At 69.6% G+C, this 99,956-nt stretch carries 103 protein-coding genes, 1 tRNA gene and 1 pseudogene (1 of these 105 only partly in view); 49 read left to right on the forward strand and 56 right to left on the reverse strand.

The window, feature by feature from the left end; genetic code table 11:
* The 3 genes from C471_RS12050 to C471_RS12060 all read left to right on the forward strand — a co-directional run.
* Positions 1-49, forward strand: partial view of a zinc ribbon domain-containing protein gene (locus C471_RS12050; protein ID WP_004049443.1) — the 3' portion only. 479 nt of this gene lie to the left of the window's left edge; 49 of the gene's 528 nt are visible here — the last part of the coding sequence; its start codon lies beyond the left edge, outside the window; it ends in the stop codon at positions 47-49.
* 130 nt (positions 50-179) lie between these two features.
* Complete coding sequence (locus tag C471_RS12055) at positions 180-677, forward strand: FlaD/FlaE family flagellar protein (RefSeq protein ID WP_004049445.1); 498 nt, start codon at positions 180-182, stop codon at positions 675-677.
* A complete protein-coding gene (locus tag C471_RS12060) occupies positions 674-1,729 on the forward strand; it encodes a hypothetical protein (RefSeq protein ID WP_004049446.1) in 1,056 nt (351 codons plus the stop codon). The genes C471_RS12055 and C471_RS12060 overlap by 4 nt, the downstream gene beginning before the upstream one ends.
* 25 nt (positions 1,730-1,754) lie before the next feature.
* Here the strand turns inward: C471_RS12060 and C471_RS12065 are convergent, their stop codons facing one another.
* Positions 1,755-2,225 (reverse strand): hypothetical protein, encoded by a 471-nt coding sequence (locus C471_RS12065; protein ID WP_004049447.1) that lies wholly within the window; start codon positions 2,223-2,225, stop codon positions 1,755-1,757.
* 145 nt (positions 2,226-2,370) lie between these two features.
* Positions 2,371-2,521, reverse strand: a tRNA-Gln gene (locus C471_RS12070).
* A gap of 123 nt (positions 2,522-2,644) precedes the next feature.
* Between C471_RS12070 and C471_RS12075 the strand changes: the two genes are divergently transcribed.
* Complete coding sequence (locus C471_RS12075; RefSeq protein WP_004049449.1) at positions 2,645-3,547, forward strand: NAD-dependent epimerase/dehydratase family protein; 903 nt, start codon at positions 2,645-2,647, stop codon at positions 3,545-3,547.
* Between the two features lie 36 nt (positions 3,548-3,583).
* Here C471_RS12075 and C471_RS12080 read toward each other — a convergent pair whose 3' ends face one another.
* From C471_RS12080 to C471_RS12095, 4 genes are all read right to left on the reverse strand, one after another.
* Positions 3,584-4,858, reverse strand: a complete 1,275-nt coding sequence (locus tag C471_RS12080) for a DUF5305 domain-containing protein (RefSeq protein ID WP_049909351.1) — start codon at positions 4,856-4,858, stop codon at positions 3,584-3,586.
* Between the two features lie 4 nt (positions 4,859-4,862).
* Positions 4,863-6,026: a signal peptidase I gene (locus tag C471_RS12085; RefSeq protein ID WP_004049451.1), complete on the reverse strand. Its 1,164-nt coding sequence runs from the start codon at positions 6,024-6,026 to the stop codon at positions 4,863-4,865.
* Between the two features lie 151 nt (positions 6,027-6,177).
* Positions 6,178-7,083: a hypothetical protein gene (locus tag C471_RS12090; protein ID WP_004049452.1), complete on the reverse strand. Its 906-nt coding sequence runs from the start codon at positions 7,081-7,083 to the stop codon at positions 6,178-6,180.
* A gap of 48 nt (positions 7,084-7,131) precedes the next feature.
* Positions 7,132-8,688, reverse strand: coding sequence for a DUF1102 domain-containing protein (locus C471_RS12095; protein WP_004049453.1), 1,557 nt, complete (start codon positions 8,686-8,688; stop codon positions 7,132-7,134).
* A gap of 380 nt (positions 8,689-9,068) precedes the next feature.
* On the opposite strand from C471_RS12095, the gene C471_RS12100 reads away from it, so the two are divergent.
* The 4 genes and pseudogenes from C471_RS12100 to C471_RS18480 form a co-directional block, all read left to right on the forward strand.
* Positions 9,069-9,650: a DUF7344 domain-containing protein gene (locus C471_RS12100; protein ID WP_004049454.1), complete on the forward strand. Its 582-nt coding sequence runs from the start codon at positions 9,069-9,071 to the stop codon at positions 9,648-9,650.
* A 112-nt stretch (positions 9,651-9,762) separates the two neighbouring features.
* Positions 9,763-10,653, forward strand: a complete 891-nt coding sequence (locus C471_RS12105) for a hypothetical protein (RefSeq protein ID WP_004049455.1) — start codon at positions 9,763-9,765, stop codon at positions 10,651-10,653.
* 298 nt (positions 10,654-10,951) lie between these two features.
* Positions 10,952-11,515, forward strand: a complete 564-nt coding sequence (locus C471_RS17195; protein ID WP_160163150.1) for a hypothetical protein — start codon at positions 10,952-10,954, stop codon at positions 11,513-11,515.
* 175 nt (positions 11,516-11,690) lie between these two features.
* A pseudogene (locus C471_RS18480) lies at positions 11,691-11,774 on the forward strand (hypothetical protein); the annotation flags it as partial.
* A gap of 121 nt (positions 11,775-11,895) precedes the next feature.
* On the opposite strand, the gene C471_RS12115 reads toward C471_RS18480, so the two are convergent.
* Positions 11,896-12,159, reverse strand: a complete 264-nt coding sequence (locus C471_RS12115; protein WP_004049457.1) for a hypothetical protein — start codon at positions 12,157-12,159, stop codon at positions 11,896-11,898.
* Positions 12,137-12,469 (reverse strand): hypothetical protein, encoded by a 333-nt coding sequence (locus C471_RS12120; protein WP_004049458.1) that lies wholly within the window; start codon positions 12,467-12,469, stop codon positions 12,137-12,139. The genes C471_RS12115 and C471_RS12120 overlap by 23 nt, the downstream gene beginning before the upstream one ends.
* A 123-nt stretch (positions 12,470-12,592) precedes the next feature.
* Between C471_RS12120 and C471_RS17740 the strand changes: the two genes are divergently transcribed.
* Positions 12,593-12,742: a DUF7550 family protein gene (locus C471_RS17740; RefSeq protein WP_004049459.1), complete on the forward strand. Its 150-nt coding sequence runs from the start codon at positions 12,593-12,595 to the stop codon at positions 12,740-12,742.
* A gap of 120 nt (positions 12,743-12,862) precedes the next feature.
* Here the strand turns inward: C471_RS17740 and purL are convergent, their stop codons facing one another.
* The 3 genes from purL to C471_RS12135 all read right to left on the reverse strand — a co-directional run bounded on the left by purL (position 12,863) and on the right by C471_RS12135 (position 16,309).
* Positions 12,863-15,139: a phosphoribosylformylglycinamidine synthase subunit PurL gene (purL, locus tag C471_RS12125; protein WP_004049460.1), complete on the reverse strand. Its 2,277-nt coding sequence runs from the start codon at positions 15,137-15,139 to the stop codon at positions 12,863-12,865.
* Between the two features lie 442 nt (positions 15,140-15,581).
* Positions 15,582-15,851, reverse strand: a complete 270-nt coding sequence (locus C471_RS12130) for a hypothetical protein (RefSeq protein ID WP_004049461.1) — start codon at positions 15,849-15,851, stop codon at positions 15,582-15,584.
* Between the two features lie 80 nt (positions 15,852-15,931).
* A complete protein-coding gene (locus C471_RS12135) occupies positions 15,932-16,309 on the reverse strand; it encodes a hypothetical protein (RefSeq protein ID WP_004049462.1) in 378 nt (125 codons plus the stop codon).
* A 152-nt stretch (positions 16,310-16,461) separates the two neighbouring features.
* Here C471_RS12135 and C471_RS12140 point away from each other — a divergent pair, with 152 nt between their 5' ends.
* Together C471_RS12140 and kdgK1 are read left to right on the forward strand one after the other, a co-directional pair.
* Entirely contained in the window at positions 16,462-17,520 is a 1,059-nt protein-coding gene (locus tag C471_RS12140) for an MBL fold metallo-hydrolase (protein ID WP_004049463.1), read from the forward strand.
* A gap of 184 nt (positions 17,521-17,704) precedes the next feature.
* The gene (gene kdgK1 / locus C471_RS12145; RefSeq protein WP_004049464.1) at positions 17,705-18,670 is read left to right on the forward strand and encodes a bifunctional 2-dehydro-3-deoxygluconokinase/2-dehydro-3-deoxygalactonokinase; all 966 of its coding nucleotides are present in this window, start codon (positions 17,705-17,707) and stop codon (positions 18,668-18,670) included.
* Positions 18,671-19,163: 493 nt separating this feature from the next.
* Here the strand turns inward: kdgK1 and C471_RS12150 are convergent, their stop codons facing one another.
* From C471_RS12150 to C471_RS12165, 4 genes are all read right to left on the reverse strand, one after another.
* Complete coding sequence (locus C471_RS12150; protein WP_004049465.1) at positions 19,164-20,105, reverse strand: aminotransferase class IV; 942 nt, start codon at positions 20,103-20,105, stop codon at positions 19,164-19,166.
* Positions 20,098-20,754 (reverse strand): anthranilate synthase component II, encoded by a 657-nt coding sequence (locus C471_RS12155; protein WP_004049466.1) that lies wholly within the window; start codon positions 20,752-20,754, stop codon positions 20,098-20,100. Before C471_RS12155 ends, C471_RS12150 begins: the two co-directional genes overlap by 8 nt.
* Positions 20,751-22,475: an anthranilate synthase component I family protein gene (locus tag C471_RS12160; protein WP_049909376.1), complete on the reverse strand. Its 1,725-nt coding sequence runs from the start codon at positions 22,473-22,475 to the stop codon at positions 20,751-20,753. Before C471_RS12160 ends, C471_RS12155 begins: the two co-directional genes overlap by 4 nt.
* A 71-nt stretch (positions 22,476-22,546) precedes the next feature.
* Positions 22,547-23,152 (reverse strand): helix-hairpin-helix domain-containing protein, encoded by a 606-nt coding sequence (locus C471_RS12165; RefSeq protein ID WP_004049468.1) that lies wholly within the window; start codon positions 23,150-23,152, stop codon positions 22,547-22,549.
* Between the two features lie 149 nt (positions 23,153-23,301).
* On the opposite strand from C471_RS12165, the gene C471_RS12170 reads away from it, so the two are divergent.
* Positions 23,302-23,760: a hypothetical protein gene (locus C471_RS12170; protein WP_004049469.1), complete on the forward strand. Its 459-nt coding sequence runs from the start codon at positions 23,302-23,304 to the stop codon at positions 23,758-23,760.
* Between the two features lie 37 nt (positions 23,761-23,797).
* On the opposite strand, the gene C471_RS12175 is transcribed toward C471_RS12170, so the two are convergent.
* From C471_RS12175 to sppA, 3 genes are all read right to left on the reverse strand, one after another.
* Complete coding sequence (locus tag C471_RS12175) at positions 23,798-24,622, reverse strand: shikimate dehydrogenase (RefSeq protein WP_004049470.1); 825 nt, start codon at positions 24,620-24,622, stop codon at positions 23,798-23,800.
* A gap of 127 nt (positions 24,623-24,749) precedes the next feature.
* Positions 24,750-25,877: a DUF373 family protein gene (locus tag C471_RS12180; protein ID WP_004049471.1), complete on the reverse strand. Its 1,128-nt coding sequence runs from the start codon at positions 25,875-25,877 to the stop codon at positions 24,750-24,752.
* A gap of 102 nt (positions 25,878-25,979) precedes the next feature.
* The gene (sppA, locus tag C471_RS12185) at positions 25,980-26,915 is read right to left on the reverse strand and encodes a signal peptide peptidase SppA (protein ID WP_004049472.1); all 936 of its coding nucleotides are present in this window, start codon (positions 26,913-26,915) and stop codon (positions 25,980-25,982) included.
* A 226-nt stretch (positions 26,916-27,141) separates the two neighbouring features.
* Between sppA and C471_RS12190 the strand changes: the two genes are divergently transcribed.
* Positions 27,142-28,671: a uracil-xanthine permease family protein gene (locus tag C471_RS12190; protein WP_004049473.1), complete on the forward strand. Its 1,530-nt coding sequence runs from the start codon at positions 27,142-27,144 to the stop codon at positions 28,669-28,671.
* A 175-nt stretch (positions 28,672-28,846) separates the two neighbouring features.
* On the opposite strand, the gene C471_RS12195 is transcribed toward C471_RS12190, so the two are convergent.
* The 3 genes from C471_RS12195 to C471_RS12205 form a co-directional block, all read right to left on the reverse strand.
* Positions 28,847-29,770: a coiled-coil protein gene (locus C471_RS12195; protein WP_004049474.1), complete on the reverse strand. Its 924-nt coding sequence runs from the start codon at positions 29,768-29,770 to the stop codon at positions 28,847-28,849.
* Positions 29,771-30,032: 262 nt separating this feature from the next.
* Positions 30,033-30,728, reverse strand: a complete 696-nt coding sequence (locus C471_RS12200) for a 2,5-diamino-6-(ribosylamino)-4(3H)-pyrimidinone 5'-phosphate reductase (protein WP_004049475.1) — start codon at positions 30,726-30,728, stop codon at positions 30,033-30,035.
* An 80-nt stretch (positions 30,729-30,808) separates the two neighbouring features.
* On the reverse strand, positions 30,809-32,053 hold the full coding sequence (locus tag C471_RS12205; RefSeq protein WP_004049476.1) for an MFS transporter: 1,245 nt from the start codon (positions 32,051-32,053) through the stop codon (positions 30,809-30,811).
* Positions 32,054-32,509: 456 nt separating this feature from the next.
* Here C471_RS12205 and C471_RS12210 point away from each other — a divergent pair, with 456 nt between their 5' ends.
* Both C471_RS12210 and C471_RS12215 read left to right on the forward strand, forming a co-directional pair.
* Complete coding sequence (locus C471_RS12210) at positions 32,510-32,929, forward strand: VOC family protein (RefSeq protein WP_004049477.1); 420 nt, start codon at positions 32,510-32,512, stop codon at positions 32,927-32,929.
* 52 nt (positions 32,930-32,981) lie between these two features.
* Complete coding sequence (locus tag C471_RS12215; protein ID WP_004049478.1) at positions 32,982-33,341, forward strand: hypothetical protein; 360 nt, start codon at positions 32,982-32,984, stop codon at positions 33,339-33,341.
* Between the two features lie 36 nt (positions 33,342-33,377).
* On the opposite strand, the gene metG is transcribed toward C471_RS12215, so the two are convergent.
* The 5 genes from metG to C471_RS12240 all read right to left on the reverse strand — a co-directional run bounded on the left by metG (position 33,378) and on the right by C471_RS12240 (position 38,687).
* Complete coding sequence (gene metG, locus C471_RS12220; protein WP_004049479.1) at positions 33,378-35,543, reverse strand: methionine--tRNA ligase; 2,166 nt, start codon at positions 35,541-35,543, stop codon at positions 33,378-33,380.
* A 151-nt stretch (positions 35,544-35,694) separates the two neighbouring features.
* Positions 35,695-36,147, reverse strand: a complete 453-nt coding sequence (locus C471_RS12225) for a pyridoxamine 5'-phosphate oxidase family protein (protein WP_004049480.1) — start codon at positions 36,145-36,147, stop codon at positions 35,695-35,697.
* A 132-nt stretch (positions 36,148-36,279) separates the two neighbouring features.
* Positions 36,280-37,179, reverse strand: a complete 900-nt coding sequence (locus C471_RS12230; protein ID WP_004049481.1) for a thiamine-phosphate synthase family protein — start codon at positions 37,177-37,179, stop codon at positions 36,280-36,282.
* Positions 37,176-37,817, reverse strand: a complete 642-nt coding sequence (gene dcd, locus C471_RS12235) for a dCTP deaminase (protein WP_004049482.1) — start codon at positions 37,815-37,817, stop codon at positions 37,176-37,178. Before dcd ends, C471_RS12230 begins: the two co-directional genes overlap by 4 nt.
* A 117-nt stretch (positions 37,818-37,934) precedes the next feature.
* Entirely contained in the window at positions 37,935-38,687 is a 753-nt protein-coding gene (locus tag C471_RS12240; RefSeq protein WP_004049483.1) for a YIP1 family protein, read from the reverse strand.
* Positions 38,688-38,799: 112 nt separating this feature from the next.
* Here C471_RS12240 and polX point away from each other — a divergent pair, with 112 nt between their 5' ends.
* The 4 genes from polX to C471_RS12260 all read left to right on the forward strand — a co-directional run bounded on the left by polX (position 38,800) and on the right by C471_RS12260 (position 43,023).
* Entirely contained in the window at positions 38,800-40,557 is a 1,758-nt protein-coding gene (polX, locus tag C471_RS12245; RefSeq protein ID WP_004049484.1) for a DNA polymerase/3'-5' exonuclease PolX, read from the forward strand.
* Positions 40,557-41,072 (forward strand): Mut7-C RNAse domain-containing protein, encoded by a 516-nt coding sequence (locus C471_RS12250; protein WP_004049485.1) that lies wholly within the window; start codon positions 40,557-40,559, stop codon positions 41,070-41,072. The genes polX and C471_RS12250 overlap by 1 nt, the downstream gene beginning before the upstream one ends.
* A 53-nt stretch (positions 41,073-41,125) precedes the next feature.
* Positions 41,126-41,770, forward strand: coding sequence for a DUF7095 family protein (locus C471_RS12255; protein WP_004049486.1), 645 nt, complete (start codon positions 41,126-41,128; stop codon positions 41,768-41,770).
* A gap of 98 nt (positions 41,771-41,868) precedes the next feature.
* Positions 41,869-43,023, forward strand: a complete 1,155-nt coding sequence (locus tag C471_RS12260; RefSeq protein ID WP_049909354.1) for a pyridoxal phosphate-dependent aminotransferase — start codon at positions 41,869-41,871, stop codon at positions 43,021-43,023.
* A gap of 52 nt (positions 43,024-43,075) precedes the next feature.
* On the opposite strand, the gene C471_RS12265 is transcribed toward C471_RS12260, so the two are convergent.
* The 3 genes from C471_RS12265 to C471_RS12275 form a co-directional block, all read right to left on the reverse strand.
* Positions 43,076-43,882 (reverse strand): class I SAM-dependent methyltransferase, encoded by an 807-nt coding sequence (locus tag C471_RS12265; RefSeq protein WP_049909356.1) that lies wholly within the window; start codon positions 43,880-43,882, stop codon positions 43,076-43,078.
* A gap of 83 nt (positions 43,883-43,965) precedes the next feature.
* The gene (locus tag C471_RS12270) at positions 43,966-44,481 is read right to left on the reverse strand and encodes a hypothetical protein (protein ID WP_004049489.1); all 516 of its coding nucleotides are present in this window, start codon (positions 44,479-44,481) and stop codon (positions 43,966-43,968) included.
* Between the two features lie 134 nt (positions 44,482-44,615).
* Complete coding sequence (locus tag C471_RS12275; protein WP_004049490.1) at positions 44,616-45,452, reverse strand: deoxyribonuclease IV; 837 nt, start codon at positions 45,450-45,452, stop codon at positions 44,616-44,618.
* Between the two features lie 78 nt (positions 45,453-45,530).
* Between C471_RS12275 and C471_RS12280 the strand changes: the two genes are divergently transcribed.
* Complete coding sequence (locus C471_RS12280; protein WP_004049491.1) at positions 45,531-46,064, forward strand: redoxin domain-containing protein; 534 nt, start codon at positions 45,531-45,533, stop codon at positions 46,062-46,064.
* A gap of 16 nt (positions 46,065-46,080) precedes the next feature.
* Here C471_RS12280 and C471_RS12285 read toward each other — a convergent pair whose 3' ends face one another.
* Positions 46,081-46,950 carry a lipoate--protein ligase family protein gene (locus C471_RS12285; RefSeq protein WP_004049492.1) on the reverse strand — a complete coding sequence of 290 codons (870 nt, stop codon included), beginning with the start codon at positions 46,948-46,950 and terminating at the stop codon, positions 46,081-46,083.
* A 242-nt stretch (positions 46,951-47,192) separates the two neighbouring features.
* On the opposite strand from C471_RS12285, the gene C471_RS12290 reads away from it, so the two are divergent.
* From C471_RS12290 to C471_RS12300, 3 genes are all read left to right on the forward strand, one after another.
* Positions 47,193-48,107, forward strand: a complete 915-nt coding sequence (locus C471_RS12290; protein ID WP_004049493.1) for a serine/threonine-protein kinase RIO2 — start codon at positions 47,193-47,195, stop codon at positions 48,105-48,107.
* Between the two features lie 122 nt (positions 48,108-48,229).
* Entirely contained in the window at positions 48,230-48,670 is a 441-nt protein-coding gene (locus C471_RS12295; RefSeq protein WP_004049494.1) for a metal-dependent transcriptional regulator, read from the forward strand.
* A gap of 273 nt (positions 48,671-48,943) precedes the next feature.
* Positions 48,944-49,258, forward strand: a complete 315-nt coding sequence (locus C471_RS12300; RefSeq protein WP_004049495.1) for an amphi-Trp domain-containing protein — start codon at positions 48,944-48,946, stop codon at positions 49,256-49,258.
* 18 nt (positions 49,259-49,276) lie between these two features.
* On the opposite strand, the gene dpsA is transcribed toward C471_RS12300, so the two are convergent.
* Positions 49,277-49,822: a DNA starvation/stationary phase protection protein DpsA gene (dpsA, locus tag C471_RS12305; protein ID WP_004049496.1), complete on the reverse strand. Its 546-nt coding sequence runs from the start codon at positions 49,820-49,822 to the stop codon at positions 49,277-49,279.
* Positions 49,823-50,074: 252 nt separating this feature from the next.
* Between dpsA and C471_RS12310 the strand changes: the two genes are divergently transcribed.
* The 8 genes from C471_RS12310 to C471_RS12340 all read left to right on the forward strand — a co-directional run bounded on the left by C471_RS12310 (position 50,075) and on the right by C471_RS12340 (position 58,009).
* Positions 50,075-51,340 (forward strand): ABC transporter substrate-binding protein, encoded by a 1,266-nt coding sequence (locus tag C471_RS12310; protein ID WP_004049497.1) that lies wholly within the window; start codon positions 50,075-50,077, stop codon positions 51,338-51,340.
* Positions 51,337-52,371, forward strand: coding sequence for an NAD(P)-binding protein (locus tag C471_RS12315; protein WP_004049498.1), 1,035 nt, complete (start codon positions 51,337-51,339; stop codon positions 52,369-52,371). The genes C471_RS12310 and C471_RS12315 overlap by 4 nt, the downstream gene beginning before the upstream one ends.
* On the forward strand, positions 52,368-53,540 hold the full coding sequence (locus C471_RS12320; RefSeq protein WP_004049499.1) for a FecCD family ABC transporter permease: 1,173 nt from the start codon (positions 52,368-52,370) through the stop codon (positions 53,538-53,540). Before C471_RS12315 ends, C471_RS12320 begins: the two co-directional genes overlap by 4 nt.
* Positions 53,541-54,524 carry an ABC transporter ATP-binding protein gene (locus tag C471_RS12325; protein ID WP_004049500.1) on the forward strand — a complete coding sequence of 328 codons (984 nt, stop codon included), beginning with the start codon at positions 53,541-53,543 and terminating at the stop codon, positions 54,522-54,524.
* A gap of 150 nt (positions 54,525-54,674) precedes the next feature.
* Positions 54,675-55,871 carry an ABC transporter substrate-binding protein gene (locus C471_RS12330; protein WP_004049501.1) on the forward strand — a complete coding sequence of 399 codons (1,197 nt, stop codon included), beginning with the start codon at positions 54,675-54,677 and terminating at the stop codon, positions 55,869-55,871.
* Complete coding sequence (locus C471_RS17745; RefSeq protein ID WP_004049502.1) at positions 55,871-56,047, forward strand: hypothetical protein; 177 nt, start codon at positions 55,871-55,873, stop codon at positions 56,045-56,047. The genes C471_RS12330 and C471_RS17745 overlap by 1 nt, the downstream gene beginning before the upstream one ends.
* Positions 56,048-56,192: 145 nt before the next feature.
* Complete coding sequence (locus tag C471_RS12335; RefSeq protein WP_004049503.1) at positions 56,193-57,008, forward strand: FAD-binding protein; 816 nt, start codon at positions 56,193-56,195, stop codon at positions 57,006-57,008.
* Between the two features lie 23 nt (positions 57,009-57,031).
* A complete protein-coding gene (locus tag C471_RS12340) occupies positions 57,032-58,009 on the forward strand; it encodes a DUF7551 domain-containing protein (protein WP_004049504.1) in 978 nt (325 codons plus the stop codon).
* Positions 58,010-58,085: 76 nt separating this feature from the next.
* On the opposite strand, the gene C471_RS12345 is transcribed toward C471_RS12340, so the two are convergent.
* Complete coding sequence (locus C471_RS12345) at positions 58,086-59,183, reverse strand: TrmB family transcriptional regulator (RefSeq protein ID WP_004049505.1); 1,098 nt, start codon at positions 59,181-59,183, stop codon at positions 58,086-58,088.
* Between the two features lie 77 nt (positions 59,184-59,260).
* The gene (locus C471_RS12350) at positions 59,261-61,534 is read right to left on the reverse strand and encodes an alpha-amylase family glycosyl hydrolase (RefSeq protein WP_004049506.1); all 2,274 of its coding nucleotides are present in this window, start codon (positions 61,532-61,534) and stop codon (positions 59,261-59,263) included.
* A gap of 103 nt (positions 61,535-61,637) precedes the next feature.
* On the opposite strand from C471_RS12350, the gene C471_RS12355 reads away from it, so the two are divergent.
* Entirely contained in the window at positions 61,638-63,794 is a 2,157-nt protein-coding gene (locus tag C471_RS12355) for a hypothetical protein (protein ID WP_004049507.1), read from the forward strand.
* Between the two features lie 101 nt (positions 63,795-63,895).
* On the opposite strand, the gene C471_RS12360 is transcribed toward C471_RS12355, so the two are convergent.
* From C471_RS12360 to C471_RS12380, 5 genes are all read right to left on the reverse strand, one after another.
* Complete coding sequence (locus C471_RS12360) at positions 63,896-64,159, reverse strand: hypothetical protein (RefSeq protein ID WP_004049508.1); 264 nt, start codon at positions 64,157-64,159, stop codon at positions 63,896-63,898.
* A gap of 203 nt (positions 64,160-64,362) precedes the next feature.
* Complete coding sequence (locus tag C471_RS12365) at positions 64,363-64,545, reverse strand: DUF7511 domain-containing protein (protein ID WP_004049509.1); 183 nt, start codon at positions 64,543-64,545, stop codon at positions 64,363-64,365.
* 148 nt (positions 64,546-64,693) lie between these two features.
* Positions 64,694-65,512 carry an imidazole glycerol phosphate synthase subunit HisF gene (hisF, locus tag C471_RS12370; protein ID WP_004049510.1) on the reverse strand — a complete coding sequence of 273 codons (819 nt, stop codon included), beginning with the start codon at positions 65,510-65,512 and terminating at the stop codon, positions 64,694-64,696.
* A 61-nt stretch (positions 65,513-65,573) separates the two neighbouring features.
* Entirely contained in the window at positions 65,574-66,605 is a 1,032-nt protein-coding gene (locus C471_RS12375; protein ID WP_004049511.1) for a glycosyltransferase family 2 protein, read from the reverse strand.
* Positions 66,606-66,763: 158 nt separating this feature from the next.
* Positions 66,764-67,036 carry a MarR family transcriptional regulator gene (locus C471_RS12380; protein WP_004049512.1) on the reverse strand — a complete coding sequence of 91 codons (273 nt, stop codon included), beginning with the start codon at positions 67,034-67,036 and terminating at the stop codon, positions 66,764-66,766.
* 371 nt (positions 67,037-67,407) lie between these two features.
* Here C471_RS12380 and C471_RS12390 point away from each other — a divergent pair, with 371 nt between their 5' ends.
* Complete coding sequence (locus C471_RS12390) at positions 67,408-68,160, forward strand: class I SAM-dependent methyltransferase (RefSeq protein ID WP_049909358.1); 753 nt, start codon at positions 67,408-67,410, stop codon at positions 68,158-68,160.
* Between the two features lies 1 nt (position 68,161).
* On the opposite strand, the gene C471_RS12395 is transcribed toward C471_RS12390, so the two are convergent.
* Positions 68,162-68,578, reverse strand: a complete 417-nt coding sequence (locus C471_RS12395) for a TRAM domain-containing protein (protein ID WP_004049515.1) — start codon at positions 68,576-68,578, stop codon at positions 68,162-68,164.
* A gap of 271 nt (positions 68,579-68,849) precedes the next feature.
* Between C471_RS12395 and C471_RS12400 the strand changes: the two genes are divergently transcribed.
* The gene (locus C471_RS12400; RefSeq protein ID WP_004049516.1) at positions 68,850-69,953 is read left to right on the forward strand and encodes a bactofilin family protein; all 1,104 of its coding nucleotides are present in this window, start codon (positions 68,850-68,852) and stop codon (positions 69,951-69,953) included.
* A 116-nt stretch (positions 69,954-70,069) separates the two neighbouring features.
* On the forward strand, positions 70,070-70,975 hold the full coding sequence (locus C471_RS12405) for a dihydrodipicolinate synthase family protein (protein WP_004049517.1): 906 nt from the start codon (positions 70,070-70,072) through the stop codon (positions 70,973-70,975).
* Positions 70,976-71,001: 26 nt separating this feature from the next.
* On the opposite strand, the gene C471_RS12410 is transcribed toward C471_RS12405, so the two are convergent.
* Complete coding sequence (locus C471_RS12410) at positions 71,002-71,763, reverse strand: YkgJ family cysteine cluster protein (RefSeq protein ID WP_004049518.1); 762 nt, start codon at positions 71,761-71,763, stop codon at positions 71,002-71,004.
* Positions 71,764-71,891: 128 nt separating this feature from the next.
* On the opposite strand from C471_RS12410, the gene C471_RS12415 reads away from it, so the two are divergent.
* Complete coding sequence (locus C471_RS12415; RefSeq protein ID WP_004049519.1) at positions 71,892-72,338, forward strand: DUF5788 family protein; 447 nt, start codon at positions 71,892-71,894, stop codon at positions 72,336-72,338.
* A 250-nt stretch (positions 72,339-72,588) separates the two neighbouring features.
* Here the strand turns inward: C471_RS12415 and C471_RS12420 are convergent, their stop codons facing one another.
* From C471_RS12420 to C471_RS12440, 5 genes are all read right to left on the reverse strand, one after another.
* A complete protein-coding gene (locus tag C471_RS12420) occupies positions 72,589-73,059 on the reverse strand; it encodes a Rieske (2Fe-2S) protein (RefSeq protein WP_004049520.1) in 471 nt (156 codons plus the stop codon).
* Positions 73,060-73,311: 252 nt separating this feature from the next.
* Complete coding sequence (locus tag C471_RS12425; protein ID WP_004049521.1) at positions 73,312-73,932, reverse strand: NfeD family protein; 621 nt, start codon at positions 73,930-73,932, stop codon at positions 73,312-73,314.
* A gap of 100 nt (positions 73,933-74,032) precedes the next feature.
* Complete coding sequence (locus C471_RS12430; RefSeq protein ID WP_004049522.1) at positions 74,033-74,299, reverse strand: DUF7312 domain-containing protein; 267 nt, start codon at positions 74,297-74,299, stop codon at positions 74,033-74,035.
* Between the two features lie 71 nt (positions 74,300-74,370).
* A complete protein-coding gene (gene pyk / locus C471_RS12435; protein ID WP_004049523.1) occupies positions 74,371-76,128 on the reverse strand; it encodes a pyruvate kinase in 1,758 nt (585 codons plus the stop codon).
* Between the two features lie 173 nt (positions 76,129-76,301).
* The gene (locus tag C471_RS12440) at positions 76,302-77,237 is read right to left on the reverse strand and encodes a sulfide-dependent adenosine diphosphate thiazole synthase (RefSeq protein ID WP_004049524.1); all 936 of its coding nucleotides are present in this window, start codon (positions 77,235-77,237) and stop codon (positions 76,302-76,304) included.
* A gap of 140 nt (positions 77,238-77,377) precedes the next feature.
* Between C471_RS12440 and C471_RS12445 the strand changes: the two genes are divergently transcribed.
* From C471_RS12445 to C471_RS12465, 5 genes are all read left to right on the forward strand, one after another.
* Positions 77,378-77,644, forward strand: a complete 267-nt coding sequence (locus C471_RS12445; RefSeq protein ID WP_008849122.1) for a hypothetical protein — start codon at positions 77,378-77,380, stop codon at positions 77,642-77,644.
* Positions 77,645-77,648: 4 nt separating this feature from the next.
* Positions 77,649-77,783 (forward strand): DNA-directed RNA polymerase subunit P, encoded by a 135-nt coding sequence (locus C471_RS12450; protein WP_004049526.1) that lies wholly within the window; start codon positions 77,649-77,651, stop codon positions 77,781-77,783.
* Positions 77,784-77,842: 59 nt separating this feature from the next.
* Positions 77,843-78,127, forward strand: coding sequence for a KEOPS complex subunit Pcc1 (locus C471_RS12455; RefSeq protein WP_049909379.1), 285 nt, complete (start codon positions 77,843-77,845; stop codon positions 78,125-78,127).
* Between the two features lie 114 nt (positions 78,128-78,241).
* Positions 78,242-78,628, forward strand: a complete 387-nt coding sequence (locus tag C471_RS12460; RefSeq protein ID WP_049909380.1) for a prefoldin subunit beta — start codon at positions 78,242-78,244, stop codon at positions 78,626-78,628.
* A gap of 6 nt (positions 78,629-78,634) precedes the next feature.
* Positions 78,635-78,934, forward strand: a complete 300-nt coding sequence (locus tag C471_RS12465; RefSeq protein WP_004049529.1) for a DUF3194 domain-containing protein — start codon at positions 78,635-78,637, stop codon at positions 78,932-78,934.
* Positions 78,935-79,110: 176 nt separating this feature from the next.
* On the opposite strand, the gene C471_RS12470 is transcribed toward C471_RS12465, so the two are convergent.
* From C471_RS12470 to C471_RS12490, 5 genes are all read right to left on the reverse strand, one after another.
* On the reverse strand, positions 79,111-79,458 hold the full coding sequence (locus tag C471_RS12470) for a DUF7268 family protein (RefSeq protein ID WP_004049530.1): 348 nt from the start codon (positions 79,456-79,458) through the stop codon (positions 79,111-79,113).
* Positions 79,451-80,368, reverse strand: a complete 918-nt coding sequence (locus C471_RS12475; protein WP_004049531.1) for an ABC transporter permease — start codon at positions 80,366-80,368, stop codon at positions 79,451-79,453. The genes C471_RS12470 and C471_RS12475 overlap by 8 nt, the downstream gene beginning before the upstream one ends.
* Positions 80,365-81,378 carry an ABC transporter permease gene (locus tag C471_RS12480; protein WP_004049532.1) on the reverse strand — a complete coding sequence of 338 codons (1,014 nt, stop codon included), beginning with the start codon at positions 81,376-81,378 and terminating at the stop codon, positions 80,365-80,367. The genes C471_RS12475 and C471_RS12480 overlap by 4 nt, the downstream gene beginning before the upstream one ends.
* 50 nt (positions 81,379-81,428) lie before the next feature.
* The gene (locus tag C471_RS12485) at positions 81,429-83,153 is read right to left on the reverse strand and encodes an ABC transporter substrate-binding protein (protein ID WP_049909360.1); all 1,725 of its coding nucleotides are present in this window, start codon (positions 83,151-83,153) and stop codon (positions 81,429-81,431) included.
* A gap of 105 nt (positions 83,154-83,258) precedes the next feature.
* Positions 83,259-85,979, reverse strand: coding sequence for a dipeptide ABC transporter ATP-binding protein (locus C471_RS12490; protein ID WP_004049534.1), 2,721 nt, complete (start codon positions 85,977-85,979; stop codon positions 83,259-83,261).
* Positions 85,980-86,061: 82 nt separating this feature from the next.
* On the opposite strand from C471_RS12490, the gene C471_RS12495 reads away from it, so the two are divergent.
* Positions 86,062-86,547, forward strand: a complete 486-nt coding sequence (locus C471_RS12495; RefSeq protein WP_049909362.1) for a DUF7529 family protein — start codon at positions 86,062-86,064, stop codon at positions 86,545-86,547.
* 65 nt (positions 86,548-86,612) lie between these two features.
* Positions 86,613-86,810, forward strand: a complete 198-nt coding sequence (locus C471_RS12500) for an HVO_0649 family zinc finger protein (RefSeq protein WP_004049536.1) — start codon at positions 86,613-86,615, stop codon at positions 86,808-86,810.
* A gap of 19 nt (positions 86,811-86,829) precedes the next feature.
* On the opposite strand, the gene C471_RS12505 is transcribed toward C471_RS12500, so the two are convergent.
* The 3 genes from C471_RS12505 to pth2 all read right to left on the reverse strand — a co-directional run bounded on the left by C471_RS12505 (position 86,830) and on the right by pth2 (position 89,321).
* A complete protein-coding gene (locus tag C471_RS12505; RefSeq protein ID WP_004049537.1) occupies positions 86,830-87,384 on the reverse strand; it encodes a GMP synthase subunit A in 555 nt (184 codons plus the stop codon).
* A gap of 125 nt (positions 87,385-87,509) precedes the next feature.
* Positions 87,510-88,982, reverse strand: a complete 1,473-nt coding sequence (gene truD, locus C471_RS12510; RefSeq protein ID WP_004049538.1) for a tRNA pseudouridine(13) synthase TruD — start codon at positions 88,980-88,982, stop codon at positions 87,510-87,512.
* Positions 88,983-89,321: a peptidyl-tRNA hydrolase Pth2 gene (gene pth2, locus C471_RS12515; protein WP_004049539.1), complete on the reverse strand. Its 339-nt coding sequence runs from the start codon at positions 89,319-89,321 to the stop codon at positions 88,983-88,985.
* Between the two features lie 144 nt (positions 89,322-89,465).
* Between pth2 and C471_RS12520 the strand changes: the two genes are divergently transcribed.
* The 5 genes from C471_RS12520 to C471_RS12540 all read left to right on the forward strand — a co-directional run bounded on the left by C471_RS12520 (position 89,466) and on the right by C471_RS12540 (position 95,668).
* A complete protein-coding gene (locus C471_RS12520; protein ID WP_004049540.1) occupies positions 89,466-89,891 on the forward strand; it encodes a cupredoxin domain-containing protein in 426 nt (141 codons plus the stop codon).
* A 96-nt stretch (positions 89,892-89,987) separates the two neighbouring features.
* Positions 89,988-90,815: a sulfite exporter TauE/SafE family protein gene (locus C471_RS12525; protein WP_004049541.1), complete on the forward strand. Its 828-nt coding sequence runs from the start codon at positions 89,988-89,990 to the stop codon at positions 90,813-90,815.
* A gap of 2 nt (positions 90,816-90,817) precedes the next feature.
* On the forward strand, positions 90,818-93,340 hold the full coding sequence (locus C471_RS12530; RefSeq protein ID WP_004049542.1) for a heavy metal translocating P-type ATPase: 2,523 nt from the start codon (positions 90,818-90,820) through the stop codon (positions 93,338-93,340).
* 132 nt (positions 93,341-93,472) lie between these two features.
* Positions 93,473-94,258, forward strand: a complete 786-nt coding sequence (locus C471_RS12535; protein WP_049909382.1) for an aldo/keto reductase — start codon at positions 93,473-93,475, stop codon at positions 94,256-94,258.
* Between the two features lie 108 nt (positions 94,259-94,366).
* Entirely contained in the window at positions 94,367-95,668 is a 1,302-nt protein-coding gene (locus C471_RS12540) for an RNA-guided endonuclease InsQ/TnpB family protein (protein WP_004049544.1), read from the forward strand.
* A 55-nt stretch (positions 95,669-95,723) separates the two neighbouring features.
* Here C471_RS12540 and C471_RS12545 read toward each other — a convergent pair whose 3' ends face one another.
* Both C471_RS12545 and C471_RS12550 read right to left on the reverse strand, forming a co-directional pair.
* Complete coding sequence (locus C471_RS12545) at positions 95,724-95,957, reverse strand: hypothetical protein (RefSeq protein ID WP_004049545.1); 234 nt, start codon at positions 95,955-95,957, stop codon at positions 95,724-95,726.
* A 98-nt stretch (positions 95,958-96,055) separates the two neighbouring features.
* Positions 96,056-97,918, reverse strand: a complete 1,863-nt coding sequence (locus tag C471_RS12550) for a S9 family peptidase (RefSeq protein ID WP_004049546.1) — start codon at positions 97,916-97,918, stop codon at positions 96,056-96,058.
* 160 nt (positions 97,919-98,078) lie between these two features.
* On the opposite strand from C471_RS12550, the gene C471_RS12555 reads away from it, so the two are divergent.
* A complete protein-coding gene (locus C471_RS12555; protein WP_004049547.1) occupies positions 98,079-99,128 on the forward strand; it encodes a glycosyltransferase in 1,050 nt (349 codons plus the stop codon).
* A 30-nt stretch (positions 99,129-99,158) separates the two neighbouring features.
* On the opposite strand, the gene C471_RS12560 is transcribed toward C471_RS12555, so the two are convergent.
* On the reverse strand, positions 99,159-99,791 hold the full coding sequence (locus C471_RS12560; RefSeq protein WP_004049548.1) for a halocyanin domain-containing protein: 633 nt from the start codon (positions 99,789-99,791) through the stop codon (positions 99,159-99,161).
* Positions 99,792-99,956: the final 165 nt, after the last annotated feature.

The raw sequence follows: 99,956 nt of genomic DNA on the forward strand, positions 1-99,956 counted from the left end.
CTTCTGTCACTGGTGTACCGAGCCGCTCCCGTGGGCTGACGAGGAGTAATCACGGACGGACGAGGCGTCGTCGTCCGAAACTTCGGCCGCGGTAGTTTCTCATTTCTGAGAACTGCGTGGCAACTATCATATATTCGGCCCGGGAGACTCTCAGTACGGACGCGAACGACGGACGGAATATGAGTCTGAATCCACGGCAATACGACGTACGGGAGCTGCGCCGGATCGCGGACGCACCGCGGGACGGCGCCGACGAGGCGCCTCGGGAGCGGTCGCTTCGTCAGCCGAACCGGAACCGAGCGGAGCAGGCCGCCCGCTCGGCCGCGTTCACCGAACTGCTCCAGCGTCAGCGGGGGCTGCGGCTGTCCGGCGACGGAGATCGGTCCGACGCCGGCGATCGGCCGTATCTGACGGCGATCCCGGCCTCGCCGGAGGCGGAACACGAGATCGGCGAGTGGCTCGGCTACCTCGTCGACGTGGGCGGCCACGTGCGGAGCCGGGACGCGCTGTCGTACTACGCCGAGCTCGGCTGGGTCGACGACGACGCGGTCGAGGCCCTCCGGCGCCGGTTAGCGGGGTTCGACGCCCCGCGATACGACCGGCCGTTCACCCCCGCGGACCATCGGATCAGCCTCGTCTCCATCGTCCGGATCGCTTCGTGTGCGAGTGAATCATGAGCGACGACGACGAATCCACGGACATCAACAGTACAGACGGCCCCGCGGCGGTCGGCGTGAAACTCGGCAGCACCCGGACGGTGCTCGACCTCCCCGACGGACGGGGCGGTCGCGAGCGACACTCGACGCTGACGTGTCTGGCGACCTACGAGGACGCCATCACGGGCGAGGAGAAGGTCCTGTTCGGTCACGAGGCCGCGATCGAGTACCCCGACACGGTGCGGTTCATGCTCCGATCGGGGCTTCCCGAGGACGACGAGAGCGTCGCCGACGCCGAGCGCTTCTTCGAGGCGCTCGTGGACGCCCACGACGTGCCCGAGGACAGCGCGGTCGTCTACGCGGTCCCCACCATCGACAACGAGGCGGGCGTCAACAACCTCAAGTCGGTGATCGAGGGCTCCTCCATCGGGGGGGTCGAGACGCGGAGCTACCCCGAGTCGCTGTGCGGGGCGATCCCCGCCTACGGCGACGATCTGTCCGCCATCGACGAGGTGTTCGTCTCCATCAACATGGGGTCGACGACGCTGGAGGCGTGCGCCTACCGGCGCGGCGAGCAGCTCTCGCCGTTCTCGACCGGCTCGGTGACGGGCAACGAGGTCGACCGCCGGATCGTCGCCGCCGTCGAGGAGGAGAGCCAGGGACGCGTCCACATCGACCGGACGACCGCCCGGGAGTACAAGGAGGAGCACGCCGACGTGTACGACTTCGAGCCGTTCACGGACGTGATCCAGCAGCCCGGCGGCGGGAGCCACGAGTTCACCGTCGACCGCGGCGTCCGCGAGCCGGTCGACCGGTACATCGACGAGGCGGTCGATGTCGTCGCCAACGAGTTCCTCCCCGAGCTCGCGAACGACCACATGAAACCCTACCAGCTCGCCTTAGGCCGCCCCATCGCGGCGACCGGCGGGATGGCCTGTATCCCCGGGCTCACCGAGGAGTTCGAGAAGCGGCTCTCGGCGGAGCTCGACCGCGACGTCGAGGTCGTCTCCCCCGACGACCCCGCGACCGCCGCGGCCGAGGGCGCCGGTCGGATCGCCGAGCGCCTGATCTGAGCGGGCTGCTCTTCCCTCGCGACTTTCAAACCTCGAACAGCCGATCGGCGTCCTCCGCCTGCCGACGGTAGATCCCTCGCCCCTTCAGCCGCGGCACCTCGTGTCGGTACAGCGTCTCCGTCTCGCAGTCGTACACGATCGGGAACACGTTGGTCCGGCGGTTGGCGACCGTGTACGACCGCGCCGCGTCGACGACCGACCGCTCGGGGTCCGACACCGCGAAGACGACGTAGCCGAGCGGCGTCGTCGATCCCTGTCGACCGCCGACACGCTCGACGAGCACGTCCCGGAACGCGTCTGCGGTCACGGTGATGTCGTCGGGATCGGGATCCGGATCGTCGACGAGCGTCGCGAGCGCGACGCACTCGCCCACCGAGGAGTCCTCGTCGCAGGCCATCCACACCGGATCAAACCCCTCCGTGTACCTGTCCACCACCTCGAAGCCGTGTTTCCGCCGATTCTCGACGACTGCGTCGCGGTACTGGGTCGAGTCCATGCCGGCCCCACGAACTCCATGGTAAAAAATGACAGACATGGCGGAAGCCGGCGCGGGGACGAACGCGAACGGGACGGGAGGGCGCGTTCGGAAGGTTCGAACGCGCTGCGCGCACCCACCGCTCGGGGTGTTGCTCGCCGCAAAATAGTCCCGGGCGGATTCGAACCGCCGTCAATGGCTGACTTCGGGCACCCGACGGGCGTCTCCGACGAGACGGACCGTGATCGCGTCTTGGCCGCGAACGCGGACGGATTCCCTCCAAAGGCCATTATGATTGGCCACTACACCACGGGACTGCACTCGTCGGTTGCCCGCCCGCACTCAAGTAGGTTACTTTTCACTGACTCCTCATCGGTCACCGACTGCGACGCCCCCGGCGGATCGCCGGAGTGACGTGCGTCGATCGCCGACCCCCTCGCATGGCCACCATCCTCGTCACCGGCAGTTGCGGCGGCGTCGGAAGTTGGACGGTCGACCACTTCGCTGACGCCGGCCACGAGGTCGTCGGCGTCGACGTGCGAACGCCGCCGGGGACCCGGGAAAACGCCGATTTCAAGGCCGCGGACCTGACCGACTACGGCGAGACGAAACAGCTGATCGAGGCCGCCGATCCGGATGCCGTGGTGCACCTCGCGGCGATCCCGGACCCGGAGAGCCACGCCGGGTCGCGCGTCTTCGAGAACAACGTCGTCAGCACCTACAACGTCCTCGACGCCGCGGGCGGGGCCGGCGCCCGGATCGCGTGGGCGTCGAGCGAGAGCCTCTACGGCACCGTCTTCTCGGAAGAGGAGTGGCTCCCCGACGCGTTCCCGGTCGACGAGGAGACCCCGACCGAGCCCGAGGACCCCTACGGGCTCTCGAAGGTGGTCGGCGAGGAGATCGGGGCGCGGGTCGCTCGGCGGTACGACGTGTCCGTCGTCTCGCTGCGCGCGTCGTGGGTGACCTACCCCGGGGCGGACGACACCCGCACCGCGCGGGAGGGATTCGACCCGGCGACCGCCGAGCTGAGCGGGAACTGCTGGTCGTACGTCGACGTTCGCGACCTGATCGCGGCGATCGAGGCCGCGGTCGCTCCGGACGCCCCCGAACCGCCGATCGACGGCCACGAGGCCGTGCTCGTCGTCGCCGCGGAGAACTTCCTCGGCCGCGACACGGCCCCGACGATCGAGGCGGTCCACGGCGACCTCCCCGCCGACTGCGACATCGAGGGCGACGAGTCGGTCTTCGACTGCTCGAAGGCGAAGCGACTGCTCGGCTGGGAGCCGACACACTCCTGGCGCGAGGCGGAGGACGCGGACGCCGCGGGACCCGCGTTTCTGTAGCGGGGACGGGAGAACGAAGAGACGGGACAGAGCGAGTCAGTCCGTCTCGTCGGACGGGTCGGAATCGCCGGCGTCGGGGGCACGCCCGTCGGGGTCGCGACCGTCGGGCGTCGGTGCCGAACTCACGTCGGCGTCCACCCACGCCTTGTCGTCGGCTCCCTCACCGTCCTCGGCGGTCTCGGTGTCGTCGGTTCCCTCGCCGTCCTCGGCGGTCTCGGCGTCGTCGGCGGTCTCGACAGCGAGCCTCGGCGGCGTGTAGGTGTACACGAACTCGTCGGTCACGGCGTGGTACGCGTCGGTCGCCGGGTCCTCGACGACGCCGGTGTCGTTGTCGATCGCGAAGTCGACGAGGTCCCGGAGGGTGGACGCCTCGGCCTCGGGGCGCTCGTGGACCGACTCGGGGAGCCGGATCACGGTGATCCACTCCGCGAACTCGGAGCGGTCGTCACGGTACGAGAGGTACTCCCGCTCGGCCGGCGTGAGGGCGAGGTCGACCTCCCGGCGGGCGTAGGCCAGCCCGCCGGCTCCGGCGAGCCCCGCGAGGAGCAGCAGCGGCCCGCCAGCGGAGCGGAGGGGCCCGTAGCTCCGCTCGACGGTGACCGGCTCGGTCTGCTCCGTCGTGTCCGACTGCACGCCCGGCTCCGAGACGCTATACGTGTCGCCGCCGGGGGTGAGCGTCATCTCGATCGTCCGCGCGTACGAGGTCGGCTCGCCGTTGATCGTGCCCTCGACGGTCACGGCCGTCGCGACGAACGTCTCCGTCTCGCCGGGCGAGGCGCCGAGCTCCGACTCGATCTCGCTGGCCGTCGCGGCGACCTCGGAGCTGTTGAGCGCGAACGACGCGCTCGCCGTCTCGCCGGGCTCGACTCCCGAGACAGTCTCGGTCGTCAGCGTCTCCCGGTCGTCCCAGTAGACGGTTCCGCCCTCGCTGCCCACGTTCCGGATGACGAGCACCGACTCGAAGGAGACCTCGACGTCGCTCGCGGCGCCGGCCGCGTAGCTCGTCTGCACGTCGACGTCGAGCACGGGTGCGACCCGCGTGAAGTAGGTGTTCCGCCCGTCGAGCACCGTTCCGGTGTCGAACACGGAGTTCGGTTCCGTCACCTCGGCGGAGTGAACGTACTCCGTCTCGACGGTCAGCGACGAGACGGTCCGGGACTCGGTCTCCGTCCCCGGGTCCACGTGGGTCGTGTAAACGAGCCCACCTCCGACCGCCGCGGCGACGAGACAGACCGCGAGGATCACGGCGAACTGTGCGTTCAGTACCGCTCTGAGGCGGAGCCGGGTTTCGCTGGGAGAGTTCTGACTCATTCGGTTACCTGTAGATATGACGGAGGACGCGGCGGTACAGCGGCGGTTTTGCGCGCGATTCCCGAGAGCGTATCCGCGCGGGCTCACCCCGGAGCAACAGCACTCCGAGCCCCACGATGCCGCCGCCGAGGAGCCCGTTGATCGCGACGAGCGGAGCCCACGGGTGGACCCCGTACAGCTCGTCGATCACGCCAGGGGGTAACACGGCGAGATACCGGTGTTCGGCGACGAACAGGCGGTAGTACCCGGTCTCGTCGGGGGCCGTGAGCGTCACCGTCGTCGACGCCTGGCTCCGTCCGCCGACGGCGACTCGTTGGGGATCGACGTCGACGCCCGGGCTCTGCGGGGTGACGTACGCGTACACGGGGACCAGCCCGGCGTTGGGGACGACGTACTCCAGCTCCTGGCTCGTGCCCCGCTCGATGACGGTCGGATTTTCGGACTCGAACTCGGCGCTCACGACGCCGTACTCCTGGCTTCCGCCCGGCACGACCATCGCCGCGGTCGCGGTCGCCATCAACACTACCGCGAGCACGCCGACGATCGCGAACACCGAGGTGCCGTCGTCGCGGGAGCGGTCGCGCTCGCGCGTCTCGCGGCTCCCCCTGTCGAGGTACCAGTCGACGACGTACGCGACCCCCGAGAGCCCGAAGAGGATGTACGCGAGCCCCTGCGTGCCCTGCAGCGACCGCACCCCGAACGTGACTGCCAGCCACGTCTGGAGGGAGCCGAGCGCCGACTGGAACCCCATCGCGACGGTGCCGAGGTGCGGGATGACCACCACGCCCCCGCCGACCGTGAGCGCCTTCGCGACGATATCCGCCTCCTGGACGACGGGCTCGCCGCCGTCTTGGTCCGTGAACGGGTTGTTGTCCCCCCGCGTGATGTAGCCGCGTTCCGTCTCCTCGACGACGCGGTGGGTCGTCAGTCCGCCGCCCTCGATCTCTTGGGCGTCGAAGGTTACGACGTCGCCGACGCCGATCCCGCCGGCGAGCGGCGCGGGGATCGCGATAAACCCGTCGCCCGGATTGAGAACGGGCTGCATGCTCCCCGTCTCGACGTAGCTCAGAAGCACTGGCTGTCCGAGGTACTGCCCCACGACCAGTGAGGCGACGACGAGCAGGGCCGCGATCTGCAGCGTTATCGAGAGGGTGCGTTTGAGGGACATGAGTTACCGTCGATCGGGTATCCTCGCTCTCCGATCAGTTGCAACCCGAGAATGTCATCGATGCATTATAACATCATGGTTCGATGCATGCAGCGAAGCGGCGACAGTGGGAACTGCGACGAGGGGCGGAGAGGAGGTCTCGAAGGGGCGGTCACTCCTCGAACGCGCCCCCCGCGAGCAGGGCGAACGGCCCGATGAACGCGAGACAGAAGCCGAGTAGGTGGACGTACAGATTCACCACGCTTCCCGTCCCCGTCGGATCGCCGGGAAATCCCACGGTCGGGTATCCGACCGCCAGCGCGACGCCGACCGCGAACAGGTCGCCGTACCCCGTATTCGAGACCGCTACTCGGACCGTGTCTCGGAGGGCCTGCCGGATGCGGATCCCGGCGCTCGACGCGTACAGCAGTCCGAGCAGGAGCCCCGCGATCGCGGTCGCGAGGCCGGCGAGTCCGGGGCCGTCGAGGCTCCCCTCCGAGACCGGCAGCGCCAGCAGCGCCATCCAGCCGACGAGCAGGAAGAAGGCCGCGGGGAGCGCGCGGAGCGACGCCTCCGGAAAGAACCGCTCGCGGGCGTACACGCCGAGCAGGAGCGGGAGCAGGCCGGCGAGCGCCATGTTGATCCCGGAGAAGCCGAAGCCGATCGCGTTCCGGGGGACGGCGAGGTTCAGCGCCGACAGAATGACTGGGAAGGCGGCGAGGAACGTCGCGAGCGCGGCCATGAAGAACCGACGGTAACCGGCCAGCACCGCGAGCGCGTATCCGACGCCGGCGAGGACGCCGTATCCGGCGACGTTGCCCGCGAGGTGGTCGACATCGAGGTGGACGTAGTGGGCGGTGAAGGCTGTCCGAACCGTCGGATCGGTGTACGCGAACGCCAGCGACCGACGTGTCGACTCGGGGAGCGAGAAGACGGCACCGAGGACCGCTGGCACCGCAGCGAGCACGAGCAGGTCGACGAACCGGACCCGCGCGAGCAACTCGTGACGGAACCCGGCGTCGTCGGCGTCCCTTCCCGCCGCGGTCCCGTCGCTCCGCACGTTCGAGGAGGCCGTCACGCTTCGACCCTCACAGACCAGCGGTTAAGACCTGTCGCCGGGAACCGCTCACGACCGGGGCATTCGGCGGACGAGCGCGACCCCGGCGACGGCGAGCGCGACGAGCGCGAGCAGCCCCCCGAGATCGACGAGGTCGATGCCGCTCGGCTCTTCTGTCGGTCCATCGCCCGCGCTCCCGTCGGTGTCCGATTCTGTGCCGGTGTCCGACCCCGCGCCGGTGTCCGATCCCGTGCCGGTCTCGGCGTTGTCCCCGTCCCCGTCGTCGCCAGCCGGGTCCCCGACGAGCAGCGTCCCGGCGTCCGTGCCGGCGACCGCGAGGTCGTACTCGCCCGCGGTCTCGAACACGCCCGAGAGCGCGACGGTCGCCGTCTCGTTCGGCGCCAGCGCGACCGTCTCGTTCGCGACCGGCTCGCCGTCGGCGGTCAGCACCACCGTCTCTTCCCCCGCCGCGCCGCCGCCGTTCTCCACGGTCGCTCGGACGGTCGCCTCCCCGCCGGGGTCGATCGCCGGGGTGTCGAGGGTCGTATCGGTCACGTCGAAGCGAGGGACGCGCTCCGCGACCGCGAACGTGGAGAACTCCTCGGTCGTCGCCCGGAAGTGCACGCGGTCCTCGGGGAGCCCCATGAATCGGACCACGTCGTCGTCGGCGACCGCGACCGGCTTCTCCTCCCACTCCCCCGCGTCCGTCTGCCGGTAGATCGTCACGTTCTCGGGGTCGGTGTCGGTCGCGTTGAGATAGTCCGGGTCCGCGCTGAACCGGATCGTCATCGCGTCCACCGCTTCGGGCTCGAAGCCGTGCTCTACGGCGAGGTACGCCATCGACCGCGGGGACGTCGGCGCGTCCAGCGCGCCCCCGTCCTCGAAGGGTTCGGGGCTTCCGGACGCGTTCATCTCGACGCTCTCGGTCCGGACGCCCTCCAAGTCGAGCCGGTGGAGGGTGACGTTCTCCCCGTCGAGGTGCATCCCGTCCGCCTCGAACCGGACCGTGTCGTCGCGGTCGATGTCGCTCGCGGCGAACTCCCGACGGTCCGCGCTCGGCGCGGTGACCGTCGTGATCGGGCCCCGGTATCCGGTCGACGACGAGGTCGACGAGAGCGTTTCGGGCTCCGCGATCTCCGCGCGGATCGAGAACTCGTCGGCCCCGAGCCGCGTCCCGGCGACCTCGCCGCGCGCGTCGATCGCGAGCCCCACCGCGACCGTCTCGTTCGGGCCGAGGGTGACGTTGTTACCCTCGCCTTCGACCGAGTCGCCCCCGGCGACGAAGGTGACGTTCTCGCCCTCATGTTCGATCCACACGCGCGCGTACTCGTCGGCCGTGTACGTGACCGTGAACACGTCGTCCGCCGCCGCGAGCGAATCGGGATTGATCCCCTCGAAGTCGGGACCGAGGTTCGGATTCGACGCCGACACGTCGACGACGATCTCGTCGTCGTCGTTCAGGTAGGCGTAGTTCCCGTTCGGGCCGTCGGCCGGCTGGACCGCGAGGCGCTCTTCCGCGAAGGTGTCGGCGTCGCCGTCGATGACCGCCGCGCCCGTGGTGAAGATCAGCGAGCCCGCCGCTACGAGGAGGAGGGCGAGGATCAGTGTGCGGCGGGCGGTGAGCATACTGGTGCTACTGAGAGGCTACGTCCGATGGAACTTAATCATGCGGTGCCTGAAGTCGGTGAAAGGTGTCGTTGATAGCGGTGTGCGGAGTGAGATACCCAACGTCGTCCCGTCTCAAACGACGAGCACTCGGCACGCACTCACGGTAGTCTCAAGGCAGACCACTTCCGAATGAGATATCGCCATATATGACAGAAATGAATAACTATGGCCGACACCGTCCTAAGTCGAGACACAAAAATGTGTTTTATCAGGTCCCTTTCCCCGTAATACGCCGTTATAATCGGCTCGAAGAGGGTCGTGTATGAATTTATAGAAAGTTTAGATGAGTATCATAACCACGGGATTTATGTTGGCGTACTCATATTTGTCAGACAGAAATGGCGTCGGCACAGCAGATAGACGGGGGAGGGACAGAACCGGCGACGGAGGTGTCTGAAGACGAGCTGTTCGACGTGCTGGCGAACCAGCGGCGGCGGTTCGCGGTCCACCTGCTGAAGCGCGAGGAGGCGGACTCGGTCGCGATCGGCGACATGGCCGAGCAGATCGCGGCGTGGGAAAACGGGATCGACACGGCGGAGATCACGGGCAACGAGCGCAAGCGCGTGTACACCGCGCTCCAGCAGTCGCACCTGCCGAAGATGGACGACGCGGGCGTCGTAGAGTTCAACAAGGACCGCGGCGTCGTCGAGCCGACGCCCGCGCTGACGGACGTGGACGTGTATATGGACGTGGTCGAGGGGAGAGAGATACCGTGGAGCGACTACTACCTCGGGCTCTCCGGGGCCGCCGTCGCGCTCACCGGCGCGGTGTGGCTCGGCGCGTGGCCGTTCACGCTCTTGCCCGAGATGGCGTGGACGGTCGCGATCGTCGTCGCCTTCCTCTTCTCCGCGCTCACTCACAAGTACTACACCGCCGAGATGAAGGTGGGGAAGCCGGAAGAGCCACCCGAGCTCACGTGAACTCGCCGACGGCGTTGAGCTTCAGGCATCGCTTACTCGCCTTTCTGGGAGCCCATAACCTTAGGGACATAACCCGTTGGGTAACCCGAAGCGGTCCGCAGCCGCGTCCGACATGAAACGACGAAACCTCATACTGCTGCTCGGCGGGACGAGCTCCGGTGCGTTGAGCATTGGGACCGGCGCGTTCAGCAGCGCGCGGGCCGAGCGGGACGTGGCGGTGAACGTCGTCGACGACGACCAGGCGCTCGTGGGGTATCACGCGCCGAAGGCGCAGTCCGGAAGCGACGACACCGTGACGAACGGCGACCGGATCACGCTCGTCGAGATCCGGAACCGGTTCCACGAGACCCAGGAGATCTCGCTCGTCGGGGTGCAGATCGAGACGGGCCACGAGATCCTGACCGACTACGAGGTGGAGCGGACCCTTGACTCGGGGGCCGAGGAGTTCGAGCCCGTCGACGTCCCGATCGCAGAGGGGAGCACCGAGCCCGAGACGGTCGACGCCCCGGAGGACGGCTTCGGACCCGGCGGATACGAACGGATCACCGCCGAAGTCCGAGGGATTGATCCCGGCGAAACCGTCCCGATCGCGGTCACGGTGACCGTGAAGGGCGTCTCCGGGACCGGCGTCTCCGCACAGCTCTTCGGCGGCACGCGTGTGTTCAAGATCACGGGCGCCGAGAGCAGTAGTTCGGCCACCCAAGTGACCGGAGTGAAGTTCTCAGGCGACGGAAACCCGAAGATTCAGTCCGATAACGACGGAAGCATCTGTGCGTCCGCATACTTTTACGACGACAGCGGCAAACTCCAACAGACCGGTTTCCACACGGTTCAGTTTGGTGAGCCGTTACGAACGAAACACGAGTTCGGCACCGACGATAAGCACACGATCATCGGAATCGAAATCAAGGGAACTGACAAAGTGTACCCGAGTTCCAATGCGTCTAGCGGACAGAACGTAGTCACGGAGCCGGTCGACCGTGAAGGCGCGTTCGACTCGTAGACACGAGACCTCCGTTCCTTGTCGACCGTATTCGCTCGCTTTGTACCTCGCGGCGCGAAATCCGGATCAGGCGTAATTCTGGAGAAATCGATCCCATAGGTTACTTCTGCGTACTTCAGGACCATCCAGAACCGTTACAGACTAGTCCGGAAGCCCTTCTGCGTCGTCCTGACAGTTTTCTGCGAACTCATAACGATATGGGATACACCCCATGGGTGAAGTAGAGCGACCCCGGGTGACACGAGATGTCTCGTGTTCCCGGACGCAGGTCGCATGCGGTAACAGAGGTAGACCAACCATGGAACGACGCAAGTTCATCATCGGCGCAGGTGCATTGGCAACAGGGAGCTCGGCTGCAGTGGGTACTGGGGCACTTAGCTCACAGAGTTCCACACGTTCAGTTAGTGCTGCGGTAGTCAACGACAATAAGGGGTTGGTGGGACTGAACGTCGACGACAGTTCGCTGGAAAATACCGAGTACGCCTCGTATGAGGATGGACAGCTTACTCTGACTTTTGAGGGAGCTTCCAACAGTGGAGCGTTTTCATCAAGTGATGGACTCAATCCAGACTCAACGCTCTACTTTGATAATGTCTTCCAGATTCGAAACCAGGGCGAAGATACTCTTGCGATAGACATCGATAAGAGCGGGCTGGACAACCCAACTGCGTTCACATTTTACGGAGCATGGACTAACGGGAAAAATATGAATCGGGATAGTGATTGGAACGGCCAAGCTTCCGCTGGACATGGTGTTAATATCGGTGTCAAAATTGAAACGCCTGATAATGTCGACGCCAACTGGGAGACTGGAAATATTGTGATTAACGCTAACGATCCCAACGATCAAAATAACAACTGATAGTCTAACCTAGACTTCTATTTTTAGTGGTTTAATTCAACCACATGTAGTGTATCTGGCTATTTTATATGCATTCTACAGTTAGATGCTGGATATGCAAACCTCCTTCTAGATACTCCGTTCCTCATACCTCACATATGACTGATCTCTCTTACGAGCTTGTCCGGACGAGCGCGTGACCGTTCCGATGGGGGAGGTCGGCAGCCGCAAGATCGACATCGGCGTGGCCGTCATTCTCATCAGCGTGCTGGTCGCGTACGCGATTCCGTTACCCGACCTTTTGGGCGCCGGCGCGACGAGTTCGATGGTCACGGAGACCGGGGACTCAATGGACGACTCCGTAGCGATCGAAACGGACGAAGCGCCGAGAGTGAACGCCATCACCCGTTCGCGTCCTCGTCGGCTTTGCGCAGCTCCGCGTCCGCGAACTCCCGAACCCGCTGTCTATCCTCGGCACTCAGATCGACCGCCTGTGCGCTTTCGATCTGCCCGTTCACGACCGCGTTCTGCTGTGGTCCCCACACCTCCGGCGGGTGGGTCTTGATATACTCCGCCCACCGGATCACCTGCTCGTAGCGGGGCGGTCGCTCCGGGCTGTTGTCCGCTTCGGGCGAGCCCTCCTCAGGCGTTCGTGAGTCGCTCATAACGGTCCTCGACGTCGAGTCGTTCGACCCACGTTTCGAGTCGGAGGGCGGGAAAGCGTTTCTCCGAAGAGCGTGTACAGGTGTGCGGCGTCTTCGAGTTCGGTTCGACCGCCGAGCAGCGCTCGATGAACACGTCGATGACCCCGGTCGACCGCGACCGGCCAGCGGGAATCGCGACGTAGCCGGCGACGAAGACGTGGCTGATGTCGAGTCGGCGAAGGACCTCGGAAAAGCCGACCGCGAGCTCGTCGAGCCGATTCGGCTCGCGGTCGACGACGAGCCCGCGATCGGTGAGTTCGACGCCGGCCATGCGTGTTGGTCCACGCGGAGTCTGACAAATCCCTCCGACGATCCGCCGGGAACACCTTCGTGTCCGTCGCGTCCGCCGCGCCGTTCAGGTGCCCTTATGTGTCCCCCGTACGCACCCACGCACATGGACGACCACTCCCACGAGCCCGATCCGGACAAGCGCGTGACCGCCCCCATGCAGGAGTTCGGCAGCCGCGAGGTCGGCATCGGCGCGGCCGTCACCCTCGTCGGCCTGCTCGTCGCGTACGCCATCCCGTTCTTCTTTACGTTCTGAGCGACGCCGTCGCTCTCGACTTTCAAACTGCGGAGAACCGCTGACAGCGACCCGATTCTCGAAGACATCTGGTCAGCGCGTGATCGGCAGCGCGATTCGACCCACCGGTACGAGACCGATTCAGGCGAGTTCGCGCTCGATGACGCCGCGGAGATCCCGGATCGCGTCGGCGTCCATCTCGACCGCGTCGTCGCCGACCGCGAGCGAGAGCGCCCCGTCCGTCGTCACGTCGCCGAGCCGGAGGACGGGCAGGTCGCCGGCGATCTCGGCGACAGCCTCGGGGTCGGTCGTCTGGACGACGAGGCGGCCGGGCGTCTCCTCGAAGGCCGCGACGCGGTCGGGGAGGGTCACGTCGGCGCCCGCCTCGTCGGTCACGAGCTCCGCGAGCGCCACCGCGAGTCCGCCGTCGCTCACGTCGTGGGTCGCGAGCGTCGACTCGTGGCGCGCGACCGCCGCGAGCGACGCGACGCGGTCGGCGAGGTCGCCGCCCTCCGCGGACGCTCCGTCCGGCAGTTCCGGGAACCGGTCGGTGCCGCCGGCCTGCGCGAGGTACTCGGAGCCGCCGAGCGCGCCGCCGGCGGCGTCGCCGTCGCCGACCAACAGCAGTTCCGAGTCGTCGGCGCGGTCGGCGTCGAGGGCGGCGGGCGGCGCGTCGTACCCCTTCCGGGTGCCGATCAGCGCGAGCGTCGGCGTCGGCGGGATCGGGCCTTCGACGCTGTCGTTGTACAGCGAGACGTTGCCGCCGACGACCGGTGTGTCGAGGTCGGCGCAGGCGTCGGCGAGCCCGTCGACGATCCCCTTGAATCCGCCGTACACGTCCGGTTTCTCAGGGTTGCCGCCGTTGAGGCAGTCGACTGCCGCGAGCGGGACCGCGCCCTTGGCGGCGAGGTTGGTCGCGTTTTCGAGGGCGACGGCGCGGGCGCCCTCATAGGGAGCGGTCTCGGTCCAGTTCGGGTTCGCGCCGGAGGAGAGCGCGAGACCGACGCCGTCGGGATCGCCTCCCTCGGAGGCCTCCCCGTTCTCCTCCGTCTCCCGGATCGCCATGATCGCGGCGTCGTCGCCCGGTGTCATCGCGGTGCGGACGCCGACCTCGTGGTCGTACTGGCGGTACACCCAGCGCTTGCTCGCGGTCGAGGGCGCCGAGACGACCGCCTCGACCGCCTCGTCGAGGGGCGGCTCGGGCGCCGGGAGGTCGCGGTCGGGCTGTGCGGGGGCCTCGCTGGGGAGGTCGTTCATCGGAGCGCCGTCGGCGAGGTACTCGGCGTCGACGTCGACGACGACCTCGGACTCGGCGTCGTCCGCGTCGTCGGCTCCGGCGCCCGCGAACTCGCAGACGTAGTTCCCGTCGGTCACCTCGCCGATGACGGAGCAGCCGAGGTCGAAGCGCTCGGCGAGCGCCGCGACGCGGTCCACGTCCTCGGGGGCGACCTCGTAGCACATCCGCTCCTGGCTCTCGGCGAGCAGGATCTCCATCGCGTTCATCTTCGGCTCGCGCTGGTGAACCGCGTCGAGGTCGATCCGGGCGCCGAGCCCGCCCTTCGCGACCAGTTCGGAGGAGGCGCCGCCGAGGCCCGCCGCGCCCAGATCGCGGGCCGACAGGACCAGGTCCTCGTCCACGAGCGCCTCGTTGCACTCGATCAGCCGCTTCTCGGCGTAGGGGTCGCCCACCTGCACGGCGGGGCGGTCCTCGGTCTCGGCGTCCTCGGCGAGGTCCTCGCTGGCGAAGGAGGCGCCGCCGAGCCCGTCGCGCCCGGTGCCGTTGCCGACGAGGACGAGCTTGTTCCCGGGTTCCTGTGCGGTCGCCGTGACGAGCCGGGACTCATTCGTGAGGCCGACGCAGGCGACGTTGACGAGGGGGTTCCCCTCGTAGCCGCCGTGGAACGCGACGCTGCCGCCGACCGTGGGAACCCCGATGCAGTTGCCGTAGTGGGAGATCCCCTCGACGACGCCCTCGAAGAGGTAGCGGGAGCGCTCGCGGTCGAAGCCGCCGAAGTACAGCGAGTCGAGCAGGGCGATGGGGTACGCCCCCATCGACATCGTGTCGCGGACGATTCCCCCGACCCCCGTCGCCGCCCCGTCGAACGGGTCCACGAAAGAGGGGTGGTTGTGGCTCTCGACGCCGAAGGTGACGTACTGGTCGCCGTAGTCGTCGGCGTCGCGGTCGGCGGCCGGAACGTCGGCTGCGTCCGGCTCGGGCAGCGCGAGGACCGCCGCGTCGTCGCCGGGACCGACGACGACTTGGTCGCCCTCGCTCTCGAAGGCCGACAGCAGGGGCCGCGAGGAGCGGTACGCGCAGTGCTCGCTCCAGAGGTTCTCGAACAGCGCGGCCTCGGCCGCCGTCGGCTCCCGGCCGAGCTCCGCGACGACGAGCTCGTGGTCCGGCTCGGACAGACTCATTCACTTACGTGGTTATCGAGCCCGTTCTAATGCTTTTCTATGTGCACGTTCGTGTGGTTACGGGCGACTTCGACGGCGGCACGGTTCGCGGTGCTGTGCGGTGGCGCGTGCCGCCGAGCGTCCGAAGGGCGCGAGTAGAGAGAGACCGAAGGTCTCTCTGACAGTCGGCGGCGAAGCCGCCGACGAGAGCACGCGCGAGGGACGCCGCGAGCGCTTTTAAGCGCGAGCGGCGAGGCTGGGGAGGCGTGAGGCTGCTGTGCGGGGCGGAGTGGGGCGCAAAGGGGCAGCCGCGCTCGACTCCCACAGCTCGCTGGGATTCGTCGAGCGCGGCTGGGGATTTGGAAGCGTTCACGCCGATTCGGTGTCCACGACTTATAACCGGTCGACTTCGTCGAACCACTTCGTAACTGGCGACGTGTGGCCTGTCCGTACTCAATATCGGTCAAGCGAGGGCCAGTTGCAGAAGCAGTCCAACCGTCCAGATACCCAGCCCGAAGACGAGGAGATACGTGGTCGGCCCGTACTCGTCGACGATGGGGTTCTCTTCGTACCGGACCACTCCGAACAGGCCGGCCAGTAACAGAACGGCGCCACCGATGAGCTGCAGTCCGGTCCCGGCCGTTAGGGGCCGTCCGTCGACGATCCCGACCTGAGCCAAGAGCAAGACGCCGACCGTAGCGAAACAGATCGCGACCAACTTGGAGGGATACATAGACGCCAGATCGCCCGTCACCCGTAATACTGCATCGAACTGTGTCGATCTGCGGCGATCACGACGCGCCCGTCGACCACTTAGAAAACCGCGAGCGACACGCCGTAGATCACCAGCGATCCGACCGCGCCGACGGCCAGCGACTTCGTGTTCAGCCGCACCGCGCGCCGGCGGTCCGCTTCGAGGGCCGCCTCGTCTTGCACCTGCTGGGTCCCCCCGCCCACGTCGAAGACGCCGATCCCGGCGAAGCCGACGCAGAACCGCTCGCGGTACTGGAAGTACCCCATCGCGGCGCCGTACAGCGGGAACAGCGAGAGGATCAGCGTCCAGCGCGGCCACTCCATCACAAAAATCGCGGCGACGGTACCGACCGCGAGCAACAGCGACGCGATCCCGAGGAGGAGCCGCCGTCGCTGTTGGGCCGGTCCGATGTTGCACACGCCCGGTTGATACTCCATACCGATCACACGGGGTCCGCGCTCGAAAAGAGTCCGGATCGGCGTGGTCGCTCCGCCTCGGCCGTCCCGTCGCTCGACGACACCTCGCGCCCCGATCCGGAACGTCGTTCCGCGGTGGCAACCCTCAAAAGGGCTCCCGACGACCCTCTCGTGTGAAACGGATCCAGCTCGGCAACACCGTCTTCGAGGGCGAAAACGACGTGTACCTGCTCGACGGCGAGACGACCGCGCTCGTCGACACCGGCGTCGCGCTCCCGGACGTACGCCGGGATCTGGAGGCCGGCCTCGCCGAGCACGGAGTCGCGTTCGCCGACGTCGACGCCGTCGTCCTCACCCACTGGCACCCCGACCACGCGGGGCTGGCCGGCGAGATACAGGCCGAGAGCGACGCGGACGTGTACGTCCACGAGGCGGACGCGCCGCTCGTCGACGGCAGCGAGGCGCCCCTCTTCGCCGACCGCGACCTCCAGCGCGAGACGTTCGACCGGTGGGGGATGCCGGAGGCCGACCGGGAGCGGCTGACCGCCTTCTTCGACGCGGTGAGCGCCGATCTCAGCGGCCGCCCCGCCGACGTGACGACGTTCGGCGACGGCGACGCGATCGACGCCGGCGGCGTCGAACTCGAGGCGGTCCACCTGCCGGGCCACACCGCCGGGCTCACGGGGTTCGCGTTCGACCCGCGCGAAATCCCCGGCCGCGAGCCGGTCGGGGCCGAACGCGGTCGCGCCGCCCCCGGCGAAGAGCTGTTCGCGGGGGACGCCCTCCTCCCGAGATACACCCCGAACGTCGGCGGTGCGGACGTTCGCGTCGACGGCCCGCTGGCGGCCTACGCCGAGAGCCTCGCGCGGATCGTCGCCCGCGACTTCGACGCGGCCCACCCCGGTCACCGCGAGCGGATCGACGAGCCGAGCCTGCGGGCCGCGACCATCCTCGACCACCACCGCCACCGCACCCGGCGCGTGCTCGACGTGCTCGCAGACGAGGGCCCCGCGACCGCGTGGGAGGTCTCGGCGGCGCTGTTCGGCGACCTCTCGGAGATCCACGTCCTCCACGGCCCCGGCGAGGCGTTCGCACACCTCGATCACCTCGCCGACGCCGGCGTCGTCGAGTCCGACGGGACCGCCTACCGGCTGGTCGACCCGAGTCCGGACGTCGACGCGCTGTTCCCGACGACGCCCCTCGACGACGCGGTCGACGGCTCGGAAGGGTAGTCGATGGGACCGCGCCGTTGAGGGGTCCGAGAACCCACCTCCCGTTCCCCCCTGTTCCGCATCGCCCGCCCCTCGCTCCCTCGCCCGTCCCGCCGCCGATCGCGGGTCCTTTTGTACTCCCTCGCCGACGCTTCGGTATGCACACCGAAGCGACTGCGGCGACCGCAGCGACCCCACCGACGGGGTGGTCGGCGTGACGGATCTGGTGACGTTCGGCGAGACGATGCTCCGGCTCTCGCCGCCGCGCGGCGAGCGGCTGGAGACCACCGAGGCCCTCGACGTGCAGGCGGGCGGCGCGGAGAGCAACGTCGCGGTCGGCGCCGCGCGGCTCGGCGCCGACGCGGTCTGGTTCTCGAAGCTCCCCGACTCGCCCCTCGGCCGCCGGGTGATCGGCGAGCTCCGGAGCCACGGCGTCCGGACGGGGGTGGCGTGGGCCGACCCCGAGACGAGCCGGCTGGGTACGTACTACCTCGAACACGGCGGGGAGCCGCGCGGGACGAACGTCATCTACGACCGCGCCGACGCCGCGATCACGACGGTCACGCCCGCGGAGCTCCCGACCGGGGCGCTGGAGTCGGCCGACTACTTCCACACGACCGGGATCACGCCCGCGCTCTCGGACCGGACCGCGGAGACGACGACGACCCTGCTCCGCGCCGCGGGCGAGGCCGGCGTGACGCGCTCGTTCGACCTCAACTACCGAGCGAAGCTCTGGGACCCCGAGACCGCCCGCGCCGCCTACGAGGAGCTCTTCGAGCACGTCGACACCCTGTTCGTCCCTCGGCGAGACGCCCGCGAGGTGCTGGACCGCGAGGGCGACGCGGTCGAGATCGCTCACGGGCTCGCGTCCGCGTTCGACTTCGAGACCGTGGTCGTCACCCGCGGCACGGAGGGCGCGGTCGCGCTCCGCGACGGTGAGATCTACGAACAGGGCGTCTTCGAGGCCGACACCCACGACGCGATCGGCACCGGCGACGCGTTCGTCGCCGGCTACCTCGCGAAGCGGCTCGACGGGGGCGAAATCGGCGACGCGCTGGAGTGGGCCGCCGCGGCCGCCGCCCTGAAGCGCACCGTCGACGGCGACCTCGCGGTGATCACGCCCGGCGACGTCGAGAGCGTCGTCGACGGCCCGGGCGGGATCGACCGATAGCGTACTTATAAACCGACACTGTGCGGTGGCGCGCGCCTCCGAGTGGCCGAGAGGCCACGAGGAGCGCGTGCGAGGTCGCCGTCGCGTAGCGCCGGCTGCCAGAGGGACCTCTGGTCCCTCGCTGGAGTCGGTCGCCCGGAGCAACGCGGAGGGCGACCGACGAGGCTGGGGAGGNGTAGCGCCGGCTGCCAGAGGGACCTCTGGTCCCTCGCTGGAGTCGGTCGCCCGGAGCAACGCGGAGGGCGACCGACGAGGCTGGGGAGGCGTGAGGCTGTGGTCCCGCGAGCGGAGCGAGCGGGAGCACGGAAGTCGCAGCGCTGAGCGCAGCGAGGCGGCCGTCTTCCGGCGGTGCTGTGCGGGGCGGGACTCAAAGGGCAGCCGCGAGCGGCCGGGGCTTTGGCGGTGTTCACCGCTGCTCCACCGACGCCGACGAAATCTGAAAGATAGACGGAGACGCCGACCGACCTGATCCAAGTTCCCGCGCAGAAACGCGTTATAACCGTTCGCCCTCGTAGTACCGTTCCTCGACGCGTCGATCGAACAGCCGCGAGAGCAGCGCGGTCAGCGGTCCCTCGACGCCCTCGCCGTCGCCGTCGACCGCGATCCCGTCCACCGTCGCGACGGGTCGGATCTCCCACGTCGAGTTCGTCAGGAAGACCTCGTCCGCCTCGCGCACCGCGTCCGGTGCGTACGTCCCCTCCTCGACCGGGATCCCCTCCGCCTCGGCGATCTCGATCACGGCGCGCCGCGTCACGCCGGGGAGGATCGGCCCGTCGAGCGAGGGCGTCTTGAGGGCGGTGCCGTCGGCGAAGAAGAAGTTCGAGGTCGCCCCCTCGGCGACGTTCCCGTCGGGATCGAGCATCAGCGCCTCGTCGGCGCCGGTCACGCGCAGCTCCAGCCGCGCCAAGATCCCGTTGAGGTAGTTGTGCGTCTTCGCGTCGGCCGGGAGCGCCCGCGACGCGGGCTTGCGGGTCTTCGTCGTCTGGAGCGCGGCCGGACCGTCGTGGACCGGCGCCGAGTCGACGCCGCCGCGGGGGAGCAGCTTCGCGATCACGACGACGGTGGGGTCGACCTCGGGCTGCGGGTCGAGCGTGCCGGGCTGGACCCCCCGGCTTATCGAGAGTTTCACGTACGCGTCCCGGAAGTCGTTGGCCGCGAGCGTCTCGTCGATCCGGGCCTTCAGGTCCGCGTCGGTGAGGCCGTGATCGAGCCCGAGCGTCTCGCAGGTGTCCGCGAGCCGCGCGGCGTGTGCGTCCCACCGAAATACCTCGCCGCCGTACGCGCGCAGGGTCTCGAAGGCGGCGTCGCCGTAGGCGAACCCGCGGTCCTCGACCGAGACGGTCGCCCCGCTCGCGGGGACGAGCTCCCCGTCGACGTGGTAGCGGCGCTCTTCGTCCGGGTCTCTCGCACCGCTTCCGTCTCGTCTCTCACTCATCCTCGCACACCTCCACGAAGTTCCGCACCATCGCCTTCCCGCGCGGCGTCAGGATGCTCTCGGGGTGGAACTGCACGCCGATATGCGGTTTCTCGCGGTGGCGCACGCCCATCACGACCTCGCGTTCGTCCTCGGTCCGGGCCGTCTCGACCAGTTCGTCCGGGAGGTCCTCGCGCTCGACGCACAGCGAGTGGTACCGCCCGACGCGGAGCCGGGCGGAGAGTCCCGCGAACACGCCCGCGCCGTCGTGGGCGATCGTCGACGGCTTCCCGTGGACGACCTCCGGGGCGTGGCCGACACGGCTCCCGCCGCTGGCGCACAGCGCCTGATGGCCGAGGCAGACGCCGAACACGGGGCGATCGAGCTCGAAGGCGTCGATCGAGACCCCGGCCTCCGCGGGGGTTCCCGGACCGGGGGAGACGACGACGCCGTCCGGATCGAGGTCGCGGATCCCGGCCAGATCGACCGCGTCGTTGCGCCGCACCGCGACCGCGCCGGCGACCTCGCCGACGTACTGGACGAGGTTGTACGCGAACGAGTCGTAGTTGTCGACGACGAGCACCCGCGCGTCGGCGTCGCCCGCGCCGGGACGCCAGCCGTCGCGGTCCTCGCTCCCGCCGCGCCCGGCGTCCGACTCCCGCCTCGTCATCGCTCCACCTCCTCGACCGCCATCTCGCCCGCCGCGAGCGCCTCGTCCACCGCGGTCACGAGCGCTCGGGCCTTCGCGAGCGTCTCCTCGTACTCCGCGTCGGGCTCGGAGTCGTGGACGATCCCCGCGCCGACGCGAAGGTGGTACTCGGCGGCCCGCCGGACCAGCGTGCGGATGACGATGTTGAGGGTCGCCCGCCCGTCGAAGCCCGCCGCGAGCATCGAGCCGGTGTAGGGCCCCCGGCGCGTCGCCTCCAGTTCGTCGATGATCTCCATCGTCCGCGGCTTGGGTGCGCCCGTGATCGTCCCGCCGGGGAAACACGCCGCGATCGCGTCGGCGAGCCCCACGTCCGGCCGCGCCTCGCCCTCGATCAGGCTCACGAGGTGCATCACCTCGCTATACCGGTCCACGCGGCGGTACTCCGCCACGTCGACCGAACCGAACCGCGACACCTTCCCGATGTCGTTGCGCTCTAAGTCGACGAGCATGGCGTGTTCCGCGCGCTCCTTCGCGTCCCCGGTCAGCTCCGCCTCCAGGTCGGCGTCGGCCTCGGGCGTCTCGCCTCGCGGGCGGGTGCCCGCGATGGGTTCCGTGACGAGGCGGGCGCCGGAGTCGTCTCCGCCGCGCTCGCCGGCGCTCGCGTCCCCGGCCGGAACCCGCTCCAACAGCAGCTCCGGGCTCGCGCTCACGAGGTCGACGCCGGAGGGGGCGTCGCCGCCTCCGCCGGCTCCGCCTCTGTCCTCCCCGTCTCCCACTCCGTCGTCCCCCACGTAGCCGTCTTCGCGCGAGAACTCGATCAACCCCGAATACGGTGCCGGGTTCACCGTCCGAAGCGCGTCGTACGCCTCGACCGGGTGGACCGCGGCCGGGGCGCGCAGCCGCTGCGAGACGTTCGCCTGAAAGGTGTCGCCGTCGCGGACGTACGCTTTCACCCGACGGACCGCCTCGGCGTACCCCTCGCGCCCCGCGTCGCTCTCGAAGGTCGCCGTCGACGCGTCCGGATCGGGCGCCGGCCCGACCGCGGGGTCGCCCGCCTCGATCCGGTCGATCAGGTCGCCGGCCCGCGCCGCGCCCTCGTCGAACAGCGCGTCGAGGGCGTCGCGGTCGGCGTCCGAATCGTCGAGCCCCTCGGGAACGCGCGGGCAGGCGGTCACGCGGAGGTCGACGGGGTCCGCGGGGTCGTCGCCGGGGTCGTCGTCCCGAGAAACCGGACACTCCCACGCCGCCACGCGGTCGAAGACGCCGACCTGGAGCCGGGGGAGCCCGCGGTCGTCGACCGCGCCGGGACCCGCGGGCGCCGGCTCCGGAAACGACTCGAGTTCGCGGGCGGCGTCGTACGAGAGCCACCCGAACGCGCCGCACGGGTAGGGAACGTCGCAGTCGCCGCGCGCGAGGGCCTCGCCGTCGATCAGCCCCTCCAGCGCCGCGAGGGTGGGGCTCGGCCGCCGGTAGTCTCCGGCGGGGTGCCCCCCTTTCGACGCGACCACCGCGCTCCCGGAGACGGTGAGCCGCTCGACCGGATCGACGCCGAAGTACCCCCACCCGGACTGGCCGCCGGTGGTCTCGTAGAAGAATCCGCCCGGCCCGTCGCGGGCGCGCCGGTAGGCCGCGAAGGGGGCGTCGACGGCGACCCGCCGCTCGACCGGGACCCGCGCTCCAGCGGGCGCCGCGGCGGCGGCCTCGCGGAACCGGTCACGGTCGGTGTGTACCGATCGCTGCATGCCTCTCGGTTCGGCGGGGCCGACGAAACAGTTGCGGTCGTCGACCTCGGACACGGTCGCAGTCGGCGTAGTCAGAACTCCTTGGCGCGGTCTATCCACGTCGCGGCCCGTTTCTCGCCGACGCTCGCGCCCTCGGCGACCGCCTCGGCGTCGGCGGCAGCGAGGTCCTCGATGGTCTCGATCCCGATCTCGGCGAGCCGCTCAGCGTAGGCCGGCCCGATGCCCTTGAGATCCTCGACGTGGGATCCCGTGTCGTCGTCGTCGACGGCGACCTCCTCCTCGCCGCCCTCCGCGGCCTCCGCCGGCTCGGCAGCCTCGGACGGGTCCTCGGCGGTCTCCTCCTCGTCGACCAGCGACTCGGTCGAGGCCGCCGCCTCCGTCTCGGTGGCGACCGGCTCGTCGACCTCTGCCTCGTCGACCTCCGCCTCGTCGACCTCTGCCTCGTCGACCTCCGCCTCGTCGACCTCCGCCTCGTCGACCTCCGCCTCGTCGTCGTCCGACTCCTCCTCCGCGGACGCGCCGTCGGACGCGGCCGAGGCTCCCGATTCCGGCTCTGTTTCCGTCTCCGATTCCGGCTCCGGTTCGTGCTCGACGGTCACTTCCGGGTCCGTCTCCTCGCGCTCGGTGCGACCGCTCCCGAACCCGAGCTTCTCTTTGATCTTCTGCAGTAGGGCCATCGCCGGAAGATACGAACGTCGGATATTTAAAAGCCGTCGCCGGGCCATCTCGTCGCTTCCAGTCGGCGTCGACCCCCTCGTCACCCGGCGACCGCGTCTCGTCGGGTGATCCCGCCGGTTTATAAGGATCACCGGCGCGTACGGGAGGTATGGACGCTCTCAACCCGGTCATGTGGTCGGTCCACGTCGCCTTCGCGGTGCTGTGGACCGGCGGCGTGTTGTTCGTCGCGCTGGCGGTGCTTCCGCCCGCGCTCCGCGGCGAGATCGACGGCGGCGCGCTCGGCTCTATCGTCGGTCGCCTCCGGTGGATCACCCGAATCGCCGCGGTCGCGTTCCTCGCCTCCGGCGGCCACATGGCGGGCACGCTGTACACGTTCGGGTCGCTCACGGGGAGCGCCCGCGGGTACCTCGTGTTGGCGATGATCGCCCTCTGGCTCCTGATCACCGGCCTCGTCGAGGTCGGCAGCGGGAAGATCCTCGACGGCGTCGACGCCGGGAAGCTCCGCGAACCCGCCCGCGACGCGAAGCCGTTCTTCTACGGCGCCGCCGGGCTCTCCGTGGCGCTCGTCGTCGCCGCCGGCCTGCTCGCGAGCCCGACGCTTTTCTGACGCGGTCGCGGTTCGCCCGTCTCCGACCGTTCGCTCCTCACTCCAGTTCCGCCCGCAGCGCCGCGTTCATCGCCTCCACCGGCGCGTCGGCGCCGGTCCAGATCTCGAACGCCTCGACGCCCTGGAACAGCAGCATCCACGCCCCGTCGACCGTCGTCGCGCCCGCGTCGGCCGCCTCCCGCAGGAGCCGGGTCTCGATCGGCGCGTACACCGCGTCGAGCACGGCGAGGTCGCCGTGGAGGTGCTCGGCGGGCACCGGCGTCGACTCGGGGTCGTCCATCCCCACGCTGGTCGCGTTGACCAGCACGTCGGCGCCGGCGACGCGGTCGCCGAGGTCGTCGAGCCCGCCGCCCGTCGCGCCCGGGACCGCCTCGGCCAGCTCGACGGCTCGCTCCGCGGTGCGATTCGCGACGTGGACCGCCGCGCCCGCGTCTGCCAGCGCGAACGCGGCCGCCCGCCCCGCGCCGCCGGCGCCGACGACGACGCCGTCTCGGCCGTCCAGTTCGACATCGTGATGAGAAAACGCCCGTTTCACGCCCGCCGCGTCGGTGTTGTGGCCGCGGGGGCGGTCGGCGTCGCCCTCGCGGACCGGTCCGAAGTCGACCGTGTTGACCGCGCCGATCCGCTCGGCGAGGGGCGCGGGGTCGACCGCCGCCAGCGCGTCCCGCTTGAACGGGACCGTGACGTTGAGCCCGGCGACCCCGAGCGCGCCGGCCCCCTCGATCGCCGCGGCGGCGTCGTCGGGGTTCGGTTCGAACGTCACGTAGCGCGCGTCGATCCCGAGCGTCCCGTAGCCGGCCTCGTGCATCGGCGGCGACAGCGAGTGGCCGACCGGGTTCCCGATCAGTCCGTAAACCTGCATGGCGAGTCACGCGCCCGCGACCGACTAAAGAAGCGCGGTCGACGCGAGGAGACCGCGGGAACAGGGCGCGATCGATCTGGGCGACCCGAGAAACGAGGGCGGTCGTCTCAGCGAGACACTCCCCGCCTCACTCCCCGTCGGTGTCCCGGTCCGCGTCGATCACGTCCTCCAGCGTCTCCGTGCCCACGTCGCTCGCGAGCTTCACTCCGACGAGCGAGACCACGATGCCGCCGACGATGAACGCCGCGAGCTGTTGGACCGGGGTGACGGCGACACCCGCTATCTCGAACGGGTCGAGGATCGCCTCCTGCGCCAGGAAGTAGCCGGCGAACCCGCGGACGACCAGGGCGACCGCGGCGATGACGAACGGGAGGTTGAGGTACGGCGTCCGGATCCCCTCGTCGCGGATCAGCTCGTCGAGCAGCCGGCCGACCGCCGCGGTCACGCCGGCGACCGCGAACCACGGAACCGCGGCGTAGACGAACTCGACCGCGCCCACGAGCGCCGGGGCCTCGCTCAGCTCCGACGCAGAGAGCACCCCGAAGAAGCCCCCGACCAGCGCGAGTCCGCCGGCGACCACGTAGGTCACGATCGACACTTGGCCGGCGTACAGCGCCTCGCGGACCCGCTCCGGCATCCCCGCGACGAACCGGTCGATCGCGAGGCCCTTGTACAGCAGCGCGGCCCCGAGCAGCCCGGCGACGCCCGCGACCGCCTCGGCGGCGGTGAACCAGTAGAACAGCGCCGGCAGCAGCAACAGCGCCACGCCGAACGGGACGAGGATCGTCGACCGGAGCTGCTCGTCGGCGAGGAACTGCTTCAGCAGGTAGTAGGTCGACTCGATGTCGCGGGCCTGCCGGACCACCACGCGGTCGACGGAGTCGACCGGCATCCGCGATTCGACGATCGGGAGCACCTGCTCGTCCTCCGCGGAGTCGACGACGACGATCGCGGCCCGCGGCTCGTAGCGGTCGACGAGGTCGTCGAGCTGGGCGGCGATCGAGCGGTCGGCGCCGACCGCGCTGTCGCTTTCCGCCGACACGACCGCGACGACCGCCTCCTCGCGCTCGTCGCGGAGGTCGCGGGCGACCCGCAGCGATTCGAGCAGGCAGTTGACGCTGGCGTCCTCCGGGTCGCTCAGCCCGGCGTCCGTGACGAGCGAGCGGACCGCCTCCCAGCCGGCGACCGGCATCGGGACGTTGGTGGCCCGCCCGATCGCCCCGGATCGGTCGATACAGATGACCAGCGTCGTCACGTTTCGACACTCGATCCGCCCGGATAAAAAGCTCCCCGTCGCCGGGGGATCGGCGCGGCCCTTCCGGCTCGCCGCGGCGCTCCGGCGACCCGTCCGCCCTACTTACCGCAGTTCGACGTCCACGTCGCCGCCCTCGCTCGCGAACACGCTCGCGACGCCGTTTCCGGCGGCGAACGCGACGCGCTCGGCCCCGATGCCCAGCCGCTCCGCGAGCCCGCGGTCGGGCGTGAACTCGCGGACCTCGGGCTCCGCGTCGATCAGGTCTCCGAGCCGGTCTTCTACGTCGTCCTCGGTACCGAGCTCGTCGACGAGCCCGATCTCGGCGGCGTCGCTGCCGAGGTAGACCCGCGCCTCGGTCTCCCGGATCGCCTCCGGGTCCATGTCTCGCCCCTCGCTGACTGTCTCGACGAACTGCTCGTAGTAGCCGTCGATGATCCCCTGGAGGTACTCCCGTTCGTCCTCCTCGATCTCCCGGAGCGGGACGCCGGCGTCCTTGTACTCGCCGGCGGTGAACTGCTCGTAAGAGACGCCGAGCTTGTCGGCCAGCCCGGCCGCGTTCGGGCGAGAGCCGACGACGCCGATCGAGCCGACGAGGCTCGCGTCGCGCGCCCACAGCTCGTCGCAGCCGCTCGCGATCCAGTAGCCGCCGGACGCGCAGGTGTCGGTGGCGTACGCCAGCGTGGGACCGTCGAAGTCGGCCGCCGCGCGCCGGATATCGTCGCTCGGCAGCACCTCGCCGCCGGGGGTGTTGAGCTCGACGACGAGCGCCTGCACGTCCTCGTCCTCGTCGGCCGCCTCGATCTGCTCGACCACGTCGTCGGCCGTCGCCCCGCCCGGTCCCGAGAGCGGGGACGGTCGGCCGGCGTCGCGGGTGATCGTCCCCGAAACCGTCACCTTCGCCGCGTTGTACTCCTCGGTCTCGCCGAATCGACCGCGGGTGAGTCGGGCGATGAGCCGTTTGCCAGCCATCGTCGCCGTCGCGCCGACTACGGCGGCCGCGAGGAGGTTCCGTCCGGTCGACCGCGCGTCGCTTGCCATACCGCCGGTAGGGCGTGCGTCCGTTTATATATACTGTCGGCGACGGAACCCGCACGTCGCCGGGGACCGGGCCGCGGGTCCGATCGCCCGAGGGCTCGGCTCGCGGACACCTCGTCGCCCGTCGGCGTCTCGGCCGGCTCGGTCCCGAATCGCGAGACCGAAGCCCCCGTCTGGCACGTCTCGAAGGCCGAATTTTTGTAGCCCTGTGTCGATGGACGCCACAAGGATGGGAGGCAACGACGACGGAGACTCGTTCGTTCGGTACGGCATCGATGACAGACCGCCGCTCGGGAAGTCGCTCCTTCTGGGCGCTCAGCACTATCTCACGATGGTGGGCGCGAACATCGCCGTGCCCCTCCTCCTCGCCGGCGCGATGGGGATGCCCGAGGAAGTCATTCCCCGTTTCGTCGGCACGTTCTTCGTCGTCTCGGGGATCGCGACTCTCGCGCAGACGACGTTCGGCAACCGCTACCCGATCGTACAGGGCGCACCGTTCTCGATGCTCGCGCCCGCGCTCGCGGTCATCGGCGTCGTGACGGCGAACCCGCCGGAGGGTATCGTCGCCTGGCGTGCGGCGCTACTCCAACTCCAGGGCGCGATCATCGTCTCCGCGCTCGCCGAGGTCGCGATCGGCTATCTCGGACTCGTCGGACGGTTGCGGAAACACCTCTCACCGGTCGTCATCGTGCCGGTCATCGTCCTCATCGGCCTGTCACTGTTCAACGCGCCCGAAATCACGACGACCGATCAGAACTGGTGGCTCGTCGGTCTGACGCTGGTCACCATCGTTCTGTTCTCGCAGTACTTCGGGGAGAAGTCCAAGGTCTTCCAGCTGTTTCCGGTCCTCCTCGGTATCGTGGTCGCGTGGATACTCGCCGCGGCCCTGTCGGTCCTCGGCGTCTTCGGAGCGGACGCACCCGGTTACGTCGACCTGGCGAGCGTCGCCGCGGCCGACCCGGTCCACCTCATTTATCCGCTTCAGTGGGGCGTCCCGAGCGTTACGCCCGCGTTCGTCATCGGCATGCTCGCCGGCATCGCCGCCTCGATCGTCGAATCCATCGGCGATTACCACGCCGTCGCCCGCCTCTCCGGCATGGGCGCACCCAGCAGCGAACGGATGAATCACGGGATCGGCATGGAGGGACTCATGAACGTCTTCTCCGGGGTGATGGGAACCGGCGGGTCGACCTCGTACTCCGAGAACATCGGAGCGATCGGTCTCACCGGCGTGGCCTCACGGTACGTCGTCCAGATCGGTGCCGCGCTCATGATCCTCGTCGGGTTCGTCGGCTACTTCGGACAGCTCGTCGCCACCATCCCGAACCCGATCATCGGCGGTCTCTACATCGCCATGTTCGCCCAGATCGTCGGTGTCGGTCTCTCGAACCTCAAGTACGTCGACCTCGACTCGTCGCGTAACATCTTCATCATCGGAATCGCGCTCTTCTCCGGACTCGCCGTCCCGGAGTACCTGCGGAGCGTCGGGAGCGCGACCGCCCTCCAACAGGGGCTGGCCGACAGCTTCCTGCTCGGCCCACTCCTCGGTGCCGACGTCGTCGCGAACACGCTCTACGTCATCGGGTCGACGGGCATGGCCGTCGGTGGACTCGTCGCGTTTTTCCTCGACAACTCGATCGCGGGGACGGCCGCGGAACGCGGGCTCACCGCGTGGGAGGAGGCGACCGAAGCGGACGCGGAGTTCACGTCGGCGTACGACCGCTTCGTCTCCGACGAGGAACCGACCCGCACCGACTGATCGGCTTCGAAGCGATTTCGCTCGGACGGGAACCGGCGCGATCCGTCGGCGACACGGACTCACAGCGACACGGACTCACAGCGACACGGACTCAGCGTGTCCGCGCGTGACCGCGCGCTGAGCCGACGCTCGGCGCATCGCGAAAGAGCCGCAGAAACGTCTATTTACCCGAGACTTACAGCAGGCCGGTCTTCTGGAGCTTCATCAGGTCCTCGGTGTCGAGGGTCTCGCCCTCCTTGAACTTCTGGTAGATCTCCTCGGCCTCCTCCTTCTCCTCTTCGCGCTTCTCGGCGCGCTCGTCCTTGCGCTCCTCCTCCTCTTCCTTGTCGAGCTCGCGCAGGCGCTTCTGGACGCGCACGAAGTCCTCGTGGTGCTGGTCGGCGGCCTCCTGGGCCTCGACGAACAGCTCGTGCATCTCGTCGGCCTCGTCGCGGATGTCGTCGGCCTCGCGGTAGGCCTCGATCATCTGGTTGTGGTGCTCCTGGGCCTTGTCCGCGAGCTCCGTCACCTTCTGGTGGTGCTGGGACGCCTCGGAACGGACCTCCTCGGCCTCCTCGACGAGGTCGTCGAGCTCGCTGGTGTCGTCGACCTTCTCCTTCTTCTCGGCGAGCTTCTCGCGCTTCTCGTCGATCTTCTCGATGAGCTCGCGCTCGTCCTCGGCGTCGAGGACCTCCGTCTGCTGGCGGAACTCCAGGTCCTCGATCTCCTCTTTGAGCTCCTCGATGGACTTGCCGGAGCCGAGCTCCATGTCCGATTTGAGCTCCTCGACCTCGTCGAACAGCTCGTTGGCCTCGGCGTTGAGCTCGTTGCGCTTGTCCTTGTGCTCCTGGACCTGCTCGTTGAGCTCGTCGCGCTTCTCGCGGTGTTCCTGGGCCTCGTCGACCTTCTCGCGCGTCTTCGCGTTGAGGTCGTCGCGCTTGGAGGCGCGCTCGGAGGCCATCTGGTTCAGCTCGTTGCGTCGGTCTCGCAGCTGACCGGCGCGTTTGATGAGCTGACCCTTCGACCCGTTCTCAAGGTCGTCCTCAGAAAGGTCCACGTTGTCCGCCTCGTCCATCGCCTCGATATCGTACTGTTCGATGACTTCTTCTTTCGTTACCATTTTTTATCTCTCCATCACCGCTCCGGGGATGGCGAGCGCTCGCCGTCGTGCGTCGAGCCGTACACAAGAGCTCCCGTTCATTTCAGCGTGCGATCCCACCAGCGCCGGAGGCGTTCTGGTAACAGATACTACCGCGGGCCGACATATAAAGACTTCGGTGATTCGGGTGTAAGACGGTAGCATGGACCGTCTACGCCCGGATCCGTGATTATCGATCACATACCGACCGCTACGCATCGCCCCGCCGCTCCCCGCTCGCCGCCTACGACCCGCGGTCGACGACCTCGTACGAGAGCACGATCCCGTCGTCGAGCCGCTCGGTGTCGACCAGATCGAGCCGCGGGAACGACTCGGTGAACCCCTCGCCGTCGGCGAGCGTCGGCGCGTCGCGCCCCCCGATCACCATCGAGCCCACGTACACGTGAAGCTCGTCGACGAGCCCGACTTCGAAACACGAGTAGATGATCTCTCCGCCGCCCTCGACCATCAGCCGATCGACGCCCCGCTCCGCCAGCGCGTCGATTCCCGCCGCGAGGTCGACGTGCCCCTCGCCGGCGTCGTCGCCGTCCGCGCCGACCACGACAACTTCGGCACCGGCTCCCTCGAGGGCCTCGCGGCGCTCCGGCGGCGCGCCCCCGGAGACGAGCACGTAGGTCGTCGCCGCGTCGTCGAGGATCCGGGCGTCTGTCGGCGTCCGCCCGGCCGAGTCGACGACGACGCGGGCGGGGTTGCCGGGGCGACCGTTCCGGAGGCGCTCGACGCGCCGGTCCTCCTCGTCGAGCGTGAGGTGCGGGTCGTCCGCGAGGACGGTCCCGACCCCGACCAGCACCGCGTCCGCGGCCGCCCTGACACGGTCCACCCGGTCGAAGTCCTCCGGCCCCGAGATCCGGAGCTGCTCCCGGCGCCGCGTCGCGAGCTTCCCGTCGACGCTCTGGGCCGCGTTGACGACGACGTGCATACGCGGAGGTCGTCCGCGCGGGGAATGGTCGTTTCGGTCGCCGGCGGGTCCGCTCCTTCCGCCGGGGCTCGATCCGCCGCTCACTCGGTCGCCCACAACCCCGCCGACACGACCGCCGCGAGTGCGAGGGCCCCGGCGAGCAGCCCGAACGCGGGCCGGAACCCGGACGCGTCCGCGACGGCGCCCACGGTCGCGGGGGCGAGCGCGCCGGCCGCCATCAGTAGGGTGCGGACCACGCCGAGCCCCCCGCCGGCCAGCCGGTCGGGGAGCGCATCGATCAGGTACGCGCCCCGGACCGGGCGGAAGCCGTGAGACCCGAGTCCGAACGCGACGACGAACGCGCCGAGGACGATCGGTCCCGCCCCCGTTTCTCCTCCCGTTCCGGCGAAGGCGACGACGCCGACGAGGGCGGCCGCCGCGAGCCCGAGCGCCGCGACCATCACGGGGAAGCGGCCGAGCCGGTCGGAGACGTCGCCGGAGACGAGCTGGACGAAGGTGACCGCGAACAGCGCGGAGTACAGCAGGTTCGCGGTCGCGGTCGACAGCCCGGCCGCCTCAGAGAGGTACAGCGGGAGGAAGGCGACGGCCCCGTTGTACGCGAACGAGGCGGCGACCGTCGCGAACACGAACGCCGCGAGGCGGCGGTCCTCGAACAGCGCGAGGTAGTCGCGGGCTCTCGGGTCGGGCGCTTCCCGATCCGGTCCGCGGTCCGCGTCGGTGGGAAGCCGGCCCGGGACCCGGAGGTAGAAGGCCGCCGCCAGCGCCAGCGCGACGACGCCGGTGACGACGAACAGGCCGCGCCAGTGGGCGCCCGGGAGCCGCGAGAGGAGCGCGGCGAGCGCGGGCGGCGCGGCGACGACGAGCGTGACCGCCGCGGGCGCGGCCACCCCGCCGAGCGCGCCGAAGGTGTCGTGGGCGCCGAGGGCGCGCCCGGTCCGGACCGGGTACACCCGCGAGAGCAGCCGCACCGCGACCGTCTTGTGCGCGCCCGTCCCCGCGCCGATCACGAGCATCGCCCCCGCTAGCACCGCGAAGGGGGTGTCGAACAACAGCGCGAGGGAGCCGACGCCGGCCACGACCGCGCCCAACGCGATCACTCGGACCGCTCCGACGCGGTCGGCGATCGCCCCGCTCGGGAACTGGAGGGCGGCGTAGACGGCCATGAACCCCGAGAACGTCGCGCCGACAGCCGTGTTGCTCACCCCGTAGCTCGCCTGCAGGGACTCGAACAGCGGCGGGAACGCGTACCGCACGAACTTCCCGAGAAACCAGATCAGGGCCGTGAGGACGAGCACGTCGTACTCCCTGATCCGGCCGAGTCTCATCGCCCGTGGGTTCCCCGGTGACGCTTAAAAACGGACGGGACTGCTCGGTCGCCGCTGGTCGTCGATCGACGAGTTTCCGGCGAGAGCGATTTATAAATGAACGCGGCGGTGCGGTGGCGCGCCCCGGTGAGCGGCCCGAAGGGCCGCGAACCGACGGTGCGAGGGAGTCAGTCGCCCGAAGCAGCGCGGAGGGCGACTGACGAGGCTGGGGAGGCGTGAGGTGCCGTGCGGTCGCGGGTGGGTGGGACTCAAAGGGGCAGCCGCGAGGACGAAGCTCGACGACGTAAGAACTGCAGGGAGCGAACGAAGTGAGCGACCGAAGCGCGCAACGAGTCGCGCGAGTCGTCGCGGCTGGGGCTTTGGAGGTCTTCATCGCAAAGTCACCATCAGCCACTGTTCAATCTCTCACGTACGAGGGTCGACACCGTTTTCTCGCCCACGGGCGATCCACGGACCGTGTCCGATCCAACCGCTCACCACGTCGGAATCACCGTCGAAGACCTCGATCGCGCCGTCGACTTCTACACCGAGACGTTCGGCCTCGACCGCCTGACCGAGTTCGCTGTCGGCGGCGACGCCTTCGCCGAGGCGGTCGCCGTCGAGGACGCGTCGGCCGAGTTCGCGCATCTCGACGCCGACGGCGCGATCGTCGAACTCGTCGCGTACGACCCCGCCGCCGACTCAGACGAGACCCCCGAACTGAACCGTCAGGGAGCCATGCACCTCGGTCTCTCCGTCGACGACGTGGAGGCGTTCTACGCCGATCTCGACGACGACGTGGAGACGCTGAGTCCGCCGCGGACGACCGAGACCGGGACGACGATCCTGTTCGTCAGGGACCCGGAAGGGAACCTGATCGAAGTGCTCGACGCCTGAGGCAGGCGGTCAGACGCGTGGGTTTATCCCGTAGACGCCGCGATCCGAGGCCATGCAGACGGACCTCCCGCTGGCCGCGGTCTGCGGCCTCTCGGTCGCGGCCGGCGTCTACGCCTTCATCGCTCCCGACCCGTTCGTCGCGACGGCGGTCGCGACGATGTACGCCGGCGCGAGCTACTTCTACCTCGCGTTCGACGCGGCGCTGCTCGGGAGCGCCTTCGAGTTCACCGATCGCTCGGACCGAGCCGGCTACGCGGTCGGGGCCTTCGGGCTCAGCGTCACCCCGGTGGCGGTCTTGGTCTATTCCGGGACCCCGGACGCCTCGGCGCTCCCGCTCGTGATCCTCGTTCTCGGCGTGATCGCGTTCCTGACGCTCGCCGCGCGGGCGAACCGCCAGACCGATCCCGCCTGATCGGGGCGAGGCGGGCCGATTTCTCCGGAGTCCCGCCTACTTCACCTTCGTGCCCGGCCCGGCGTCCTCGTAGGTGGTGAGGAGGTCGGCCTCCTCGCCGGCCGCGAGCACCATGCCGTTCGACTGGACGCCGAACAGCTCCGCCTTCTCCATGTTCGCGAGCACGACGACCTTCGTGCCGGGCAGCTCGTCGACGTCGTGGAGCTGCTTGAGCCCCGCGACGATCGTCCGGGTCTCGGCGCCGAGGTCGACGCGGAGCTTCAGGAGGTCGTCGGCGCCCTCGATGCCTTCGGCCTCCTCGATCCGGCCGATCCGGATGTCGAGCTCCTGGAAGTCGTCGAAACCGATGCGGTCGTCGCTGAGGGGTTCGATATCGGTCATGTCGTCGGTGTCGTCAGTCGCGTCGTCGGTGTCGTCAGTCGCGTCGTCGGTGGTGTCGCTCTCGCCGTCGTCGCTTTCGGCTTCCTCCTCCCCGGCGTCGTCCGTCTTGCCGTCCGCCGCCTCGGCGACGCGCGCCTCCAGCTTCTCGTTCAGCGCCTCGACGCGCTCGTCTTCGATCTGCGCGAACAGCTCCGTCGGCTCCGCGAGGTCGCCGGCGGGCCCCTCGCGGGCCGTCTCGACGGTGACATCGTGGACCGAGCCGTCCTCGCCGAGCTGGTCCCAGAGGTCCTCGGCCTTCTCCGGCGCGATCGGCTCGAAGAGGACGGCGATCGCCTTCGCGATCGCGACGCAGTCGTGGATGACCTGCGCCGCCTCCTCGGGGTCGTCGTCCACGAGCTTCCACGGCTCGCTGCGCTGGATGTACTCGTTGCCGAACCGCGCCAGGTCGGTGACGGCGTCGCCGACCGCGCGCACGGAGTAGTCGTTGACGGCGGCCTCGAACACCGCGATCGCCTCGTCGATCCGCTCGGCGACCTCGTCGCTCGTCGCGTCCGCGATGGGGGCGTCCTCGTAGTTGCGGTGGGCGAAGAGGAGCGAGCGGTAGAGGAAGTTGCCGACCGTGCCCACCAGCTCGGTGTTGACGCGGTCGCGGAACTTCTCCCACGAGAAGTCCACGTCCTGCTGGAACCCGCCGTTGGTCGCGAGGTAGTAGCGCAGCGGGTCGGGGTGGAACCCCTCGTCGAGGTACTCGTCGGCCCAGACCGCGCGGTCGCGGCTCGTGGAGAACCCCTTTCCGCCGAGGGTGACGAACCCGCTGGCCATCACGGCGCGCGGCTCGGTGTGGTCCGTCGCCTCCAGCATCGCGGGCCAGAAGATCGTGTGGTGCTGGATGATGTCGCGACCGATCACGTGGACGATCTCGCCGCCCTCGGGGTGGGCGTCGCTCGCGCCCTCCTTCCACGCGGCCTCCCAGTCGAACGCGTCGGCGCCGACGCGCTCGGAGTACTGCTTCGTCGAGGATATGTACTCGATCGGGGCGTCGACCCAGACGTACAGCACGAGGTCCTGCGGGTTCTCGTCGGGCAGGTCGATCCCCCAGTCCATGTCGCGGGTGATACACCAGTCCTGTAACCCCTGTTCGATCCACTCGCGGGGCTGGTTCCGGGCGTTCGAGGTCCCCTCCAGCCGGTCGAGGAAGTCGGAGAGGTACTCGGAAAACTCGGAGACCTCGAAGAACTTGTGGGTACGCTCGCGGTACTCGGCGGGGTTGCCCGTGATCGTCGACTCGGGGTCCTCGACCTCGCCCGGTTCGAGGTGGCGCTGGCACCCCTCGTCGCACTCGTCGCCGCGGGCGTGCGCGCCGCAGTACGGGCAGGTCCCCTCGACGTACCGGTCCGGGAGGTACTGGTCGTCGACGGGGTCGTACGCGACCATGATCTCCTTCTCGTAGAGGTGACCGCCCTCGTCGAGGTCGCGCACCAGCCGTTGGGTCACCTCCGTGTTTGTCTCGTCGTGGGTGTGGCCGTAGTTGTCGAACTCGACGTTGAACTTCGGGAACGTCGCGGCGTACCGCTCGTGCCAGTCGAGCGCGAACCGCTCGGGAGAGACCCCCTCCTGCTCGGCGTTGACCGCGACGGGCGTACCGTGCATGTCGGAGCCGGAGACGAACGCGGTCTCCTGGCCGAGTCGTTCGAGCGCGCGCCGGTACACGTCGCCGCCGACGTAGGTGCGGAGGTGGCCGATGTGGAGGTCGCCGTTGGCGTACGGCAGTCCACAGGTCACCACCGCCGGGTCGTCGGTGGGGAAGTCGTCGTGGCTCATGTGGTGTGTATCGAAGTGTCGTGGATACGGGCCTAAAGCCCGCTGATTTTCGGGTGAGATCGAGACGGACCGATCGCGTCACCGGGAAGTCATGCCCGATCGACAGAACGGTGTTCGCACGCCCCTCTCGAAACCGGTCAGGGGAGGTGACTCAAGGGCCCATCGACCGTTCGACGCGGCCGGTGAGCCGGTCCGGATCGAGCCGGTAAAACTGGAACTCCACCTGACTCGTCGGCTCGCCGAAGATGTCGACTATCGGTATCTGCTTCGTCCGTTCGAGCCCGGCGAGCGACTCCGTGGAAAGCGACTCGTCGGTCGTCGACACCAACCGACCGCTTGCCGCCACGCTCTTCCACCGCCCGTCGCGTTCGCCGTAGGTGACGAACGTGACTCCGCGGTCGGTGGGGTTCGCCTTTCCGCTCTCTCCCCCGACGGCGAGCCGGAAATAAAACACCTCATCGACCGGGTCGTACCCGTACGACACCGGGACCGAGTGCGGGGGGTCGTCGCCGGCCGTCGACAGGGAGAGAACTCCCGTCCCGGATCGCCCGAGGAACTCGTCGCGCTCGTCGTCCTCCATCTGGACCGCGTCGGGGCCGGTCATACGTGACGTTGGACGGGCACGATAATGAAGGTCGGCCACGGACCGCGAAGGGAGCGAAATGCGTCGACCCGTTGCGTCTCGCCGACGCGTCGGTCCGTTCGTCTCGCCGACGCGTCGACCCGTTTCGACTCCCTACACGATCGCGCGGACGATCGCGGCCGCCTCCGACGCGGTCGGTGCGAGGACGTACACGATCGGCTCGATGCCGACCGCACCGGTCTGATAGAGGACGAGCGTGTCGTTCGGACCGGCGTCGGCGACCGCGTCGGCGACCGCCTCGCTCGTCGGGCGCTCGGGGTCGAACTCCGCCGTCGGATGGTCGGTAGCGAGCGCCTCGACGGTCTCGGGCGCGTACCGCACGTTCACCGCGCCGCGGGCGGTCGCGCCCGCCTCGCGCGCGGCGAGCAGGACCGTCGCGACGTGCTCGCTCACGCCGAACTCGGGCTCGCCCGGCACCATCGCCTGCCCCTTCACGTCGACGAGGCGACCGGGAACGGCCGCCACGTCGTCGATCGTCCGGGCGTCGTCGAGACACTCGGCGACGTTTGCACCGACGTTCGGGATGAGCCCGGCGAAGCCGGAGGCGTTCGTCAGGGTCCGGAGCCCGCGCCGGACCGACGAGAGGACGCGCTCGCGCTCGCGGAGCCCGCTGTCCGGGTCGTGGACCGAGAACTCCACCTCGGCGTCGGCGAGCGCGGGCATCGCCTCCTCGTGGAGGTCCGCGAGGAGGTCCCCCTCCTCCAGCCGGCGGATCAGCACCTCGATCTCGACGAGCGCCGCGACCGGGGTCATCTCCCCCGCGGCGAGCCCCTCGCCCACGCGCTCCACGAGCTCTCGGACGCGCTCGTCGGCGACGATCCGGTCGTGGCGGGCCACGTCGCCGTGGGCGTACTTCGAGACGGCCGACTGCGAGATGCCGAGCGCGTCGGCGACCTCGCGCTGGGTGAAGCCGCGCTCGCGGAGGTCCTCCGCCAGCATCGAGCGCACCGTCGGGAGGAACTCGTCGACGACGACCTCTTCGATGAACCTCATCGATCGCCCTCCGCGTTCTCGGCGTCCGCCTCGGCCTCCCCCTCCGCCTCGTGCCCGTCCCCGTCGAACTCCGGGTCGGAGCCGATCCGGGAGGCCTGCGGGCCGTCCTGGTCCTGGTACTTCGAGCCGCGCTCGACGCCGTACGGGCGGTTCGCGGGCGACTTGAGCTCCGTGAAGATGAGCTGCGAGACGCGCATCCCGGGCGTGAGCGCCACGGGCGCGGTGCCGAGGTTCGACAGTTCGAGCGTGATCTGGCCCTTGTATCCCGGATCGACGATCCCCGCGGTGGCGTGGATGACGATCGCGAGCCGCCCGAGCGACGACCGCCCCTGCACGGTCGCGAGCAGGTCCGGCGGGATCTCGACGCGCTCGGTCGTCGTCCCGAGCACGAAGTCGCCGGGGTGGAGGATGAACTCCTCGCCCTCGGGCACCCGCGTCTCCGTGACGTAGTCGCCGACCTCGTCGGCCTCGGTCGGGTGGATACAGGGGATGTTCGTGCGCTGGAACTCCAGGAAGCGCTCGCCGAGCCGCAGGTCGACGCTCGCGGGCTGGACCTGCTGGTCGACGTCGTCGAGCGGCTCGACCACCAGGTCCCCGTCCGCGAGGCGGTCGAGGATGTCCGCGTCCGACAGGATCATGTCGGATGAGGGTCGCCGACCGGGTTAAAAACTCCCGAATCCGCGGACGCCCACGAGGCGACAGCGGAGCCGGGTCGTCGCGGGCCGTCACGCCGCCGGCCCTTCCGCCACCGGCCCTCACGCCGCCGCGAGCAGCAGCCCGAGCAGCGCGAAGACGCCCGCGACCGCGCCGGCGACGCCCCGGTCGAGGTCGTGGTACGCCTCCAGCCCGCCGACGACCACGACCCACTGGACCGCGATCACGACCGCGGAGGCGGCGAGAAGCGGCCCCTGCATCGCGGAGATGGCCGCGACGATCTCGTTCGCGATCGCCTCCAGCGTGGTCCCGTCAACCGTCGTCGTCGCGAGCGCGTACCAGATCGCGGCGAGCCCGGCGACCAGTCGGGCCAGCTCTGCGGCCATCGCCCACGCCGCGATCCCGAACGAGTCGCCGACGGAGCCGGCGCCGCCGGCGAGGCGCGCCCCGCCGTGGAGCGCGAGCGCGAAGACCGCCCACCAGATCGGTACCCCGATCAGCGCGTAGCCGACGTAGCCGCCCACCGCGCTCCGCAGCTCTTCGCCCACGTCCACGTCGACCCGTTCGGGCCGGTCGCACTGCTCGGCCAAGACGCCGTTCCCGTCGTCATCGCCGAACGCCTCGCAGGTCGACTCCGGCGGGCGGTCCGGATTGTCGACCGTCACCTCGCGGTCGATCGTCGCGTCGAAGGCGGCTCCCAGCGCGACGACCCCGAAGGTCGTCGCGAGGGTGACGACCACGACGACGCCGACCGCGAGGCCGCCACCCCCCGGCTTGAGTCGCCGGAAGCCGGCGCGCGAGCGATCGAGGAGACCGGCGACGAGCCCGGAGAGGGCGGCGAGCGGGGAGGGCATGAACGGCGGATCCGCGCGATCGGACAAGTGCCTTGCCCATCGATCGCGGAAACGCCGAGGGCCGCGACGATCGCTCTCACTTATTAGTACCGTCCGACCGAACCCTCACCCAATGAGCCGCAACGACGAGGTCGCCGCCCTCTTAGAGGAGTTCGCCGACCGGCTCGAAGCGACCGGCGTCGAGTACAAGCCGACCGCCTACCGCCGCGCCGCGGAGAACGTCCGCGAGCACACCGCGCCGATCGAGAACCTCGCGGGGGAGGGGGAGGACGCGGTCGCCGAGATCGACCGCGTCGGCGACGCGATCGCCTCGAAGATCGTCGAGTACTTCGAGACCGGATCGATCGCGGAGCTGGAGGACCTCCGCGAGGAGCTGCCCGCCGACATCGAGGCGCTGACAGCGGTCGAGGGCGTCGGGCCGAAGACCGTCGGGAGCCTTTACGAGGCGCTCGGTGTCACTACCCTCGACGAGCTGGAGAAAGCGGCCGAGGGGGAGAAAATCCGCGAGGTCTCCGGATTCGGCGCCACGACCGAGCAGAACATCCTCGACAACATCCCGTTCGCGCGCGAGGCTCGGGAGCGCACCAGGCTCGGCGACGCGCGCCCGGTCGCGGACGCCGCCCTGTCGTACCTCGCCGACCTCGACGCGGTCGCCGAGGCCGAGGTCTGCGGCTCGATCCGGCGCTGGAAGGACACCATCGGCGACGTCGACCTGCTCGTCGCCAGCCGGGAGCGCGAGCCGATCGTCGAGGCGTTCACCGACTGGCCCGAGGCCGACGCGACGATCGAGGCCGGCACCGGGAAGGCGAGCGTCCGCGCGAGCGGCACTCGGGTCGACCTCCGGATCGTCGACGGCGAGGAGTTCGGGTCGGCGCTCCAGTACTTCACCGGCTCGCGCGCCCACAACGTCGCGGTGCGCAACCGCGCGCTCGACCGCGACCTGAAGCTCAACGAGTACGGCCTGTTCGACGTGAGCGGCGTCGACGACCCCGACGCCGGCCAGCGGGTCGGCGAGCGCGTCGCGGGCGCGAGCGAGGACGGCGTCTACGAGGCGCTCGACATGGACCCCGTCCCGCCCGAACTCCGAGAGGACAACGGCGAGGTCGCGGCGGCCGCGGCGGGGGATCTCCCAGACCTCGTCGAGACCGCCGACCTCCGCGGCGACCTCCACACCCACACCGACTGGTCGGACGGGAGCTTCTCGATCGCGGAGATGATCGGGGCGGCCGCGGAGCGCAGCTACGACGTGCACGCGGTCACCGATCACGCCGCCGGACCGGGGATATTCGGGAACACCGGGCTCGGCGAGGCCGAGATCGCTGAGCAGGCGGAGGCCGTCGACGAAGCCAGTGACGCCGTCGACGCCGACGTCGAGGTCCTCCACGGGATCGAGGCCAACATCGACGCCGAGGGGGCGATCACCACCGACGACGACACCCTCGCCGACCTCGATCTGGTCGTCGCCTCGCCGCACTCCGCGCTGGGGCAGGACTCCGACGCCGCCACGGAGCGGCTGATCCGGGCGGTCGAACACCCCCACGTCGACGTCCTCGGCCACCCGACGGGGCGGATCATCAACAGTCGCCCCGGTCTCGCCCCCGACGTGGAGGCCGTGGTCGAGGCGGCCGCGGCCGCCGGCACCGCGATCGAGGTGAACGCGAACCCGGCCCGGCTCGACGCCGACGGCGACGCGGTCCGGGCCGCGATCGACGCGGGCGCGACGATCGCCGTCAATACCGACGCGCACGCGCCCCGCGAGCTCGACAACGTCCGGTACGGGGCCCACACCGCCCGGCGCGGCTGGGCCGAGGCCGCCGACGTGCTCAACGCGCGGTCGCCCGACGAGATCCGGGAGTTCCTCGACGACTGATGCCGACCGAGGGTTCGGCCGACGACGACGAACCGACCGCCGACGGGGAGACCCCTCGCGTTCTCCTCGACGTGATGTGTGGCAAACTCGCCACCTACCTCCGGATGTGCGGCTACGACGCCGCCTACGCGCTCGACCGCGGGATCGAGGACGACGACCGGCTCCTGTCGCTGGCCGCGGATGAGGAGCGGACCCTGATCACCCGCGACCGCGAGCTCGCCGCCCGCGCCGCCGACGCGGTCCTCCTCACCGAGCGCGACGTGCTCGACCAGCTCCGCGAGCTCGCCGCCGCGGGTTACCCCGTCGCACTCGCCGACGAGCCGACCCGCTGTGGCGCCTGCAACGGGCGCGTCGAGCGGGTCGACTCGGAGGGCGGGGACGACGGGGACGACGCGGATCCGCCGGAGTACGTGCCAAACGATCGCCGTCCCGCGTGGCGCTGTCGCGACTGCGGCCGCTGGTTCTGGAAGGGGGGTCACTGGGAGTCGGTCGCCGAGCGACTCGCCGAGGTCTGAGACCCCCCCCCCGAGCGAAACCGGTTTGCCCGCGACTCGCCTACGGTCGCGTAATGGACCGCGAGCAGGCCGTCGCCCGGCTGGAGACCCTCGTCGACCGCGTCGAACGCGAGACCATGCCGGTCCCCGTCCGCGAGGTGTGGGCGTTCGGCGACGTGGCGCTCGGGCTCGACCCCGTCGAGCGGCTCGACGTGTACGTCACCAAGGACGTGATCATGGGCGGCGATCGCGAGGCCGCCGCCGAGTTCGCGGCCGAGTACGGCGTCAAGGGCGTCGGTACCTCCGTCCGCGCCGAGTGGGCCGAGGCGCACCCGGACCGCGTGCGCGCGAGCGACAACGGGTACGCCGCGCCCGAGAAATGCCTCGCGGCCGAGCTCATTGGCGATGAGGAGCCGATCCACCTCGAAGTGTGCAACGCGAGCTTCGAGGACAACGTGCGCCAGCGCCTGAAGGGCGCGCTCGCCCGCGACGCCTACGAGGAGGTGCTCGACCCGCGCGGCGTCTGCCTGTGGGTCGACGGCACCCGCGACGAGGAGGCGTTCGACCGGCTGCGCGAGGCCTCCCTCGCGATGCCGACGCTCCCGGCCGCGCTCGGTATGCTCGGCGCCGACGAGGACGTGGCCAACGAGGCGGCCGACGTGCTCAAGCGGCGGCGCGCCGAGCAGGAGGGATCGTCGGTGCGCGGAGATATGGTCTAACTCGGTGCTCGTCTCCCCGGTGCGCGCCGGGCGAGCGCCCGCTGCCCGGGGTTGACCGCCACCGGACGGTTTTTGAGCGAGTTCGCCGTGTGGACGGTATGCCAACACCCACCAATCGGGTCCGGCGAGCGGAGCGCTCGCGGATCCGCGTGATGTTCGACCTCGCGCAGCGTCACGACGGTGACCTCGTCAGGTTGGAGGTCGGCGAACCCGACTTCGACACGCCCGAGCACGTGATCGACGCGGCCGCGAGCGCCGCCCGCGACGGCGCGACGCATTACACCTCGAACGCGGGGCTCCCGGAGTGCCGGCGGGCCATCAGCGACACGCTCGCCGACGAGTACGGCGTCGAACACGACCCCGACGAAGTCGTCGTCACCGTCGGCGGGATGGAGGCGCTCCACCTGGCGGTCCTCGCGACGGTGTCGCCCGACGAGGAGCTGCTCGTTCCGGGGCCGACGTGGCCCAACTACGAGACGCAGGCGACGCTCGCCGACGGGAGGTTTCGCGAGGTCCCGATGCCCGCCGAGACGGGGTTCGCTCTCGACGCCGACCGCGTGATCGACGCGATGAGCGACGACACCGCGGCGGTCGTGCTCACGACGCCCTCGAACCCCACCGGTCGCGTCTTCGACCCCGACGAGTGTCGGGCGGTCGTCGAGGCCGCCGCCGACCACGACGCCTACGTGATCGCGGACGAGGTGTACCTCGGGCTCACCTACGACGGTCCCGTCGAGGGTATCGCCGCGTACACCGACCACCCGGACCACGTGCTGACGGTCGGCTCCTGCTCGAAGCGGTACGCGATGACCGGATGGCGGCTCGGCTGGCTCGCGGGCGACCGGCACGTGCTCGACGAGGTGGTGACGGTCCGCGAGTCGACCACCGCCTGCGCGCCGAGCGTCTCACAGCACGCCGCGATCGCCGCCCTGACCAGGCCGCAGGAGCCGTTCCAGGAGATGTATCGGGCGTTCGAGGAGCGTCGCGACCTCGTCGCCGACCGGATCGACGCCATCGACGGGCTCTCCGCTCCCCGCCCCGAGGGCGCGTTCTACGCCTTCCTCGACCCCGGGATCGACGCCCCCGCCGTCGACGTCGCGAAGCACCTCCTCCGGGAGCACGGCGTCGTGCTCGCCCCCGGTGACGGCTTCGGCGACACGGCCCCCGGGCGGCTCCGGCTCTCCTTCGCCAACTCCGTCGACCGGCTCGAAGAGGGATTCGACCGGATCGAGGCCGGATTGGCGGAGTACTGACTGCCGGCGGTCTCCCCGTCGCGCTCGCGGGTCGCGGGCCGCTCGCCGATCCCTACGCCACCCGTCCCACGGTCACGTCGAAGGGGACGCGCTCGACGCGCTCGTACTCCTCGGCTCCGATCGCGTCGACCACCTCGCGACCCATCTCCCGCCAGCGCCGCCGCAGGTCGTCGTACGCGGCCTCGGAGGTCGCCGCGATCAGCTCCTCGCGGTGGTCGGCCAGCCCCGCGCCCGAGGCCTTCCGCGCCGCGGCGGTCAACGCCGGCTCCGCGTACGGCGCCGCGACCCGCTTCTCGTGGACGTAGCGCCGAGTCCGCACGTCGTCGAGCCCCGCCGCCGCGAACGCGTCGCGGACGCGGTCGCCGAGCGCCACGTCGGTGTCGACCCCCCGCAGGTACGCCTCCCGCGCCTCGCGCTCCAGGCGCTCCTCGGCGTCGACGGTGGAGGTGACCGTCACGTCGGCGTTGTCGGGTTCGATCGCAGCGACGATGTCTGAGGAGACCCGCGAGAACTCTCGGACCGCGGCGGCCGGGTCAGGGAGGTTGATGAGGAGGGCCTGACAGACCGCGAGGTCGACGGCGTCGTTCGGGAGGGGGAGCCGCGTCGCGTCGCCGACGACGTACGGGAGCCCCGTTTCCGCCCGGGCGACTCGCAGCAGTTCGGGGTCCGCGTCGACGCCGATCACGGTCGCGTCGGGGCCCGCCTCCGAGTCGAGGACGCGGGTCAGTTCGCCGGTGCCGCAGCCGGCGTCGAGGACGTGGCGGCGGCTCGACAGGTCGAGGTCCGCGAGGGCCTCCCGGCCGTCGGCCCACATCCCGCGGCGGGTGTGTTCGAGGTAGTCCGCGGAGAAACGTCGCACGCTCCCGCGTTCGGCGCAGGAGAAATAAACGGTACGGAACTCGGTCGTCGTCGCCGTCGTCGCCTCACTCCGCGTCGTCCGTCTCACTCCGCCTCGCCGCCGCCACCCTCGCTGTCGCCGCCGCCACCCTCGCCGTCGCCGCCGCCACCCTCGCCGTCGCCGCCGACCCCCGCCAGGTCCGCGAGGAGCGCGGCGGTGACCCCGGCGCAGTAGCCGACGAACGCCCCGCTCAGCCCGACGAGCGCGAACGACATCGTCACTCCGCTCAGCGGCGCGTCGCCGCCGCCCACGCCGGGAACGCCGAACACGGTGCCGACGACCACGAGCGCGGCGAACACGAGCGCGGGCACGACGCCCACCGTCAGACACGCCGGCCCTCCGCAGCGCGCGTACGCGCCGGCGGCCGCGATCGGCGCCGGAGCGTAAAACACCAACAGCGGGACGAGGCGGTCCGTCACCGCCGCCGCGGCCTGAATGTCAGCGAGGTCGGCGACGACCGCGACCGCCAGCGCCAGCGCCACGAGACCGGCGAACCCCCCGACCATCGTGAGGGCCAACCGGCGTCGACGACCGATGAGCAGCGCCTCAGTGGTGGTCATATCCGTGGATCACGGCTCCCGCCATATAAAGGCGCGTCGGACGCTTTTAACTGAATCAACGGATCCGCCGCGCTCGCTCCCGTGGCGGTATAATCGGAGAGGGGTCACTCAGCCAGAGCTCACTCAGCCAGAGCTCACTCCGCCCGCAGCTCGCGGACGCGATCGATGTTCCACGCGAAGCTCTTCCCGTCCTCGGTCGGCGTCTCCAGCGCGAGCGGCACGTCCGCCAGATCCGGGTGGTTGAGGAACCGTTCCATCCCGGCTTCGCCGATGAGCCCTTCGCCGATGTGCGCGTGCTCGTCCTTGTTGGTGCCGCAGGCGTGTTTCGAGTCGTTGAGGTGGACGTACTTGAGGTGTTCCAACCCGACCACGTCGTCGAACTCCGCGACCGTCTGATCGACCGCCTCGGGCGTCGAGAGGTCGTACCCCGCCGCGAACGCGTGGGCGGTGTCGACGCAGACGTCGATGTCCGTCTCCGTGCGGTCGATGATCCCCGCCAAGTGCTCGAACTCCCCGCCGAGCTTCGTGCCCGCGCCCGCGTCGCTCTCGATCAGGATCGTGACGCCGTCGGGCACGTCGATGTCGTCGATCACCGACGCCGCGTTGTCGAGCCCCCCCTCGACGCCCGCCCCCGTGTGCGCGCCGAGGTGGACGTTGACGTACGGGATTCCGAGCGTGTCGGCCGCGTCGACCTCCTTCTGCATCGAGTCGAGCGACTTCTCGCGGAGCCCGTCTTTCGGGGTACAGAGGTTGACGAGGTAGGAGGTGTGGATCACCCACGGCCCCTCTAGGTCGCGTTCGGTGCCCTCGCGGAACCGCTCGGCCTCCTCGTCGCCGATGTTCGGGTCCTGCCACACCTGCGGGGAGTGGGTGAATATCTGTCCGCAGTTGCCGCCGACCTCCACCTGGTTCCCGACCGCGTTGTCCACGCCGCCAGCGATCGAGACGTGCGCGCCGACCTTGAGACTCATACCGTTCCCACGCGAGCGCCGGAAAAAGCCCCTTCGAAAACCGCGCGACTTTTCACGTCAGGCGGTATCTCACCGCCCATGACCGACGATCCCGGCCTCGCGGTCGGAGAGCGCGCTCCGAACGTCTCCGGGGACCTCGTCACTCCCGACGGCGAGGTCGAGTCCGTCGCCCTCGACGACCTGCTCACCGACGGCCCCGTGCTGCTGTGTTTCTACACCGCCGACTTCAGCCCGGACTGCGTCGAGCAGTGGTGCGCGTTCCGCGACTTCGACTGGTTCGCCTCCGGCGACGCGGTGCAGGTCGTCGGCGTCAGCAAGTCGGGCGTCGGACTCCACCGGCGGTTCATCGACCGCCTCGACCTCACCTTCCCGATGTTCTCTGACCCCGACCTCGAGATCGCCGCCGCCTTCGACGTGGTGTACCGCGCGCTCGGGATCGCGAAGCGCTCGCGCCGGTCCTGCTTCCTCCTCGACCAGAACCGGACCGTGCGGTACCGGTGGCTCAGCCAGCACTGGCTCGACCCGACGCGCGACGTGCCCCCCGTCGACGAGATCTACGAGTCCGTCCGGGACCGCCTCGACGTCGAAGACCCCGATACGTTCGGGTTCTGAAGCGGACCTCGATCGGTTACGACGAGTCGCGCCCGGGTCGCGTCCGGACCCACTCCTCGTCGCGGTACTTCGTCTCGACGAGTTCCTCCGCGCGCCGGAGCTCCGCGTCGGTCCACGAGCCGTTGCGGTCGATGGTGACTCCCTCTCTCTCACCGCCCTCTCCGGCCACCCACGCGGCGAGCGCCGTCTCCACCGCCGCCACCGCCTCCTCTCGATCGACACCGGCGAGTTCGCCCATTCCGGCGACTCGGTCCCGGAACTCGGCGGGCGTCACCGCCGGGTCCGCAAACGTTTCGAGGTGGCGCTCGGCCTCGACCGAGAACGTCAGCGAGCCGTGCTGGATCACGGCGTCCCGCTTCCGGTACTGGGCGTTACCGGCGATCTTCCGTCGGCGATCGTCGCCGCCGTCCGCTCCGCCGGCGACCACGTCGTGCGCCGGGTGAAGCTCACGGAGGTAACAGGCCGGGTGGTACAGCTCCGGCATCGACTCCTCGACGTAGCCCGCGTCGATTCCGAGCCGATCGAACGCGTCGAGGACGGGCTCACAGAGCAGGTGGTAGCAGTCGAGCAGTTCGCCCGGCACGTCGGCGGCCGGAACGGCGATCGAGTAGGCCACGTCGCCGTACGTGTCGTGGTAGATCCCGCCGCCGCCGGTCTGGCGACGGGTCACGTCGATCCCCTCGCGATCGCAGGACTCCCAGTCGACGGTCGCCGGGTCCTGTCGGTAGCCGAGCGTGAGACAGCTCGGGTCCCACCGGTACGTTCGAACGGTGGCCGGACCGCCCGCGGCCGCCGTCTCCGCCGCGACCTCGTCGAGCGCCATCTGCATCGGCCCCGGCCGCGGCTCCTCTCGGATCAGTCGCCAGTCGCCGTCCGGCGCGCTCACCGTCCACCACCCGCGTTCCGCGATCGCCTCTCGCTCGCGCTTCGCGACCGGCCACCGCCCCCGTCTTGCGCTCCGTCCGCGTGCATACGCCCCACGTCGGCGCCCCGTCCGAAAGCGGTTGCGTTCGACGGGTCGCGACCGCCCGATCCCGCTGATCGCCGATTTGATATCGCGCAATGTGATTTATCTCGCCGCTCACCGAACGCGCGTCCCTTTTACGAATCCCCGGAGTAGGGACGCGTATGGTTCGAAACGTCGCCAGCGACATGGCCGAGCTCGATCCCGAGGACTTCTATCTCCTCTCGGGCGTCGAGCAGGGGATGCGCTTCTCCGAGTGGGTCCGACGGGACAAGATCCCCGACTACGCCGACCTGACGCGCGAGGAGGTCGACTACCGGATCGACCGGTGTCTCGACCGCGAGCTGATCGAACGCAAGACGATCCAGTACGAGGGGTACCAGCTCACCTTCGAGGGGTACGACGCCCTGGCCCTCCGCACCTTCGCCGAGCGCGAGACCATCGACGGCGTGGGCTCACCCTTGGGGTTCGGCAAGGAGGGAGACGTGTACGAGGCGCAGTCGTTCAAGCCGCTCGCTCTGAAGTACCACCGCGAGGGGTACACCAACTTCCGCGAGGTGAACCGCGAGCGCGAGTACACCGCCGACCGCGACCACGTCTCGTGGCTCTACACCGCTCGCAAGGCGGCCGAACGAGAGTACGAGGCGATGGAGGCGCTGTACCCCGACGTGTCGGTGCCGCGGCCGGTCGACCACAACCGCCACGCTATCGTGATGGACAAGTTCGACGGCGTCGAGCTGGCGCGCGCGAAACTCGAACCCGAACAGGCGATCGGCGTCCTCGATCTCGTCTGCCGGGAGCTGGTGACCGCATACGACCTCGGGTGGGTTCACGCGGACATGTCCGAGCACAACGTCGCGGTCGCGGAAAGCGGGATCACGATCTTCGACTGGCCGCAGGCGGTCCCCGTCGATCACGAGAACGCCCGCGAATTCCTCGAACGCGACGTAGAGAACCTTCAGCGATACTTCGGCCGGAAGTACCCCCACGTGGTGCCGCGCGACGCGGATATCGAAGGAATCGCGGACGCGATCGTCGACGGCTCTTTTGAGACGATTCGGGCGTTCGGCGAACAATAAACTACATTGCGATATATTAAATCTCTCAACGCTCCCGCGCTTCCGCTCTCGCGCTCTCAGTCGCTGCGCCGCTTCTGTTCCGGATCCGTAATCATTTTATATTTTTAGGGAAGCCTAAAACCATGGCGCACGTCGGCGAACCGGGACCCACGAGGGCGGCCCGGTACCTCCTCGCGCTGTACATCGCGGAACACCGGGAGTCGCCGCCGATTTCACCCGGTCGGATCGCCGAGATGCTCGACCGCTCCCCGGCGGCGACGACGGAGATGCTCCAGCGGCTCGCGGCCGACGGGCTCGTCGCCCGCGAACCGTACGAGGGCGCGACGCTCACCGACGCCGGGCGAGAGCGCGCGGGTGACCTCCACGAGACGTACGTCGCGCTCTCGTGGTTCTTCCGCGACGTCCTCGATCTCGACGCGTACGAGCGCGAGGCGATGGAGATGGCCGGGCTGGTCAGTCCCGCGGTCGCCGAACGGCTCGCCCGCCTGCTGTTCGAAGACCTCGAGGCCGACGCAGAGCCTCCTTTCGACGATCTCGGGATCTCGCCGAGACGCGCGGAGTGACCGCGCCGACGACCGCCGTCGGGGCTGCCGCCGGCGGCTGGGATCCCGGCGACGACTACCGTCGACCGCATCCTTTTTATTTTAGGTTTGCCTAAAGACACTCAATGTCTGCAGGCGCTCGGTCCCGCACCGACTCCCCGCGCGAATCGGAATCCGATCAGATCCCGGATGTCACAGTCTGTGAGGGATGCCCCGGCCGATCGGTGTTTCTGGAGTCCGAAAATACGGACGGGTGGATCGCCAGCGACCACGTCGTCGACGTGACTCGGTGAGATGACGGACCACTCTCCTTCGGACGAGTCCGCGTCGTCGTCGCCTGACGACGACCGGACCGTGATTTCGGGTCGGAACTTCGAACAGGAGTACCGCGTCGACGCGAGCGAGGCGGGTGAGTTCCTGATCGCACTCGGCGAGGGGCTCCGAGACGGCGACGAGCTCCGGATCGAGACGGACGAGTGGGAACTCCCCTTCGCGTTCGGCGAGCCGGTGGAACTCGAGGTCGACTTCGAAGGCGTCGGCGAACCGGAGTTAGAGATCGAAGTGACGCTGCCGGGACGGACCGATCAGACGGCGCCGGACGTTCGCTAGGCGCTCGCGGTCCAGCGGTTAGTTCGTCGCGGACTCCGCGACGAGCGTGTCGTCCTCGAGGTAGTGTTCGATGTGGTGGGCGTGCTCTTCGATGCCCTCCAGCTGATCGCGAAGCATCTCCGCGGTCGTGTAGTCGCCGAGCCCCTCAGCGAGTTCGATGTGCTGCCGGTAGCTCTCGATGATGTCGCCCATCATCTCCAGGTCGTTCGCGAGCGACGTGCGGATGTCGTAGACGTCTTCGTCTTCCGGCTCGACGGTGGCGTTCTCCGTGAGCGTCGTCATGCTGGCGTGCGGAACGCCTCCGAGCGCCTGGAGCCGTTCGGCCAGTTCGTCGGCGGCGGCCTCAACGTCCTCGTACACCTCTTGGAGGAACACGTGGACCTCGAGGAACTCCGCGCCCTCGACGTTCCAGTGGTGTTTGTGGAGCTGGTGGTAGAGGACGTACGCGTCCGCGAGGTCGACGTTCAGCGCCTCGATAATCTGCTCCGCCTTCTCCGTGTCGAGTCTGAGGGCGTTCTCTTCGACGGTTCCGGCGCGCTGTCGAGTCTCTTTCTGCGTGCTCATAACACTAACTCCTACTCCCTCTACCTACTTATAAGTTATCAACTTAAAAACATTTTTTCGTACGACCTAAAACTCCGATGTGTCGGCGATATAGCCCATTCATCCGTCGTATTCCGATTTCCTATCGGTCTACTTATATAATCGATCGGCCGATAGATCGGCGCGCAGAGGGGACGCGCGATCGATGCCACTTCGATTTAGGTACCCCTAAGATTCGAAAACGATTTATTCCTTTAGGGAGGCCTAAACTATATGGGAAAGCACGCGGATCGAAACGCGCCGACGCGCCGTGACCTGATCAGTTACGGCGGCGCGGTCGCGGGGGCGGGACTGATCGCGGGATGTCTCGGCGGCGGGTCGAGTGATCCCGGTTCGGACGGCTCCGACGGCACCGACGGATCGGGCGGCGCCGAGTCCGAGGGGTCGGACGGCGCCGACGGCGAGTCCGCGGGCTCGTACTCCGTCGAGATGGCCCCGGTCGGCGAGGTCGCGCTCGACGCGGTTCCCGAGGACGTGATGGTCTACAGCCTGCTGTACGCGGACATGGCGGTCGCGTTCGGCCACGGCGACGCGGTGAACTCGCTCGGCTTCGACGCGGACGCGGGCGGGAACACGCTCGACGCCTACTACGCCGAACTCGACGGCGTCGAGTTCGATCGGGAGGGGATTCGCCAGCTCAACACGGGTTCCGGCGGCGGGATCTCGGTCGACCGAGAGCTGCTCTACGAGCTCGATTCCGACCTCCATCTGGCGGATCCCTGCCTGTTCGTCTCCTTCGACGGCTGGAGCCAGGACGACGTGGCGGAGATCCGCGACCGCGTCGCCCCGTGGTTCGGAAACGTGTACAGCCGCCGGAACTCCGAGCCGCCGGAGCCGTGTCGCGACGGCTACGAGTACTACACCCTCTGGGAGATCGCCGAGCGCGTCGCCGGCGTGTTCCGCGAGGAGTCCGCGTACGAGGCGCTCGCCACGGTCCACGACGACCTGCTCGAAACGGTGCAGGCGGACCTCCCGCCGGCGGAGGAACGCCCGACGGTCGGTACGCTCATCTACATGGACGGGACCTACTACCCCTCGCGGAGCGATCGGCCGGGGTTCGCCAACGCTCACGTGCGCCCCTTCGACGTGACCGACGCGTTCGGCGCCGCCGACGTGACCTACGAGACCGCCTACGACCACGAACAGCTGCTGGAGGTCGACCCCGACGTGATTCTTCACCAGTACGGGGTCGAGTCCTACTACGACGTGGCCGGGATCCGCGAGGAGCTCGCGGACCACCCGGTCGCCGGCGAGCTCTCCGCGATCGAGAACGACCGGTTCTACCCCTCCGGGAACCCGGTGCAGGGGCCGATCATGAACCTCTTCCAGATCGAGATGACCGCAAAGCAGCTGTTCCCCGAGCGGTTCGGCGAGTGGCCGGCCTACGATCTCGGCGACGGATACCCCGAGATACCGGCCGAAGAGCGGCTCTTCGACCGCGACCGGGTCGCGGAGATCGTCGCCGGTGATGCGGAATGAGCGACGGGGGCGGCCGAGAGGAGACCGTTCGCGGGGAGACCGGTCGGGACGAGGTCACCGGGAAGGCCGTTCGCGACGCGGTCGTGGTCGGCGGCGGCCCCGCCGGCTGTTCGGCCGCCGTCTTCCTCGCCCGCGAGGGGTTCGACGTCGCCGTGTTCGACCGCGGTCGGTCCTCGCTCGCGCGGTGCGCCCACCTGGGTAACTACCTCGGCTTCCCGGCCGGGATCGACGTCGAGACGTTCCACGACCTCGCTCACGATCACGTCGAGCGCGCGGGAGCCGACCTCGTCGACGACCTCGTCGAGTCGGTCGAACCGGTCGAGTCGGTCGAACCGGTCGAGCCGATCGAGGAGCGGGGTGACGACGCGGTCGCGCCGCGCTTCCGCGTCACGCCACAGGAGGGCGAGCCGGTCACCGCACGCCGCGTTGTGGCGGCGACCCGGTACGACGGGGAGTACCTCCGCGGACTCGACGACGACGAAGCGATGTTCGAGACCCGCGACCACGGCGGCGAGACCCGCGAGCACTTCGACCGAGAGTACGCCGACCCCGACGGGACGACGCCGGTCGACGGGCTCTACGTCGCCTCTCCCTCCGAGGCCGACCGGCAGGCGATCACGGCGGCCGGGCGCGGCGCCCGCGTCGCCCGGCGGGTCGTCACGGACGCGCGGCTCGCGGACGGCTGGTGGCCCGCGGCGGCCGAGGATGTCGACTGGGTGCGCCGTGAGGCCGAGCGCGACGAGGAGTGGGCCGACCGCGGGCGGTGGGTCGAGTGGTTCGACGAGCGCCACGCCGACGGCCCCGTCGACCCGGACTCGGACCGGTTCGCCAGAATTCGCGAGGCGGCGATCGATTCGGCGCTGTCGGCGTACATCGAGGCCGACGAGGCCGAAACGCGGGCGACCGAGGGACGGCGCGCGCTCGCCGGCCACCTCGACGCCGACGCGGTCGTCGACGCTCACGGCGCCGAGGCGCTGCTCGACGCGATGAACGACGAGGCGATCGCCGCGTACGAATTGGAGGCGCGATGAGCGGCGGGCAATCTGTCGCCGGCGGAGGCGCGGCGAAACGGAGTGAGGACGGTCGGATCGGGTGGCTGTTCGACCCCAAACTGGTCTCGGTCGCGCTCGCCAGCGTCGCGGTCGTCGTCGCCGGCGGGCTCGTGCAGGTGAGTTTCGGCGCGTACTCGATGACGGTCGTCGAGGCGTGGCGCGCCGTCCTCGACCCCGCGGTCCTCCTCGACCCCCGCTGGCTGTTGAACTTCCTCGTCGGCGAGGGACTGATGCGCTCGATCACCGGCTTTCAGGGGGAGTTGCCCGAACTGGCGCACACGACGCTCATCGTCTGGGACATCCGGCTCCCGCGGGTGTTCGTCGCCGCCATCGTCGGGATGAACCTCGGCGTCTCGGGGGCCATCTTCCAGGCGGTCACCAGAAACGAGCTGGCGAGCCCGTTCATCCTCGGCGTCTCCTCCGGCGCGGGGCTGATGATCCTGCTGACGCTCGTGGTGTTCGGGGGACTCACGGCGTTCCTCCCGCTGATCGCGGCGCTGGGCGGCGCGGTCGCGTTCCTGATCGTGTACGCCATCGCGTGGAAGAACGGGACGAGCCCCGTCCGGCTCGTGCTCGCGGGCGTGATCGTCGGCACCGTCTTCAACAGCCTCCAGACGGGGCTGTTCTTCTTCGCGGACGACATCGGCGTCGTCCAATCGGCGATCCAGTGGACCACCGGCTCGCTGACCGGGACGGACTGGGAGCAGGTCCGGATGGCGCTGCCGTGGACGGTCGTCGCGGTGGTGTTGTCGCTCGCGGGGTCGCGACAGCTGAATCTCCTCCTCTTGGGCGAACAGACCGCGAAGTCGCTGGGGATGTCGATCGAGAAGGTTCGGTTCGCGCTCTCCGGCGTCGCCGTGCTCGCGGCGGCCGCCAGCATCGCGGTGGCGGGTATCGTCAGCTTCGTGGGGCTGATCGTCCCCCACATGGTGCGGAACCTCGTCGGAAGCGACTACAAGCGGGTGATCGTCGGCTGCCTGTTCGTCGGCCCGGCGCTGATGGTCGGCGCCGATGTCGGCGCGCGACTCGGTATGAGCGTCCTCACGGGCGCGGACTCGCAGATCCCGGTGGGGATCGTCACCGGGCTGGTCGGCGGGCCGTATTTCCTGTACCTGATGCGGCGTCAGCAGAACATGGGTGAGCTCTGAATGGCTACCGAACACGCGAACGCGACGGACGTGGACGAACCGAACGGAACGAACGAAGCGGGCGGAACCGGCGACGCGAGCGGCGCGGGAGACGCGAGCGACCTCGACGGCGAGAACCTCGTGTTGGGGTATCCGACCGCCTCGGAGCCCGTCATCGACGGCGAGTCGATCGCGGCCGAGCCCGGCGCGGTCACCGCCCTCGTCGGCCCGAACGGGTCGGGCAAGAGCACCCTGCTGAAGGGACTGGCGAACCAGCTCGCGCCCGACGACGGATCGGTCCTGGTGGACGGCCGTGACGTCCACTCGATGGACACGAAAACGCTCGCTCGGAAGCTCGGGCTGCTCTCACAGGAGAGCACGTCGCCGGACAGCATCACCGTCGAGGACCTGGTGTACCACGGTCGGTATCCGCACCGGGGATTTTTCGAGCGGACGACCGACGAGGACGCGCGCGCGGTCGAGGAGGCGATCGAGCTGGCCGGCTGCGGTCACCTGCGCGACCGCGAGGTCGGAAGTCTCAGCGGCGGCCAAAAGCAGCTGGCGTGGATCGCGATGGTGCTCGCGCAGGACACCGACGTGCTCCTCCTCGACGAGCCGACGACGTTCCTCGACCTCCATCACCAGATGGAGGTGATGGAGATCATCGAGACGCTGCGCGACGAGAGCGACGTGACCGTCGTCGTCGTGCTTCACGACATCGAGCAGGCCGCCCGGCTCGCCGACCGGATGGTCGCGCTCAAGGACGGCGAGATCCGCGCTCGCGGCGCCCCCGAAGCGATCGTCACCGAGGAGCTGCTCGCGGACGTGTTCCGCGTCGACGCCGACGTGGTGCAGACCGAGAACGGGCCGCGGGTCACTCCGATCCGCGCGCGACACGAGGAGCCGGCGTCGAGCGCCACCGAGACGGACCCGAACGGCGACGAGCCGGCCTCGGCGGCAGAGGAGGGGAGGGCGCCGATCGGCACCGAAGCGAGCGGCGACTGATACGCGACCGGTCTTCGGGGGGCGAGAGCCTCGAACCGCTGCCGGCGCCGATCTTCGCTACAGGACTGAGACGCTGGCTCGCTGCCGGCGATGTGGTTTTGGCCGGCCTAAAATCGGAAGGGATATAGTGTTTTAGGCTAGCCTAAAAATATGGCAGAAAGCGATCGAACGACTGTCGAACCGACGCGGCGAGCGTACCTGAAGTACGGGGGCGCGGCCGTCGGCGGAGGGCTGTTCGCCGGCTGCACCGGAAACGGACAGCCGGAGTCGCTCTCGGCCGGCGACGCCTCGACGGACTCCGGAGAGGGAGGCGACGAGACGGTCGAAGACACCTCGTACTCGGTGACGATGGCGCCGATGGGCGAGGTCTCGTTCGACTCCCCGCCGGAGACGTGGCTCACGTTCCTGAGCACGTACGGGGACATGGGGATCGCCCTCGGGCAGGCGGTGGGACTCAAGGGGATCTGGGACCCGGACACCGTCCCGGTCGAGTTCTACGAGCAACTCCCCGGTGTCGACGTCTCGTTCGACGACGTGGCCGCGATCGAGGGTCTCGACAAGGAGACGCTCTACGAACTGGACTGTGACCTCCACCTGTTGGACCCGAACTGGCTCGGGGTGCTCGTCGACGACTGGTCGCAGACAGACACGGAGGAGGTGGCCGACCGAGTCGGCCCGTTCCTCGGGAACTACATCCGACGGCGGGGGGACGACTGGCACGACTACCAGTACTACTCGCTGTACGAGGCGTTCGAGATCGTCGCCGACGCGTTCGCCCAGCCCGAGCGGTACGAGGCGTTCGCGTCGGTCCACGACGACCTGCAGTCGACGGTTCAGGCGTCGCTCCCGGAAAGCGGCGACCGCCCGTCGATCGGGCTCGTTTCGGTGAACTCCGACTTCGAGGGCGGTTCGTTCTACGTGTACCCGGTACAGGACGGGAACAACCACAAGCAGTACCGCGACCTCGAGATGCGCGGCGCGTTCGACGACCACATCGACGGCGGCTACGCACAGTGGGACTACGAGCGGCTCCTGGAGATCGACCCCGACGCGCTCCTGTTCCAGTACGGTCTCTCACACGTCTCAGCGGAGGAGTTCGAGAGCCGGATGGACACTCTCCGAGACGACCCCGTCGGAGGCCAGCTGACGGCCGTCCAAAACGACCGCCTCTACCGCGGCGGCTCGTCGTATCAGGGGCCGATCATCAACCTCTTTCAGACGGAGGCGGCCGCCAAGCAGTTCTACCCGGATGCGTTCGGCGAGTGGCGCGGTATCGGGGACACGCCGGCGGACGAGCAGCTGTTCGACCGCCAGCGCGTTGCGGACATCATCGACGGGGAACGATAATGCGCGCTCGCGAGTGGGCGGTCGCGGCCGCCTTCGGCGACCCGACGGAGTACGACGTGCCGGCCCTCCCGACGTGGCGCGTCGAACGCGGCGCCGACGGCGACCTCGCGTTCGCGGCGGCCGACCGCGACGAGCCGTTCATCGCGGCGGAGCGACCGGTTCGGGTGCGGCGATGAGCGCCGGGCGCCCCCGCCCCGACGAGGCCGCGGATCCGGCCGGAACCGATCCGGCTCGGGACCGAAGCGACTACGGCGGCTCGCGCGCGCCGACGGATATGGCGATCGACAGCGACGATTCGCGACTCGAACGGAGGGACGACCGATGAGCGGTGACGAGACGCCCGGGGACGACGAGGCCGACTCGCGCCGCACCCGCGACGTGGTCGTCGTCGGCGGCGGCGTCGCCGGGCTCTCCGCGGCCGTGTTCACGGCCCGGCAGGGGTTCGACGCGCTCGTGATCGACGACGGCGGGTCGCTCCTGCGCCGGAACGCGCACTTGGAGAACTTCCCCGGCTTCCCGCTCGGCGTGGACGCCCGGCGCCTGCTCGACCTCCTCGCCGAGCAGGCCGCGACCGCGGGCGCCGACCGGCTCGACGGCCGGGCGACGCGCGTGGCGGCGGTCGGCGAGGGCGATGACGGCTCCGAGCCGGACGACGGCGCTCGGTTCGTCGTCGAGGTCGAGGACGGCGGCGACGGCCCAAACGGCCCGATCCGGACCCGGTACGTCGTCGCGGCGACGAAGAACGAGGTCGGCTACCTCGACGGCGTCGAGGGGGTCGGGATCCTCGACCGCGGGAAGTCGTACGTCGACACCGACGAGCGCGGCCGGACCGGCGTCGACGGGCTGTACGCGGCCGGCCGCCTCGCGGAGAAGCCGCATCAGGCGGCGGTGTGCGCGGGCCACGGCGCCGAGGTCGGCGTGACGATCCTTGAGGAGGACGACCGGGGGTTCTACCACGACTGGGTCGCGCCCGAGGGGTACTTCACCGACCGCGGCCGGCAGGTGCCCCCGGGCTGCGAGGAGATCGACGCGGCCGAGCGCCGCGAGCGCGAGGAACGGTCGCGCGAGGCGATCCGGGAGCGGTTCGCGGCGCCGCACTCGGACCCGCAGGAGACGCACCCGAGCCTGGAGGAGTGAGCCGTGAGAGGAGGTGACATCACGTGATCGGAACGACGCTACTCGAGATCAGCGACCACATCGAATCGCTCGCGAGCGAGACGGGCGAGTACTCGCTCGTCTGCGCGCGGTACGGCGACCGACCGGTCCCGGCGGCCGGGCTCCGGTTCGAGAGCCGGCCAGTCGCCCGCGCCGCGGCGCGGGCCACCGAGCAGTACCGCGACGCGCTCCGCCGGTACGACCCCCGGCTTCCCTACTACGACGTGATCGTCCGGCAGGAGTTCGCGGGGGACGGCCGAGCGGCCGACTCCGGCGGCGACGCCCGCGATCGCGACGACCCCCACGACGTACGCCGGTTCTCGGCCGCGGAGGCGTCCGGATGGACGCTCTCCGACCCCGTTGTGGGGGGGACCGTCGGTCGAGGTAATCCGAGCGACGGGACCGCGGCGGAGCGCGCCGGGGACCGCCGACGCGACCGCGTCGAGTTCTGCCACGAAGCGGCGGCCGCGGTGTTCGAGGCGCTGTCTGCGGGCGGCCACGACGCCGCCCAGTCGGCGGTGATGGACGCGTACTTCGAGCTCGCAGAGCGCGTGGGTGACCCGGACGACCTCTGTCTGTGTCTCCTCGAAGCGACGGCTTCGGCGCTCCACCGACGGCTCGCCCCCGCCGAGCAGGCGTCGGTGCTGTCGGCCGCGGCGGCGGAGCTCCCGTCGGTCTCCGCGGAGGACCCCGTCTCGGGTACGTTCGATCGTCTCGCGGAGGCCGGCGTCGTCGAGGGGTACGCTCGCGAGTCCGACTCGGCGGCCGGGCACGCGACGGTTCTGGTGTCCGACTACGCGCTCACGAGCCGAGACGGGCGATTCCCGACGCTGCCGCTCGTCCTCGAACTGTACCGTCGGACGGAGCCCGAGCACCGCCACGACGCGGTCCGAATCGCGTCCGACGACGACGGGTGGCGGATCGGCCTCACCGTCGGCTCCGGTGAGCCGATCGGCCTCGTCAGCGCGGCGGTTCGGTCGTAATCGGACGACTGCTCAGCCGGGCGGCAGAGCCGCCGTCGAGCACTCGCTCGTCGTCGGATCCGCCGCTGTCTCGCCGTCAGTCCTCGCCCGATGCGTCCGCCTCGTCGCGATCGGCTCCGTCCGCCTCGATCCGCACGAGGTCGGCCTCCACGTCTTCCACGAAAGCGCCCTGTCCCCCCACCGTGACGGTCTCGCCGTCGTCGGTCTCGACGACGAGGGAGTGCTCGACGGGGAACTCGTTGGTCGTCGGCTCCACCAACCCCTGTTTCGACTCGACGACGCGGCCGCTGACCTCGGCCGACTCGTCGTCGTCGGTCCACCGGCCGCCCACGGTGACGTGGGGGGTCTCGCCGGCCCGGAGCCGGAGCGTCGCCTGGAGGACCGTGTGCCTGAAGTTCGCGTACTCCGCCGGAAGCGGTGCGGGCGCCGCGGTCGCGACCTCGCTCGCGGCCGGCCAGTAGTTCCCGAGGAACGAGCCGACGATCACCGGCGCGAGCTGCTCCTGCGAGAAGTGGATCGCCTGGCGGTCGGTGTTGGACCGGTGCAACAGCTCGGGCGGGACGACGATGCCGGCCGCCGAGTCGACGGTGAGCAGGATCGGCATCGCCTCGCTCCACGTCCGGACGACGCTGGCGACGCCGCCGAGGTCGCCCTCGATGTTCTCCGGCGCATCGTCAGTGCCGGAGACGATGAGCAACACCAGGACGCCGCGGTCGACCGCCTCGACGAGGGAGTCGCGGATCTCCGGGAGGTGCTCGGCGGTGATCGACAGCGTCACCTCGGCGTCGGCGTCCGCGAGCAGCGACCGGATCCGCTTTATCACCGTCACGCGGGACTTGATCACCTCGAACTGCTCGGTCTGTCGCTCCACCCGCGAGAAGCGCTCCTCCAAGCCGGGGCGGATCGCGTCCACGTCCGAGCGGAGCCGATTTATCACCTCGTCTGGCGGGTTGGCGCGGATCGTCGTCGGCACGACGTGGTCGTTCACCTCGACGAAGCCGCGCTCCGCGAGCGACTCGCTCACGCTGTAAACGTAGCGTTTCGACACGCCGGCGGCGTCGGCGACGGTGCTCGCCTTCGCCTCGCCGTGCGCCAAGAGACTGAGGTACGTGTCGACCTCCTTGTCCGAGAGCCCGAACCGGCGGAGAAGATCGTTCAGCGTCCGGTCGTCCATATGGCACAGAAGGGTGGGGGGGTAACTTATAAGAGTCGGAGGACGACGCCGCGACGAGCGCATCCGGACAGTTTGTCCTACCGCAGGACTGCGACGCTGTCGACGGCGATCTCTCCGTCGATCGCCCCGCAGCCGTCGGCGTCACCCGCCCCGTCGGCCGCGAACAGGTCGGTCTCGAATTCGGGCGGTACCGTCACCGTCGCGGGGCGCTCCGCGAAGTTGACGACGACGAGGAGCGGGTCGGCGTCGCGGGCGAGATCGTCGCTCCCGAAACCGGCCGTCGCCGGCGGGACTCGCTCGTACGCCGTCACGCGTTCGGGGTCGCCGTCGACGACCGACACGTCGGCGGCGCGGCCCGCGAAGTCGACGGCGCCGTCTCGGAGGAGCGGCTCGCGCTCGCGGAGCGCGGCGAGGTCGCGATGGAAGTCGGTGAGGGCGTTGTCGCCGTCGTGCCACCGGATCGGCCCGCGGTACGTCTCGTTGCCGCGCTCCTGGCCGGCGTAGACCATCGGCGCGCCGGGGAGCGTGAACGTCGCCGCGGCGGCCGCCCGCAGCGCCTCCCGCCCGCACTCCGCGAGGTAGCGCTCCTCGTCGTGGTTCTCGACGTAGCGCATCTGGAGGCCCGGGTCGTCGAACCCGAGCCACTCGGCGCGGGCGAACGCGTCCCCGATGGCGTCCGCGGGCGCGTCGCCCGCCCCGATACTCCGGAGCACGTCGTACAGCGAGGTGTCGTAGTGGAGGTCGAACTCCCCCTCGCCGTAGAAAGGGTCGTGGGGGAGCGTCTCGTCGAGCAGCAGGAAGTCGTCGGGAACGCGCTCGCCGACCTCCTTCCAGAAGCCGTGGGGGACGCCCCACGCCACGTCGGCGCGGAAGCCGTCGACGACCGCGCTCCACTCGTCGACCACGTCCAGCAGCCACTCGCGGACCGCCGGGCTGTCGAAGTTGAGGTTCGGGATCCGCCGCCAGTTGAAGTAGTACTCCGGCATGTCGCCGTCGGCGAGCTCCGCCCAGTCGGTGCCCGTCACGTCGAACGCGCCGTCGGTCCGGCGGTAGTGGTCGGCGTACTCGGCGACGCCGGCGGCGTGCATCTGGAAGGCGGGGTGGTCGCGGGAGGTGTGATTGATAACGAGGTCGAAGATCACCCGAATTCCGGCCTCGTGGCAGGCCGCGACGAGCGACTCGAACGCCTCTCGCGACCCGAGGTCGGCGGCGGTGTCGTAGTAGTCCGTGACGTGGTAGCCGTGCTCCGTCGGCGAGGCGAGCACGGGCGTGAGCCAGAGCGCGTCGACGCCGAGGCTCTCGACGTACGGAACCCGGCGCTCGATCTCGCGGAACGTCGTCGGCAGGGTGCCGCCGGCGAACGATCGGACGAAGACCTCGTAGATCGTCGGCGAGTCGGCCCACTCGGGGGGCGCGTGGGGATCGCGAACGGTGAGCGAGCCGGCCTCGTCCACCCCTGCGGCCCCGCTCCTGTCCCGATCGATCCGGACCGTCTCGGCCGCGCCGTAGCGGTCGCCGTGCGGGACGACGTGGACCCGGATCCCGCCGGTGAGGTCGTCGGGAAGCTCCGAGGCCGGGAGCGGGAGCGCGTCGCCCGCCGCCAGCGACTCGATCCGCGCGACCGTCTCGGGATCCGCGTCGCGGTCGTCGACGAGGAAGTCGACGGCGACGGGCGACTCGCCGCCGTTCCGGCCGGCGTCCCCTTCGCCGTCCAGGTCGGGCGGCGCAGATGCGTCGGCGTCGATCCGGAGGACCGCTCCCGCCCCGCTTCCGTTCCCCGCACCGTCCCCCTCCGCACCCTCGGCAACGGTCGCGGACACCGAGACGCGCGGCCGCCCCGGTCCCGCCACCGTCACCTCGTCGCGGTGCTCGTTGCCCGGGTCGTCGTTGGCGACGAAGCTGAACCCGTGGCGACCGGGCGGGACGCGGACCTCGCAGACCCAGTCGTCGCCGTCGCGCTCGGGGCGGTCGCGCGCGAGCAGGCGGTCGTTGTGGGGCCACATCAGCGAGACGCGGTCCACGTCGCCGTCGTCGACCGGGAGGTCCGCGGCGGGGACGCGGAGCTCGACCGACCGCCGCTCGTCGGGGTACGCGCGCACACGCTGCCGGTGCGTCCCGTCCGGGGCGTCGAGCGTCAGGGCGTAGGTGCCGGGCGCGTCGGGACGGAGGTGAACGACCGGGGCGTCGGCGCGGTCCGTCTGACCGGGGACGAGAACCGCTGTGCCCCCGTCGCTCTCGGCCGGCGCGTCGCGGAGCGTCCACTCGTAGCTTCCGTCGGGATCGGGGTTTCGCGGAGCCAACTCGACGGATTCGCCGACGCTCGTCGCGCGCGGCGGTCCGGGTTCGTGCATACGGGTCCCCGACGGCGCCCCGGCTTGAGGGTTTCCGTTCTCCAAACGGATGAATAATAATTACACCAAAACTTCATACGCGGAGGGGTCGTTTACCCGCGTAATGCAACTCCGCGACGCGCTCGACGACTACAAGCGACACACCGGGCACGCCACCCGGTTCCCGGGCGAACGCCGGACCGTCACCGGCCGATTCTCGGGGGGCGAGGGGCGTCTCGTTCACGTCGACGCCGACGGCGAGCTCCGAGACTTCGGTCATCCGCTGACCGGTCTGACCGGACTCGTCCGCTCGCGCGTCGGCCTCGCGGTCGGCGACGAGCTCACGTGGCTCGACGAGGTCGCGACCGAGCAGCGCTACGTCGGCGACACGACCCTGATCGAGACCGTTCACGAGACCGACTACGGGACGGTGACCAGACACGACGCGACGATCGGCGACGCGCACCTCACGCGCGCGGCGGTCGACGTGGGCGACGACGGGCACGCGAACGTCGACCCCGCCGACCTCTCGCTCGTCGTGTACGCCCGGTTCGCCCCCGACGGGCGCGACGACCGGGTCGGACAGCTCCGGTACGACGACGCGGTCGAGGTGTACCACGCCGACGAGCGCGACTTCCTCGCGAGCGACACCGGCTTCTCCGACCTTCGCGGCCAGCTCCCGGCGACGTTTCCCGAACTGCTCGACGACGCACCGACCGACCTCCCCCGGGACCGCGACGGCGACCGCTACGAGGAGGAGCGGCTCTCCGGCGAGGTCGTCGCCGACGTGCCCTTCGAGGACGGCGTTGCCACGGTCGGTACCCTGCTGACCGACCGCGAGGAGACGACCCGTGAGGCCGCTCGCGACCGGCTCGCGGAGCTGTTCGATGCCCTCGACGACCCGGACGCGCTCGCCGCGGCCGCGGCCGAGACCACTCCGTCGGTCCCCGAGTCGGTCCCGGCCCGGGAGTCGGTCGTCGCCGACCTCCGGGTGCTCTCGCTGCTCTCCGCGGAGTCCGGGCTCCGGATCGCCGGCCCCGACTTCGACCCCTTCTACGCGACCTCCGGGGGGTACGGCTACACGTGGTTCCGCGACGACGCCGAGATATCGACGTTCGCGCTCGACGCCGACGACCGCCTCGGACTCGGGCTCGACGACTGGCACGCGCGTTCGGCCGAGATGTACGTCGCCACCCAGCGCCCCGACGGCTCGTGGCCCCACCGGGTGTGGCCGCGGAACGGCGCGCTCGCGCCCGGCTGGGCGAACGCGCGCATTGAGGACGGACCCGACGTGGACTACCAGGCCGACCAGACGGGCAGCGTCATCGCCTACCTGGCGCAGGCGCGCGCCGGGGGCGTCGACGTCGAAGGACTCGACCGGACCCTCGTCGCCGCGCTCGCCGGGCTCGACGAGACCCTCGCGGACGACGGCCGCCCCGTCGTCTGCCAGAACGCGTGGGAGGACAGCGCCGGGCGGTTCGCGCACACGACGGCGACGTTCCTGGAGGCGTACAGCGAGCTCGCGCTCCACGGCGACGGGTTGGACGCGGGCGCGCTCGATCCGGACGGCGACCTCGACCCCGACGCCCTCCCGGACGACCTCGCCGGCCACGCCCGCGATCAGGCGACGCGGGTGTACGACGCCCTCGACGACCTGTGGGTCCCCGAGCGCGGCTGTTACGCGCTCCGCGAGACGCCCGAGGGAGCCATCGACGACCGGCTCGACTCCTCGACGCTGTCGCTGGCGAGCGCGCACCGCTCGTTCGACGCGCTCGGGGGAGTCGAAGGCGACGGCGGAGACGGGAACCGGGCCGGCGACGGGGGCGAGACCGGCGCGGTCGACCCCGAGCGCCTCGATCGGCTGGTCTCGCACGTCGAGACGGTCGTGGACGGGCTCGCCCACGAGAGCGACGAGATCGCGGGGCTGATCCGGTACGAGGGCGACGGGTGGCGGCGGGCCGGCCAGCGCTCCGAGAAGGTGTGGACCGTCTCGACCGCGTGGGGCGCGAACGCCTGCGCCGAGCTGGCGGTCCTCCTCGCCGACCACGACGACCCGCGCGCGGCGGAGCTGGTCGAGCGCGCCCGCCACCTGCTCGCGCACGTCTCGCCCGGCGGGGCGCTCTGCGAGCCGACGACCTTCCTCCCCGAGCAGTTCTTCGACGACGGGACGCCCGACAGCGCGACCCCGCTCGGGTGGCCGCACGCGATACGCCTGGCGACCGTGGCGCTGCTCGACGACGAGCTCCCGCAGTTCGCCGACCGCGCCGTCGCCGACGACTGACGCGACGCGCTGCGCCGCGCTCGCCCGCGCGGGTCGTACCGCTCTAACAGCCGCCGCTGGTGTCTGGCCCGGCGGCGAGCGGAGCCCGTGTCTCTGGGGCGCTATTCGGTGTCGGCGAGCTGAATCCCGCGCGCGACGACGTACATCAACACGAGACCGGTGCCGACTGCGAGAATGAACTGCGAGACGACGGTGAGGAATCCAGCGAGCAGCGAGTTCCCGCCGACCAGCAGCACGATCAAAAACACGAGCAGCGCCGCCGCCCCGAACAGGACGATGAGGCCGGCAAGCGGGAATAGCTCTGCGCGGATCTGACCGAAGTCCAACTCTCCGGAATCCTGGCGGATGAACGGTGGTGACGACATAACCGCTCAACACTGACGTACCGTAAATAGCCACGGGCCGCCCGGCGCCGGGCCAGGTCGCCCGACGGAAGTCGGGACGCCCGACCGCGACCGGATCGGGGAACGTTGCGTCAAGCGCGGTGCGATCGCCGGTGTCGTGCGGTTCCACCGACGGCGACACGCGGCGTGCGGCCTCTCACCGCCGACGCGTCCCGGTCGCGAACCTATCGCCACTCGTCCGCCGGCACGCAGTCCGCCGCGCGGACCGTGATCCAACGAGTCGTCCGCTCGTCGGGATCGCGGTCCCGCTCGAAGAACGTCACCTCCTCGCCGTCGGAGTCGCCGTCAGTCCGCTTACAGACGAGCTCCGATTGCTCGGCACGGACGCGCGTCGATGACGTGGACATACGTCACGGTCTGTCCCCGATCAAATAATAAGTATTGGTTTTCGATCGCGATCGACGAAACAACCGTCGTAGATAACGGATATTAACCGAACTCTGAGTAAAACTACACCCCGAATTCCTCCTCCCTACGGCCGCACCGGAACCCCGTCTACAGTCGGACGGGCACGCCGCGCTCGTCGAGGTACGCCTTCGTCTCCTCGATCGAGTAGTCGCCGAAGTGGAAGATGGAGGCCGCGAGCCCGGCGTCGGCGTTCGCCTCGGTGAACACTTCGTACATGTCCTCGGGAGAGCCGCACCCGGAGGAGGCGATGACGGGCGTCGAGACGGCGTCGCACACCGCTTTCATCAGCGGGATGTCGTAGCCGTCCTTCGTCCCGTCCTTGTCGATGGAGTTGACGAACAGCTCGCCCGCGCCGCGCTCCTCGGCCTCCTTCGCCCACGAGACGGCGTCGATTCCGGTTCCCTCGCGGCCGCCCTTCTTGGTGCACTCGAACCACACCGCCTCGCCGTTCTCGTCCTCGTAGAAGTGCTCCCCAGCGTCGTCGTACCGGCGACGCGCGTCGACGGAGATGACGATACACTGGCTGCCGAACGCCGCCGCGCCCTCCTCGATGAGCTCCGGGCGTTCGAGGGCACCGGTCGTGATCGACACCTTGTCCGCGCCCGCGCGGAGCGTCTCCTTGATGTCGGCCTTAGTGCGGATGCCGCCGCCGACCGTCAGCGGGATGAAACACTCGTCGGCGACCGCGTTCACCACGTCGAGCATCGTCTCGCGCCCCTCCGCGCTCGCGGTGATGTCGAGGAAGACGAACTCGTCGGCGCCCGCGTCGTTGTACTTCTTCGCCAGCTCGACCGGGTCGCCGGTGTACTCCAGGTTCTCGAAGTTGACGCCCGTGTACACCGCCGCGTCCCCGTCGTCGTCGAGGTCGACGTCGATGCAGGGGATGATCCGCTTCGTGAGTCCCATTCGTTACCGGTCCTTGGCGGCGGCCGAGGTTAAAAGGCGCGGGGTCGCTCTCGGTGCGGGGTCACTCCTCCGACGCTCGCCGGTCGTACTTCGCGACGGCGCGGTCGGCGCGCTTCGAGATGCCGTTCGGGTTCCGAGCCGGGCTCCGGTCTCGGCTCCGCGCGACGAGCCCGTCGGAGCTCCCGCCGGCGAGGCCGACGAGCACGTCGCGCCCGGTGGCGACCCACCGCGACGGCGTCGACTCGCCGCGGATCACGTCGCCGGCGGCCCCGAGCGCGTCCGTCGCCGCGTGCGTTCCGACCCGCGCGACGACGGTCGGGCGGACGCCGTAGTTCTTCAGGAGGCGATACGCGAGCGCTCGGTACTTCCACCCCCACTCGCGGGCGCTGCGCCCGCCGTCGGCCGCCGTCGGGCTCGGAAGCTCCTCGGTGACGGCCATCCCCTCGCGCCACGCCACGGTCCGTCCCATCTGCGCCAGCCGATGGGCAGCGTCGCGCGCGCCGCCGGTGTTGAGGTACTCGTCGAAGCCGTCCAGGTCCCGGAGCGCCTCTCGCCGGAAGGCGACGTTGCCCCCCTCGAAGTAGGTCACTTCGGTGCCCGCGATCGCCCGGCGCTCCGGGCCGTCGCGCTCGTTGTCGTGACTCTCGTCGCCGCGGTGCCCGCCGTCCCGCCCCTCGTCGTCGCTCCCGGTGCTCCCCTCGTCGTCGCCCCCGGTGTCCCCCTCGTCGTCGCGTCCCCCTTCGCCCGACTCGATCGGAATCACCGGTCCCGTCACGGCGTCCGCACCGTCGAGCCCGGCACGCACGGCGTCGAGCCACCCCTCCCCGATCCGGTTGTCGTAGTCGACGAGAGCCACCACGTCTCCGGTGGCGACTTCGATACCGGCGTTGCGAGCGACGTTGACCGTGCGGTCGGAGATCTCCACCAGCACGTCCACGTCGTCGCGGTCCCGCACCATCCCGGTGGTGCCGTCGGCGGAGGGGCCGTTGGCGACGACCACCTCAGCCTCGGGAGCGTGTGCCGCCAGCGCGTCGAGACAGGCGGCTAACCGATCCCGCCCGTTGAGAGTGGGCACGACGACCGAGAGGTCCATACAGTCGAGTATCGGGGCCAAGGATTAAAAAGGGCTCCGTGCGGCGGCGCTCGTTCGGCTGCGCCGCGGATCGGTCGGGAGCGGTTACGCGCCGATCGGCACGCTGCAGATTTACGCGCGATTCAGACTGTCAGACTGTCAGGCGCGTCGCGCGCGGTTCAGACCGTCAGGTAGTACACCTGCTTGCGCGCGTCCTTGAAGCTGTAGCGGGAGTCGACGAGGCCTTCCTCCTCCAGACGGTTGAGCGCGTAGCGGACGGTCCGGTCGGGAAGCAGGGACTCGTCGGCGAGGCCGCCCTGCGAGAGGGGGGCGTCGCCCTCCAGCACCTTCGCGACGAGTTTGGCGCTGGGGGGGAGTTCGCGTAAGCGATCGCGGTACTCGGCTTCTGAGAGGCGGTCCTGGTCGGCGGTCTCCGCGGGACTGGTACTCATATCTCATGTCCAGCCCGCGCCTATTGGTAAAGGTTGGCTACATATAGGGGAATTTGATTGGAATAATATAATGTGTTAATATCACAGTTCGGCCACCTGTCAATCCTGATCGATCGGGACGTATTTTGACGCGGCGGTGCCCGACGGAGCCGGACCGGCGAGCACCCGCATCACGGCGAGGAGTTCGGATCGCGGGTGCTGATACATATCTCGGTCCAGAACGTCGCGACGAGCGGCTGACCGGACGACTCGTCGACTGTTCCGTCGATCGAACTGTCGGCCGATCTCCCGGCCGTCGACACCGCCGTCGCCGGGCATACGTCGACCGCATCCAGTACGGTTTTGTCGGTCGGGTGTGCAGTACGGACAACGTGAAGGGACAGGACTGGTACCAGGCCGACGAGGTCGCGGAAGAGTACGAGGACGTACGGTTCTCCGGCGGCGGAGAGCTCATCGACCGGCGCGAGAAGGAAGCGGTCCTCTCGGCACTCGGACCGATCGAGGAGGGACACCGCGTGCTGGAGGTCGCCTGCGGCACCGGTCGGTTCACGACCATGCTCGCGGACCAGGGCGCCGACATCGTCGGGCTCGACATCTCCCGCGAGATGCTCGAACAGGGACGCCAGAATGCGGCCGAGGCGGGGCTCTCCGACACCGTGGAGTTCGTCCGCGGCGACGCCTCCCGGCTCCCGTTCCCGGACGACCACTTCGACACCGTGGTCGCGATGCGCTTTTTCCACCTGATGGACAACCCGGTGCCGTTCGCCCGCGAACTGCGCCGCGTCAGCGCCGATCAGGTGTTCTTCGACACGTTCAACAGCCGCAGCCTCCGGACGCTGTACACCTGGCTGCTCCCGATGGGGTCCCGGCTCTACTCCGAGCGGCAGGTCGTCGACATGCTCCGCGCAGCGGATCTGACGCTCGCCGGCGAGGAGCACGACTTCGTGCTGCCGTACGGGTTCTACCGCGAGCTTCCGGGCCCCGTCGCGAAGCCGTTCCGGGCGATCGACGGGCTCGTCGGCGACACGATTCCGGGCGATTACGTGGCGTCCGTCTCCTACTGGGACGCCCGAGTTCCGGAAGGCGAGCGCGGCTCGGCGGTTTCTCCGGACGCCGCCGAGTGAGTCAGGCCGACTCCTCGACGACTTCCCCGACCGCGAAGTTCGATTTGACCTCCGTTACCTCGATCTTAACGCGCTCGCCGACCTCCGTGTCCGGGACGATGATCACGTACCCGCGCTCGACGCGGGCGATCCCGTCGCCCTGCTTGCCGAGATCCTCGATTTCGACGTAGCGCATTTCCCCGGGCTCGACCGGGGGCTGCGGCCCGTCGTCGGCGCGGGACGCCGAGGTGTCGACGCTCTCGTCGGTTTCCTCGGCCGCCTCGGCCTCGGAGCGGGAGATGAGCGCGACGCGATACGTCTCGCCCGGCTCCAGCGAGCCGGTCTCGACCTCGCGTCGCGGGACCTCCACGACGTACTCGCCGTCCTCCTCGCGAACGTCGGCGCTGAACAGACAAAGGAGCTTCTCTGAGATCTCCATAGTAGACTCCAGCGAAACGTGGAGACGGACCAGTATAGTTGTACCGCCGACACGCTCGGACCGACCGTCGAGAGAGGCGCCGACCAGCGGTACGTCCCCGTTGTGCAGGCGACGGATCGGGTCCGGGAGTGGCCCAGGGGGCCCCGACGGGTTCCGGCACGCGTGTGCGTCCTCAAAAACGAGGAGTCGCCGATGAGTCGCTCGACGCGCCTGAGACGCCCGCAAACGGTTGACGAATAAACATATGTACCTCGGCAGTGATACTCCGCGTATGGCCCTCTCGGACAGCAGCACTCGTCGTCGCATCGTCGTCGCCCTCGCGATCGCAGCGCTTCTCTCGCCGGTCGCGACGGTGCCCGCGACGGCCCAGTCGGTCCAGGGCCCGTCCGGTTCCGTCGTCGTCGACGAGGGAGAGACGGTCGACGGCGTCGAAACCGTGTCCGCGACGATCGTCGTGCGCGGCACCGTGGACGGCGACCTCTCCGGCGCGGCCGGATCGATCCGGATCGCGGAGACCGGCCGGGTCAACGGAAACGTCCAAGCCGCCGCCGGGACCGTGGTGATCGACGGCGAGGTCGGCGGAAACGTCGAGGTCGGCGCCGGCTCCTTCGACCTGACGGAGACCGGCCGGGTCGACGGCTCGCTCGACGTCAGCGCGGGAGCGATCACCGTCGACGGCGCGGTCGGCGGCGACGTTCGCGCGAGCGCCGACTCCGTGGTCCTCGGGCCCAACGCGGCCGTCGGCGGCGAGTTCCGGTACGACGCCGACGAGTTCAGCCGGAGCTCGGACGCGACCGTCGCCGGCGGCGTCGTGGAGGACGAGAGCCTCAGCGGCGACGGCGGAATCGGGGTCGGCGAGGGCGGCCAGCTCCTGCCCTCGTGGGTCGGCTCCGCGTACGGCGTCGCCGTCAACCTCGCGCTGGGCACGGTCCTCCTGCTCGCGTTCCCCCGGTTCTCCCGCGGCGTCGAGGACCGCGTCGGCGGCGGCCCCCTCGTCAGCGGCGGGGTCGGTCTCCTCGCGCTGATCGTCACCCCGATCGCCCTCGCCCTCGTGGCGATCACGCTCGTCGGGCTCCCGCTGGCGCTCGTCGGGCTCGCGGCCTACGTCGTCGCGCTCTGGGTCGGCTCCGTGTACGGTCGGTACGCCCTCGGCGCGTGGGCGCTGGACCGGCTCGGCAGGCCGAACCGGTGGGGCGCGCTCCTCCTCGGCGTCGTCGGCGTCGCCCTGATCGGACTGGTCCCGTGGATCGGCGGGCTCGTCGACCTGCTCGTCCTCCTGCTCGGACTCGGCGCGCTCGCGATCGCGCTCCGGGACGGGTACCGGGGGCGAAACGACGCGACCGTTTCAGACGGCGAGCCGGTCGAAGTCGACTGACTGCGGCTCTCTGCCCTCCCGACTCACAGCCGCCCCGATCCGAAATCGCGCGATCGCTTCCGGCAACTGCCGCCACCGGACTAAGCTCTTTATTGCGGTCCGCTAAACCGTTCCTCATGAGCGATCCGGAGTTCCGACACGGCGCTGTCTCGTCCCCGATCGTGACGCCGTTCGACGCCGACGGCGGCGTCGACGTCGACGCGCTCGCGACCCACGTCGAAACGCTCGTCGACGCCGGCCTCGACGGGGTCGTCCCCTGCGGAACGACCGGCGAGTTCGCCAGCCTCACCGACGCGGAGCGGCGAACGGTGATCGAGACCGTCGTCGGGGCGGCCGACGGCCGTGTCCCCGTGATCGCCGGCGCGGCGGACACGACCGTCTCGGGCGTCCGCGACCGCCTTCGGTTCGCCGCCGAGGCCGGAGCCGACGCGGGGCTCATCACGCTCCCGTACTACCAGACCTCGACGGGTCCCGACGGCCAGCGAGCCTTCTTCGAACGGGTCGCCGACGAGTCTCCCGTTCCGATCTACCTGTACGACATCCCGGCGACGGTCGGCGAGCCGATCGATCCCGGCGTCGTCGCCGACCTCGCCGCGCACGAGTCGGTCGTCGGGCTGAAAGACACGTCCGGCGACCTCTCCGGGCTCGACGCCGCCCTCCGCGGGACTCCCGACTCCTTCACCGTCTTCCAGGGCGTCGACGCCCAGCTCTACCCGACCGTGTCGCTCGGCGTCGACGGCGGGGTCAACGCGCTCTCGCAGGTGATCCCCGAGGCGTTCGTCGCGCTCCGCGAGGCGCTCCGCGCCGGCGACGAGGACCGCGCGCTGGCGCTCCACCGGGAGGCGATCGCGCCGCTTTTCGCCCGCTGTGCCGAGCACGGATTCGCGCCCGCCGCGAAGGTCGCGGCCGCCCACCGCGAATTCATCCCGGACCCGCGGGTTCGGCCGCCCCTCACGGTCCCCGACGCGGCGGCGCGAGAGGCGCTCGCCGCCGACGTCGACGCGGCGCTCGACGCGGTCTAACGGCCGCGCCCCGACGTTTTGGGCCGTCACTTCCCGTCGATCGGCGTCCCGTCCGCCTCCTTCGGCCCCTCGGAGTCGAAGACGACCGCGTCGCCGTCGGCGCGCTCGGCGGCGGTCGGGTCGTAGCCGTCGCGCACGCCGATCGCCTCCTCCAGCTCGCGGACCGCGCGCTCTTTGAGCGCCGCGGCCAGTTCCTCGGCGTCCTCGCGCGAGATGTCGCGGCCGAGCCCCTCGCACTCGTGTGCGCGGACGACGCCCTCGGCGTCGACCGCCTCGCCCATCGGCTGGCTCGTCCCGTCGAGCGCGACGCTGAACGGATACGTCTGACAGATGAGCGGTCGGGCGTCGTGGACGGTACAGGCCCCCTGTCCGTCCGTCTCCTCGTAGAACGTGCAGTCGCCGCAGTCGTCGGTCGCGAGCGCCCACTCGAACGTCTCGCCCGCGGGCTCACCGTCGTCGCCCGCGGAGAGCCCGAACGGCATCGGGCGGGCGACGTCGCGCCAGTCGTACGACTCGCCGAACTCCGCCTCGGCGGCGTCGGCGACGGCGCGGACCTCGTCCGGGAAGACGGTGGCCGTGTGGGGTTCGCGGTCGGGTTCGCGGTCCCCTTCACCGTCCCCGGTGTCAGCTCCTTCTCCCGCCGGCGCGCCGCCCGGATCGTCGGGTGCGTAGCCCGTACAGCAGCCGCCACAGCGGGTGCACTCGAAGCCGATCGACTCGATGGCGTCGGCGAGCTCGTCGGCGTCGAGGTCGCGGGCGCGTTCGAGTTCGGCTTCGAGCGATTCCATGGGGCCGCTTGCGTCGCGGTCGGGTTAACGCCGTCCCTTCGCGAGCCGCGCCCTGTCGGCGGTGCGCGGGCTCGCGTCGGGCGCGCCGAGCGAAGGAGCGAAGTGCGACCGACCCCTACCGAGCGGGCGTGAAGGAGTACGAGCGGAAGGGGCTCCTCGAACGCGTCAACCGCGAGGCGGCGACGGTGGGCGCGGAGATCCCCGAGGAGATCGAGATCCAGGGGGAGCCGATCGAACTGCAGTCGTTCGTCTTCGAGATCAAGCGCCGCGACACGGTTCCGCCCGGCGAGCGCGAGCGAGTCGAACAGGCGAAGCGGAACCTCCGGCGCGAGCGGTTGGAACGGCTCGAACCCATCGAGGAGAACGAGGTGAGCTACGACCGCGGCGAGGAGCTGGCGGCGTCGATCATCGGGATCGACCGCGCGCTCGACGCCTTGGAGGGCCTCGACGCGCCCGACCCGGAGACGGAAGCGGAGCGGCAGAAGGCGGCCGATCGCAAGCGCTGGATGAGCTTCCTGAAGAAGGCGCTCGGACGGGACGACGCGGGCGGCGCGAGCGGTCGGACGCGGTTCTGACGGACTCGATCGCCGCCGTCGCGGTTCGCGGGGCCACCCGTCACCGAGCCGTCGAGACAGCCGGAGACCGCCCGACCGCCGCCGCGAGACCGCCGGTGAGCATCCAGCGTCGGCACGGATTCGGATCGCTCAGACGCGTCCTTCGTCGTCCCGGCGCAACTGCGCCGGCGCTGCACAAAGAGCCGCCGTCGTCTCCGGGTCCGACGCGGCCGCGTCGGCCGTCGTCGGTTCGAGTCGCTCCGCTCTCTCCTCAGTTCCCGGTGAAATCGATCCGCGAGTCCCCCGCGTCGTCGTCGCGGGTCGCGTGGCCGACTCGGACGAACTCGTAGGCGTCGTCGTCGAGAAACACCGCGTCGCCGTCGACGCTCACGGCGACCGACTCCAGGACGGCCCCCTCGCAGGGGCCGAAGTTGCAGTAGCCGCCGTCGGCCTCGAAGGTGGCGCCGTGCGTCTGGCAGAACACCTCGCCGTTGCGGACGAACGCCCCGTCGTCCTTGTCGAGGCGCACGTCGGTCCAGTGCTGACAGTAGTTGCGGAATGCGCGCACCTCGCCGGCCGCCCGCGTGAGGACCGCTTCGGCCTCTGGGGTACCGTCCTCGGCCTCGCCAACGTCGCCCTCGCCGTCGTCGACGCTCTCGGGGTCGACCGGTCGCAGCGTCACGAGCAGCGTGCTGTCCTCGGGAACTTCCTCGACGGCGGCGATCCGGCGGTCCGCGTCCATACGCGTTCGTGGCCGGCGGTGCGTTTCAACTGATCGATAGCGCGGGGCTCTGTGACGACCGGTAACGGTCCGGTTGGCTGCTTATAAATCGTCGAGCGTGGACCGACGGCGAACACTTCCGAGGCCCCAGCCTCGTCGGTGCGGCGCTCGCGAGCGTCGCACCGACTCCCTCGCGCACGCGACTCGGGGCCCGCGGTCGCTCGTCGGCACGAGCCACCGCGGGTCCGTTTATCAGTCACCTCGCCGTTGCGGTCACTCCCGTTCGGTTTCGGTCTCTGGCTCTGACTCGCCGCCGTCCGCGCTTTCCTCGGCGTCTCGCTGCGCTTCCTTCCGCGCCCTGTCCGCGGCGAGCTCCCTGTCGATGTCGTCCTCGACGTACCCCATCGACTCCACCGTGACGACGTTGCCGCCTCCGGGGTCGACGACCATCACCTCCTCGCCCTCTTCGATCGTCCCCTCGATCGAGCGCGCGGAGTAGTGTGGGTTGAACCCGCCCCCGGAGAGCTTCACCTCACCACCGGCGGTGGTCACCTCCTCGGTGACCGTGCCGGTCTTCCCCTTCAGCGAGTCGCTGTCGCTCGTCTGCTGTTGGCCTTTCCCGCCGTACAGATCGAACTCGTGGTAGCCGTAGAAGGCCGCCGCGCCGAAGAGAAGCGTCAGGAGCGCCATGACCAGGGTCAGCCCCGCGCCGACGACCCCGAGCGACGTGAGGAGGAGGCCGCCGAGCCCCGCCCCGATCAGCGCGATGCCGACCACGATGAAGTTCGCGCCCGGCGCGAGCGCCTCCGCCATCGAGAGCAACAGCCCGGCCGTCAACAGCAGCAGGGGCAGCGTGTCCGGGGAGAGGAGCCCGGACTGCGCGAGTGCGTCCATGTCCGGACGTACGGCTGTGACGGTATAAGTGGTGGTACGGGAGGGTCGCGGAACGGGGGAAGTGGTGGTACGGGAGGACGGTGAACCGAACGCCGACCGATCAGAACCCGACGAAGAGAACGCCGATCGTGAGCACGACTCCGAGCACGACGCAGACGGCGTGTTCGGCGTCGATCGATCCGGGCTCGATCGGCTCGCTCTCGGGCGTGTGGGTGTCCTCGACGACGCCGTTCGGCCCCACGTCGTCGACGGCAAACCGCCACTCGCTCTCGCCGCCACCCTCGTTTTCGTCGTCCGATCGGGTGTCGTTCGCCCGGCTTCGCACGTCGTCGCGGCTTCCCCCGTCGCGGCCGTCGTCGCTGCTCATGCCAGCGGCTAGGCGGCTTACCAGTAAATGGCTGGCGGGTGAGACGGGAGGGGTGACGGCGAAGCGTGCCGCTACCGCTTCCGCGCCGCCGCGATCACGTCGCCGTCGTAGACCACACCGCGCTCACCGTCGACCGTTACCACGGTTCCGTCCGTCACGCTCTCGGGGAGCGGCGCGCCCGAGACCATCGGAACGCCGAGTTCGCGAGCGATCACCGCGGGGTACCCCGTCATCCCCTCGCGGGCGTCGACGATCCCGGCGACCGCGTCGAGGTCGCCCGTGAACTCGCCCTCGAAGTTGGGACCGAGCGCGACGATCGATCCCTCCGGGACCTCGCGTAAGTCGCCGTCGGCGGTGCGGTACACCGGGGCCGCGACGCTGCCGGCGACGACCGCCTTCCCGGTCACCAGCGTCTCGGCGGCGACGTGGACCTTGAGCGTGTTCGTCGTGTTCGTCCCTTCGAACTCGGTCAGCATGCCGGAGAGCACGACGAGGGTGTCCCCCGACTCGGCCCCGCCGCGGTCGAGCGCGGCGTCGACCGCGTTGTCGAGGATCGTCTCCATGTCGTGGGCGTACTCGGTCATCACGGGACGGACTCCCCACGAGAGCGCGAGCTGGCGCCGGACGCGGTCGTTCGGCGTCGTCGCGACCACGGGGACGCCGGGCCGGAACATCGCCGTCTTCCGGGCCGTGAATCCGGACTCCGAGACCGCGACCACGGTGGAGGCGCCGATGTCGCGCGCGAGGTAGCGCGCGGACCGGGCCAGCGCCTCGGTCCGCGACCCCTCCGCCGCGGTCGGGACGCGCTGTTCGCGCGTCTCCGCGTACTCGTCGCTGGACTCGATCTCGCGGACGATCCGGTCCATCGTCTCGACGACGTTGACGGGGTCGTCTCCGATAGCGGTCTCGCCCGAGAGCATCACGGCGTCGGTGCCGTCGAGGACCGCGTTCGCCACGTCGGACGCCTCCGCGCGGGTCGGGCGACGGGAGGAGACCATCGAGTCGAGCATCTCCGTCGCCGTGATGACGGGGACGCCCGCGTTGACGCACTTGCGGATGATCCGCTTTTGAATGACGGGCACGTCCTCCAGCGGGCACTCCACGCCGAGGTCGCCGCGGGCGACCATCACGCCGTCGGCGGCGTCGACGATCCCGTCGAGGTTCTCGACCGCGCCCGCGCGCTCGATCTTCGCGATGATCGGGATGTCGTCGGCGCCGCGCGCCTCCAGCGCGTCCGCGATCTGGTAGACGTCCGCCGCGTCGCGCACGAAGGAGGCCGCGACGAAGTCGGCGTTCGCCCGCGCCGCGAGGTCGAGTTCGGCCTCGTCCTCGGCGGTGATGAGGTCCACGTCGATGGCGACGCCCGGGAGGTTGACGCCCTTCCGCGAGCTGAGCTTCCCGCCGGAGACGACGGTGGCGGTCACCGACTCGCCGTCGACCCGCTCCACGCGACACTCGATCCGGCCGTCGTCGAGGAGGACCGTGTCGCCCGGCTCTGCGGCCGCGATGGAGTGGGTGAGCCCCACGAGTTCGGGGGTGGCGTCGTCGCCCTCCTCGAACGTCACCTCGGAGTCCGTCGCGAGCAGAATCGGCTCCTCCAGCTCCGCGGTGCGGATCTCCGGCCCCTTCAGGTCGACCATCACCGCGAGCGGGTCGTCGATCTCGTCGTCGACTGCGCGCGCGCGTTCGATGACCTCCTCGCGGTGGTCCGTCGTCCCGTGACTGGCGTTCAGCCGGACGACGGACATCCCCGCGTCGGCGAGGCCGCGGATCGTGTCCCGGTCGTCCGACGCGGGACCGATCGTACAGACGATCTTGGCGTTTCGCATGTCGTCGGATTCGGCTCAGGGGAGGAAAAAGCCACACGGTTGAGTCGCCTCCGAGTGAACGTTCGTGACACTTCCTCGGGCTGTGGTCGGACGGGGGAGGTGAAGCGGAGAGTCGTCGGAACCGTCAGCGGGACACTCCGGTCGTCGCCGGTACCGTCGACCCGGAACGCCGCTTAGTCGTCCGCCGGCGCGGGAGCGTCGCCCGCGGAGAGCCGGACCTCGGGCTCGTCGACGCCGAGCTCGTCGAGGGCGGCCTGGGCTGCGCGCTTCCCCGAGACTAACATCGCGCCGAAGGTCGGCCCCATCCGCGGGAGGCCGTGGGCGGTCGCGACCGCCATGCCGGACGCTATCAGGCCGTCGTGGACGACGCCGGTGTGCTCGACGACCGCGTCCTCGCTCTCCCCGACCCACATCGAGTCGTGGCCGGGCGAGTCGTGGCCGGGGGCGCCGTACTCGCCGTCGCCGGTCTGGTCCATCCCGGTGTTGTGCTCCTTCGCGTGCTCGATGCCGGGCGCCGAGAGGACGCCGCGCTCGTCGAGCTTGCTGATCGCGACCGCGTCGTGGCCGGTCGCGTCGATCACGAGGTCGGACTCGACCGCGATGGGGTCGACGCAGGTGATCTCCCGGGGCAGGGCGTGGACCGGCGTCCAGTTCATCACGATCCCGCCGACGCGGTGGTCCTCGCGGACGACCAGGTCGGTGAACTCCGTCATGTTCTGGACGCGCGCGCCGGCGTCGCAGGCCGCCTTGATCAGCCCGGAACAGGCCTCGGGGCCGGCGGCGGTGTAGAGCCCGTCCACGTCCTCGACCGGCTCGTACTCCACGTCGAGGTCGGCGAGGATCTCTTGGGCCGGGTCTCGGACCGTCACCGTGTTCATCAGGAACCCGCCGAGCCAGAAGCCGCCGCCGAGGTAGTTGTTCTTCTCGACGATCATCACCTTCACGCCGCGCTCGGCCAGCTCCTTGGCGGCCATCAGCCCGGACGGGCCGCCGCCGAGGACGATCACGTCCGACTCCGTGAAGTCGAGGAACCCGTCGGTCCACTCGTTGCCGATCGCCTTCGTTACGTCCGTCTCGCTCACGTCGCTGAAGCCGTCGAATCCGTGCATACAACCAAGTAATATTACTTAGTAGTGAAAGGCGTTGCGGTCGGCGGTCGCTCGTCGCGATCGCCGGGGCGCCTCCTCGCGCTCTCCGGCGTCCCCGACTCGTAGCCTTTTTACGCGCGCTGGCGGTAGACGCAGTCACTATGGCTGAGGACAAGGCACGAAGCACCGGCAGTGCGGGCCGATTTGGCGCCCGATACGGCCGGGTCTCCCGCAAGCGGGTCCAGGACATCGAAGAGGAAATGCAAAACGCCACCGTCGACGGCGACGACGTCAAGCGCGTTGGCACCGGCATCTGGGTCAACGAGGAGACCGGCGAGACGTTCACCGGCGGCGCGTACCGTCCCGAGACGCCCGGCGGTCGCACCGTTCGCCGCTCCATCCGCGCCGCGCTCGCCGACGAGGAGTAAGGCGATGAGCTACAAGTGCTCCCGCTGTAAGCGCGACGTCACCCTCGACGAGTACGGCGGCGTGCGCTGCCCGTACTGCGGCCACCGCGTCCTCCTGAAGGAGCGCGGCGGCGACGTGAAGGAAGTCAACGTCGAGTAACACCGCGTTCCGATCTCGATCCGATCCGTTCTCGCATCGTGACTTCCGACCCCGTCGACGTGACTACCGACACCGTCACCCCGACCGCCGACCGCGCGCACGAGACGGTCCTCTCGTTTCGCTACCCCTCCGAGCGACGCGCACGCCTCGTCGGCGACGCGCTCGCGCCCGAGGTCGGCGAGATCGACGACGCGCGCTCCGCCGCGACCGTCTCCCGCGACGGCGACGCGGTGCGAGTCCGCGTCGTCGCCGACGACCTCGTCGCGCTCCGCGCCGGGATCAACAGCTGGTCGCGGCTCGTCGAGGTCGCCGAGCGCGTCGGAACGAGAGACGGTCGGGAGTAGCGCCGCTCCGACGGTTCCACGTCTCTCTGGGCCTGTACCTGCCGAATTGATCGCCGACAGAGAAGTCGGGGGTTTTTCCGTCCGGGACGCCTCGTTGCGCCTATGCAAGGGAACATGCCGCCCGAGGCACAGGAGAAGATCGAGGAGCTGCAGGAGCTGCAGGAGACCGCACAGCAGGTCGCCGAGCAGAAAGAGCAGGCTCAGTCCGCGCTCAACGAGTCCAAGACGGCCCTCGACGCCCTCGAAGACGTCGACGAGGACGCCGGGATGTACCGCGAGATCGGCGAGGTCCTCGTCGAGACGGACTACGAGTCCGCCTACGACGACCTCGAGGACAAGGTCGACTCCCTCGAAGTCCGCGTCGAGCAGCTCGAGAAGCAGGAGGAGCGCGTGCAGGAGCAGTTCGACGACCTGCAGGGCGAGCTCCAGCAGATGCTCCAGGGCGGCGCCGGCGGCGGCGGCCCGATGGGTCCGGGCGGTCCGGGCGCGGGCGGCGCGTAAGCGTCGATGTCCGACGAACCGAGCGACGGATCACGTGAAGACGACGAGACCGTCGTCGGCGACGTTGACGGCGATCCCACCGACGACGAAGTCGTCCAGACCGCCGCGGAGGCGGCCGAGGGCGTCGTGTTCGCCCACTACGACCAGTCGGCGGTGACCGACCTGGACGTGACGGTCACGTTCGAGGAGGGCGTCCTCGACGTCGACGTCTACCTGAACGCCCCCGACGACCCCGATCCGGACGCCGTCGCTCGCGAGGCGGCCGAGACCGCCGGCGAGGCGGTCGACGAACTGTTCGAGGCGTAGGGCGGCGGTTCGCCGCACGGCGCCGCACGACCGATGCGTCGCGGCGCCCTTTCTGATTCTGCTCCGCGAGAGATAGCGACGCGGACGCGATGTCCGCGGGTCTCCGTCGCTCCGACCGCGAACGGACACGGACGGCGCTCGGAGGTGAAAACGCGGTGACCGGACGACCGCCGACCTCAGAGTCCGACGAGCGCGATCGACATCGCGACCGCCGCGGCCGACCAGCCGACGCCGACCCAGGTCAGCACGGCGAACGCCTGTCGGGCCCCCGACCGGGTCCACGACGACTCGCCGCCGAGGTGGTCCTGTACGGCGGCCATCGATCCGCCGAAGCCGACGGTTCCACCCCACGTCGCGACGCCGAACCCGAACACCAGCGCGCCGAGCGCGAAGGCGGTGTCGGTTGCGGCTCGCGATCCCACGACCGGGACCAGCGCGGCCGCGAGGGCGACACCGACGAGAGCGCCGACGCCGACCCACCGCGCGACCGTCCGACCGAACGGGCGGAGGTCGCGTTCAGTCAACGGTCTCTCGCATCCGGGGGTCGAGCGCGTCGCGCATCCCGTCGCCGAGGAGGTTGAACCCGAGCACCGTCAGCGCGAGCAGCAGCCCGGGGAAGAAGGACCACCACCACGCTCCGGAGAACAGCCCGAACTCGACGCCGTTCGAGAGCATCATTCCCCACGTCGGTTCCCCCGGACTGGCGCCGAAGCCGAGGAACGACAGCGCGGCGATGTCGATAATCGCGAGCCCGTAGTTGAGCGTCGACTGGACGGTGATCGGCGCGAGGCAGTTCGGGAGGATGTGGCGGACGATCAGCCGCGGGTCGGTCGCGCCGAGCGCCTTCGTGGCGTCGGTGTACTCGTCTTCGAGTACCTTCAGCGCCGCTCCGCGGACCACGCGAGCGAACCGCGGCGTGTACACGAGCGTCAGCGCGCCGACGGCCCGCCACAGCCCCAGCTCCTCCGGGAAGATCGTGACGAGCGCGAGCGCCAGGAGGAGCGACGGGAACGACAGCAGGACATCCATCGTCCGCATGATGAGGTTGTCCGTGAGGTCGCCGTAGTACGCCGCGACGATCCCGAGTCCGACCCCGAGGAACGTCGACGCCGCGACGGTGACGGTCCCGTAGAGGACGGCGTACCAGGCCCCGTACATCACCCGCGGGAAGATGTCGCGCGCCTGCCCGTCGGTGCCGAACAGGTACTCCGAGCTGGGCGGGGCCTCGGAGGGGTTCGTGCCGAACTGGGTCGCCATGAGGTCGCTGAGGTCGTAGGTGAGCCGCGCGTAGACGGCGAGTAGGACGATGCCCACGATGATGACGATCCCGGTGACCGCGAGTCGGTTCGAGAGGAGCTGCGAGAGGAACGGGCTCGCTCGCAGGCGCTCGACGATGCCTCGGTCGACGGTTCCGGTCTGTGTTTCTGTACTCATTGTTCGATGCGGGGATCGAGGATCGAGTAGGTGAGGTCGACGCCCAGGTTGACCAGCGTGTACAACACGGCGAAGACGAGGACGGTCCCCTGCACGACGGGATAGTCGCTGCGATTGATCGCGTCGACGAGGAGCGTGCCGATGCCGTTGATTTCGAAGACGGTCTCCGTGAGGACCGCGCCGCCGAGCAGCGATCCGAACTGGATGCCGATCACGGTAATAACGGGGATGAAGGCGTTACGAAGCCCGTGTTTCATCACGGTGATCTTCGAGCCCTGCCCCTTCGCCCGGGCAGTCCGCATGTAGTCTTGGCGGATCACCTCGACCATCGACGAGCGCATCATCCGCGAGAGCAGCGCCATCTGGTAGATGCCGAGCACCACGATCGGCAAGAACAGGTGAGTGACCGCGGACCGGAACGCCGCGACGTTTCCGGCCAACAGCGTGTCGACGAGGATGAACCCCGTGACCGGGTCGACGAAGTACGCCGAGCCGATCCGTCCGCTGGTCGGAAGCAGTCCGAGGAACTGCGCGAAAAGCAGGATGAGCAGCGGACCGCTCCAGTAGATCGGGATGCTGATTCCGCTCAGTGCGCCGATGCGGGTGAGGTGGTCGGTCCAGGTGTCTTGTTTGACCGCGCTCAGGATTCCCAGTGGAAGCCCGAACAGGAGGCCGGCGAACTGGCCGAGCAGCGCGAGTTCGATCGTGATCGGGAGCCGGTCCGTGAGGATCTGGCTCACCGGCGTGCCCCGGTTCACCTGGTAGGACTGACCGAAGTCGAACGTCGCGACCTCGCCCAGGAACCGAATGTACTGCTGCCAGAGCGGGTCGTCCAGTCCCAGGTCTGACCGGATCTGATTCACGAACTCTTGGCTCGCTCGCTCGCCCGCGATGACCACTGCCGGGTCGCCCGGCGAGAGGTGGAGGATGGCGAAAACCACCGTCGCGACCCCGAACAGCACGGGGAACAGCATGAGCAGGCGTTTCAAAACGAATCGTTTGGAGACCATTCAGACGTATCGGTGCGTGGGACGTTCAAAAAATCTGTGTTCGGTTCTCGTTACTCGAGCTCGACCACTTCGAGGTACGGCCCGCCGATCGCGGCGACGGTGTAGTTGCTCACGCTGTTGGACACGCCGCGGACCTCGTCGGCGTAGTCGATGAACACCCACGGGGCCTCGTCGTGTGCGATCTGGGCGGCCTCTTGGTACAGCGCGGCTCGGTCCTCCTGGTTCGTGGTTCGCTGGGCCTCCTCGACGGCGCTCATGTACTCGCTGTTGGCCCACGCGGCGTTGTTCGAGGTGTTGAACCCCTCGGTGTCCCAGGACACCCAGTCTTGCCCCTCCGGCACCTCGGTCTGCGGGTGCATGAGGACGTAACAGAAGTTGTCGGGGTCGGCGTTGTCCGTGTACCAGCCCGCGAGCGTCGCGTCGTGGCGCCCCTGGCTGGTGTACGTGAGGTAGTCGGAGAACTGCCGGTCGTCGATCGACACCTCGATGCCAATCTCCGAGAGGTTCGAGCGGATCGTCTCGGCGGTCGGGAGCGGCGCGGGGTTGTACCCCCGCGGGTTCTGGAACGTGGTCAGCGAGAACGAGAACCCGTCGCCGTAGCCGGCCTCTTCGAGCAGGCTCTGCGCCTGATCGGGGTCGTACTCGTAGGGACTGATGTCGTCGTTGTGGCCGAACAGCGCGGGCGGAATCGGCTGGTCGGCCTGCGTCGCGATCCCCGAGTAGATGTTCTCGACGATCGCCTGGGTGTCGATGGCGTAACTGATCGCGCGGCGGACCCGGCGGTCGCGGAACGGCTCGACGCGCGAGAGGTTAAACGCCATGTACCCGATGTTGATTCCCGTCGCCGTCCGGTTCTCAGCGGTGTCGGACCCCTCGATGATCTGCATGCTGTCGGGGTCGAGCCCGTCGATGATGTCGAGCTCCTCCTCCACGAGCGCCTGTGCGCGCGTGGAGTTCTGGCCCCGAGTGAGGAACAGCACCTCGTCGACGTTCGGGCTCTCTCCCCAGTAGTCGTCGTAGGCGGTGAGCCGGATCCGGTTGTTGGCGTCGTCCAGGGTCTCGAGCTGGAACGGGCCGGTACCGACCATCTCTTCTCCGAGGTTCGTGTCGCCCTCGATAGCGTCTTGGGAGATGACGACGGCCGCGAACATTGCGAGGTTGCGGAGGAACGGCGCGTACGTCTGGGTGAGCGTGATCGAGAGCTCGTAGTCGCCCGTCGCCTCGGCGCTCTCGATCCAGTTACCAAGCGTGAACGGCCCGTACGCGGAGGATTCCTCGAAGTGGTACTCGTAGTCGTCGTCGACGAAGCGCCGATAGGTGGCGATGAAGTCGTCGGCGGTGAAATCCGACCCGTCGTGGAAGGTCACGCCCTCTCGCAGCGTGAGCGTCACCGACTCGCCGTCCATCGACCAGTCGGTGGCGAGCGACTCAGTGAGCGACGCCTCGCCGGCTTGGAACGCGATCAGCCCCTCGTACGCTTGGTTGGTCACCTTCGCGACCTCGCCGCTGGTGGTGTTCTGTGGGTCGAGCGTGCTGGAGTGAGCGCCGCGGCCGTAGCGGAGCGACGTCGTGTCGCCGTCGCCGCCGTCGCTCCCGTCCTCGCCGTCGCTCCCGTCGCCGCCGTCGCTCCCGTCGCCGCCGTCACTGCCGTCGCCGCCGTTGCCGCCGTTTCCGCCACAGCCGGCGAGGGAGGCCACGGACGCCGTTGCGACCGTCGCGCCGCCCGCTCGTTGCAAGAAGCTTCGTCGTGAGGTTCCCGTGGTGTCAGGGGACATACGATGTCGGATATATTTGCCACCTAAATAATTCTGGTGGACGGCGAGGACGAAACCACGGGTGAAACCCTTCCTGAGTGGTCATGCGTTTATTTGTTGTGCGGATCACTCATTGTGGAGGTGACAGGCGGCGGGGTGGTCGCTTTCGTCGAGCGCGGGATTGGATCGCTCGCAGACGCTCTCGAAGGTCTCGCGAAGCGTGGCCTCGGCCTCTTCCCACCGATCGTTCTTGAGATGTTCGAAGGACTCGGCGACGACCGCCCGCGCCTCTCCCGAGAGCGGACCGTCGAAGAAGTACTCGAAGAGGATCGGGTGTTCCCCGCCGTCGGTGACTGCGGTCGGCGCGGACTCGTCCTCGATACGGACCTCCGACTCGATGGCGTCGAGGTCGATGTCCCCGGACTCCAGGCGCTGTCGGTAGAACATCACCTCGCGATACCGCTCTTGGTCGATGTCCAGGTCGTCCGGCGGAATGATCGACGGGCATCGCGTGCGGAACCGGCAGCCGGAGGGCGGGTCGATCGGCGACGGGACGCCCCCCTTGAGGATCGTTCGGTCGCCCGTGTCGGCAAGGGGGTCCGGCTCCGGAATCGCGGACAGAAGCGCCCTCGTGTACGGGTGTTTCGGCGTCTCAAACAGTTCGTCCGTCTCGGCGACCTCGACGATCTGCCCGAGGTACATCACGGCCACTCGGTCGGAGATGTGGCGGACGACGCTCAGGTCGTGAGCGATGAACAGGAAGGTGAGCCCGAACTCCTCTTGGAGGTCCTCCAGGAGGTTGATGATCTGCGCCTGGACGGAGACGTCGAGCGCCGACACCGGCTCGTCGGCGACGATGAAGTCGGGATCCACCGCCAGCGCCCGCGCGATACCGACCCGCTGGCGCTGACCGCCGGAGAGCTCGTGGGGGTACCGGCCGAACTGGCCGCGCTCCAGCCCGACCGCGTCCATCAACTCGAAGACGCGCTCGCGGCGGCGCCCCTCGGCGAGGTCGTGGATCTTCAGCGGCTCCATGATCGTCTGCCCGGCCGTCATCCGCGGGTCCAGACTCGACATCGGGTCCTGGAACACCATCTGCATGTCCTTCCGGCGCTTCCGAAGCTCCGACTTCGAGAGAGATCCGAGCTCCTCGCCGGCGAAGACGACGGTGCCGTCGGTCGGCGGGTCGAGGTGGAGGATCGCTCGCCCCGCGGTTGACTTCCCGCAGCCGGACTCGCCGACGAGCCCGAGCGTCTCTCGCTCACGCACGTCGAAGTCGATCCCGTCGACGGCCTTGACGCTCGGGTCGCCGCCCCCGAGGACCCGGTCGAGCGGGCCGTCTTCCTGTTGGTAGTACTTCCGCATCCCGCGGACCCCGACGATCGGATCGCCGATGGCCGACCTGGCGCCGACTTCGACGCCTTCGGTTCCGTACGCGTCCTTGTCGAACTCGTCGTGGACGCACTTCGACCGATGGTCGACATCCGCCGGGCCGTGCTGGAGGAACGGGATCTCTCCCTCGCGGCACTGGGGCTCGGCCCACGGACAGCGCGACGCGAAGTGACACCCCTCGGGCATGTCGATCAGATCGGGAACGTTCCCCTCGATCGGGGTCAGCCGCTTCTTGTCCTCGGTCGGGATCGACTCGAGCAGCGTGTAGGTGTAGGGGTGGCTGGGGTTAGCGAAGATCTCTTCGACGGGGCCCTCCTCGACGATCTCGCCGGCGTACATCACGGCCACGCGGTCGCAGGTCTCGGCCACGACGCCGAGGTCGTGGGTGATCATCAGGACCGACATCCCGAACTCCGTCTGGAGGTCGTCGATCAGGTCGAGGATCTGCGCCTGGATCGTCACGTCGAGCGCCGTCGTCGGCTCGTCGGCGATGAGGAGCTTCGGCCGGCAGGCGAGCGCGATCGCGACGAGCACGCGCTGGCGCATCCCGCCGGAGAACTCGTGTGGATAGTCGTCCAGGCGCTGTTTCGCCTCCGGGATGCCGACCGCCTGGAGCATCCTGACAACCTCGTCCATCACCTCCTCGTCGCCCTCGCGGCCCCCGACCTTCGGGAGGATCTCGCCGATCCCGTTGAGCCAGGTGTCCCTCTTCTGACCGCCGTACCGATGGAGCCGCAGCGACTCGGCGATCTGTTCGCCGACGGTGATCGCCGGATTGAGCGAGGTCATCGGGTCCTGGAAGATCATTCCCATCTCTCCCCCGCGGATCCGGCGGACGGCGGCTTCGGGCGCGGCCGTCACGTCGACGATCCCCTCGTCGATGTCGACATCGCCCGGGTCCGCGCCGTCGCGGATCCGCTCCCGGGCACCGTCGTCGAGGTAGACGAAGCCGTCGACAGCCTCGTCGACCGCCGCAGCGAGTTCGCCGCCCACGTCCTCGGGGTCGTCGCGGTTCGCGAGGCGGTCGGCCGCGCGTCGGAGGTCGCCTGCGAGGTCCGCCGGGTCCGCGTCGGCGGCGAGGTCGTCGGCCATCCCGCGGAGCTCTGCCGGAGTGTCGGAGACGCGCTGTCCGGCGCGGAGGTCGCTGCTGACGGCCGCGAGCGCGTCGATCAGTTCGGAGGGGTATGGGACGTACGCGCCGGCGAACTCGTCGAGGAGGGAGGCGGCGAGTTCGGCGTCGGCGAGGGCGATCCGGCCGCCGACGATCTCGCCCGGATCGTCGACGAGGTCCATCGCGGAGAGGGCGGTAACGCTCTTACCGGATCCGGACTCGCCGACGAGGCCGACGGTTTCACCCTGCTCTATCGTGAGGTCGATGCCGTCGACGGCCTTGACCGCACCTCGTTCCGTTTTGAACTGGGTGCGGAGGGTCGAAAGTGAGAGGAGGTCCGTCACTACCAGCGGTAGCGCACGTCACAGAAAAATATCTTTGGGAGTGGTGGGAACCTTTTATGCCCTCCCCGGAACGTCTCCCGGTATGAGCGAATCCCCTGAGAACGGCGTCACTCCCAACGTACAGGCCAGAGAAGGCTGGCCAGCGGTCATCGAGGACATGGAGGCGACCGCCGCGGAGTATCGAGACCGCGGATGGACGACGCTCGAACTCCATCCCGGCGACTCGGTCCTCGTCGACTCGGACCGCCGAATCGGGATCGACGTCGTCCTCCCGGGCCCCGAGTTCGAGGACCTCGAATCGCTCGTCGAGGAGCGGTCGTTCCGAGATGTCGAGGTGTTCCGCGCCGAGGGCGACGGGCTGATGTACCTGCTCGTCGTCGAGGCCGACCCGGAGACCGAGACGGCCGTGTTCGTCCCCGCGTACTACGATCCGAGCTCGGCCCCGGAGGCGATCGAGTCGATCAGGGAGGCGGGGACGGTGGAGCTCTTCTGTCGCCGACTGAACGACGACACGGTGGAGTTCGTCCACGACGACCCGGCACCGTTCCTGCCGGAGACCGGCGAGTGACGCCGGGAGGCGGCCGCATCGCGACCACCGTTAACTATTCACGTGATGGTGTGTAACGGTAACGCATGTCATCCAGCTACGGCGGCACGTCGGCCTTCGATCGGCTCCGCGCGCGGCTTGACGGTCAGGCATACGCCTGTGAGGAGTGCGGCTACGTCGACGAGGAGGGATCGTGGGAGGCGGTGACGACGGGCGCGACCGTCGAGTACCGCCGAGAGTGCCCGAGCTGCGGGACCGAGCGCGTTAGGAAGTTCCGCCTCTGAGACGGCCGGGTACGATCGCCTACGACGACTCGCAGACCGCGACGAAGTTCTCGAACACTTCCTCACCGCGCTCGGTGTGAGCGACCTCCGGGTGCCACTGGACGCCGTACAGCCCGGCGTCGACGTTCGACATCGCCTCCACGTCGCAGACGTCGGAGGTCGCGGTCCTGACGAACCCCTCGGGGACCTTGGTCACCTCGTCGGCGTGGGAGGCCCAGACGCGCGTCTCAGGGGCCAGCGAGCCGACGAGCGGGTCTTCCTCGTCGACGATCTCCACGTCGACGTCGGCGTAGCCGCCGTAGTCGCCGCCGCCGACTGTCCCGCCGCGCTCGACCGCGATCAGCTGCATCCCGAGGCAGATGCCGAGCACGGGCACGTCCAGATCGAGGTAGTCGGGAGCGTTGCCGACGCGGTCCATGTCGGGGCCCCCGGAGAGGACGATCCCGTCGGCGTCGAGCTCAGCCGGGGGCGTGTCCGCCGAGACGATCTCGGTGTCGACGCCCACGTCGCGGAGCGCCCGCCGTTCGAGGTGGGTGAACTGGCCGTGGAGGTCGATGACGACGATCCGGGTCATGGCGTCGATTGGCGGCTCCCGCACAAAAACGGCTCGGAACGGAGCGCAGTATCGTGGTGGTTTCGGACGCTGAAACCAGCTGATAATACACGAACACGGATCGAATTACGGAACGGGCGAACCGGTCAGAGGTCGAGCGGCCCGCTCTTCGTGAACTCCCGAAGCAGCACCGTCGCGTACGACCCGCTCGGAAGCGCGAACGCGAACCGCGGGTCGCCGGCCTCGAACGCCACGTCGAGGTCGCTCCGGAGGAGGATCGCCCGCCGGGTGCCCGACGAGTCGAACTCTCCGGGGAGCGCGAAGTCGCCGGGCTCGATCCCGGCGTCGTCGAGGACCTCCCGCTCGATCTCGCCGGGCTCGCCGCCGCCGAGGTCGGTCTCCGTCCCGACGAGGGGCGCGGTGACGAAGGCCCGTCCGCGCTCGCAGTGGCGGGTGACGATGGAGACCCTGTCCTCGTCGACCGCTTGGAGTCGGTCCGCGTCGGGCGCGTACAGCTCGTCCGGCGCGTCGGCGTCGGCGAAACACACCACGTCGCCGGCGACGGGGCGGTCGAACGGGAGCCCGCGGCGCAGCCGCTCGCTCAGGACCCGGTTGAAGAGGAACGACTGCGCGGCGTTGACGAACAGGCGCTGGAGGTTCGAGGGGACCGCCTCCAGCGCGTGCCGCCAGCCCTCGTGGTCCGGGGGCGCGTCGGGGGTCACGCCGCGCTCGGCGAGGCGGTGGACCATCGAGCGCTCGAACCGGAGCTTGCCGGGGATCGCGTCGAGGCAGGCCTCCCAGTCGCCGTCGCCGGTGCCGTCGGCGGTGCGGTCGGCGTCGTCACCCTCGCCGTCTCCCCCGACCCCGAACGCGGCGTCCACCCGGTCACGGGCGGCGCGGGTGTCGTCCGGCTCCGCCTCCGAGGGGTTACCGGCGTACAGCCGCACCGCCTCGCGGAAGTCGCCGCGGACGACCGCGAGCCCGACGCGGTGGGTGACGGGCCGCCGGCTCCCGAAGCGCTGCTGGCCGAAGTAGTTGGGGACGCCGACCGTGGCGTCGTCGCCGTCGCTCGGGCCGCCACCTCCCGATTCTTCCCCGTCTCCGCCGAACGCGCGCAGGTCGCCGACCACGTCGGCGACGCGCTCGGGGGCCTCCGGGACCGTATCGGCGACCTGGATCTCGAAGGCGTTGCCCGCGAGGTCGCCGAACGAGAGCCCGCGGCCGGCGCGACCGACGGCCTCGATCTCGGCGCCGCGGATCTCGGGGAGGTCGCCCGGGTCGACCTCCCGGAGCGTGAACAGCTGGGTGGTGACGGCGCGTTTGTCCTTCGTCCCCGCCCACGAGACGCGCTCGCGGCTGATGCCGAGCGCGTCGGAGATCCGGCGCGCGAAGTCGTTCGTGTCCCAGTCGCGGAGCGTGACGCGGACGACGAGCTCGGGGTAGCTCCCGGTGTCCGCGCCGAGCGGCTCCGGCTCGAACGCCTCCAGCTCGCGGACGCGGAAGTCCTCGGGCGACTCGCGGAGCCGCCCGCCGATGCCGTCGGCGTCGCTGACGTAGTGGTCGATGCCCGCGGCGCGCTCGACCGGGTGCGCCTCGCGGAGGGGGAGTGAGGGGGCCATCTAGTACAGCGAGAGGTCGCCGGTCACCCGGTCGACGGTGTCGTCGCGGGCGGGCCCCACGGCGAGCGCGGTGACGGTCCCCGGCTCCAGCTGGGTGTGCCCGGCGTCGCGGACGATCGCGTACGGGATCCCCTCCTTGTCGGCCTTGTCGGCCAGCTCGAACAGCAGGCCCTCGGAGTCGCCCTTGAGAACGATCTTCTTCTGCCCCTCGCCCTGCCACTTCTTGCGGGCGCGCCGCCCCGCGTCCTGGTACGCCGACAGCGACGCGTGCGCGACCTGCGCGGCGAGCTTCCCCTCGCCCATGCCGATGTCGGTGCGGGCGACGATGGCCTGTTTCATGTCACTCTCCACCGCCGCCGCGGGTTTAGCGTTTGTCTCTCGGCAGTCGCCTCGGCCGATCAGCCCTCGACGGGCGACCCGTCGCGGTTCTCATTCGGTGGGGCCAACCGCGGTATTGAAACGCCTGAGGAACGCAGTGCGACCATGCACCGCAGACGGTTTCTCCGGCGAACCGGCGCCGCCGCGAGCGTCGGCGCGCTGACGGGGCTCGCCGGCTGTGCCGGCGTCGGCGGCGAGCCGGGATACGACGTTGGGATGCTGGCGTCCGCGTTTCAGCCGGCCGAGGTGACGGTCGCCGTCGGCGACACCGTCGTCTGGGAGAACACGAGCGCGCGCGGCCACACGGTCACCGCCTACGAGAGCGCGATCCCGGACGAGGCCGACTACTTCGCCTCGGGCGGCTACGACGGCGAGGAGGCGGCCCGTGAGGGCTGGTCAGAGGAGTTCGGGGGCCGCTTGGAGAACGGCGACCGCTACTCGCAGACCTTCGAGGTCGCCGGCCGCTACGACTACGTGTGCATCCCTCACGAGACCGGGGGGATGATCGGAACCGTCGTCGTGGAGGAGTGACGATGGGCCCGCCGCGCGCGCGCCGCTCGCACTCCGCACGTATCGATCGACGAAACCCATTAGCGCTCGCGACGCCAACGTCTACCAACTGACCTCATGGCCATCTCGACGCTCCTCGGGACCGACGTTCTGCTGTTCCTCGCCATCGGGCTGCTCGGCGGCGCCCACTGCATCGGGATGTGCGGTCCGCTCGTCACGGTGTACGCCGGGCGGATGCGTGAGGGGAGCGAGCGTGCCGACGGCGGATCGCCCACCGCCGGCGCGACCGCCGACCGCCGCGGGAGCCACCTGACGACCTACGAGGTCCGCCAGCACGCCCTGTTCAACCTCGGACGGGCCGCGAGCTACGCGACGATCGGCGCGGCGCTCGGCGCCCTCGGCGGGGCCGTCCTCGTCACGACGGCGACGTTGACGGGCGCGGCGGAGGCGGTCCGCGGCGTCGTCGGCCTGGGCGTCGGCGCGGCCGTGATCCTCGTCGGCGTCCGGTACGCGCTCGGCGGCGCGACCGGCGGGATCCACCTCCCCGGCCTCGACCGGGTCACCGGCTGGCTCACGGGCCACGTCGACCGGCTCGCTAACGGCCCCGGGATCGTCGGGCTCGGCGCGGTCCACGGGCTGCTCCCCTGTCCGATCCTCTACCCCGCTTACCTCTACGCGTTCGCCAGCGGCTCCGCCGTCAGCGGCGCGCTCGCGCTCGGCGCGCTCGGCGTCGGCACGATGCCAGCCGTCTTCCTCTACGGCACCGTCATCGAAAGCGTCGACGCGGTCCACCGCCGCCGGGTCCACCGCCTGCTCGGCGTCGCCTTCGTGGCGCTCGGCTACGTCCTGTTCGCGCACGGGTTGATGTCGGTCGGCGTCCACGTACCGCACCCGAGCCTGCCGTTCTGGAACCCGATCGATGTCGCGGCCGCGGGGGGACACTGAAGATGGCGCCCGACTGCACCCTCTGTGAGCTCCCGACCGACGGCGTCGACGTGGTCGACGAGGACGGCAACGAGTTCTGCTGTACCGGCTGTCGGGACGTGTACGAGACGCTCGGCGACGTCGATGTCGACGCCGAGGCGGTGCGCGAACGGCGGCAGGGGAACGGGGGCGAGAGCGGTGGCGACGCCCCCGGTGCCGACTCCGAGGTCCCCGCCGGCCACGAGGCGACGTTCCTCGAAGTCGACGGGATGCACTGCGCGACCTGCGAGGCGTTCATCGAGACGGTCGCCACGGACACCGAGGGCGTCAGCGCCGCCAGCGCGAGCTACGTCACGGACACGGTCCGGATCGATCACGACCCCGACGCCGTCTCCGCAGACGACCTCTCGGAGGCGGTGAGCGGGCTCGGCTACAGCGCGTACGACCGCGACGACGCCTTCTCGCGCCGACAGGCGGACAACATGGCGACGGCGCGGCTCGCGGCCGGCGTGCTCGTCGGGATGGCGGTGATGCTCCAGTACGTCGTCATCATCTACCCGACGTACTTCGCGTTCCCGTTCTACAACGAGCGCACCTTGGAGTACCTCGACCAGGCGATGTCGTCGACGTCGGGGACGTACTTCTTCATCGTGATCGCCGTGTTGACGACGGTGGTCCTGCTCGTCACCGGGAAGCCGATCCTCAGGGGGGCGTACGTCAGCGCGAAGACGCGGTCGCCGAACATGGACTTACTCGTCGCGATCGCCGCCGTGAGCGCGTACGTCTACAGCACGCTCGCCGTGATATTCGTCGAATCGCCCTCGGTCTACTACGACGTGACCGTCGCGATCATCGTGATCGTCACCGTCGGCAACCACTACGAGGACTCGATCAAAAAGCGGGCGACCGAACTCCTCTCCGATCTCACCGCGGTGCAGGTCGACAGCGCCCGGCGGATCGCTGACGGCGGTGAGGGTACCGGCGAGGGGGGCGCGACCGAGGAGGTCGCCATCGACGACCTCGCGCCCGGCGACCGCTTGCTCGTGCGCGCCGGCGAGCGGGTCCCGGTCGACGGCGAGGCGATCGCGGGCGACGCCGCCGTCGACGAGTCCGTCGTCACGGGCGAGTCGATGCCGGTCCGGAAGACCGCCGGCGACGCCGTGGTCGGCGGCTCCGTGGTCGCGGACGGCTCGCTGACGGTCGAGGTCGGCCCGGACGCGACCTCCAGCCTCGACCGCGTCGCCGAACTCGTCTGGGACCTCCAGAGCGGGAACCACGGCGTCCAGAAGCTTGCCGACCGGCTGGCGACGGTGTTCGTGCCGGTCGTGCTCGCCGTCGCGCTCCTCGCCGCCGCCGCGAACCTCGCGCTCGGCAACGGGGTGACGGAGGCGATGCTCGTGGGGCTCACGGTGCTCATCGTGTCGTGTCCGTGCGCGCTCGGGCTCGCGACCCCGCTCGCGGTCGCCGCCGGGATCCGCGACGCGCTCGAACGCTCCATCGTGATATTCGACGACACCGTCTTCGAGCGCCTCCGCGGCGCCGACACCGTCGTCTTCGACAAGACGGGGACGCTCACCACCGGCGAGATGCGGGTGGTCTCTTCCGACCTCGACGACGACCTGCTCCGGCTCGCCGCCGCCGTCGAGGAGCGCTCGTCGCACCCGGTCGGACGGGCGATCGCCGCGGCGCGCTCGGGAGCCGGCGTCCTCGGCGACGCCGGTACGGCGTCGGGCTCCGACACGGGGTCGCCGGCGGTCGCCGACGGCGGGGAAGTGAAGTCGGCAGAAGCCGACGACGGGGATACCCTCTCAGTCACCGACTTCGAGAGCCACGCCCGCGGCGTCTCCGGCCTCGTCGGCGGGATCGAGGTCATCGTGGGGCACCCGGACCTGTTCGACGAGCGCGGGTGGACCGTTCCCGGCGAGATCCGCGAGGCGGTCGCGGCGGCGCGCGACGTGGGCCGCGTCCCGGTCGCGGTCGGGCGCGACGGCGCCGCGGAGGGAGTCGTCGTGGTCGGCGACGAGCTGCGCGAGGGGTGGGAAGAGACAGTGACCGAACTCGCCGACTCGGGCGTCGAGGTGGTCGTGCTGACGGGGGACGACGAGCGCGCGGCGACCGTCTTCAGCGAGCACGACGCGGTCTCGTCGGTGTTCGCAGGCGTCCCGCCCGAGGGCAAAGCCGAGACCGTCGAGCGGCTGAAGGCGCGCGGGCGGACGGTGATGGTCGGCGACGGCACCAACGACGCGCCAGCGCTCGCCGCGGCGGACCTCGGCGTCGCGCTCGGCGGCGGGACGGCGATGGCGGCCGACGCGGCCGACGTGGCGATCGTCGACGACGACCTCGGCTCCGTGGCGACCGTCTTCGAGCTCTCGCGGGCCGCGGGCCGGCGCGTGAAGGGGAACATCGGCTGGGCGTTCTGCTACAACGCGGTCGCGATCCCGCTCGCGGTGACCGGTCTCCTCAATCCGCTGTTCGCCGCGGTCGCGATGGGAGCCTCCAGCCTGCTCGTCGTGGGGAACTCCTCGCGGGCGCTGCTCGACGACTGACGAGGGGCTCCGACGGGCCTCTCCCCCGCGACGGATTCGACCACCGGGACCGCAAGCGACTTTCGGCTCACGCGACTATCGTGGCGTATGTCACAGGAGCCGCGGTCTTTCGACGCGTCGACCAACGACGGGATGCCGGCCCTCGGGCTCGGGACGTGGGAAAACGACGACCCCGCGCAGTGTACCGAGTCCGTCAAAACGGCCTTGGAAGCGGGCTACCGCCACGTCGACACGGCCCAGATCTACGGCAACGAGGCCGCCGTCGGTGAGGGGATCGCCGCGGCCGACGTGGACCGCGACGACGTGTTCCTCGCCACGAAGGTGTGGATCGACAACCTCGCGCCCGAGGACGTGGCCGCCTCGACCCGAGAGAGCCTCCAGAAGCTCGACACCGGGTACGTCGACCTGCTGTACGTCCACTGGCCGGCCGGCGAGTACGACCCCGAGGAGACGCTGCCCGCGTTCGCGGAGCTCCGCGACGACGGCCTGATCGACCGGATCGGGGTCTCGAACTTCGAGCCGCACCACCTCGACGCCGCGACCGACGCCCTCGGCGAGGCGCCGTTCGCGAACCAGGTGGAGTGTCACCCGCTGCTCCGCCAGGAGGAGCTTCGCGAGTACGCCGCCGCCAACGACGTCGAACTCGTCGGCTACTCGCCGCTCGCCCGCGGGCAGATCCTCGACGATCCGACCGTCGCCGAGATCGCCGAGAAACACGGCGTCAGCGCGGCACAGGTGAGCCTCGCGTGGCTCCGCGAGAAGGGTGTCACGGCCATCCCGAAGGCGACCGGCGAGGAGCACCTCCGTGACAACTGGGCGAGCCTCGGGCTCGAACTGGACGACGAGGACGTCGAGGCGATCGACACGCTCGGCCGGACCGACCGCCAGCTGAATCCGGACTTCGGCCCGGACTGGTAGACGGACGGCGATTCACATTACTCGTCAGAATCAACGGGCGATAGCAACTTGACTCCCCACCACCAGCCGCAAAATATATAAATAAATGGATTAACATGTGAAATACAGATGGGGGACGTGATTCGCACCGTCAAGGTCAAACTCGACGTGTCCGACGAGCGATGCGACGACCTCCATCAGACGAAAGAGCAGTTCCTCCACTGTGCGAACACGACCGCGGAATGGGCGTGGAGACACCCGGACGAGCACTGCGTCACCTCCAAACAACAAGCCGAGAACGCGCTCTACGACCGACTCCGGGACGAGACGGAGTTGACTGCGAACCTCGTCCAGAAGGGGATTCGACGCGCTATCGAGGCCATCAAAAGCGGTGTTGCCCGACTCAAAAAGGGCGAACCCACCAGCCAACCGCACTTCGACGCGTGGAGCGTTGTCTACGACAAGCGCAGCGCGACGTTCCACCGCGACTACGTCTCTCTGTCCACGGTAAACGGGCGTGTCGAGTGTGAGTACGTACTTCCTGACGATCCGACAGGAACACCGATTGGCGAGTACCTACTGAACGAGGAGTACGAGTTTCGGATGTCCACGCTCCAGTACGACCGCTCGACCGACTCATTCTACCTCCACGCGCGAATGCGCCGCACCGAACGCGACGACCACGAGCAGTCCACGGCTGCTTCTAACGCCGAGCACAGAACAGTCCTTGGCGTTGACCTGAACGTGGACGGCTCGCTCGCCGTGACTTCCACGGGTGCGTTCATCGGCAATTCCGACGAGATCAACCATCGACGCCGCGAGTTCGAGAAGACGCGCGGATCGATGCAGCAGACAGGGACACGGTCGGCGCACCTGTCGATCCAGTCGATGGACGATCGCGAACACCGCTGGATACAGGACGAACTCCATCGTGCTTCGAACCAGATTCTCGACGAAGCTCGCGATCACGGATGTACGCACGTCGCGTTCGAGAACTTGACCGATATCCGCGATCGGATGGCTGGTGCGAAGCGATTCCACGCGTGGGCGTTCCGCCGCTTGTACGAGTACGTCGAGTACAAAGCTGAGCTGCTCGATGTTGAGGTCGAGCAGGTGAGCCCGGCGTACACGAGCCAGCGGTGTTCGAAGTGCGGCTTTACACACGAGAGGAATCGGCGCTCGAAACACCAGTTCGCGTGTCAGAAGTGCGAGTACGAGCTGAACGCGGACTACAACGCGAGCAAGAACATCGCTCGGAAACTGATGAAACGACTCCATTCGGGGCAGACGTCTTCGGATGGAGGCGCACCCTGTCAGTGTGCGCTGACGTCAGGGACGCTGAACCTGAAGGGCGGAGTCACCGCCAGCGTCGATTCGACGACAGAAGGGGAGTCCACTGACAAGCCCACGACTTCAGTCGTGGGTTACTGACTTTTCAAGATGAGTTATAAACGATCGATCCGCGGAAGCCGTCGTTCTAGCGGCGTTACGCCTCGTTCTCGGGCGTCGCGAACCCGACGCCGCCGGCGAGGATCGCCGTTCCGGCGAGGACGGTCGCTCCGAGCACGACGAACCCGTCGGCCGGACTCAGTCCGGCGATCGACGCCGCGGCGTCCACGACGAACACCGTGACGAACAGGCTCAGGACGGCGAACGCGAGCATGACGAACCCGGCGAGCAAGGCGCTGGCTAACGAGCCGAAGGCATCGAGAATTCCCATAACGTACAGTAATCCCCTCCCGTGCGTAAATATGTGGCCGTATCCGCTGATCGAGTCGGGGAGCTGATACGAAGTCTTCGGCGAACGATCGGTCGACGTTAGACGTGCTCCGCGAGGAAGTCGACGACCGCGCGGTACGCCTCGATCCGGTTCTCCAGCTTCGAGAAGCCGTGTCCCTCGTCGTCGAAGATCAGCTTCCGGACGGGGACGCCCTGCTCGCGCGCCCGCTCGACGATCTGTTCGGCCTCGCCGACGGGCACCCGCGGGTCGTTCGCGCCGTGGAGGACGAACAGCGGCGACTCGATCGCCTCGATGTTGTTGATCGGTGAGATCGATTCTAAGAACTCTCGGTCCTCGTCGAGCGACCCGTACTCGGCCTCGCGGAGTTCGCGGCGCCAGTCGCCGGTGTTCTCTAAGAACGTGACGAAGTTCGCGATGCCGACGACGTCGACGCCGGCGGCCCACAGGTCGGGGTACTCGGTCAGCGCGGCGAGCACCATGAACCCGCCGTAGGATCCGCCCATGGCGACGACGCGGTCGGGGTCGACCTCGGGGTGGTCGTGGAGCCACTCGACGCCCGCCCGAACGTCCGCGACCGAGTCCATCCGCTTCTCCACGTCGTCGAGCGCGGAGTACGCCTTCCCGTACCCGGAGGACCCGCGGACGTTCGGCTCGAACACGGCGTACCCGTTGTTCAGCAGGTACTGCTTGACGGAGGCGAAAGAGGGGCGGCGCTGCGACTCGGGCCCGCCGTGGATGTCGACGACGACGGGGTAGCCGGCCTCGGGCGGCTCCGTCTCCGGCACGGAGAAGAACGCGGGGATCTCCCGGCCGTCGAACGTCGGGTAGTGGACGAGTTCCGGCTCGACGAACGTGTCCGGCGGGATGCCGGCAGTCGAGGCCGCTGTCCAGCGCTCCGTCTCGCCGGTCGTCGCGTCGACGACGTAGACGTTCGCGTTGTGGGTGCTGCCGGTCGCGGTGATCGCGAAGCGGTTCCCGTCCGGCCCGAAGCTCACCCCGCCGGCGACGCCTCTTGGGAGGTCGGGCGTCGGAAGCGGATCGATCCGGTCGGGCTCGACCAGTTCGCCGACCGTGATCTCGGTGTAGCCGTCGACGTTGCGCGAGTACACGACGCGGCGGGACTCCTCGTGAACCGCGACGCCGTCGACGTTCCAGCCGTCGTCGCCGCCGGGCTTCGCGGGAGCGTCGCCCGCATCTCCCGCCCCAGCTTCGCCTTCCCCGGACGCGACGACGGAGAAATCGCCGGTCGCGAGGTCGAGCCGTTCCAACCGGAGCGTGTCGCTGTCGCGGTCGGTGACGAGGTAGAGCCCCTCGCCGTCGGGGCCCCACTCCGGGCTGCCGTACCGCACGTCGGCCTCGTGAGGCGTGTGGTGGGTCAGATCGCCGGTCGCGACGTCGAGGGTGTACACGTCGTGGTCGAACGAGGAGTGGGCCTCGTGGACGATCAGCCGGTCGTCGCTCGGCGACCAGCCGGCGACGGAGAGCCAGCCGTCGCCTTCGTAGACGAGTTCGGCGTCGTCGCCCGTCGCCTCCCGATCCTGGACGTACACGTCGAAAACGGCCTCGTCGCGGCGGTTCGAAGCGAACGCGAAGCGGTCGCCCTCGCCGTCCCACCCGCCCCAGCGGTGTTTCGCCTCCGGGCGCTCGGTGAGGTCGGTGATCTCGCCCGACTCGTAGTTCAGCAGGTACAGCTGGGCGCGCTCGTTGCCGCCCTCGTCCATGCCGAAGACGGCCTCCGCGCGCTCGGGCGAGGAGTCGACGAACGAGACCGACTCCTCGAAGAACGTGTGCTGTTCGGGCCACCCGAGGGGCTCGTCGAGCGACCACACCTGTCCGGTCCCGGTGGTGTTCAGCAGGAAGGAGAGCCGCCCGTCGGGACCCAAGTCCGCCCCGCCGGCGTTCCGTACGTTGAGGTATCGCTCGATGTCGTACCGATGCATAGGGTCAGGTTCCCCGCGCGGTGGGAAACCGTTTCGGGTGGGGTGCGGGCCGAACGGCCGCGAGCGCGCCGTCGGTTGCCCCCCGGTCGGGCCTCTCCCGTCCCTCTTCCCTCCGCCGGATGCCGTGTCTTTTTATCCGCCCCAGCCGTCCGGTCGGCGTATGCGCGTCGCGTTCGTCTCGCTTTTCGCACCCGGCCACGGCGACACGCCGGCGCGGTCGCGGACGCGACGGTTCGCCCGCGGGCTCGCCGAGCGCGGTCACGACGTGGTCTGGCTCTGCGCCCGCTGGTGGGGCGGCGACCACGACGCCTTCTCCGAGGACGGGATCGCGTACCGGTCGGTGACCGCCGAGCCGTCGCCGTCGGCGTTCGCGGCCCGGCTCCCGCTGGCGCTCCGCCGGGTCGACCCCGACGTGGTCCACGCGGTCAACACCCCGCCGACGCCCGGGATCGCCGCGACCGTCGCGGGCACCCTCTCTCGAACTCCCGTCGTCGTCGACTGGTGGCGCGACCACCCCGCCGACTCCCGCCGGCGGTATCGGCTGCTCGCCCGGCGGGCCGACGCCGTCACGACGCCCTCGCGGACGACCAAGACCCGCGTTCGGGAGCACGGCGCCGCCGGCGAGGACGTGCGGGTGATCCCCGAGGGTATCGACTTCGACCTCGTCGAATCCGCCGACGTCGACGACCGCTTCGACGCTGTGTACGCCCGGCGACTGGACCGCCACGCCAACGTCGAGACGTTCCTGCTCGGGCTCGCGGAGCTCCGCGACCGCGACTGGACCGCCGCCGTCGTCGGCGACGGGCCCGAGCGCGCACGGATCGAGTCGACCGCGAGCGACCTCCGGATCGACGACCGCGTGTCGTTCCTCGGCGACCTCCCGCTCCGTGAGCGTGTGGCGCTGTTCAAGGGGACCCACGTGGCGGTGGCGACGGCGACGTGGGAGACGTTCGCGACCGATCTGCTGTGGGCGCTGGCGTGCGGCTGCGTCGCCCTCGTCGAGTACCAGGCGGATTCGAGCGCCCACGAGCTCGTGGAGGGGCGTCAGCGCGGACGGCTCGTCACGAGCCCGGCCGAGCTCGCCGACGAGTTCGTCGCGGTCGGCGAGCTCGACCGGAAGTCGGTCGAGCGCGACTTCGCGTCCTACGACCACGACGCGGTGCTCGACCGGGTGGTCGACGCGTACCGCGGGCTCCTGGACGGAGCGTAGGACCGGGAAAAGCGGGACCGCGACGAGCGACTACTCGTCGTCCTGCGTGATCGTGCCGCCGTACTTCATGAAGACGAAGGCGAGCCCGAGCGTGCTCACCATCGCGACGAACGTCGCGACGCTGAGCGCGCGGGCGCCTTGGGGGACGAACACGACGCCGGACGCGCCGCCCCCACCGGTCGACTCGGTCTCGATGTCGCCGCCGACGGCGAGGCCGCCGTGCATCCCGACCGCGGTGTGGGGCACGCAGTGGTAGTGGGTGATCCCCACGTCCTCCTCGCTCGTCTCGTACTCGTAGGTGTACCCCTCCTCGCCGACCGGGTCGCCGCTGTCGAGGCTGGCCGGGCCACCGCCCTCGACCGTCTGAACGTTGTGGTCGCCGCCGTTGCCTGTCCACTCGAAGATCACCGTCGTGCCGGGGTCGACCCACAACAGGGTCGGGTCGAACGCGAGCCCGGTGTCGCCCGCGCCGACCTGGACGGTCACCTCGCTCTGGCCGCGGGCGTCTTGGTACGATCCGACGTTCCCTTCAGCCCCGCTCGGCCAGACCGGCTGCTCCTCCTGTGCCGCCGCGGTCCCCGTCGCCGCCGTCGCTCCCGCGACGCCGGCCGCGCCGCCGGCGGTCCGGATGAACCTGCGCCGAGAGACGTCGTCCGTGCTCATACACCCCGGTTTGTGACGGCCTATAGTGAATATGTTGATCCGAGCGTGGTCTCCCGTCCCGATCGACGCCCTGATCGATAGCGGGAGTAGGTATAGCGAATTGGTGAAATAGTTGTTTATAAGCGATCGAGTGATGTTGCTATCGGCTGTTTATAAGTCTCTGAC

Source organism: Halorubrum saccharovorum DSM 1137, from assembly GCF_000337915.1.
Taxonomy (GTDB): domain Archaea; phylum Halobacteriota; class Halobacteria; order Halobacteriales; family Haloferacaceae; genus Halorubrum; species Halorubrum saccharovorum.

What these genes read in the sequence shown, in the direction of transcription:
- C471_RS12055 (WP_004049445.1), top strand. Translation starts at nt 180, where the DNA reads ATGAGTCTGAATCCACGGCAATACGACGTACGGGAGCTGCGCCGGATC.
- C471_RS12060 (WP_004049446.1), top strand. Translation starts at nt 674, where the DNA reads ATGAGCGACGACGACGAATCCACGGACATCAACAGTACAGACGGCCCC.
- C471_RS12065 (WP_004049447.1), bottom strand. Translation starts at nt 2,225, where the DNA reads ATGGACTCGACCCAGTACCGCGACGCAGTCGTCGAGAATCGGCGGAAA.
- C471_RS12075 (WP_004049449.1), top strand. Translation starts at nt 2,645, where the DNA reads ATGGCCACCATCCTCGTCACCGGCAGTTGCGGCGGCGTCGGAAGTTGG.
- C471_RS12080 (WP_049909351.1), bottom strand. Translation starts at nt 4,858, where the DNA reads ATGAGTCAGAACTCTCCCAGCGAAACCCGGCTCCGCCTCAGAGCGGTA.
- C471_RS12085 (WP_004049451.1), bottom strand. Translation starts at nt 6,026, where the DNA reads ATGTCCCTCAAACGCACCCTCTCGATAACGCTGCAGATCGCGGCCCTG.
- C471_RS12095 (WP_004049453.1), bottom strand. Translation starts at nt 8,688, where the DNA reads ATGCTCACCGCCCGCCGCACACTGATCCTCGCCCTCCTCCTCGTAGCG.
- C471_RS12100 (WP_004049454.1), top strand. Translation starts at nt 9,069, where the DNA reads ATGGCGTCGGCACAGCAGATAGACGGGGGAGGGACAGAACCGGCGACG.
- C471_RS12105 (WP_004049455.1), top strand. Translation starts at nt 9,763, where the DNA reads ATGAAACGACGAAACCTCATACTGCTGCTCGGCGGGACGAGCTCCGGT.
- C471_RS17195 (WP_160163150.1), top strand. Translation starts at nt 10,952, where the DNA reads ATGGAACGACGCAAGTTCATCATCGGCGCAGGTGCATTGGCAACAGGG.
- C471_RS12115 (WP_004049457.1), bottom strand. Translation starts at nt 12,159, where the DNA reads ATGAGCGACTCACGAACGCCTGAGGAGGGCTCGCCCGAAGCGGACAAC.
- C471_RS12120 (WP_004049458.1), bottom strand. Translation starts at nt 12,469, where the DNA reads ATGGCCGGCGTCGAACTCACCGATCGCGGGCTCGTCGTCGACCGCGAG.
- C471_RS17740 (WP_004049459.1), top strand. Translation starts at nt 12,593, where the DNA reads ATGGACGACCACTCCCACGAGCCCGATCCGGACAAGCGCGTGACCGCC.
- purL (WP_004049460.1), bottom strand. Translation starts at nt 15,139, where the DNA reads ATGAGTCTGTCCGAGCCGGACCACGAGCTCGTCGTCGCGGAGCTCGGC.
- C471_RS12130 (WP_004049461.1), bottom strand. Translation starts at nt 15,851, where the DNA reads ATGTATCCCTCCAAGTTGGTCGCGATCTGTTTCGCTACGGTCGGCGTC.
- C471_RS12135 (WP_004049462.1), bottom strand. Translation starts at nt 16,309, where the DNA reads ATGGAGTATCAACCGGGCGTGTGCAACATCGGACCGGCCCAACAGCGA.
- C471_RS12150 (WP_004049465.1), bottom strand. Translation starts at nt 20,105, where the DNA reads ATGAGTGAGAGACGAGACGGAAGCGGTGCGAGAGACCCGGACGAAGAG.
- C471_RS12155 (WP_004049466.1), bottom strand. Translation starts at nt 20,754, where the DNA reads ATGACGAGGCGGGAGTCGGACGCCGGGCGCGGCGGGAGCGAGGACCGC.
- C471_RS12160 (WP_049909376.1), bottom strand. Translation starts at nt 22,475, where the DNA reads ATGCAGCGATCGGTACACACCGACCGTGACCGGTTCCGCGAGGCCGCC.
- C471_RS12165 (WP_004049468.1), bottom strand. Translation starts at nt 23,152, where the DNA reads ATGGCCCTACTGCAGAAGATCAAAGAGAAGCTCGGGTTCGGGAGCGGT.
- C471_RS12170 (WP_004049469.1), top strand. Translation starts at nt 23,302, where the DNA reads ATGGACGCTCTCAACCCGGTCATGTGGTCGGTCCACGTCGCCTTCGCG.
- C471_RS12175 (WP_004049470.1), bottom strand. Translation starts at nt 24,622, where the DNA reads ATGCAGGTTTACGGACTGATCGGGAACCCGGTCGGCCACTCGCTGTCG.
- sppA (WP_004049472.1), bottom strand. Translation starts at nt 26,915, where the DNA reads ATGGCAAGCGACGCGCGGTCGACCGGACGGAACCTCCTCGCGGCCGCC.
- C471_RS12190 (WP_004049473.1), top strand. Translation starts at nt 27,142, where the DNA reads ATGGGAGGCAACGACGACGGAGACTCGTTCGTTCGGTACGGCATCGAT.
- C471_RS12195 (WP_004049474.1), bottom strand. Translation starts at nt 29,770, where the DNA reads ATGGTAACGAAAGAAGAAGTCATCGAACAGTACGATATCGAGGCGATG.
- C471_RS12200 (WP_004049475.1), bottom strand. Translation starts at nt 30,728, where the DNA reads ATGCACGTCGTCGTCAACGCGGCCCAGAGCGTCGACGGGAAGCTCGCG.
- C471_RS12205 (WP_004049476.1), bottom strand. Translation starts at nt 32,053, where the DNA reads ATGAGACTCGGCCGGATCAGGGAGTACGACGTGCTCGTCCTCACGGCC.
- C471_RS12215 (WP_004049478.1), top strand. Translation starts at nt 32,982, where the DNA reads ATGCAGACGGACCTCCCGCTGGCCGCGGTCTGCGGCCTCTCGGTCGCG.
- metG (WP_004049479.1), bottom strand. Translation starts at nt 35,543, where the DNA reads ATGAGCCACGACGACTTCCCCACCGACGACCCGGCGGTGGTGACCTGT.
- C471_RS12225 (WP_004049480.1), bottom strand. Translation starts at nt 36,147, where the DNA reads ATGACCGGCCCCGACGCGGTCCAGATGGAGGACGACGAGCGCGACGAG.
- C471_RS12230 (WP_004049481.1), bottom strand. Translation starts at nt 37,179, where the DNA reads ATGAGGTTCATCGAAGAGGTCGTCGTCGACGAGTTCCTCCCGACGGTG.
- dcd (WP_004049482.1), bottom strand. Translation starts at nt 37,817, where the DNA reads ATGATCCTGTCGGACGCGGACATCCTCGACCGCCTCGCGGACGGGGAC.
- C471_RS12240 (WP_004049483.1), bottom strand. Translation starts at nt 38,687, where the DNA reads ATGCCCTCCCCGCTCGCCGCCCTCTCCGGGCTCGTCGCCGGTCTCCTC.
- polX (WP_004049484.1), top strand. Translation starts at nt 38,800, where the DNA reads ATGAGCCGCAACGACGAGGTCGCCGCCCTCTTAGAGGAGTTCGCCGAC.
- C471_RS12250 (WP_004049485.1), top strand. Translation starts at nt 40,557, where the DNA reads ATGCCGACCGAGGGTTCGGCCGACGACGACGAACCGACCGCCGACGGG.
- C471_RS12255 (WP_004049486.1), top strand. Translation starts at nt 41,126, where the DNA reads ATGGACCGCGAGCAGGCCGTCGCCCGGCTGGAGACCCTCGTCGACCGC.
- C471_RS12260 (WP_049909354.1), top strand. Translation starts at nt 41,869, where the DNA reads ATGCCAACACCCACCAATCGGGTCCGGCGAGCGGAGCGCTCGCGGATC.
- C471_RS12270 (WP_004049489.1), bottom strand. Translation starts at nt 44,481, where the DNA reads ATGACCACCACTGAGGCGCTGCTCATCGGTCGTCGACGCCGGTTGGCC.
- C471_RS12275 (WP_004049490.1), bottom strand. Translation starts at nt 45,452, where the DNA reads ATGAGTCTCAAGGTCGGCGCGCACGTCTCGATCGCTGGCGGCGTGGAC.
- C471_RS12280 (WP_004049491.1), top strand. Translation starts at nt 45,531, where the DNA reads ATGACCGACGATCCCGGCCTCGCGGTCGGAGAGCGCGCTCCGAACGTC.
- C471_RS12290 (WP_004049493.1), top strand. Translation starts at nt 47,193, where the DNA reads ATGGTTCGAAACGTCGCCAGCGACATGGCCGAGCTCGATCCCGAGGAC.
- C471_RS12295 (WP_004049494.1), top strand. Translation starts at nt 48,230, where the DNA reads ATGGCGCACGTCGGCGAACCGGGACCCACGAGGGCGGCCCGGTACCTC.
- C471_RS12300 (WP_004049495.1), top strand. Translation starts at nt 48,944, where the DNA reads ATGACGGACCACTCTCCTTCGGACGAGTCCGCGTCGTCGTCGCCTGAC.
- dpsA (WP_004049496.1), bottom strand. Translation starts at nt 49,822, where the DNA reads ATGAGCACGCAGAAAGAGACTCGACAGCGCGCCGGAACCGTCGAAGAG.
- C471_RS12310 (WP_004049497.1), top strand. Translation starts at nt 50,075, where the DNA reads ATGGGAAAGCACGCGGATCGAAACGCGCCGACGCGCCGTGACCTGATC.
- C471_RS12315 (WP_004049498.1), top strand. Translation starts at nt 51,337, where the DNA reads ATGAGCGACGGGGGCGGCCGAGAGGAGACCGTTCGCGGGGAGACCGGT.
- C471_RS12320 (WP_004049499.1), top strand. Translation starts at nt 52,368, where the DNA reads ATGAGCGGCGGGCAATCTGTCGCCGGCGGAGGCGCGGCGAAACGGAGT.
- C471_RS12325 (WP_004049500.1), top strand. Translation starts at nt 53,541, where the DNA reads ATGGCTACCGAACACGCGAACGCGACGGACGTGGACGAACCGAACGGA.
- C471_RS12330 (WP_004049501.1), top strand. Translation starts at nt 54,675, where the DNA reads ATGGCAGAAAGCGATCGAACGACTGTCGAACCGACGCGGCGAGCGTAC.
- C471_RS17745 (WP_004049502.1), top strand. Translation starts at nt 55,871, where the DNA reads ATGCGCGCTCGCGAGTGGGCGGTCGCGGCCGCCTTCGGCGACCCGACG.
- C471_RS12335 (WP_004049503.1), top strand. Translation starts at nt 56,193, where the DNA reads ATGAGCGGTGACGAGACGCCCGGGGACGACGAGGCCGACTCGCGCCGC.
- C471_RS12345 (WP_004049505.1), bottom strand. Translation starts at nt 59,183, where the DNA reads ATGGACGACCGGACGCTGAACGATCTTCTCCGCCGGTTCGGGCTCTCG.
- C471_RS12350 (WP_004049506.1), bottom strand. Translation starts at nt 61,534, where the DNA reads ATGCACGAACCCGGACCGCCGCGCGCGACGAGCGTCGGCGAATCCGTC.
- C471_RS12355 (WP_004049507.1), top strand. Translation starts at nt 61,638, where the DNA reads ATGCAACTCCGCGACGCGCTCGACGACTACAAGCGACACACCGGGCAC.
- C471_RS12360 (WP_004049508.1), bottom strand. Translation starts at nt 64,159, where the DNA reads ATGTCGTCACCACCGTTCATCCGCCAGGATTCCGGAGAGTTGGACTTC.
- C471_RS12365 (WP_004049509.1), bottom strand. Translation starts at nt 64,545, where the DNA reads ATGTCCACGTCATCGACGCGCGTCCGTGCCGAGCAATCGGAGCTCGTC.
- hisF (WP_004049510.1), bottom strand. Translation starts at nt 65,512, where the DNA reads ATGGGACTCACGAAGCGGATCATCCCCTGCATCGACGTCGACCTCGAC.
- C471_RS12375 (WP_004049511.1), bottom strand. Translation starts at nt 66,605, where the DNA reads ATGGACCTCTCGGTCGTCGTGCCCACTCTCAACGGGCGGGATCGGTTA.
- C471_RS12380 (WP_004049512.1), bottom strand. Translation starts at nt 67,036, where the DNA reads ATGAGTACCAGTCCCGCGGAGACCGCCGACCAGGACCGCCTCTCAGAA.
- C471_RS12395 (WP_004049515.1), bottom strand. Translation starts at nt 68,578, where the DNA reads ATGGAGATCTCAGAGAAGCTCCTTTGTCTGTTCAGCGCCGACGTTCGC.
- C471_RS12400 (WP_004049516.1), top strand. Translation starts at nt 68,850, where the DNA reads ATGGCCCTCTCGGACAGCAGCACTCGTCGTCGCATCGTCGTCGCCCTC.
- C471_RS12405 (WP_004049517.1), top strand. Translation starts at nt 70,070, where the DNA reads ATGAGCGATCCGGAGTTCCGACACGGCGCTGTCTCGTCCCCGATCGTG.
- C471_RS12410 (WP_004049518.1), bottom strand. Translation starts at nt 71,763, where the DNA reads ATGGAATCGCTCGAAGCCGAACTCGAACGCGCCCGCGACCTCGACGCC.
- C471_RS12420 (WP_004049520.1), bottom strand. Translation starts at nt 73,059, where the DNA reads ATGGACGCGGACCGCCGGATCGCCGCCGTCGAGGAAGTTCCCGAGGAC.
- C471_RS12425 (WP_004049521.1), bottom strand. Translation starts at nt 73,932, where the DNA reads ATGGACGCACTCGCGCAGTCCGGGCTCCTCTCCCCGGACACGCTGCCC.
- C471_RS12430 (WP_004049522.1), bottom strand. Translation starts at nt 74,299, where the DNA reads ATGAGCAGCGACGACGGCCGCGACGGGGGAAGCCGCGACGACGTGCGA.
- pyk (WP_004049523.1), bottom strand. Translation starts at nt 76,128, where the DNA reads ATGCGAAACGCCAAGATCGTCTGTACGATCGGTCCCGCGTCGGACGAC.
- C471_RS12440 (WP_004049524.1), bottom strand. Translation starts at nt 77,237, where the DNA reads ATGCACGGATTCGACGGCTTCAGCGACGTGAGCGAGACGGACGTAACG.
- C471_RS12445 (WP_008849122.1), top strand. Translation starts at nt 77,378, where the DNA reads ATGGCTGAGGACAAGGCACGAAGCACCGGCAGTGCGGGCCGATTTGGC.
- C471_RS12450 (WP_004049526.1), top strand. Translation starts at nt 77,649, where the DNA reads ATGAGCTACAAGTGCTCCCGCTGTAAGCGCGACGTCACCCTCGACGAG.
- C471_RS12460 (WP_049909380.1), top strand. Translation starts at nt 78,242, where the DNA reads ATGCCGCCCGAGGCACAGGAGAAGATCGAGGAGCTGCAGGAGCTGCAG.
- C471_RS12465 (WP_004049529.1), top strand. Translation starts at nt 78,635, where the DNA reads ATGTCCGACGAACCGAGCGACGGATCACGTGAAGACGACGAGACCGTC.
- C471_RS12475 (WP_004049531.1), bottom strand. Translation starts at nt 80,368, where the DNA reads ATGAGTACAGAAACACAGACCGGAACCGTCGACCGAGGCATCGTCGAG.
- C471_RS12480 (WP_004049532.1), bottom strand. Translation starts at nt 81,378, where the DNA reads ATGGTCTCCAAACGATTCGTTTTGAAACGCCTGCTCATGCTGTTCCCC.
- C471_RS12485 (WP_049909360.1), bottom strand. Translation starts at nt 83,153, where the DNA reads ATGTCCCCTGACACCACGGGAACCTCACGACGAAGCTTCTTGCAACGA.
- C471_RS12495 (WP_049909362.1), top strand. Translation starts at nt 86,062, where the DNA reads ATGAGCGAATCCCCTGAGAACGGCGTCACTCCCAACGTACAGGCCAGA.
- C471_RS12500 (WP_004049536.1), top strand. Translation starts at nt 86,613, where the DNA reads ATGTCATCCAGCTACGGCGGCACGTCGGCCTTCGATCGGCTCCGCGCG.
- C471_RS12505 (WP_004049537.1), bottom strand. Translation starts at nt 87,384, where the DNA reads ATGACCCGGATCGTCGTCATCGACCTCCACGGCCAGTTCACCCACCTC.
- truD (WP_004049538.1), bottom strand. Translation starts at nt 88,982, where the DNA reads ATGGCCCCCTCACTCCCCCTCCGCGAGGCGCACCCGGTCGAGCGCGCC.
- pth2 (WP_004049539.1), bottom strand. Translation starts at nt 89,321, where the DNA reads ATGAAACAGGCCATCGTCGCCCGCACCGACATCGGCATGGGCGAGGGG.
- C471_RS12520 (WP_004049540.1), top strand. Translation starts at nt 89,466, where the DNA reads ATGCACCGCAGACGGTTTCTCCGGCGAACCGGCGCCGCCGCGAGCGTC.
- C471_RS12525 (WP_004049541.1), top strand. Translation starts at nt 89,988, where the DNA reads ATGGCCATCTCGACGCTCCTCGGGACCGACGTTCTGCTGTTCCTCGCC.
- C471_RS12530 (WP_004049542.1), top strand. Translation starts at nt 90,818, where the DNA reads ATGGCGCCCGACTGCACCCTCTGTGAGCTCCCGACCGACGGCGTCGAC.
- C471_RS12535 (WP_049909382.1), top strand. Translation starts at nt 93,473, where the DNA reads ATGCCGGCCCTCGGGCTCGGGACGTGGGAAAACGACGACCCCGCGCAG.
- C471_RS12540 (WP_004049544.1), top strand. Translation starts at nt 94,367, where the DNA reads ATGGGGGACGTGATTCGCACCGTCAAGGTCAAACTCGACGTGTCCGAC.
- C471_RS12545 (WP_004049545.1), bottom strand. Translation starts at nt 95,957, where the DNA reads ATGGGAATTCTCGATGCCTTCGGCTCGTTAGCCAGCGCCTTGCTCGCC.
- C471_RS12550 (WP_004049546.1), bottom strand. Translation starts at nt 97,918, where the DNA reads ATGCATCGGTACGACATCGAGCGATACCTCAACGTACGGAACGCCGGC.
- C471_RS12555 (WP_004049547.1), top strand. Translation starts at nt 98,079, where the DNA reads ATGCGCGTCGCGTTCGTCTCGCTTTTCGCACCCGGCCACGGCGACACG.
- C471_RS12560 (WP_004049548.1), bottom strand. Translation starts at nt 99,791, where the DNA reads ATGAGCACGGACGACGTCTCTCGGCGCAGGTTCATCCGGACCGCCGGC.